The sequence below is a fragment of the Aeromonas sp. 19NY04SH05-1 genome (assembly GCF_040581895.1).
GTDB lineage: Bacteria > Pseudomonadota > Gammaproteobacteria > Enterobacterales > Aeromonadaceae > Aeromonas > Aeromonas enteropelogenes.
The window spans coordinates 3,877,532-3,990,474 of sequence record NZ_CP095328.1; the positions used below are offsets into that span (position 1 = coordinate 3,877,532).

Below are 112,943 nucleotides of genomic sequence, written 5' to 3' on the forward strand. Positions count from 1 at the left end.
ATCACAAAACGAAACATCCTCAAACCGCCGCCGGCTCACCTAGTTGTTAATTATCGTTCCCGGCAGGAAGCATCACCATGAAGCCGCTACCCGGTCTGCTGTTAAGCCTGTGCACCTGCGCCATCGAGGCCAGCGAGATCAACCTGAGCTGGCAGTGGCAATCGAGCGATGGCCAGTTCAAACACTTCCAGCTGACCACCGACGATCGGGTGATGGCCGCCAGTCGCCACGATATGAACCTGCTCGACGCCTCCCTCACCAACCCGCTGGAGACCCTCTACGCCTACATAAGCCCGCGCCTCTACAACAGCATCAACCTGATCAACCAGAACAGTCCGGAGACCGCCACCAAGTTTCGCAATCTGGAACAGGCCTTCACGGTCCACGACGACAGCGTGGAGTCGCTGCTGTTCTGGCAAGCCTACCAGCAGTATCAGGACGATGCGTTCTACCAGATGCGGGTGATCCCTTGCGTACATCCGGCCAACCGCAAGCTCCCTTGCGTGCGCCCCGATTACTCCCAGCTCTTTTATCACTTCAAGAGCGATCTCAAGCCGCTGGCACGGCAGTTCGCCGCCAAGGATCTGGCCACCAGCATCGGCCTGCTGCAGGAGTGGCTTAACGCCATCCCGACCCGCCCGGAACAGATGGATCACTTCGCACCGCCGTTGCAGGCCCTCCAGGAGAACAAGGCGGACAGCGACGAGAAAGCGCTGCTGATGGCAAGCCTCTTGGCCGAACTGGCGCCGCAATACGTGCTCAGCATCATCTACCCGAATATCAGCATCGGCAGTGTCTCTCCCGCCTGGCTGGCCATCACGGCGGACAGCGGCGTACCTGGCGATATTGTGGTGATCAACAACCAACGCCACGTCTTGCTGACCGGCTCCCCCCTGCTGGCTCAGCAGATGACCATGGCCAGGATCCCCCTCGTCAGCGAGTCCCTCTACTGACCCTGACACCTCAGACCAGCCGCCAATTCATTGATTTTTATTGCTGCCATGCCATTCTTGCCGCCCTTGCCAGCCAGTCTCCTGACTGGCGGGGCGTCTGGCTATCCATGTCATGATCTGATTTAACACTTTTTAAACAGATCCGATCAGTTTAGGATGAAACTCGCCCATTCCCTCAACCAGCAACTCGTTATAACATAACAAATGGAGTGTCATCCGGATGAAACATCTCGTACTTACTCTGGCGCTGCTGCCCTGCCTGGCCTTTGCCCACAACATCAAGGAAGCGAGCCAGGTGCCGCTGGTCAATATCAGTGACAAGGGCGAGCTGGTGCTCAATGGCAAGGAGATTGGCTATCAGCCGTGGCAGAGCAAGGCGCTCAGCGGCAAAGTATTCATGATCCAGCACATCGCTGGCCGCTCCAGCGCCAAGGAGCTCAACGCCCCCATGATAGAGGCGATCAAGGCCGCCAAGCTGCCCCATGACAAGTACCAGACCGTCACCATCATCAACAGCAATGACGCCATCTGGGGCACTTCGGGCTTTGTGAAGAGCAGTGCCGAAGACAGCAAGAAAGAGTTCCCCTGGTCCGCCATCGTGCTGGATGCCAAGGGCATGGCACGCAATGCCTGGGATCTGGCGCCGGAAAGTTCGGCCATCATCCTGGTAAATAAAGATGGCAAGGTGCTGTTTGCCAAAGATGGCCAGCTCGATGCCAACAACATCGCAACCGTGATGGGGCTCATCCAGTCCCATCTGTGATATCAGAGAGAAGGGCGCTGATGGCGCCCTTCCCATAAGGGTCTATGGGTCGTTTCAAGCGAATAATCTGGGTCTTGCTGCTGGGCTGGTTGTGGTTGCAACCCGCCCTCGCCCAGCACCCCCTTGACGCCTCCCTGCCCGGACACGATCACCACTGCCTGATCTGCGCCCTCCATCTGGATGGCAATCAGGCTATCCCTCCTTCGATTCAACTCCTCCCCCCCACCGCCACCTGGTGGCAGCCCGTCGGCATCATACCGGCGGTGCCTCCTCGCCAGGTCGCTCACGCCTATGCCATCCGTGCCCCGCCCCGCACTGCTTTCCTGTTCCCATCCATCTGAATTATTTGTTTTTTAAAAGGATTCACAATGAAAGCAGTTACCCTGTTGCTGGCCGCGGCGGCCTTTGGTGCACACGCACATCATGACGAACACGACGGTAATGGCCACGGTGCCCACGAGCACGGTCACGGCCACCTCAATCTGGTGCTTGATGGCAACCAGCTGATGCTGGAATTTCAGGCCCCGGCCGCCGATCTGGTGGGCTTCGAGCACGCGGCAAAGAACGATGAAGAGAAGGCACAATACGCCAGGGCGGTGGATCGCCTCAAACAACCGGACACCCTGTTTCGCTTCGCACCGGCTGCGGGCTGCAAGCTGACCCAGCAGGAAATCAACGCGGCCAATAAAGAGCACGACCATGACCATGACCATGACCATGACCATGACCATGACCATGACCATGACCATGACCATGACCATGACCATCAAAAGTCTGACGACGGCCACGATGATCACCAGCACGATGAGGCTAGCCACGCCGATATAGGCGCCATGTATACCTATACCTGCGCGCTGCCGGACAAGCTCGCCGGGCTGGATGCCACCCTGTTCAGCGTCTATCCAAGCCTGGAGAAGCTGAGCGTGCAGGGCATTTTGCCCACTGGCCAGACCGCAGCCGAGCTGACCCCCTCCGCCAACCAACTGAGCTGGTAACGCCATGAAAAACGCCGTGGTTGAGATCCGCGATCTGGCCTTTGCCTGGCCGGGTCATGAGGCTGTACTCGATCTGCCCGCCCTCACCATCACAGAAGGCGAGCGAGTGTTTATCAAGGGCCCCTCGGGCTCCGGCAAATCGACCCTGCTCGGGTTGCTCGCCGGGATCCAGACCGCCAACCACGGCACCCTGGAGGTGCTGGGCCAACCGCTGGCCCGGCTCTCCGGCCGTGCCCGTGACCGGTTCCGGGCGGCCAATCTGGGTTACATCTTCCAGCAGTTCAACCTGCTGCCGTTTTTATCCGTTCTCGACAACGTCACCGCCGCTCTCACCTTCTCCCCCGAGAAGCGGGCGCGCCTGCGTGGCAGTGCCGACGCTGAGGCCCGGCGCCTGTTGACGGAACTGCAGCTACCCGAGGAGGCGTTGCACAGGCCCGTCCATGCCCTCAGCATCGGCCAGCAGCAGCGGGTGGCCGCCGCCCGTGCGCTGATCGGCTCACCACCGCTGGTGATCGCCGATGAGCCCACCTCGGCCCTCGACACCGACAACCGGGCCGCCTTTATCAAGCTCCTGTTCGAGGAGTGCGACAAACAGGGCTCGACCCTCATCTTCGTCAGTCATGACCCCTATCTGGAGCCCCTCTTCCCCCGGGTGGAAAACCTGCAACAGCTCAACAGGAGGGCCACATGCTGAAACTCGCCCTGCAAAGTCTCTGGGCCCGTCGCCTCACTGCCGGCCTCACCCTGCTGGCGGTGGCCATCAGCGTCACCCTGCTGCTCGGGGTGGAGCGGGTACGCGACCAGGCGCGCGAGAGCTTCGCCAACACGGTATCGGGGACCGATCTCATCGTCGGTGCCCGCTCCGGCCAGGTGAATCTGCTGCTCTATTCTGTGTTTCGCATCGGCAATCCCACCAACAACGTGGGTTGGGATGCCTATCAGGCCATCAAGACCAGACCCGGCATTGCCTGGACCATCCCCCTCTCCCTCGGGGACTCCCACAAGGGCTTTCGGGTGCTCGGCACCAATGGCGACTACTTCACCCACCTCAAATACGGCCAACAACAGTCGCTGCAGATGAAGAAAGGGCGCCCGTTCGATACGCCGTTCGAAGCGGTGCTCGGCGCCCAGGTCGCCGAGAAGCTCGGTTATCACCTGGGGCAGTCCATCGTCATCGCCCACGGCGCCGGCAACACCTCTTTCAGCCAGCACGACAATCTGCCGTTCAAGGTGGTGGGCATTCTGGCACCGACCGGCACGCCCATCGATCGCACCATCCACGTGCCGCTGGCCGGCATCGAGGCGATCCATCTGGGCTGGGATACCGGCCGCCACAGCAAGAACGTGACGCCGGAGCAGGCGCTGGCGCAGGACCTCACCCCGAAAACCATCACCGCCTTTATGGTGGGACTGAGCAACCGGATCCTGGCGTTCCAGCTGCAGCGCAGCGTCAACACCTATCCCAAAGAGCCGCTGATGGCGATCCTGCCGGGGGCTGCCCTGCAGGAGCTGTGGAGCCTGATGAGCGTGGCGGAAACCGCGCTGTCGGTGATCGCCGGTTTTGTGGTGGTGGCGGGCCTGATCGGCATGCTGACCACCTTGCTCGCCGGGCTTAACGAACGGCGCCGCGAGCTCGCCATCTTGCGATCCCTCGGCGCGGGCCCTGCCCACCTGTTCCTGCTGCTGGCGCTGGAGGCGATGGCGCTGACCACGGTCGGCATCGCCCTCGGTGTCGCCGTGCTCTATCTGGGGCAGGGGCTTGCCTCGCCCTGGCTGCTCAGCCACTATGGCCTGCAACTGAGTCTGGGGCTGCCGAGCACCTACGAGTGGCAGTTGCTGGGGGTAGTGTGGCTGGCAGGCATGGTGATCGGCCTGCTCCCTGCCGCCCGCGCTTACCGCTACAGCCTGAGCGATGGTATGAGCATTCGCGTCTAGCGAGACGCCCAAAATAGAAACAGAAGGACAGATGATGAAGTGGAAAATTGTGGCGCTGCTCGCCAGCCTGCTGGTGCTGCCCGCCCTGGCCGCCGATTACAAGACCATCGACTGGGATGTGCTCATCCCGGAAGGGGAAAAACTGCTGCCACCGCCCCAGGTCAATCACGAAGATCCCATGTCGGTGCCGCAACCGGTGGGCGGAGTGAACAAGAAGCTGGACAACCAGGATGTGCGCATTCCGGGCTTCGTGGTGCCGCTGGAAGGGGATGCCAAGAAGATCACCGCCTTCCTGCTGGTGCCCTACTTCGGCGCCTGCATCCATGTGCCGCCCCCCCCCACCAATCAGGTGATCTATGTGAGCTACCCCAAGGGTGCGCCGGTGGATGACCTGTGGGATGCCATCTGGGTGAAAGGCAAGATGCGCACTGTCAGCTCCAGCCACGAGATGGCCACCGCCTCCTACTCGATGGAAGCGGTCGAGGTGAGCGTCTACGAGGAGTAATCCTCCCGTTGCAAAAAAAGCGGCCTCCACGGAGGCCGCTTTGTTATCTTGGCATCCCGGTTGGAGTAACATTCAGCTCCAGAACCTGTGCGAATGGAGTCAGCATGGCAGACCTCCCCCCCCCGAAAAAAGAGAGTTCGATCCTGAGCAGCCAGGAGCAGACCCTGCGTCTGGCCCGCAGTCGCGGTATCGACGGCATGCTCACCCGCAACACCGACAGCACCTTCGAACAGCGCGCCACCTTTCGTCATCTGGCGGATCAGGCCGCCCGCCAGCGCAATCTGGAAGCCATCATGGTGATGGCCTCCCGCCACTGCGAAGAGACCGCGGCCGGCGGCGAGATGGACAGTGACTGGCTGACCCGCTTCCTGCAACTGGCGGAAGATATCAGCATGGTGCCGATGCAGCAGCTGTGGGGGCGGATCTTCGCGCTGGAAGTCGCCACGCCGGGCCGCTTCTCCATTCGGGCGCTCGCCACCCTCAAAGAGATGACCCAGCGCGAGGCCCAGCTGTTCCAACGTATCTGCTCACTGACTTGCCACTACACCGGCAGCGACGAGCAGCGGCTGCTGCTGGGGCTGCACAAGGGGGCCAGTTTGCTGAGCCGCGCCAAGGCAACGCGCCTTGGCCTTGGCAAATACCGGCTGCCCTACAACGCCCTGCTGCAACTGTTTGAGCTGGGGCTGCTGCATCGCGCGGAGCTGGAGTCCGGCCCGCTGCCCGCCGATGGGGTCGAGCTGGAGTTCGGCAACCAGCGCTGGCGGCTGCAGTGCAAGCAGAACAACATCACCCTGCTCTACTACCGGCTCACCCCGGTGGGCAACGAGCTCGCCCAGCTGCTGCAAGAGTCGCCGCTGGAGGAGTACCTGCAGGATCTGAAAACCGTGCTGGTGCAGGGTATCCAGATTGAAGTGATGCAGCTCGTCAGCGCCCCCTCCTCACCCGCTCCCGACCCTCTCCCCTGATCTCTGGCGGGGCAGCGGATGCCCCGTCGGTTCGTGGCTCCTTCGCATCAAGCTTCTGGCTCACAGCTCATGGGCTTGACCAGAATAGGTTGCAAATTGCAGATGCCGCAAAGGCACACCCCGTCTGCTCCATTGCATATTGCAAACAGCAACGTTCTTTTCCTGCCAAAACGGCACTAATAACACATCAGTCATTAGCTTTTGCCAGCTGGCCCACCCCTTGCAGATGTCTTGATGTAGATCAAAATCTAACCATCACAGCTCGGGAGTAAGGCCATGAGAATCAATCAACCGGTTACCCAAAGAGAACGTCTCTATCCAGACCACCAGAGCCTGATCTCCACCACGGATCTGGAGAGCCGCATCACCTACGCCAACGATGAGTTCTGCGAGATAGCAGGCTTCCAGCTCGACGAGCTGGTGGGGGAACACCACAATCTGGTACGTCATCCTGACATGCCGAAACAGGCCTTTGCCGATCTGTGGAACCATATCCGCGAAGGCAAGTGCTGGATGGGACCGGTGAAGAACCGCTGCAAGAGTGGCGATCACTACTGGGTCAGCGCCTTTGTCACCCCCATCAAGGATGCCAGCGGCCGGGTGGTGGAGTATCAGTCGGTGCGCACCGCCCCGAGCGAGGAGATCAAACAGCGAGCCGAGAAGGTCTATGCCGACCTTCGCAACAACAAGCTGCCGCTGGCGCTCAAGTTGCCCACCTTCTCCCATACCCTGACCATCAACCTCTGCCTGCTGCTGAGCCTGCTCGCCATGTTTGCGCTGGGCTACAACCACGACATGAACTGGCAACTGGCGCTGGTCGCCCTGCCGCTAGCGATAGCGGCCATCACCCTGAATGCCCTCTCCCGCCGCCTCGGCAAGCTCAACAAGATGGCCCGCAGCCGCTTTGACAACCCGCTGATGCAGCTGCTCTACACCAACAAGGTGGACAACATCGCCGCCATCGAACTCTCGATGGTGATGAATCAGGCCGAGTTCAACGCCGTGCTGGCCCGCACCCAGCAGACCTGCAGCAAGATCCTGCAGGCCGCCGAGGGGGATCTGCGCAACGCCGAATCCATCACCGACAACCTGCAACAGCAGCAGGCCGAAACCAATCAGGTAGCGACCGCCGTGACCGAGATGTCGGAATCCATTCGCGAGGTGTCGCAAAGCTCGACTGACTCCTCCAGCCTGCTTGATGAAACGGCCGTGCTGTTCAAGAGCGGCAACAGTAGCGTGGCCGAAACCGTAGCTGCCGTGGCAGGCATGAACAGCGAGCTGACCACCTCCAAGAGCGTGATCAGTGCGCTGGTCGGCCACTGCCGCGATATCGACGGCATCCTCGATGTGATCAACAACATCGCCAACCAGACCAACCTGCTTGCCCTCAATGCCGCCATCGAAGCGGCCCGGGCTGGCGAAGCGGGCCGCGGCTTTTCGGTGGTGGCCGACGAGATCCGCTCGCTCGCCATCAAGACCCAATCCTCGACCAGCGAAATCCAGAAGATGATCACCGAGCTGCAAACCAGCGCCGGGGATGCAGAACAGGCGATGGAGAAGGGCTGCCAACTCTCCGAAAGCTGCCAGCAGAAAGCCTCGGCGACCGGCACCATTCTCCAGCAGATCAACAATATGCTGCAGCAGGTGGCCTCCGGCAGCGGCCAGATAGCCCAGGCGGTGCAGGAGCAGTTCCACGTCACCGCCGAGATCAACCGCAACGTGCTCAGCATCAAGACCCTGGCCGATGACTCCAGCGTTGGCAGCCAACACGCCGTGCACGGCATCACCCAGCTGGTCAACCAGTTGAGCGATCTCGACCGGCTGGTGCGCCAGTTCCAGAAGGGGGCTCCGGCAAGCCAAAGCCGCTACGAAGTGGCCACCACCCGCGCCGTGCCGGTTCGCCAAGCCAGATAACCACTACCCAAACAATCACCGCAGCAAAACCCTATGGGCCTTTGGGTCCATAGGGTTTTTTTAATGCCCGCTAACAAGAGGACGACATCCTCGCTTCACTGTCCGATTTGCCCTCTGCGCTGATGGGCCCAAGCGGTTGAGCGACCACATTTAAACCCATTACTGATTAATTTATTGATCTTGCTCAGAAAACGGCCCGCTTGTGCTTTTCACCCCAGCCCCGTTCGGTAACATAGCCGCTTGGCAACCCCTCGTCGGAGTCAGCCATGAGCCAAACCAGTGCCAAAACGTAGGTAACAAGCAGCAGACTGGAGGCTGAAATTCAGGGGCGGTAGCGTGGTTTTTGTCGGTTGGCACAGCGCGTAGCCAAGCCCAACAAACGAGCATTATTACGCCAACCTGAGGGCGATATACATGGATTGGGTCGTTCGGTAAAACAAATTTGCATATATGTTTCGCGGTAAACGTTGGGCTTCACTTCGTTTAGCACCAACCTACGATTTTTAGCCCAACATATGAGATGACTGGTAATACATTGATTTAATATTTATTTTTTATGGCGGTTATCTTGATGAAGATAAGTTATGCGGGAGGCGGCACTAACGTGTTAGCACCACCTTCTATCTAATCACTGCAATGAGTAGTTAAGGAGGATATATCTCGGTCGTAAAAGAAGTTGCATATGATTATGCAAAATCTAGTTTAGATCACGAACTCAATCGTTTTGATGCACTAGATTCAAAGGCAAATAAATTTCTTGGCTTGGTTTCTGCGATACTAGGTATTTTTGCAAGCTTAATTGGATGGGGTTTTGATAAATTCTTCCCACCCGTTTCATCTATGCAATGCTGGGTAGTTTTTCTATTGTTTTTAATTGCGTTTGGTTTAGTAGGCGCTTGGTTTAAATTATTTGGTTCTATCCGAATCACCAACATGCCAACACTTAAATTAGAAGAAAGAGCCTGTGACTATCTTTGCCAAGATAATGAACAGGTATTCAAAGATATACTAAAGGTGTTTGCCAACCTAATCGAAGTCCATAGAACTGTAATGACCCGAAAAATTGAACTGGTTGACTCTGCTTACGGATACATTCAGTTCAGTGCCGTTGTAACTATTGTTACTGCATTTTTCATATTAATCTCTCAATTGTAAGGAAAGCCAATGACATCCGAAAACAAGCATCCAAATGATCAAACACCGCTTACACCACCTTCTAAGCAGGGAAATAATGATAGTGGCGGTATAGGTATCGACTGGGTTAAAAAGAGCCAAGACGATCAACCAAAAGAGCGTCGATAGTATATCTCATAACAAAGCATTTAGGAGTAATCCCCAACGCTTGGCCTTTTCAGCTTCGCGTTGGGATTTGTGTTTGCGGCACAACTTTAATTTAAGTTTCAGCCCGTAGGTTCGAATAGCACAGCGTATTCGGACCATCGCGAATAACCCCGCGCGATATAAGCAAGGATCGGAAGATCCCCTTGCGGGGTTGCTATCGACCACTTTGGAGTGGCTCAAGGCTCGTCGGTACCACTATAAGCTGGATTTATGGGTTTTCCGCTGATGACTCAATTTTTGCTTATAGTGGTGACCACCTACCTATAAGCGCCTGTGGTGGTCAACTGGCCGGCTGCCGGGCGCTTGTTTTAGGTTCTTCCGATCCAATTACAGATAGTTCCCCTGCCGCAGGGCGGTCAGCAGCTCTTCCACCAGAGCGGCGACCGGCTTGCCGGCGTTAAGCAGATGAATTTCCGGCTGCTCCGGCGCCTCGTAGGCGGAGTCGATACCGGTAAAATTCGTAATTTCCCCTGCCCGCGCCTTCTTGTAGAGTCCTTTGGGATCGCGCTCTTCGCAGATGGCGAGCGGCGCATCGACAAAGACCTCGACAAACTCCCCTTCCCCCAAGAGGCTGCGCACCAACGCCCGCTCGGCACGGAACGGCGAGATAAAGGCGGTGAGCACGATAAGGCCCGCATCCACCATCAGTTTTGCCACCTCGCCTACCCGGCGGATATTCTCCTGCCGCGCGGCATCATCGAACCCGAGATCGCCGCAGAGGCCGTGGCGCACATTGTCCCCATCCAGCAGATAGGTGTGCTTGCCTTGTGCCGCCAGCGCCTGCTCCAACGCCCCCGCCAGGGTCGATTTGCCCGCCCCCGACAGCCCGGTAAACCAGATCACCAGCGGTTTTTGCCCTTTAAGCTCGGCCCGGCTCTGTTTGTCGACGGCATGCTTGTGCCACACGATATTGCTCATCCCACACTCCTTGCTTGGCGCTCACGCCTCAAAACTTAAACGGTCCGGCACTACGGGGAGCCGCCTCAGACTATCAGCCGACAACGTGCTGGTGCCATGGCATTGCTCATCCAACACTCCTTGCTTGGCACTTACGCCTCAAAACTTAAACTGTCCGGCACCACGGGGAGCCGCCTCAAACTATCAGCCGACAACGTGCTGATGCCATGGTATTGCTCACCCAACACTCCCTGATTGGCACTTACGCCTTAAAACGGAAACAGCAGGGGCACCATCACAATCACCCCGAGGCTATAGGCCAGCGAGACCGGCAGCGCCAGCTTGAGGTAGTCCGGCATCTTGTAGTTGCCCGCGGCATAGACCATCAGGTTGGTCTGGTAGCCGTAGGGCAGGATAAAGCTGGAGCTCGCCCCGAACAGCACCGCCAGAATAAACGGCATGGTCGAGACATCCATGCTGAGCGCCAGCTGGTAACCCATGGGGAAGGCCAGCGCGGCCGCCGCGTTGTTGCTCATCAGCTCGGTTAGCACCAGCGTAAACACATAAATACCGATAAAGGCGATGATGGGGCTGGCACCGTTAAACTCCCCCATCAGCCAGTCGGCGATAAGCTTGGCCAGTCCGCTCTTTTCCAGCTGATCGGCGATGGCGAGCGCCCCGCCCACCACCAGCCAGATATCCAGCGGGAAGCGGCGGCGGATCTCGTCCAGGGTCAGAATGCGGGTGAGCAGCAGCGCCACCAGCATCAGCAGCAAGCCCTTGAACAGCGGCACCAGATCAAACACCGAGAGCGCCAGCACCCCGAGAAACCCCAGCACCACGGCGGCGCTGCGCTTGCCATCGAGGCGGGTGGAGGCTTCCAGCCCGCTCACCACCACAAACTCGCGCCCCAGCGATTTGTTGCGGGAAAACTGGGGGCCGGGGGCCAGCAGCAGGGTATCACCGGCGTGCAGCTCAATCTGGCCGAGGCCACCGGTAAGCTGGGTTTCGCCGCGGCGCACCGCCAGTACCACCGCATCGAAGTGGGTGCGAAACTCGGCATCCTTGATGGTCTGCCCCACCAGCCGCGAGCTGTGGCTGACGATCACCTCCACCAGATGCTGGCCGTTGAGGCGGTGCTGGCCGTAGAGATCCAGCCCCTTCATCTCCTGCAATACGCCGACACTCTCCACATCGCCACAAAACAGCAGCACGTCCCCTTCGTGCAGCTCGTGTTCCGGCTGCACCGGGCAGATCACCTGCTCGCCGCGAATGATTTCCGCCAGATAGAGGCTTTTCAGGCTGCGCAGGCCGTTCTCCTTGACGCTGCGCCCCGCCAGCGGTGAACCGGCGCCCACCTTGGCTTCGAGAAAGTAGCCGGATTCGCGGCTCATCTCGGTATCCTGCACCGGCAGGTGGCGGGCAAACAGCAGCACAGCCACCAGACCGGTCAGCAGGGTGCCCGCCCCCACCATAAAGAAGTCGAACATGCCGAGCGGCGGCGCCCCCATCTTGATGAGAAAGCTGTTGACGATGAGGTTGGTGGAGGTACCTATCAGGGTCAGCACCCCGCCAAAGGTGGCCGCGAAGCACATGGGCAGCAGCAGCCGCGACGGCGCATGGTTGGGGTTGCGTTTGACCGCTCCCAGCATGGAGGCCACCACGGCGGTGTTGTTGACGAAGGCCGACAGGAAGGCGGTGGAGAACCACACCTTCACCAGCACCTTGTTGAATGACCCCGTGCCCACCAGATTGGCGAACCAGCTCATGATGCGGGTCTTCTCCACCGCCAGCGACACCAGCAGCAACAGCACCAGCGTCAGCAGGGCACTGTTGGTGTAGCCCGCCACCACGGCGTTGATGTCCGCCAGTCCGCTCAGGTAGGTGATGAGCACGGCGCCCGAGAAGAGCAGCGCCGGGCGGAGTTTGCCCTGGATCAGCAGGGCCACGAGAGCAGCCAGCAGACCCAGCACCAGGAATTGTTGCCAGGTCATGGGCTTACTCCTTGCTTGTGTCGTTACCGATGGCAAGGGCTTGCCAGTGCGGGAAGTGCTTGCGCACCAGGGCGTTTAGCTCGATTTCAAACTCGCTGTAGTGCCCTGCTCTACCCGCAAGATTTACCGCTTTGGCGGCCAAGCCTTCCACTATCATGCCGGCGCCGACGGTGACGTTGGTCAGCCGGTCGATCAGGATAAAGCTGCCGGTATCGCGGATCTCCTGATACGGGTCGAACGCCACCGGGTCGGTGAGGCTCAGCTCGCACAGGCCGATCTCGTTGAGCTTGAGTTCGCTCGCATCCAGCTCATCGAGCTTGTTGATCTCGATGCGGTGGCGGATCGCCTCCACCTGGCCGCGACTCTTCTTGGTGGCCAGCTTGACGTCGTAGACCCGGCCCGGTTGCAGGGACTCCTCCCCCATCCAGACGATATGGGCCAGCAGGTTCTGGGTTACCAGCGGCTTTCTGGCGGCATCCACCAGCAAGTCGCCCCGGCTGATGTCGATCTCATCGGCGAAGGTGACGGTAATGGCCTGACCCGGCAGGGCGTACTCCAGATCGCCGTCGAAGGTGACGATGCGGGTGACTGTGCTCTCCTTGCCGGACGGCAGCACCGCCAGCTTGTCGCCCACCCGCAGGATACCGGAGGCGAGCGTGCCCGCGAAGCCGCGAAAATCGAGGTTGGGGCGGTTCACATACTGCACCGGCAGGCGCACCGGGTGGCGCTCCAGCTCGCGCTCAACCTCGGCAGACTCCAGCAAAGCCAGCAGGGTTTCGCCTTCGTACCAGGCCAGCTTGTCGCTCTGGTTGACCACGTTGTCACCGTCCAGCGCCGAGACCGGCACGATATGGATGGTGTCGACGCTGAGCTTCTTGGCGAACTCGCGGTAATCGGCGCTGATGCGCTCGAACACCTCCCGACTGAACTCCACCAGATCCATCTTGTTCACCGCCACCACGAACTGCTTGATGCCGAGCAGGCTCGCAATAAAGCTGTGGCGGCGGGTCTGATCCAGCACGCCTTTGCGGGCGTCGATCAGGATGATGGCCAGATCGCAGGTGGAAGCGCCGGTCGCCATGTTGCGGGTGTACTGCTCGTGGCCCGGGGTATCCGAGATGATAAATTTGCGCTTGGCGGTGGAGAAATAGCGGTAGGCCACGTCGATGGTGATGCCCTGCTCGCGCTCTGCTTGCAGGCCGTCTACCAGCAGTGCCAGGTCCAGCTTCTCGCCGGTGGTGCCGAGCTTCTGGCTGTCGGACTCCAGTGCTTTGAGCTGATCTTCATAAATCTGCTGGGAGTCGTGCAGCAGGCGACCGATAAGGGTGCTCTTGCCGTCATCCACGCTGCCGCAGGTGAGAAAACGCAGCAGACTCTTGTGCTGCTGGGCGTGCAGATAGGCTTCAATGCCCTGTTCGGTGATGGCGGTCTGAATATGGCTGTTCATGCTGACGACTCCTTAGAAATATCCCTGACGCTTCTTCTGCTCCATGGAGCCGGCCTGATCGTGGTCAATCAGCCGCCCTTGCCGCTCGCTCGAGGTGGTGAGCAGCATCTCTTCAATAATTTCCGGCAAGGTGGTGGCATCGGATTCGATGGCCCCGGTCAGCGGGTAGCAGCCGAGGGTGCGGAAACGCACCAGCTCCTGCTTCACCTCATCCTCGGCGGTCAGCGGCATGCGCTCGTCATCCACCATGATCTTGATGCCGTTGCGCTCCACCACCGGACGGTAAGCGGCGAAGTAGAGCGGCACTATGTCGATCTTTTCCAGATAGATGTATTGCCAGATATCCAGCTCAGTCCAGTTGGAGAGCGGGAACACCCGGATGCTCTCCCCCTTGTTGACCTGGCTGTTGTAGACCCGCCACAGCTCCGGACGCTGGTTCTTCGGATCCCAGCGGTGAGACTTGTCACGGAAGGAGTAGACCCGCTCCTTGGCGCGGGACTTCTCCTCGTCGCGACGGGCACCACCGAAGGCGGCATCGAAGCCGTATTTGTTCAGCGCCTGCTTGAGCCCCTCGGTCTTCATGATGTCGGTATGCTTGCCACTACCGTGCACGAAGGGGTTGATGCCCATGGCGAGCCCTTCCGGGTTCTTGTGGACGATGAGATCCAGCCCGTATTTTTTGGCGGTCTCGTCGCGGAAGGTGATCATCTCCTTGAACTTCCAGTCGGTGTCGACATGGAGCAAGGGGAACGGGATCTTGCCCGGATAGAAGGCCTTGCGGGCCAGATGCAGCATGACGGAGGAGTCCTTGCCGATGGAGTACATCATCACCGGGTTTTCAAATTCGGCAGCCACCTCGCGGATGATATGGATGCTCTCGGCTTCCAGCTGCTGCAAGTGGGTCAATCTTTCACGGTCCATGTTGGTCCTCGGGTCATTGCTTATGCGCCTGCTCGGGGCGCTGGGTGGTTCAGTGCGCGGCCGCACCGGCAGCCGCATCAAATATCTCTTTCTCGGTCAGGCCAGCTGCACCAGCTTGAGGTCGCAGCCATCGAGATCCGGGTTAGCGCGCAGCTGCTCGCCGCCCAGCTCTCCGCTCTTTTCCCCAAACCAGGCGAGCCGCTCGCGCAGTGCCACTACTTCACCGATGACGATAAGCGACGGGCTCACCGCCTGTTTGGCCAGCTCGGCCAAATCGGCCAAAGTGCCGGTCAGCACCCGCTGGCGGGCTGTGGTGCCGCGCTCGATGATGGCGATGGGGGTGGCTTGGCTTCGGCCGTGATCCACCAACTGCTGCTGGATATGCTCGGAGCGCATCAGCCCCATGTAGATGACCAGGGTCTGACTGGTAGCGGCGAGCTGCTGCCAGTCGGGCTCCTTGCCCTCCTTCTGGCAGTGGCCGGTAATAAAGACGGCGCTCTGGGCGTAATCACGGTGAGTCAGCGGAATGCCGGCATAGGCGGTAGCACCGGCGGCGGCCGTGATGCCGGGCACCACCGAGAAGGGGATGCCTTCATCGGCCAGCACTTCCAGCTCCTCGCCACCCCGGCCAAACATAAAGGGATCGCCCCCTTTCAGCCGCACCACCCGGTTGCCTGCCTTGGCGTACTCAACAAGCAGGCGATTGGTCTCCTCCTGCGGCACGCTGTGGGCACCCGCCTTCTTGCCGACCGACACCAGGGTGGCATCACGGCGCACCAGATCGAGGATCTCAGGCGAGACCAGCTGGTCGTAGAGCACCACTTCAGCCTGTTGAATCTGTTGCAACGCCTTGAGGGTCAAGAGGCCCGGATCGCCGGGGCCTGCGCCGACCAGCACTACTTCTCCTACTTCGCTTTTTGCCTGGTCGAGGCCATCGCTCAGCCACTGCTCGGCACCTTGCCAATCCTCTTTCTCAATCAGGCTGGCGAGGGTGTTGGAGGCAAAGGCGCGCTCCCAGAAGCGGCGACGATCGGAAATCGAGGAGAGCACCCGCTTGGCCTTGTCACGCACCCGGCCGGAGAGCTCGGTCAGCCCGCCGAGATGGCGCGGCAGCAGGCTCTCGAGCCGCTCGCGCAACAGGCGCACCAGCACGGGGGCCTTGCCACCGCTGGAGACGGCCACCACGATGGGGCTGCGATCGATGATGGAGGGGAAGATAAAGCTGGAGCGATCGGGGTCATCCACCAGGTTCACGAACAGACCGCGCTCGGTGGCGCTCTGATAGACCTGGGCGTTCACCTCAAGGTCATCGGTAGCGGCCACCACCAGGATCTGCCCTACCAGATGGGCAGGCGCGAAGCGCTCGGCCAGATGGGTGAAGCGGCCGGCAAATTCGTGGAAGCCGGGGTCGAGCTCGGGAGAGACCAGAGTCAGGCGGGCACCGGCCGCCAGCAGCAGGCGCGCCTTGCGCAGGGCAACCTCGCCCCCGCCCACCAGCAACACCGGGCGGCCTTCCAACCTGGCAAACATCGGCAAATAATCCATTTTGCATCTCTCCATACCTGATGAGCGCACTCTATCGGGATGGCTAAGCGCGATAAAATAATAAAGAACGTTCATTTATATCTTTTGGGAATATGCTTTGCCGCAGGATGGCAAATCAGGGGGAGCGCGATGCCCTTGAATAGAGGGTGCAGAAAAGAAGATTGCGGGTAGCGAAATACCCGGCATGCAGCGGGTGACTGGTGCTTTCACCGTGCGGGGTATAGTCTATCGAGACACATTGAAACGGAGTCAAATGATGAATGAATCATTGATTGTACTGGGAATTTTCATATTCCTGGTGATCGCCACCCTGAGCGCCGGGATCAAGATAGTGCCGCAGGGTTACAACTGGACCGTGGAGCGCTTCGGCCGCTATACCCGTACCCTCACCCCCGGTCTCAACCTGCTGATCCCCTACATAGATCGCATCGGCCACAAGATCATCATGATGGAGCAGGTACTGGACATCCCGGCACAGGAGGTGATCTCCCGCGACAACGCCAACGTCACCATAGACGCTATCAGCTTCGTGCAGGTGGTGGATGCCCGCAAGGCAGGCTATGAAGTGAACGATCTGACCAGCGCCATCCGCAACCTCACCATGACCAATATGCGTACCGTGCTGGGCGCCATGGAGCTGGACGAGATGCTCTCCCAGCGCGACACCATCAACGAGAAGTTGCTGCGCACCATGGATGCCGCCACCGCCCCCTGGGGGATCAAGGTGACCCGCATCGAGATCAAGGATGTGCGTCCGCCGCTGGCGCTGGTAGAAGCGATGAACGCCCAGATGAAGGCCGAGCGCCAGAAACGGGCCGAAGTACTGGAAGCCGAAGGGGTTCGTCAGTCCAAAATTCTGAAAGCCGAAGGGGAGAAGCAATCCCAGATCCTCAAGGCCGAGGGTGAACGCCAGGCCGCCTTCCTCGCCGCCGAGGCACGGGAGCGGGCAGCTGAGGCAGAGGCCAAGGCGACTCACATGGTGTCAAAAGCCATCGCCGAAGGGGATCTGCAAGCCATCAACTACTTCGTGGCCCAGAAGTACACAGAGGCGCTGGCCCGCATCGGTGAAGGCCCCAACAGCAAGGTGGTAATGATGCCGCTGGAGGCGGGCAGCCTGATAGGCGCCGTGGCCGGCATGGCCGAGCTGTTCAACAAGGATGGCAAGGGCGGCAAACCATGACAGCCCTGTTCGAGGGGCTGACCCACTGGCACTGGCTGGGGCTCGGTTTCGTGCTGCTGGCCATCGAGGTGCTGGGCTCGGTGGGCTTTCTGCTCTGGACCGGTATCGCCGCGCTGGAGGTGGGCCTGTTGCTGCTGGTGTGGCCCTTCGGCTGGCAGGCTCAGCTGCTGCTGTTTGCGGTGCAATCCCTGCTCACCACCTGGGCCTGGTGGCGCTGGCAGCACCAGCGGGATCGCTCGGGCCAGGATGCCGCCGCCCCCATCAACGAGCGGATGCAGAGCTATCTGGGACGCGAGCTGACCCTGCTGGATGATGTCAATCAGGGCACGAGCCGGGTCCATCTGGACGACACCGTCTGGACGGTGCGCTGCAACCAGCCACTCCCGGCAGGCAGCAGGGTCAGAGTGACGGGGCATGACTCCCATATCCTGCTGGTCGAGCCCCTCCCCTGATGGCTTTCGACGACTGACACCAAGCCCGCCATCGCGCGGGCTTTTTGTTGGTCAATATCCATGGAGGCCCTTCATCAGTAACGGACGACTCCCCCGCCCGATGAAATAACAGAGGGATATGTCGAACGCCGCACAAGGACCGATTTGTTGATGGGTTTGTGCCCAGCTTCTGGTTATAATTTTTGCCTTTCCAAGCGTTGATGGAACAGTCGCAATGAGCAATGCACTGAGCAGTATCCCGCCGGTAGTCGAGATGGACTACCCGTTTCCGGCCAAACCGGTTCCCCTGAGCGCCGAGCAGAAGACGACCCTGATCGCAGACATCAAGGCACTGCTCAAGGAGCGTCAGGCCGTGCTGGTCGCCCACTACTACACGGATCCCGAGATTCAGGCGCTGGCCGAAGCCACCGGTGGTTTCGTCGGGGATTCCCTCGAAATGGCCCGTTTTGGCCGGGATCACGCCGCCCAGACCCTGATCGTCGCAGGCGTGCGCTTCATGGGGGAGACCTCCAAGATCCTGAGCCCCCACAAGCGAGTGCTGATGCCGACTCTGGAGGCCGAGTGCTCCCTCGATCTGGGCTGCCCCATCGAGCAATTCTCCGCCTTCTGCGATGCCCATCCCGACCATACCGTGGTGGTCTACGCCAACACCTCGGCGGCGGTCAAGGCGCGGGCTGACTGGGTGGTGACCTCCAGCATTGCGCTGGAGATCGTCGAACACCTCGACAGCCAGGGCAAGAAAATAATCTGGGGCCCGGATCGCCACCTGGGCGCCTACATCGAGAAGAAGACCGGCGCCGAGATGCTGCGCTGGCAGGGGCACTGCATCGTCCACGACGAGTTCAAGGCCCGCGCTCTGCGCGATCTGAAAGCGCAGAATCCGGATGCCGCCGTGCTGGTGCACCCCGAATCCCCCGCCTCTGTCATCGAATTGGCCGATGCGGTGGGCTCCACCAGCCAGCTGATCAAGGCAGCCAGGGAGCAGCCCCAGCAGAAGCTCATCGTGGCGACCGATCGGGGCATCTTCTACAAGATGCAGCAGGCCTGTCCGGAGAAAGAGATGGTGGAAGCACCGACCGGTGGTGATGGCGCCACCTGCCGCAGCTGCGCCCACTGCCCCTGGATGGCGATGAACGGCCTGGTGGCCATCAAGTCCGCTCTCACCGACGGTGCCGAGCGCCACGAAATCCATGTGGACGAAGCCCTGCGGATCAAGGCCCTGGTCCCCCTCGACCGCATGCTGGACTTTGCCGCTGAACTCAAGCTCAAGACGCAGGGCAATGCCTGATTGCTCCTGATGACGAAATACAAAGAGGGCTCCTGCGGGAGCCCTCTTCATTTATCTGTCACACCCTCAGATGATCACGGTGGAGAGGCTGTGCTCCTCGTCGGGGGCAACGGTGACGCCCGCCTCGCCGGCGATGGCCGCTTCGACGCACAGCATGGTGCGATAGCCGTCGTCGCTCATGTCGGCCATGGCGGTGGCCCCTTCCAGCCAGGGAGTCCAGACCACCACGCTGTCATGGTTGCCACTCACCACCCGGATCTCGCGCTCACCATCCTTGACGCTGACCAGCGCCTCGGGCTGCCAATAAACGCGATCCAGCGGGCCGCTCAGGGTCAAGGCCCCCTGCTGCTTGCCATCCTGACCGGTCAACTTGTCGGCATAGGGTTCACCCAGCCCGTTGACGCTGACGGCTTCCGGCTGGCTGATGGCCAGATAGGTGTGTAAGGCGCCACTGTAGACGAGAGGCTCACTGCCGGTGTTGCGGGTGGTCAGTACCAGGGAGAGCTCCTTGCCTACCAGCACGTCCAGCTCCAGCTCGAAGGCGTGATCCCACTGGGTGCGGGTCGCCTCGCTGTCGCGCAGGGAGAGATGCACCAGGGTACCGTCGGCGTGATCGGAGACGCCGTCCAGGGTCCAGAGGATGGTGCGGGCAAAGCCGTGGGAGGGTTTGCCGCTACCGACGCGAGCCGGCGCCGGGCCGAACCAGGGCCAGCAGAGGGGAATGCCGCCACGGATCGGCTTGCTGCCATCCAGCACGGCCTTGTCACTCAACCAGATGGAGGCGGGTTCGCCATGGCGCTGATAACTCAGCACATGGGCGCCGAACAGGCTGATCTCGGCCCTGGCGCAGTCATTGCTGATGGTGAGAACGGGCAGACCGGCCGCATTGTTGGCGAGCTGGCAGTTGGCGGTCAGGGGACGAATGGATTGCATGTGGACTCCTGTCATCATGGGAACCGAAAAACAAAAAGGCGGCCAGTGGCCGCCTTTTTCAAGCTACGCGATTGCGCATCCCAAATTACTTGGAGATGTGAGCGATCAGGTCCAGAACCTTGCTGGAGTAGCCCATTTCGTTGTCGTACCAGGATACAACTTTAACGAATTTGTCGGTCAGCTGGATACCAGCCTTGGCGTCGAATACGGAGGTCTGACGCTCACCCAGGAAGTCGGTAGAAACCACTTCGTCTTCGGTGTAGCCCAGAACGCCCTTCATGGCGCCTTCGGAAGCAGCTTTCATCGCTTCGCAGATTTCTGCGTAGGTGGCAGCTTTCTTCAGGTTAACGGTCAGGTCAACAACGGATACGTCCGGAGTCGGAACACGGAAAGCCATACCGGTCAGCAGGCCTTTCAGTTCCGGGATAACTACGCCAACAGCCTTGGCAGCACCGGTAGAGGACGGGATGATGTTCTGAGCCGCGCCGCGGCCACCGCGCCAGTCTTTGGCAGACGGACCATCAACGGTCTTCTGGGTAGCAGTGGTAGCGTGAACAGTGGTCATCAGGCCAGACTCGATACCGAAGGTGTCGTTCAGTACTTTGGCGATCGGAGCCAGGCAGTTGGTGGTGCAGGAAGCGTTGGAAACGATGTCCTGGCCAGCGTAGGTAGCATGGTTAACGCCCATAACGAACATCGGGGTAGCGTCTTTGGACGGACCAGTCAGAACAACTTTCTTGGCACCGGCAGCGATGTGCTTGCGAGCGGTCTCGTCGGTCAGGAACAGACCGGTAGCTTCGGCAACAACGTCAACACCGATTTCGTTCCAACGCAGGTTGGCCGGGTCACGCTCAGCGGTAACACGTACGGTTTTGCCGTTAACAACCAGGTTGCCGTCTTTAACTTCAACGGTACCGTTGAAACGACCGTGGGTGGAGTCGTACTTCAGCATGTAAGCCATGTAGTCAACGTCGATCAGGTCGTTGATACCAACAACTTCGATGTCGTTGCGCTCGCAAGCCAGACGGAATACGAAACGACCGATACGGCCAAAACCGTTAATACCTACTTTGATAGTCATATTTAGTTACCTAACTGTTCAGTAGTCAAAGAAAATTCCGCTTGTAAATTTACTAGAACTCTACGGTGAGTCAACCAACATTCGGTCCGAAATTGCGCTATATCATGAAAAACTGTGAAATTTATTTTCTGTTTATGTAACTGATTACCGTACTTTGACAAAAAAACATCCTGTTTGCCCCCTTCGCAATTATCAACAATAGTGCCTACTCGGTCACACAACCATAACGACAGATATGTAAAAATGAACGCGGTTTAGCATGGCCAAAGAGCCACTGTTCAAGTACCACTCATAAAAATTAATCAAAATAGTATAGATAGAATCCACAGCGGGAATTCTCAAACTATGACCACCCTGATCGAACAGCTGGCTGCCGCAAAAGGCATCGCCAGCGAGTATGTCGATGCCTGGGGCCAACCGGCCCTGGTGTCTGAAGAGAGCAAGGCCGCCATGCTGGGCGCCATGGGCTATCGCGTCGATGACGAAGCAGCCCTGACCGAGCAGCTGGAACAGGAGCACCGCCAGCACTGGCTGCGCGCGCTGGATCCCGTGATGGTGGTACGCACCGGCGAGCCGGTGACGCTCGAAGTCCGCCTCCCCATCGAATTCGTCAATGACGCCCTCACCTGGCAGCTCCAGCAGGAGCAGGGTGCCGTGCTGTCCGGTCAGTTCAGCCCCATCGAGGGCGAGCTGGTCGGCGTCGCCGAATTCGAGGAGATGGAGTGCCAGGCCTATCGCGTCCCCCTGGCGATGACCCCGGAGCTGGGTTACCACCAGCTGGTGCTGCTGGAAGAGGGCAATGACGAACCGCTCGCCACCATGCGTCTCATCGTCGCGCCCAAGGCTTGCTACAAGCAGCCCCCCATTGCCAATGGCCGCAAGGTATGGGGCCCGAGCGTTCAGCTTTACTGCCTGCGCAGCCGCCATAACTGGGGTATCGGTGATTTCAGCGATCTGGGCCAGCTGGTCGAGAAAGCGGCCGCCTGGGGGGCCCACTTCGTCGGCCTCAACCCCATCCATGCCCTCTATCCGGCCAATCCGGAGAGCGCCAGCCCCTATAGCCCTTCATCCCGTCGCTGGCTCAACGTCGCCTATATCGACGTGGCAGCCGTCCCCGAATTTCAGGGGAACACAGGCCTCAAAGCGGAAGTGGCAAGCCCCGCCTTCCAGCAGCGCCTGACCGAGCTGCGCGCCAAAGAGAACGTCGACTACACAGGCGTCATCGAAACCAAGATCGCCATGCTGCGCCAGGTGTTTGACCAGGCCAAACTCAGCGCCGAACGTCAGGCTGCATTCGACAGCTTTGTCGCCGCCGGTGGCGACAGTCTGCAACAACAGGCCACCTTCGATGCCCTGCAGGCTCACTTCTACGCCAAGGGCGAAAACGCCTGGGGCTGGCCGGTGTGGCCCGAGGCCTTCCGTGACTACCACAACCCTGCGGTCGCAGCCTGGGCCTCGGAACACCAGCAGGATGTGGCCTTCTACCTGTATCTGCAATTCCTCGCCGACGAGCAACTGGCCCAGGCCGATGCCCGCGCCAAGGCCGCCGGCATGGTGATGGGGATCTACCGGGATCTGGCGGTGGGTGTCTCCGAAGGCTCTACCGAGATCTGGGCCAACCAGGATCTCTACTGCCCGAAAGCTTCGGTCGGTGCGCCGCCCGATATTCTGGGCCCCCTCGGTCAAAACTGGGGCTTGCCCCCCATGAATCCGAACCAGCTGTTCGAGGCCGCCTATCAGCCGATGGTAGATCTGTTTCGCGCCAACATGCGCTCCTGCGGCGCCCTGCGCATCGACCATGTGATGGCACTGCTGCGCCTGTGGTGGGTACCGCCCGGAGAGTCCGCCGCCAAGGGCGCCTACATCTACTACCCGGTCAACGACCTGCTCGGCATCCTGGCCCTCGAATCCCACCGCAATCAGTGCCTGCTGATCGGCGAGGATCTCGGCACTGTGCCGGAGGGGATCGACGTGACCCTGAAGGAGAACGGCGTCCACTCCTACAAGGTGTTCTTCTTCGAGCGCTCCAAGGAGGACGGTGGCTTCATCTCCCCGGCCCACTACGCCGAGCAGGCGATGTCGGCCCTGACCACCCATGACATGCCGACCCTCAAGGGCTTCTGGCATTGCGACGATCTGGCGCTGGGACGCGAGCTCGGATTGTATCCGGATGAAGACGTACTCAAGACCCTGTATGCTGATCGCCACCAGGCCAAACAGCGGATCCTCGACAGCCTGCACGCCCACAATGTCATCTCTGACAACATCAGCCGTGACGTCAACTGGGTTGGCATGAATACCGAGCTCAACCATGGCCTGCAGATCCACATGTCCCGTGGCAGCTGCGCCCTGTTCAGCACCCAGCTGGAAGACTGGCTGGAGATGGACAAGCCGGTCAACGTGCCGGGCACCAGTTACGAATACCCCAACTGGCGCCGCAAGCTCTCCGCCGACCTGGAGGATATTTTTGCCAATGAGGCGCTCAAGGCGCTGGCCGGCCAGATGAGCCGTGCCCGTGATGAGGCCAGTCGTTGAGCCGCTGTCGCGCACAGCTGACTCACCTCAATCCGCTCCGGCGCTGGCCGGAGCGGATGATCTGTCATGAAAGGAAATCTCGATGCTCGTTGAACGTTTGGTTGCTGCCCGCTGTTCCGATCCCTTCTCTCATTTAGGCCTGCAGGCCAATCCGGATGGGCCCGGCCTCAAACTGACCGCCTGGTTGCCTGATGCCACCGAAGTTCGCGTCAGGGACCTCAAATCGGGCAAAGTTGTTGCCACCCTGGCGTCCTCCGATGACACAGGTCTTTTTGAAACTGTTTTCACCCGCCGCAAGAACCCCTTCCCCTACCAGCTGATCGTCAGCTACCCGAATGCCACCACCGACGTCATAGACCCCTACCAATTACAGGACGCCGCCTGGGAAGGGCTCGCCGAACTGACCTATCAGCCGGAAAACCTCTACCACACCCTGGGCGCCCAGTTGCGCACCGTGGAACATCTCGGCCAACGAGTGGAAGGGGTACGTTTTGCGGTCTATGCGCCGAGCGCCACCTCGGTGAGCCTCATCGGCGACTTCAACTTCTGGGATGGCCGCCGCCATCCGATGCAGCGCAGTCTGTGCGGCCACTGGGTGCTGTTCGTGCCAGGTCTCAAGGCCGGGGAGCGCTACAAGTTCGAACTCAAAGACCCCATGGGCAACCGCCTGCCCCACAAGAGCGATCCGGTGGGCTTCTATTGCGAGCAGTACCCGTCGTTCGCCTCCGTGGTCTATGACCACGATCAGTACCAGTGGCAGGATGCGGACTGGGTGGCGAGCCAGCGCAACGACAAGCGCGAGCAGCCCATCTCCATCTACGAACTGCACATCGGCTCCTGGAAGCGCCACTCCAACGGCGACAGCCTGAGCTGGCGCGAACTGGCGGTGGAGCTGGTCGACTATGTGCGGGAGATGGAGTACACCCACATCGAGTTGCTGCCGGTCTCCGAACACCCGTTCAGTGGCTCCTGGGGCTATCAGCCGGTGGGTATGTTCTCCCCCACCAGCCGCTACGGCACGGCTGATGATTTCAAATACTTCGTGGATCAGTGCCACCAGGCCGGGATCGGCGTCATCCTCGACTGGGTGCCGGCCCACTTCCCCTCCGATGCCCATGGCCTGGCCCGCTTCGACGGCACGCCGCTGTACGAGTACGAGGACCCGCGCCGTGGCTGGCATCCGGACTGGAACTCCTACATCTACGATTTCGGCCGCGATACAGTGCGCCAGTTCCTGGTGGCGAGCGCTCTTTACTGGCTCGACAAGTTCCACGTCGACGGCCTGCGGGTGGACGCGGTCGCCTCCATGCTCTATCTGGACTACTCCCGCAACGCCGGCGAGTGGGTGCCGAACGTCGATGGCGGCAACCACAACTACGAGGCGATCAGCCTCTTGAAGTGGACCAACGAGGAGGTGTACGGCAAGTACCCTCACGCCATGACCATCGCCGAGGAGTCCACCGCCTTTGCCGGGGTTTCGCGCCCCACCTTCCTGGGTGGCCTGGGCTTTGGCTTCAAGTGGAATATGGGCTGGATGCACGACACCCTCACCTACATGCAAAAAGAGCCTATTCACCGCCGTTATCACCACAACGACATGACTTTCTCCATGGTGTACCACTATGACGAGAACTTCATTCTGTCGCTCTCTCACGACGAGGTGGTGCACGGCAAGCACTCATTGCTCTACAAGATGCCGGGGGATGAGTGGCAGCAGGCGGCAAACCTGCGCGCCTACATGGGCTTCATGTATGCCCACCCGGGCAAGAAGCTCAACTTCATGGGCACCGAGATCGCCCAGAGCAACGAGTGGAACCACGATGCCCAGTTGCCCTGGCACCTGCTGCAATACCCCAAGCATGCCGGCCAGCAGCGGCTGATCCACGACCTCAACCACCTTTATCGCCACGAACCGGCCCTCTATCAGGCCGATTACGAGCAGACCGGCTTTCGCTGGCTCGATCACAACGATGCCGACAACAGCATCTTTGCCTGGCTGCGAGCAGACAAGGAGGGCGAGCAGGCCATCATGGTCGCGGCCAACTTCACCCCGGTTCCCCGCACCGACTATCGCCTCGGCGTACCGGCGGCGGGCCACTACCGGGTGGTGCTCAACACCGACAGCGAGTATTACTGGGGCAGCAACTATGATGTGGGTCTGGTGTTCGCCGCCGAGCCAACCCCCTGGCAGGGAATGGCGCACAGCATAGTGCTGGATCTGCCGCCTTTGGCGACCTTGTTTATCAAACAGGAGTCCTGATGCTTGTGATGGAAAAAGGGTCGGGCCACCCCCTGGGGGCCCGTCTTGATGAAGCAGGTTGCCACTTCTGCGTCTGGGCCCCCCAGTCGGACAGGGTGGAACTCTGCCTGTTTGACGACAACGAGCAGGAACAGGCACGGCTCGAACTGCCTGGCCGACGCGGCCAGTACCGGTTCGGCTATGTGCGCGGTGTAAAAGCCGGCCAGCGTTATGGTTATCGGGTGCATGGCACGCCCCAGGAGGGGATGCTGTTCGATCCGGACAAGCTGCTGATCGACCCCTATGCCCGGGCACTCAGCCGTCCCCTCTACTGGGACGACGCCCTCTATCAGGGAGACAGTGCGGCCATGATGGCCAAGTCGGTGGTGGTGGATGACGCTTTCGACTGGCAGGGGATCGGCAAGCCTGCCATCGAACCGGCCCGTACCATCCTCTACGAGGCCCACGTCAAGGGCTTTACCCGCCAGCATCCGGGGATCCCCAAAGCACTGCAGGGTACCTATCTTGGCATCAGCCATCCGCTGATGATCGAACACATGAAGTCCCTCGGCATCACCTCGGTGCAGCTGATGCCGGTGGCGGCCTTCATGTCCGAACCCAGGCTCGAGCAACTGGGGCTCAGCAACTACTGGGGTTACAACCCCGTCGCCTTCTTCGCCCCCGAACCGCGCTACAGCGCGCATACCGGCGAGGCGGTGACCGAGTTCAAGACCATGGTGCGCGAGCTGCACAAGGCCGGGCTCGAGGTGATCCTGGACGTGGTCTACAACCACACCGCCGAATCGGGCTTCGACGGTCCCATGTTGTCGCTCAAGGGATTCGACAATGCGGGCTACTACGCCTTCGAGGCGGGCCCGCACGGCCCCGACTACAGCCGTCACGCCAACGTGACCGGCTGTGGCAACAGCGTCAATCTGGATCATCCCAACACCCTGAGGCTGGTGCTCGACGCCCTGCGCTACTGGGTCACCGAGATGCAGGTAGATGGCTTTCGTTTCGATCTGGCGGTGACACTGGCGCGAGAGGCGGGCGAGTTCGATCCCATGGGGGCCTTCTTCAAGGCATTGATGGCAGACCCTGTGCTGTCACAAGTGAAGCTTATCGCCGAGCCCTGGGACATAGGCCCGTTCGGTTATCGCCTCGGCCAATTCCCGAGCCAGTGGCTGGAGATCAACGATCGCTATCGCGACACGGTGCGCGCCTTCTGGCGTGGCGATGCAGGCAAGATGGGGGACTTTGCCACCCGGCTGGTGGGCTCGCGGGATCTCTTCCCGAAGAACTGGCGCGCGCCCCACTCCAGCGTCAACTACCTATGCTATCACGACGGCTTCACACTGGAGGATCTGGTCTCCTACAACCAGCGCCACAATCAGGCCAACGGCGAGGACAACCGGGACGGCCACGGCAACAACCTCTCCAACAACTACGGCGTGGAGGGGCCGACCCTGGATCCACGAGTCAACAACCTGCGCCAGCAGCAGAAGCGCAACATGATCGCCACCCTGCTGCTCTCCCAGGGCACGCCGCACTTCCTGGCAGGTGACGAGATGGGGCGCAGCCAGCTTGGCAACAACAACGCCTATTGCCAGGACAACCAGATAAGCTGGGTCAACTGGCAGTGGCGACCGGAGGACGAACGGCTGTTTGCCTTCACTCAGCAGATGATGGCATTGCGGGCGGAGTCAGAGGTCTTCTCCAATCTGCAGTTGAGCGACGACAGCTGGAACGGTGCCCCCGCCAGCTGCCATCAGGTCAACTGGTATCACCCGGATGGTCATCAGCTCACCGATCAGGACTGGCACGCCCCCATGGGTCAGGCCTTTGCCATGGACATCGGCATGATCACCTGCCCCGGGGAACGCTGGTACGTGCTGTTCAACGCCAGCGACTACGATATCCAGTTCCGCCTGCCCCCGCCCGGCGAGGGGATGGAGTGGATCCAGACCATAGACACGGCCACCAACGACGGCCTGCCGTTCCTGCCTGACGACATCAAGCGCCAAGTGGCGGTCAGCCGGGCCCACTCCCTCAAGCTGCTGGAACGGATCGTGCGGGATGAGCAGGCAGAAGAAGCCTTGCCTCATGAGGAGGCGCATCTTCCCGCCACCGTGGTGGAGCCGCCTGCCAACCCGATCACAGATGCGGGCAAACCATAACAAGCATGCTGGAGTCAGCTTTACGGAGCCGCTATGCTGGGCACCGTTATCAGTGGCGAGGAGTCGGAATGAGCAGTAACAACCCCGAACAGTGGCGCGACAAGCTGAGCGCCGAGCAGTTTCACGTCTGCTGGGAGAAAGGCACTGAGCGCCCCTACAGCGGCCCCCTGCTGCACAACCGTAAGAGTGGTGACTACCTGTGCGTCTGCTGCAAGAGCGTGCTGTTTCACTCGGATGCCAAGTTCGACTCCGGCTGCGGCTGGCCTTCGTTCGACCGGGCCATCGAGGGGACTGTGACCTACACCGAAGACAACAGCCACGGCATGAAACGGGTGGAGATCACCTGCAGCCAGTGCGGCTCCCATCTGGGCCACGTCTTCCCGGACGGCCCGACCGAGACCGGCCAGCGTTACTGCGTCAACAGCCTGAGCCTGGACTTCGATCCCGAAGGCTGAGCAAGCCATTCCGAGCAATAAAAAACGGCGCCCCTGACATCAGGGGCGCCGTTTTTACTGGGCTCCAGTCATGTCCACCATCAGGCCAGCAGCAGGGCGGCCCCCACCAGCAAGCCGGCAATGGCCAGAATGGGCAGCTTCACGACCCTCAACAGATAGAAAGCGATGGCGGCCAGCGCCAGATCCGTTGGCGCCAAGACGGCACTCTGCCACACCGGCTGATAGAGGGCGGCCAGCAGCAACCCCACCACGGCGGCATTGATCCCCGTTACCGCCCCCGCCAACCTGGGGTTGGCCAGCCAACTCTGCCAGCAGGGCCCCATGGCCCACAGCAGCAGAAATCCCGGCAGAAAGATGGCCAGCGTCGCCAGCAGGGCCCCCGGAAACGGCGCTGCAGGCAACAGCTGGGCCCCCAGGTAGGTGGCCAGGGTAAACATGGGGCCCGGCACCAGCTGGGCCAGGCTGTAGCCGGTCAGAAACTGCTGTTGGTCGAGGGTATGCCCCACGCTCTCCTGCAGCAGGGGTAACACCACGTGACCGCCACCAAACACCAGGCTGCCAGCCTGATAGAAATCGGCGGCCAGACGGCTGGCGGGATCCGTTGCCAGCAGTGGCAGACCGAGGAACAGCAGGGCAAACAGCAACAGGGTCGGCCAGTGCGGCTGGCGCCGCTCGCCAGCCTGCGGTGCCGCCGCCATTGCGCCCTCCCCCTGACGTGCGCAGATCAAGGCCGCGCCCGTCAGCATGACCAGCTGGGTCAAGAGGCCGGGTTGCCACCAGAGGGCGGCGGCGGTCACCACCATGATCCCCTGTTGCAGTACCGTCTTGCAAAACTGGCGACTCATGGTGAGCACGGCATCAGCCACCACCACCAACGCCAACAGCTTGAGGCCGTGCAGGGCGGCCTCCAGCCAGAGGTTGTCAGTGAGCAGGCCCACGCCGATGGCGGCGGCCAGCAGCAACACAAAGGAGGGGAGCGTAAAGCCGATGAAGGCGGCCAGGGCGCCCGCAAGACCCGCACGGTGGCGGCCGATGGCAAAGCCAAGCTGGCTGGAGGCGGGTCCCGGCAGCAGCTGGCACAGGGCCAGTAACTGGGCGAACTCGGCCTGGGTCAGCCAGCGCAGCCGTTCGACGAAGGTGCGCTGAAAATAGCCGATATGGGCGGCCGGCCCACCGAAACTGACGCAACCAAGCCACAGAAACTGAATAAACACCTGCCCCACGCCACCACTCCTGTCTTGTTATAAAAGGCACTGGCGGGATGATATGACAAAGGGATGAATGTTTTATGACTATTCGGGTGATCCCGCTGGCAAATCGCAGTGAACGGTCAGCCGGCAGGCGATGGTTATGATGCCTCCTGGCCTGGCTGTGGCAGATAGCAGCGCCCCGCCAGCCAGCAAGCGATAGATTGGCGACTGGCATCGAAATGAGGCTCGGGCAGCGCGCGGGGATCGCACCAGACCCAGCCTTCGCACTTTTCCGGCTCCAGCAACTGCGGCTCGCCTGCCACCTCGGCCAGCAGGGTGACCGAGATGTAGTGCAGCCCGCTCTCGCGCCAGGTCTCCAGATTGTTGGTGACAGCGATGACCCTGGGGTCGCTGATGACAAACCCCGTCTCTTCGGCCACCTCGCGAATGGCTGCCGACTCGAAGCTCTCTCCCAACTCCAGATGGCCGCCCGCAATGGACCAGTAAGGGGCGTGGCTCCCCTTGCGTTTGCCGAGCAGCACCTGGCCCTGGCTGTTGGTCAGGATGACGCCGACACCGACGCGGGGATAGGGAGTGGCCATACGAGAAGCTCCTTGCGATACGACAACATGAACGGGGGCCCACCTTAGGCCCTATGACACCGGGGTGCAAGTGCCAAGCGGCCCTGTCGATGCGGCCTGGCGCGCCATTGCCACGGGGTTGAATAACCCGGCAATGGCGCGAATGGTAGCTAAAGCCGCCAGCGAGTGTGATCCATTCATCATAAAATGACAAAATCTGCCCACAGAATGGTTTTTTTCGCGATCTCGCCTGCACTTTGCCAACCTGTTCATGGTGCGCTCAGTTTTCTCTTCCCATACTGGCCCTGCAGTTCCAAAAGAGGAGAGACAAGATGCAGTCATCATTGGTCGGGCTCTCCATTCTGTGGGGGCTAGCCAGCTTTGGTGTTCAGGGGGATTTCATCGAGAGCCGTGATTCCGTTGCGCCATCCTGGCAAGCCGAGTCCAGAGTGGAGATGGAAGGTTATCTGATCGAATCGCTGGGGGATGATCGCTGGCTGTTCGACAACGGCAGCGAGAGCCTGCTGGTCTCCCTGCCCGAGGGGCAGTGGGTGCAAAGTGGTGAGCGGCTGCGCCTGAGTGGCGAACCGCAACAGGAGCCGTCAGGCTGGCTGCTGCAGGTAGAGGACATCAGCCAGGTCAGCGTCTGACCGCCGGCGAGCGCAACCGCTATTGCTTGCTCGTACTCACCATCACCAGAGTCTCAATAAAATCAAGGCGCCAATGGCGCCTTGATCTCTTTATGCCGTGACTCTGGCCACGGGCGGGATTACTCATCCTGCTCCCGTGCTATGGCACGCCAGCCGATATCCTTGCGGTAGAAAACCCCATCCCACTTGATGCGGGCCGCCAGCTGGTAGGCACGTTTCTGCGCCTCGGCGACCGTGTAGCCGAGGGCGGTTGCACACAACACGCGGCCACCCTGGGTCAGGCTGGTATCCCCTTCCAGCCGAGTACCGGCGTGGAACACCTTCTCGCCCGCGACCTCATCCACCGGCAAACCGCTGATGGGGTGGTTGCTGCTGTAGTTGCCGGGATAACCGCCCGCCGCCAGTACCACACCGATGGCGGCGCGGGGATCGTAGAGCGCCTCTTTCTGATCCAGCTTGCCCTCGCAGGCCGCCAGGCAAAGCTCCACCAGGTCGGACTGCATCCGCAGCATGATGGGCTGGGTCTCGGGATCGCCGAAGCGGCAGTTGAACTCGATCACCTTGGGATTGCCCTGGCCGTCGATCATCAGGCCGGCGTAGAGGAAACCTGTGTAGACGTTGCCTTCGGCCGCCATGCCGCGTACGGTCGGCATGATCACCTGTTCCATCACACGCCGGTGCACCTCGGGGGTGACCACGGGGGCCGGGGAGTAAGCCCCCATGCCGCCAGTGTTGGGGCCGGTATCGCCATCACCGACCCGCTTGTGATCCTGGCTGGTGGCCATGGGCAGCACGTGCTCACCATCGACCATGACGATGAAACTCGCCTCCTCCCCGTCCAGGAACTCCTCGATCACCACCCGGGCACCGGCATCGCCAAACGCGTTGCCGGAGAGCATGTCCCGCACCGCCTCTTCGGCTTCGCTCAGTGTCATGGCGACGATCACCCCCTTGCCGGCTGCCAGGCCGTCGGCCTTGATGACGATAGGTGCGCCCTTCTCGCGCAGGTAGGCCAGCGCCGGCTCCACCTCGGTGAAGTTCTGGTAATCGGCGGTAGGAATGGCGTGACGGGCCAGGAAATCCTTGGTGAAGGCCTTGGAGCCTTCCAGCTGCGCGGCGGCGGCAGTCGGGCCGAAGATGGGCTGACCGGCGGCGCGGAAGGCATCGACCACCCCTTTCACCAGCGGAGCCTCGGGGCCGACTATGGTCAGGCCGATCTGCTTCGCCTTGGCAAACGCCAGCAGTCCTTCGATGTCGGTCGCCTCAATGGCCACGTTCTCTATCCCCGGCTCCAGCTGGGTGCCCGCATTGCCCGGGGCCACGAAGACGTGGCTCACCAGGGGAGAGTGTTTTGCCTTCCAGGCCAACGCATGTTCACGGCCACCGTTACCAATGATCAGTACTTTCATCGTTTCGCTCGCTTCTATTTGTGGTCACCGCCCCGGCTTGCGCCGCGACCGGTGAAAATAGTCAGTTGAAAAGAGACAACAAAAGGGCCGCCTGAGGCGGCCCTGACCCATCAATGACGGAAATGACGCATGTTGGTGAACACCATGCACATGCCGTGTTCATCGGCGGCGTCGATCACCTCCTGGTCACGCATCGAGCCACCCGGCTGGATGACGCAGGAGATACCGGCCTGGGCCGCCGCATCGATACCGTCGCGGAACGGGAAGAAGGCATCGGAGGCCATGACGGAGCCCGCCACGGTCAGCCCTTCATCCGCCGCCTTGATGCCGGCGATCTTGGCAGAGTAGACGCGGCTCATCTGGCCGGCGCCGACGCCGATAGTCTGGCCATCTTTGGCGTAGACGATGGCGTTGGATTTGACGAACTTGGCCACCTTCCAGCAGAACAGCAGATCCTTGAGTTCCGCCTCGGTCGGCTGGCGCTTGCTGACCACGGTCAGATCACCCAGGGTCACCATGCCGAGATCGCGCTCCTGCACCAGCAGACCGCCGTTGACCCGCTTCATGTCGAAACCGGCCGCCGGTGCGGTCCACTGACCACACTCGAGCAGACGCACGTTCTGCTTGGCGGCGACGGCATCGCGCGCCTCCTGGCTCACGGTCGGGGCGATGATCACCTCGACAAACTGGCGATCGACGATGGCTTTGGCGGTGGCGCCGTCAAGTGGTCGGTTGAAGGCAATGATGCCGCCAAACGCCGAAGTGGGATCGGTCTGCCAGGCGCGCTCATAGGCAGCCAGCAGATCGTCGCCGATGGCCACGCCGCACGGGTTGGCGTGCTTGACGATGACGCAGGCCGGCTCGCTGAACTCTTTCACGCACTCGAGCGCTGCGTCGGTGTCGGCGATGTTGTTGTAGGAGAGGGCCTTGCCCTGCAGCTGGACTGCGCTGGAGACAGAGCCCGGCGCCGCGTGCACTTCGGCATAGAAGGCGGCGGCCTGGTGGCCGTTCTCGCCGTAGCGCATGTCCTGCTTCTTGATGAACTGGCTGTTGAAGGTGCGTGGGAAGCGGGACTCCTCGTCACCCTCCTTGTTATCGCCGTAAGAGGGCACCATGCTGCCGAAGTAGTTGGCGATCATGCCGTCGTAGGCGGCGGTGTGCTCGAAGGCGGCAATGGCCAGATCAAAGCGGGTGGCAAGGGTCAGGCTGTTGCCGTTGCCATCCATCTCGCGGATGACGCGGTCGTAGTCGGCAGCCTTGACCACGATGGCGACATCCTTGTGGTTCTTGGCGGCGGAGCGGACCATGGTCGGACCGCCGATGTCGATGTTCTCGACGGCATCTTCCAAGGTACAGCCAGGCTTGGCGACGGTCGCCGCGAAGGGGTAGAGGTTGACGACAACCATGTCGATGGGGGAGATAGCATGCTGGGCCATGATGGCATCATCCTGATCCCGACGGCCGAGAATGCCGCCATGAACCTTGGGATGCAGGGTCTTGACCCGGCCATCCATCATCTCGGGGAAACCCGTATAGTCAGAGACCTCGGTCACCGGCAGACCCGCGTCGCTCAGCAGTTTGGCGGTACCGCCAGTGGAGAGCAGGGCAACACCACGCTCGTTGAGTGCCTTGGCAAATTCCACGATGCCAGTCTTGTCAGACACACTCAGCAATGCACGGCGAATGGGTCGAGCTTGTTCCATCACACTATCGTCCTCAACATAACGGGGACCGTTCCATGGGAGGCGAGGCTCAACACAGAGAGTCCCCTAATAAATGGAAGTGGGGGATTTCGCAAACCACTCTTATCCAGAGACCCGTCCCTGGCCAAAGTGTTTTAAGAAATGCCCGCTTGGCGCGACGCTCTCTTATGGGCGCGTATTCTACACAAAAAATGTGACGCGTGGGGGATTTTTTAAAACAACAAAGCCTTGTGTGGCGCGGCATTAAACGTTTTCCCGTTGATTTTTGCAAAACGTTTTCACTTTCAGGGTTTTACCGGAAAAATGCCCTTCATCTGACTTTTATCTGTCCCTTTCACGCCCTTGGCTGGCAATCGACGGGCAAAGGGGCGATAGTGGAGGCGATTTTTTACTGAGCGGCATATCCAACGGGGAACAAGCCATGTATCGGATTGGGGAACTGGCCAAGGCGTGCGGGGTAAAGGCAGATACTCTGCGCTTTTACGAGAAAAACGGACTCATCTCGCCGGGCATTCGCAACGAGTCCGGCTATCGCCTCTACGGCGAGCAGGACAAACGGCGACTGGAGTTCATCATCCGCGCCAAGTCGGTGGGCTTCTCCCTGGCCGACATCGGCGAGCTGCTCGCCCTCGACACCAACAAGGCCAAGGTCACCTGCCAGGAGGTGAAGGCGGTGGCCGACACCAAGCTCGAACAGGTGGAGCAGAAGATCGTCGAGCTGACCCGTTTTCGCGACAACCTGCGGGAGCTCTCCAACATCTGCTGCGGTGGCCCGCGCTCGGCGGAGCACTGCGCCATCCTGGAGACCCTGGAGTCCGGCGCTCCCTCCCGCCACGAGCACCACGATCATGAGCACTGAGCTGCGCCGGCCCCGGGTATCCGCCTTTCTCGCCCTCTCCCTCGACGGCTTCATTGCCGGGGAGGGGGACGATCTGACCTGGCTTGAACCCTACTACGGCGACTCCCAGGAAGAGACCGGCTACAGCGCGCTGATGGCCAGTGCAGACACCCTGCTGATGGGGCGCAACAGCTACGACACCGTGAGCGCCTTTCCCGAGTGACCCTACGGGAACAAGCCCGTGGTGGTGCTGACCCATCGCCCGGCCGCTTCTCGTGACCGAGTCTCCTTCCGGCAGGGGGCGCTGCCACAGGTGCTGGATACGCTCTGGCAGGAGGGGAGCCGCCACCTCTATCTGGATGGCGGCGAGGTGGTCAGGCAGGGGCTGCAGGCCGCGCTGGTGGACGAGCTGATCCTGTTCTGGGTGCCGGTCACCCTGGGGGGCGGGGTGCCGCTCTTTGCTGGATCCCTGCCCAGCGCACTGAGGCCGGTGTCCAGTACCGTGCTGCCAAGCGGGCTGGTGCGGGTTGTCTATCAACCGGCCTGAGGAGCCCGCCGGCACCCTTGCAGGTGGGCCGAGAGAGGTGCACAATCGGCACGTTTTTTCGCCGCCTGCCCCGGTTCTGTGGTGGCAGGGGCGATGGGCAAACACGACAATCCCATCAAGGAGCCGATATGGCCAAGAAGAAGGTGACCCGGGTCACCACCGAGCCCGCCTGCGAACATCTGCGCGGCATCATTCAGGACAACCACCTCAAGGCACTGGTGACCTCTCCCCTGTTCCAGGCCCGGGTCGAACCGAGCAAGAAGGGCAAGGGCAGCTATCAGCGCAAGGCCAAGCACGGCAAGCGGTGGGAGCCCGGCCAACAGCAGATGGTAGGCGTCTGCTGCTGAGCGGGTTTCTGCTTTGGAACCTGTCCACGATCTTGCTGCGAGGCCGTGATCAAGGCTCATGTGCTGCTCGGAATCCTCATGTGTACTTCTCCGGTTCCTGCGCTGCTCTTCACCTTGCTGACAGCCTCTCGCGACAGACAGTGAACAGGTTCTTAGAACCAAAACAAGCGGGGCGCTCATGGCGCCCCGCTTGTGTTCCATCTGGTTAAAGGCGGTTACCTCATTCGTCCATAAAGAGTTCCAGCAGCACGTTCAGATAGCGATGGCCGAGGGCGGTGAGCTGCCAGCTCTCCCCCAGATCCTCGATAAGCTCCTTGCTCCGGGCGATGTCCAGTACCGTCTCCACCCGCTCCAGCGCCAGACCGGTATAGGCTTCGAACTCCGCCTTGGGAGCCGGTTCAAACAAACGGAACCGGTTCATGAAGTACTCGAGCGGCAGATCGTCCTCGGTGACCTGCCACTGCTCGTCCAGATAGGGACGGGCGAGATCCAGGTAGCCTTTCGGGTGCTTCACCTTGGCGGTGCGCAGGATCTGGCCACTGGCGAGATCCGTCACCTTGCCATGGGCACCGCAGCCAATCCCCAGATAGTCACCAAAGCGCCAGTAGTTGAGGTTGTGGCGACACTGATAACCCTCTTTGGCGTAGGCCGAGATCTCGTACTGGCGATAACCCCTGGCGGTGAGTATGGCGTGGCCCTGCTCGTAGATGTCCCACAAGATGTCATCTTCCGGCAGCCGGGGCGGCTTGGAGGCGAATGCCGTGTTCGGCTCTATGGTGAGCTGGTACCAGGAGAGGTGCGGCGGCGCACAGTCGATGGCCTGCTGCAGATCGTAGAGAGCATCGTCCAGGCTCTGATCCGGCAGGCCGTGCATCAGATCCAGATTGAAAGTGGGGAGCTTGATGGCGTGGGCCAATGCGGCAGCCTTGCGCGCCTCCTCGGGGCCGTGAATGCGCCCGAGCCGGGTCAGCTTCTCCTGCTGGAAGCTCTGCACCCCGATGGAGATACGGTTGATGCCCGCCTGCTGGAAGCCAGCGAACTTGTCCGCCTCCACCGTGCCCGGGTTGGCCTCCATGGTGATCTCGCAATCCGCCGTCAACGGGATGCGGGCCCGCACCCCGTCCAGCAGCGCCTGCATCGCCGCCACCGTCAGCAGGCTGGGAGTCCCGCCGCCGATAAAGATGGAGGAGAGGGGGCGCCCCTGGGCCCACTTCAGATCCTGCTCCAGATCCTCCAGCAGGGCGGCCACGTACTCGAGGTGAGGCAGCTCTCCCTTCTGGGCGTGGGAGTTGAAGTCGCAATAGGGGCACTTCTGGACGCACCAGGGCACATGGATATAGAGGGAGAGAGGCGGCAGTTGCAGCATGGGGATTCCACTAATCAAAAATAAAAACGGGGGCTGACGGCCCCCATTGTAGATGAAATGCTTGCCGGAGTATCCCGGCGCCGTGCCCGGGCTCAGTGTGCCGCTGCCAGGGCCTCTTTCAGCTTGGCCAGCGCCTGGCCACGATGGCTGAGCTGGTTCTTCAGATCGCCTGGCATCTGGGCGGCGGTGCAGTCGTGATCCGGTACGAAGAAGACGGGGTCGTAACCAAAGCCGTGCTGACCGCGCGGCTCGTCGATGATCATCCCTTCCCAGCTCGCCTGGCAGATGATGGGGGTGGGATCGTCGGCGTGGCGCATATAGACCAGCACACACCAGAAGCGGGCGCTCTTGAGGTAGTCAGGCGCCCCCTTGAGCTCCTCCAGCAGCTTGTCGATGTTCTCCTTGTCGCTGGCGTTGTCGCCGGCGAAACGGGCGGAGTAGACACCGGGGCGGCCGTGCAGCAGATCCACTTCGAGGCCGGAGTCATCGGCCACGGCGGGCAGTCCGGTGATGCGGGCGGCGTGGCGGGCCTTGATGATGGCGTTTTCGACGAAGGTGGTGCCGGTCTCATCGGCATCGGACACTGCAAACTCGCTCTGCGGGATCACCTGGATCTTCATATCGGCCAGCATGGCGGCCAATTCCTTCACCTTTTTCTGATTCCCTGTTGCCAGGACAAGCTTGTTCATCGCACACCTCCGCAAAAATAATCTGCGCATTCTATGCGTCGCAGCCGTTTAGTAAAAGCGCCAATTGTCACTAATCCCGCCCCATCCAAGGTCCATCACAAGGCCCTGTTTGCTACCGGAAAAATACATGTTTCCGTACAGGAATAACCGAAGTGATTAAATACCATTTCTATTCATTACTGTGACTCAGTAGACTCGCGCACCAACCGATTTCTCCTGTCTTCATGAGGTGGCTGATGCCCTTGATCCTTCTGCTCGTACTTCTGGTACTGTTCGGCCCGCTGGCCATCGACATCTACCTGCCTGCCATTCCGCAGATGGCGGAAAAGCTGGGCGCAGAAGTGACCCTGATGCAGGGCACCATCACCTGGTTCCTGTTCAGCATGGGTCTGGGCCAGCTGCTGGTGGGACCGCTGGCCGACCGTTACGGCCGCAAGCCCATCGCCCTGGGCGGGGTACTGCTCTACGGCCTGAGCGCACTGGGCGCAGGCTTCGCCGCCAGCCTCGGGGAGCTGATGCTGGCTCGGGTGCTGCAAGGCTTTGGCGCCTGTGCCACCTCGGTCGCGGCCTTCTCAGTAGTGCGTGACAGCTATGGCCCGAAAAAGAGTGGCCAGATGATCTCCTACCTCAATGGCGCCATCTGCTTCATTCCGGCGCTGGCCCCCCTGTTTGGTGGCTGGCTCACCGCCAAGGCGGGCTGGTCTGCCAACTTCTGGTTCATGGCCGGATATGCATTGATGGTCGGCGGCTGGTTGCTGTGGCGCATGCCGGAGACCCGCCCGGAGGATACCCGCAGCGAGGGAGCTCTCATCAGCTGGGATCGCTACAGCCCTGTGCTGCGATCCCCTACCTTCCTGTTCAACGCGGCGCAATGCATGCTGGCGATGGCGGTGATCCTCGCCTATGTCACCGCCGCACCGGTGCAGCTGATGGTGAAGCTGGGGCTGGACATGAACGGCTTCAGCTACTGGTTTACCGCCAACGCGGCGGTGAACATCCTGGCCTGTTTCCTGGCCCCCCGCTGCGTTGCCAAAATGGGACCGAGACGCACCCTGCGCATCGGCCTGCTAGCCCTGCTGGTGGCGGCCATCACCCTGACCCTGACCATGCATCTTGACCATCCGCTGGGCATGATGGGCCCCGTGTTCCTCTCCAGCATCGCCTTTGCCATGATCCTGGGCTCGGCCGCCGGCATGGCGCTGGCCCCCTTCGGTCAGTGCGCCGGTACCGCCGCCGCCCTGCTCGGCCTGTTCCAGATGAGCGGGGCTGGCGCCCTGGTCGGCCTCACCGGCGCCCTGATGCAGGATCCTCTGGATCAGCTGGCCCTGCACATGTGGCTGCTGTTGCCACCACTGGTGGTCTTGATGACCCGCCAGGGGCGGCGCTTGTGTTTGCAATAAATCCTGTGCTCTGATGAGCACATCCGGGGGCCGCTGGCCCCCTCCTCTTTTTGTGACCCGTCGCCCGCCGGCACAGGCGCCCGACCCCGACTCATGTCAGCGGAGAAACACCCATGAGCCAGACTCTCAACGCCGCCCTGGTGGGCTATGGCTTTGCAGGCAAGACCTTTCACGCCCCCTTCCTCGGTGCCACTCCGGGCCTTCGCCTCAGTTGTGTGGTAAGCCGCGATGCCGCCAAGGTACAGGCCGATCTGCCCGATTGCCGGGTCGGTTCGCTGGAGGAGGTGCTGAGCGACAACACGGTTGATCTGGTGGTGATCGCCACCCCCAACGATACCCATGCTCCCCTCGCCCGCCAGGCACTGCTGGCCGGCAAGCACGTGGTGATCGACAAGCCGTTCGCCCTGGATCTGGCCGAGGCGAAGGCGCTGGTCGAGCTGGCGGAAAAACAGCAGCGGCTGCTCAGCATCTTCCACAACCGGCGCTGGGATGGGGATTTCCTCACGGTGCGCCGCCTGCTGACAGAGGGAACCCTGGGGCAGATCGCCCTGTTTGAATCGCACTTCGATCGCTATCGCCCCGAGGTGCGCCAGCGCTGGCGCGAGGCGGGCGGTCCGGGTTCCGGGCTCTGGTGCGATCTCGGCCCCCATGTGTTGGATCAGGCGCTGCAGCTGTTCGGTCTGCCCGACTGGCTGCAGGCCGATCTGGCCGGGCAACGCCCGGGGTCCCTGAGCGATGACTACTTCCACGTGGTGCTGGGTTACGGCGAGATGCGGGTGGTGCTGCACGGCAGCTGCCTGGTGTCGGCCACCATGCCCCGCTTCGTCATTCACGGCAGTGCGGGCTCGTTTCTCAAGTTCGGCATGGATGTGCAGGAAGAGCAACTCAAGCTCGGCAAGCGCCCTCCGGCGGCCGACTGGGGCGTGGACAGCGAGCCAGGCCAGCTCAGCCGGATCCGGGATGGCCAACTGCAACAGGAGCTGGTCGCAGGGGAGGCCGGCGACTACGGTGCCTACTACCGCGGAGTCTGCGCCGCCATCCTGGGCGAAGGGGCCAATCCGGTGCCCGCCGGAGAGGCCCTGACGGTCATGGCGCTGCTGGATCTGGCACGCGAGAGCCATAGCTCGGGAAAACGGCTTGCTTGTCAGAAGCTGTCTGACTGACCACGCCGACAACAAAGATTCAAGCGAAACCTCAAAATCGTTTAGATACCAAGCAGGCAAGATAAAATGGTGATTAGTTGTGCTACATCACCATTTTTTGGACATTTTTAGTTGAATTTAGCTAAATGAGCAGTTCTTTTTATCTATGGTACGAAAAAATGTCATTGTGATATCCGTTTTCATCTGCAACCGTTGGGGCTATATTGCGTCCGCCTCTTGGCTCCCGGCCAATGATTGGAAAACCGGGTGAAAGGACGCACTTTGATGGTTGTCACAACCATCTCTCCATCTTTTGTTGAGGGTATACACATGAATAAAGTACTGGTAGCCGGTATCCTGGGTCTGATGTTGACCGCTTGCGGTCAGAAAGAAGAGAAGGCTGCCGCACCTGCTGCCACTCCGGCCGCCGAAGTCGCTGCAACCGTAGAACAAGCGGCCAGCGAAGCCACTTCTACCGTCGAAAAAGCCGCTTCCGAAGCGACTGCAACCGTAGAGAAAGCTGCTGACGACGTAGCCACCAAGGTTGAAGCTGCCGTGAGCGATGCCAAGGCCAACTAAGCCAGCACCTCATTCGAAGACGGGCCCGAAGGAAACTTCGGGCCCGTTTTTTTATGGGCCGTTTACGGCGCCGGATTGATCAATGAGGTGAGGATATGATCCTCCCAGCGGCCATTGATCATCAGATACTCCCTGGCATACCCCTCCCGCTCGAAGCCGAGCCGCTCCAGCAGGGCGCCGCTGCGATGATTGGCCGGCATGTAGCAGGCCATGATGCGGTGCAGGCCATGTTCGCGAAACAGGTAATCGATGGCGACGGGCAGCACCTCCTGCATCAGCCCCTGCCCCTGGTGCTGCTGATCGACGGCATAACCCAGGTGGCACGCCTTGAATATCCCCATCAATATGTTGCTGAAGTTGCAGGTGGCGATCACCCGCTCCCCCGCCGGATCCAGGGCCGCCAGATTGACTCCGGTGCCATGGAAGAACTGGCCATAACTCTCCTGCAACCTGGCGTGCCAGTAAGGGAGGGTATAAAAGCGCTCATCCCGCAGTGGCTCCCAGGGGGTTAGGTGGGCGCGATTGCGCCGGTAGAAGTCGAGCATCATGGGGGCCTGATCCGGCGACAGCACCGTCAGGTGGGCTCGGGCCGTCTTGAGATGTGGCAGCACCATCAGGATTCCCTCAACCTCAACCACTCATCACGTAGCAAACTGTAGTGGACGTGATCCACCACCCGGCCGGCCAGCCGTTCGGCGCGCCGGGTGATCCCCTCCTGCTGCATCCCTAGCCGCTCGCAGACGGCCCGGCTTGGCTCGTTGTCAGTAGCGGCGCTGATCTCCACCTTCTCCATGCCCATCTCCTCGAAGGCGTGATGGATAAGGGCCTGACAGGCCCGAGTGATGATGCCGTTGCCCTGCCAGCGCTCCGCCAGCCAGTAGCCGATGGCCACCTTGCCAAGATCCGCGTCTATTTGGTTGTAGCCGATCACCCCGACCACCTCCCCCTGATACTCGATGGCAGTAGTCAGCCCCTCGCCGCGGGCAAACTTCTCGATGGCGTGGCGAATGAAGGTGGCACTGTCGGCGGGGCGCAGGATCAGGGGCGGCCAGGGCAACCACTGGGAGAGGTATTCCCGGTTGTCACGGCAGAGGGCAAACAGCTCGCTCACCATGTCGGGCTGCAAAAAGAGCAGCGCAAGCTCATCATCCAACTGCCATGAGAACATGGGATTCTCCTTTGAAATCAGTCATCAAATGACAAAACAGCACCAATGTAGCCAATTGCTTCCAGAGGTGCCAACCCTTTTGCAGGGGGTCGCTTACCTTTCACCGCGCCACCGTTTGGCAAGGGCACGGGCTGTCGCCAGCACCGCCTCCTTGGCCGGATTGGGCCGTTTGCCGCCGCGCCAGGCCATCATCACATCCCAGTGCTCCTGGGGCAGATTGCAGACATCCAGTTTGACCAGTCGCCCGACCTCCAGATCCCGCGCGATGGCCAGTTCCGGCATCAGGGTGATAAAGCCGTGTTCCAGCGCAAGATCCCGGGCTGCACTCGCGGGCTGTACCCCGTGCAAGGGGCTGGCGGCACGGCGCAGCCGCCGCAATTGCTGAATAAAGATGTCACAACCTGGCCCCCACACCTGGGGGGCAAGCCGCTGATCGGCGATGTCCTGCAAAGTCAAACCGTGGCACCCTGCCAGCGGGTGCATGGGCGAGGCGATGGCGATGATGGGGGAACAGCAGAGCAGCTCCATCTGTAGTCCGGCCACCGGCGGGCACTTGAGCACGAAGCCGATGTCGGTCACCCCGGTCAGCAGCTCCTGCATGATGACGCCGGAATGATCCGTGGTGCAGCGGATCTCGAACGCCTCGTCCACCAGCTCCATCAGGAGCGAGCCAAACACCACCGAGGTCAGGGAAGGCAAGCTGGAGAGACGGATGCAGGGCAGCGCCGGTGCCCCCTGCAGCGCCAGCCGCCCTTCGCTCAGGGTTGTCAGGGCCGAACGGGCCGCTGGCAGGAACTCCTCGCAGGCGCGAGTCGGGGTCACGCCGCGGCGATGACGCTGGAACAGCGGTGCCCCCAGGGTCAGTTCCAGATGGGCAATTCGCTGGCTCACCAGAGGTTGCGACCAACCGCGGATCGCTGCCGCCTGACTGAAACTGCCGAGCTCCGCCACATCCAGCAGCAGCTGCAAATCGTCCAGATCCATAGACATAAAAAATCCTGATATGAAATATAGGTAGTTGTCGTCTACCACTATATCTGATGCCCCTCCAGAATGGAGTCATCAATCAATAGAGAGGGCATTATGGTCGAGCGGGCAAGGCATTGGGGGCGCTGGTTTCTGGCGCTGGATACGACGCTGGTTATCCTGGGTTTCTTTGTGGTGATGCCGATGATCAGCCTGCGCTTCGTGGATCAGCTCGGCTGGGCGGCGGGGTTGGTGGGGCTGGCCTTGGGGCTGCGTCAGCTGACCCAGCAGGGACTGGGCATCTTCGGCGGCTCCCTGGCCGATCGCTTCGGGGCTCGTCCGCTCATCGTCACCGGCATGCTGCTGCGCGCCGTCGGCTTCGCCACCCTGGCCTGGGCCGAGAGCGGCGCCATGCTGATCTTCTCCTGCTTCCTCTCCGGCCTCGGTGGCTGCCTGTTCGATCCACCGCGGGCCGCCCTGGTGATCAAGTTCACCCGCCCGGGCGAGCGGGGCCGCTTCATCTCCCTGTTGATGATGCTGGAGAGCGCCGGCGCCGTGACCGGGGCCCTGCTCGGCAGCTGGTTGCTGCGCTTTGATTTCACCTATGTCTGCCTGCTGGGCGCAGGCCTGTTCACCCTGGCGGCCCTGTGCAACTGGCTGCTGTTGCCCCCTTACCGCCTCTCCCTCAAGCCGACCCCGATGCGGCAAGGACTGGGGCAGGTACTGGCGGATCGCGCCTTCTGCCGGCTGGTGCTGATCCTGAGCGGCTACTACATGCTGTGGGTACAAGTGATGCTGATCTTCCCCATCCTGGTCAAGCAGCTCTCCGGCAGCACCACGGCGGTTGGCTGGATGTACAGCCTGGAGACCGCCCTGTCGCTGGCGCTGCTCTACCCCATCGCCCGTTTTAGCGAGCGGCGCTACAAGCTGGAAAACCGCCTGATGGCCGGCATCCTGCTGATGACAATAGGGATAGGGCTGGTCGCCTTCGTCAACACCCTGTCGGGGCTCTTCGTGCTGCTGGCCTGCTTCTATCTGGGGATCATCATCTGCGAGCCGGCGCGGGAGACCCTGATGACCCGACTGGCCAACCCCAACGCCCGCGGTAGCTACATGGGTTTCAGCAGACTCGGACTCGCCCTGGGGGGTATGACAGGCTACGTGGGGGGAGGCTCCCTCTATGACTATGCCCTGCAGCAGGGGCAACCCGCCCTCCCTTGGCTGGTACTGGGCACGATCGGCGTGGTCACCATGCTGCTGCTGGCTCACTGCTTCGCCCGCCGCCCGGAGCTGAGAAGCCGGGCGGCAGCCTGAACCATTTTCAGGGAAATGAAAAATAAAGTTGCGCACAACAACCAAGTCACTAAATTGGTTGTTGTACACAACAAAAAGGAAACCCTGATATGGATCCCCGCCCCCTGCGCGCCCTCTCTCGCGAGCTGGTCCGCGAACTCGGCATGCTCTCCCAGCAATGCGGCGAGCTGGCCCTCACCCCCATTGAAGCCCACCTGCTGATCGAACTGGAGAGCGGCCCTGCCACCAACCAGCAGTTGGCAGAGAAACTGCGCATCGACAAGTCCAACGCCAGCCGTCCGCTGGCGCGCCTCGCCGAACGGGAGCTCATCAGCTGGCATCCCCATCCCTCCGATGGCCGCAGCAAGGAGGCTCGCCTCACCATCGCCGGTCAAAGCCAGCTACTGGCGCTGCATAGGGAGATGGACTGCGCCATGGAAGAGACCCTGGCCCAGTTGACTCAGGAAGAACGCGAGCGGCTGTGGGAAGGCCTGCGCCTCTATCGCAGCGCCCTCTCCCGTGCCCGCCGCCAGCAGGGCTATCGCATTCGTTCCATCACCCCGGCCGATAACCCTGCCATCGCTGCCGTGGTGCGCGCCGTCTCCGCCGAATACGGCCTCACCGCCGACAAGGGCTATGGAGTCGCCGACCCGAACCTGGATCAGCTCCATGAGACTTATCAGGACAGGGGTAGCCGCTACTGGGTGATTGAAGGGCCTGATGGCACCATTCTGGGTGGCGGCGGCATAGCCAGGCTGACGGGAGAAGAGGAGACCTGCGAGCTGCAGAAGATGTACTTCATGCCCGCCCTGCGCGGGCTGGGACTGGGGCGACGGCTGGTGCTGCAGGCGCTGGAGGAGGCACGAACCCTCGGCTACCGGCGCTGTTACCTTGAGACCACAGAGATACTGCGGGAAGCCACCAGCCTCTACGAGTCACTGGGTTTTGAACACCTGCCCGGCCCGCTCGGTTGCACCGGCCACGATGCCTGCGAGATCTGCATGGTGCTCACCCTGTAACCACGCCGGAAAGCCGGCAGGACCCCGCGAGCAGGGTCCTGCCATCGAAAACCTGTTTTGATTAACCCTCTCTTGCCGCCTCTCCCGTTATCGTGCTGGTCTGGTTCAGTGGCCGTCTGGCCCAGAAACCGGCGAGCAGAGAACCGGAGAGGTTGTGCCAAACCGAAAACAGGGTTCCCGCCATGGCTGAAGCCGGCGTGAAGAACTTCATGGCGAGCGCAGTGGCCAGCCCCGAGTTCTGCAGCCCCACCTCGAAGGCGACGGTACGGCAGATACGCTCATCAAAGCCGAGCAGCCGGCTGACCCAGTAGCCCGCCGTGATGCCGATACCGTTATGCAGGATCACCGCCAGCGCCACTATGGGGCCTATGCTGGCGAACTGACCCGCATTGAGCGCCACGACGGTGGCGATGATCAACACGATGGCCGCCATGGAGACCAGGGGGAGTACTGGCTCGATGCGCGCGGTCAGGGAGTGCAGGAAGACATTGACGACCACCCCGAGCACCACGGGGATCAGCACTATCTTGACCAGGCTCAGCAGCATGTCCAGCACCGGCACGTCGACGCTCTTCCCAGCCAGCAACTGCACCAGCAGAGGCGTGATGATGACGCCCAGCAGCGTGGAGAGCGCCGTCATGGTGATCGAGAGTGCCACATCGCCCTTGGCGAGATAACACATCACATTGGAAGAGGTGCCGCCGGCCACGCTGCCCACCAGCACCATGCCCACCGTCAGCTCGGCATCGAAACCCAGCAGCAGACTGATCAGCAGGGCAGCCAGTGGCATTACGCTGAATTGCAGCACCAGTCCCAGTCCGATGGCCTTCTTGTTGCGCACCACGTCGAGGAAGTTCCGGGGTTTGAGGGTCAACCCCATGGCCAGCATGATGATGGTCAGCAGCGGCACTATCTGCACCTTGAGATCGGTGAACAGACCCGGCTGCCAGTAGGCCAGCAAGGAGAAGAGCAAGGCCCAAAGCGGGAAGAGGTTGGTGATGCGTCCAAGCATGATGTACTCCTTGTTGTTGTCCTTGTTGTCGTCCAGACGCGGGCAGGCACAGGCGCCCGCGGGGAACTTTCTCTTATACCAGCTTTGTCGCCGGCAGGCCCGTGCGGCAGCGTAGGACGGGTGTGTCAGGAGGGGAAGAAGAACCAGGCAGTCTGGATGAGGCCATTTTCCACCTCGAACACCGCCACGCTCTCGATGGGATCCGGAGAAAGACCGTGGATCCGCTCATGATCGAACACCTTGTTGCCGAGCACCGTCCTCGATAGCAGTTCGGCCTTCAGCAGCGGGTTGTTGAAGCGGTGCTCCATATAGAAGGTTCTGAGCGCCTCCTTGCCAACGGTGGAGGGCGATTCTGCCGGCATACGATAGGCTTTGAACTACTCGGAAAAGCAAGCCAGGAAGGCCTCGATATCATGGGCATTGTAGGCTTCCAGCTGTGCCTGGACGGACAAAACGACGGACATGGCACTCTCCAATAAATTTAATTTATTCATTTATATTGGTTTTTTACTCAATCGTCGATAGCAGATGAATTCCCTTCCCCTCGCGGCTCCCCCGTAAAAGCCGATAAAAAAAGACCCCGCCGAAGCGAGGTCTCTTGTCTCGTCAGCCATGCAGGCTTGAGAAGCGTTATCAGTGTTCGCGAGTCTGGCGGAACTGGACGTCCGGATGACGCTCCTGAGCCAGGCGCAGGTTGACCATGGTCGGCGCGATATAAGTGAGGTTGTCACCGCCATCGAGGGCCAGGTTGATCTCGTTTTTGCGCTTGAACTCCTCGAACTTCTTGGCATCTGTCCCTTCCACCCAGCGGGCGGTGGAGACGTTGACCGCCTCGTACAGGGCCTCGACGTTGTACTCGCTCTTGAGGCGCGAGACCACCACGTCGAACTGCAGCACACCGACCGCACCGACGATGAGATCGTTGCTCTGTAGCGGACGGAACACCTGCACCGCACCCTCCTCGGAGAGCTGTACCAGCCCCTTGAGCAGCTGCTTCTGCTTGAGGGGGTCGCGCAGGCGGATGCGGCGGAACAGTTCCGGCGCGAAGTTCGGGATGCCGGTGAACTTGAGATCCTCACCCTGGGTGAAGGTGTCGCCGATCTGGATGGTGCCGTGGTTGTGCAGGCCGATGATGTCACCCGCGAAGGCGTCTTCCGCCTGCTCGCGATCGCCGGCCATGAAGGTCACGGCGTCGGAGATGTTCACATCCTTGCCCAGACGCACGTGGCGCATCTTCATGCCCTTGGAGTAGGTGCCGGAGACGATGCGCATAAAGGCGATACGGTCACGGTGTTTCGGGTCCATGTTCGCCTGGATCTTGAACACGAAGCCGGAGAACTTCTCCTCGGTGGCAGCCACTTCGCGGCTCTCGGCCTTGCGCGGCATGGGAGCCGGCGCCCAGTCGGTCAGGCCGTCCAGCATATGGTCAACACCAAAGTTGCCGAGCGCGGTACCGAAGAAGACCGGGGTCATCTCGCCGGCGATGAAGGCGTCGTGATCGAACTCGGGAGAGGCACCCTGCACCAGCTCCAGCTCATCACGCAGCTGCTGAGCCAGATCTTCACCGATGGCGGCGTCCAGATCCGGGTTGTTCAGCCCCTTGATCACCCGCTTCTCCTGGATGGTGTGGCCCTGACCGCTTTGATAGAGGTAGGTCTCATCCTTGTAGAGGTGATAGACACCCTTGAAGGATTTGCCGCAGCTAATGGGCCAGGTGATGGGGGCGCACATGATGTTGAGCTCGCGCTCCACCTCGTCCATCACTTCCATGGGATCGCGCACTTCGCGGTCCAGCTTGTTCATGAAGGTGAGGATGGGGGTATCGCGCAGTCGGGTCACTTCCATCAACTTGCGGGTCCGGTCTTCAACACCCTTGGCGGCATCGATGACCATCAGGCAGCAGTCGACCGCCGTCAGGGTACGGTAGGTATCTTCGGAGAAGTCCTCGTGACCCGGGGTATCGAGCAGGTTGACCAGGCAGTCGGCATAGGGGAACTGCATCACCGAGGTGGTGATGGAGATACCACGCTGCTTCTCCATCTCCATCCAGTCGGATTTGGCGTGCTGGCCCGAGCCACGGCCCTTGACGGTACCGGCGCGCTGAATGGCCTGTCCGAACAGCAGGACTTTTTCGGTGATGGTGGTTTTACCCGCATCCGGGTGCGAGATGATCGCAAAAGTGCGTCTCTTGGAGACTTCACTCAGAAATTCAGCTGACATAATTCAACGTTCTTCTATTGGGCGGCGGCCTTGGCCACCGTGGGAATAAATCCGGGATGCCGCATTCGACTCACGGCACATCTGTATGCAGCGCATGCCACGCCGGCAGGCATCAGGCCAACCGGGTGGAAAAAGGGGGAAAGCGTTGCATTACATGGGTCGTCTCGCCTGAGTCAAAGCAAAATTGCGCGGCATTATACCCGCGCGAGCGAAAAATACCCAGCCTGGCATGGTGGAGAAATCCGCAAGGTACACGTCAAGCCTATTGAGCCAGCACCACCCGGTTGCGCCCGGTCTGCTTGGCTTGGTACATGGCCTCGTCGGCCCGCCGGATCAGGGCACTCAGGGTGTCATCGAAGGGGCCATACTGGGCGCAACCTATGCTGACATGGACAAAACGCCCCTCCGGCATCCCGTCTATACACAGCCGGGAGACCCGCTGGCGGATCCGCTCCGCCACCTCGGCTGCCTCCTCAAGTCTGGTGTCGGGCAGCAGCACCAGAAACTCCTCGCCGCCGTTGCGTCCCACCTCGTCCTGCGCCCGCAGCTGCTCACCGAGGCAACGAGCCACCGCCTTGAGTACCATGTCCCCCATGTGGTGGCCCAGCTGATCATTGACCTGCTTGAAGTGATCGATATCCAGCAACAAGACGCTCAGGGAAGGACCACCACTTTTTGCCTGATCGAAACAGGCCTGACCCCGCGCCATGATCTGGCGACGATTGTGGAGACCGGTCAGTTCGTCCGTCATGGCCAGCCGCCTCATCTTGCGGCTGCGGTTGAAGAGGTAGAGCACCAGCATGCCCATCACCACCAGCAGCAGAGCCACCACGGCGAATTGCCACTGGCGGCGCTCCTGCAGTTGCTTGAGCTTGGCTTCCTGCAACAGCTGTTTGGTCTTGAGGGTCTGGTTTTCCAGCTCCTTGCGGGCCAGATCGAACTCGAAGCGCATCTGCAAGGAGCGCTGCTCCCTGAGCACCAGCTCGGTGGCATGCCGGGTCTGCACATACTGCTTGAGGCTGGCCAGCGCATCGCCGACCCGGCCCTGGCGCTCGAAGATGCGCGAGCGCAGACCATAGACACGGATCAGAAAACGCTGGTTATGCTCCCTGGCGAAAACGGTCTCCGCCCGCGCCAGATAGTCGAGGGCTCTGGTTTGCTCTCCCGAGGCATCCAGCACCATGGCCATCACCAGTTGCCAGTGCGCCAGGGTCACGCTGTCGCTCCCCTCGCGATCGTGCAGCAGCACTTCGGCCTGTTTCAGCTTGGCTTTGGCCTCGCTCACCTTGTTCTGGTTGAGCAGCATGGTGGCCACCTCGATCTGGCTCCAGGCCAGCAGTCCCTCCTGACGCTGGAACTGATAGTAGCGCTCGGCCTCCTGCATCAGCGGCAGGGCCCGGTCGAACTCGTCCATTTCGGCGTAGAGCAGCGCCTGCTGGGCATGGATATCCACCAGCTGTTCCCGGGCCCCCAGCTGGCGATAGTCCTGCTCCAGTTCCTTGAAATAGTCGTCGGCTCGCTCATAGAGCCCCATGCGCCGATAGGAGTTGGCAATCAGGGTCAATACTTCCCGCCCCTTGTCCTCCATGCCCAGATCTTCATAGCGCTGGTACGCTTCGATAAGCTCCTTCAGCCCCTCGGCCAGCTTGCCCTGATAGGAGTAGAGTTCGCCACGATAGCTGAGGACATCGGCCTCTTGCATCCGATCCCCAAGCTCCCGCGCCAACCCCTGTGCCTGCCCAAAATCGGCCAGCGCCAGCTTCATGTTGCCCAGCATCTGCTGGTGAAAGCCGCGACAGACAAGCAGTCCGGTTTCGGTGAGCCGATCCTTGCGCGCCCTAGCGATGGCCAGCTCCTTGTCGGCAAAAGCCACCACGGCGCGATACTCGCTGTCCCGCTCGGCCGGCATGGCCCGACACTGCAGCCGGGCAATCCGGCCCTGCACGTCGGGGGAATAGGCATCGCGATTGGCCGCCAGGGCGGCGACTCGCAATCGGTAGATGCGATCGGGCAGGCCCCCCTCTTCCAGCGCTTGCAACTCTTTGGATAATTGCGGCTCGCCAAGGGGGCCTCGTGCCGCCCATGCAGGAGAGCAAGCCAGACACGCCCACAGGATCAAGGTCATGCAACGCTTCATGCCGGATCAGGTTCCCCATTCGATAGCACTGATACTCTGATAACTCATCATATCGTTCCTTGTCCGACCTGGCAGCAAACCTTATGCCAAATCCGGTTTTTAGCCCTCCTCACAATGACGAAATCCGGCGCTTTACAGGAGCAGACCCAGCATCGACTATATGTTCTTTTTGCAGGGATGTGGCGGGATGACATACGAGGAGTTGCAGGCTGCCTATGCCAGGCTGCAGCTGGAAAACGAGCGGCTAAAGCGCATCGCCGACGATGCCCGCGAAAAACTGGACGCCGCCATGGATGGTACCGGCCTGTGCATCTGGCAAAACCACATCCCCACCGGCAAGCTCATCATCTTCAACCGCCGCTGGGGCGCCATGCTGGGATTTCAGCCCAAGGAGCTGTCTGCCCATTTCGACGTCTGGCGCGAGCACCTGCACCCGGAAGACAGGGAGCGGGTGCTGCAGGCCTTCTTCGACCATCTGAGCGGCAAGAGCCCGTTTTATCAGGTGATGCACCGGATGATCGCCAAGGATGGCAAGACCACCTGGGTGCTGGATCGGGGCCGCGTGGTGGAACGGGATGAACAGGGCAACCCCATCCGGGTGATGGGCACCCACATCGACATCACCCACGAGAAAGAGTACGAGCAGCAGCTGGCCCGGCTCGCCCATCGGGATCCCCTCACCGGCCTGGCCAACCGCACCGCCTTGCAGCGCAAGTTCAACCAGGGTTTCAAATCCATCTGCTTCATCGATCTCGATGACTTCAAACAGGTCAATGACAACCTGGGCCACCGGGCCGGAGACGAGCTGCTGGTCGCCCTGACTCAGCGTCTCAGGCAGTGCTGTCCGGAAGAGAGCGAACTGGGACGCCTTGGCGGCGACGAGTTTGTGCTGCTGCTCCCCTGGGAGAGCGAGGATCCCCGTACCCACGAGCTGGCCCAACTCTGCATCGAGCTCATCTCGACCCCCTTCCCCCTCGCCAACGGCGACGGGAATGTGGGTCTGAGCATGGGAATTGCGGCCATCCGGCCCCAGGATGACTTCGGCGCCGCCCTGGCCCGGGCCGATCAGGCCATGTACCAGGTCAAGCGCAGCGGCAAACGGGGCTTTCACATCTCCCGTCCGAGCGGTCAGCCACTGCTGGATCAGGAACAGGTCAACGAACGTGCCTTGAGCCACACTCCGGCTCACTGACAGCGGGATCCCTCAGTGCTGCTGCCAGCGGCGCAGCAGGCGGCCACGCAGGCCGCAATCCAGCAACCAGCTGTTGTCGAATACCCGCAGCAGCGCCTGCTTGGCGTGGCGGGACATGGCGACGGCGTGAAAGCGGGTCTCGCGATGGCGATAGCGATTCATCTGATCGAGCAGGGGATGGGGCAGACTCTGGGCGATGAAGTCGGAGATCACCAGCACATCCGCCTTGGCAAAGGCGGGCTCGTCGAGTTTGAGCAACGCCTTCTCGAGACAGGGCACCAGATCGGTACCGCCGTGAAAACTCATGGAGAGGAAGCGCTCCGCCTTGTCCAGCCCAGTGTCAGCGGTGATCTCCAGGGTCGCCACCTCGGTAGAGAAGAGCATCAGATAGCAGCCGCGCTTCTCATCCATCGCCACCTTGAGCAGCGCCAGAAACAGCGCCTTGGCACACTCCTCCGGATAACCGCCCATGGAGCCCGACGTATCGACGCAGACGATGAAGGGCCCCCGCTGCTGCAACTGGTGTCCACCCTGTTCCGAGGTGCGCAGCATGATGCGCTGGCGTGGCAGGGTACCCCGTGACTGGTAGCTGAGCAGGCGCCGCTCCAGATAGCGGCGATAGAACTCCAGCTCCAGCTCCGGCAGCCCCAGCATCACCGCCTCGCTCGGCAGCAGTCGCATCAGGTCGCTGGCCTGATGGATCCCCACCAAATCGTCGGGCACATCGTCGCTAGGGGCAGGTTCGAGCTCCAGCATCTGCACCGGCGGCACCGGCTGCTCCTGCGCCTGCCGATCCCGTTCGCTGCGGCCAAGCTGCGCGGCTATCTCAGCCAGCAGGGGTTCCCGCTGCAACATACGGGCATACTGCTTGACCAGCACCAGGCTGCGCTTGTGCCAGCTGCCTTGGGCCAGATCCCACAGACCACCGGCCGAGATCTGGTGGGGATCGAGGGCATCGGCCAGGGTGCGGCTCGCCAGCAGCTGATCCTCGATCTCCTGGCGCTGCTTCTCCCGCTCCGCCTCGGCGATCTGCTGCTGCAGTTGCAGCAAACTGCCCACCAGGCTGGCACGCCACTTCTCGACAAACAGCTGGCGCAGGCTCTCGGTCGGATGAGCCACCAGCTGGCGCACCAGGCTGCGGGCTTCGCCGGCGAACGGGCTGTACTGCTCGAGCGCCTCCAGCAGCGTCGGCAAGCGGCCGATAAGCTCAGTCATCGGTAGCTGGCGATGCGCCTGATAGAGCAGGTACTCCTGCTCCAGCGCCACCGGCACCGGCTTGTGGCGGATCTCCTCGCCAAGCTGTTCGCCCCAGCTCTGCAGGCGCTTTTTCAACAGCTTGCCCTGTAGCGGCGAGCGCTTGATGAACTCGGAGATCTTGGGTGAGGCCGCCAGCAGCAGCGCCACCTCCCCCGCCAGCTCCCCTTCCCCCATCAGGAGCCCCAGATCCAGCATGCCAATTTCCAGCATGGGAACTCCTTAGTCGTCCAGCCTGGGCAACCGCTCGCGCCAGTGCGCCAGCTCGCCGGAGAGTTGCTCGAGATCCCGGTTCAGCACGAAGAAGCTGTCCTCCACCTGCTGCAGCCAGCGCTGGCCGATGAAGAGGTGCTGCTGATGGCGCTCAAACAGGCTGCGCTGCTGCTTGAGCGACTGCACCACCTTGGCCACCTCGGCCTGCAACTCGTCCAGCTCCTGCAACCAGGGTTCCAGCACCACCTCGGGGATGGCATTGCGCTCCATCAGTACCAGCGGGATCTGCTGACGCTGGATATCCAGCACGTGAAGCCGCAGCTCGTCATCCAGCACCAGCTCAAAATGGCCCTCTTTCGGGTTGCCATACTGATAGCCCGCCAGAGCTTCACCGGTCGGGTGCCAGTGGGAAAGCAGGGTGCGATCGAACACCAGAGTCTCGGTCAGACGCTCGGGATCGCCACCATCCAGCGGCGCCGGGGTGAGTAGGTGGAAGTGCACCGCCTTGCCGAAGGGTCTGGCGTTGGCCAGGGGGATCTCGATCCCCCGCGCGCGGCGGCCAAACCACTGCTTGCGTTGGCGCGCCTTGCAGCAGAGACGCTGGGCGACCCGCTGCTTCAGCTGCTTGAACCTGTCCCGCAGGGTCAGCAGCTGACGAGTCATGGCCAGCTGCTGATAGCCGTAGAGGCGGGAAAACTCGGTCATCATCTCCAGCAGGGCGGTGCGGGACTCCTCGTCGTGCCACAGGCAATCCTTGAACAGCAGCAGATCGAGGGGGGCCACCTCGTCGCGGCCGTTGAAGAAGGCGCTCGCCTTGATGAGCCTGACGGCCTTCTTCCAGCGCCGATCCGACACGTAGCAGCGATGGGCCAACTGGCTGTCGAGCTGCTGGCGCAGCTGATAGATGAGCTCGAAACAGGCTTCCGGCAGGCGCACCTGCTCAATCTGGCTCTGCCACTGCAGGTACTCCTCCCCTTGGATCTGCAAGGCGGCCGGCAAGTTTTGATGGGCGTGACCGTCGCTGGCCAGCATCGCCTGAAAGTTGGCCTTCTCCTGCACCCTGTCCATCCAGATCCGCACCAGCATGCGGTCGTAGAGGGCCTCCAGCCCGCTGTCGGGGGCCGGCAGCTCGTTGGAGGCAGTCACCAGCAACCGCATCGGGATGGGGTACTGACCATCGCCGTTGCGAAACTGCCGCTCGTTGATGGCGGTGAGCAGGGTGTTGAGGATGGCGGGGCCCGCCTTCCAGATCTCGTCGAGGAACACCACCTCGGCCTCCGGCAGGTAGCCATTGGTCAGGCGCAGGTACTTGCCATCCTCCTTCAGGGCCTGGATGGAGAGAGGACCGAACACCTCTTCCGGCGTGCTGAAGCGGGTCATCAGGTATTCAAAGTGGCGGGCCTCGTGAAAGGCCAGCTTGAGCCGGCGGGCGATCAGGCTCTTGGCGATGCCGGGGGGCCCCAGCAGAAACACGCTCTCGCCGCTGAGAGCAGCCAGCAGACCGAGCCGCAGGGCATCCTGGCGTTCATAGAGCCCCTCGCCGAGGGCTGTCAGCAGACGGGGCAGGCGTTCATGGATGGGCATGGACCGCACGGCGGCGTGGGCTTGAGCTGAAAGCGACATAGAGACAATTCCGAAGCTGAGATAATGATGGCGCCAAGGGGTGATATCCGTTTGTTCGCCCTTGGATTTTGTCTTGTTATGATGTTTATTCTGGCCCTGGTTGCTGCAAAATACCCCGTTCTGGCAGGAAAAAACCGCGCGGGCCAAGGCTGGACGCTGCAAAGGGTGCAGCAAAACCCGTTCGAGTGTACCCTGCCCGGCACGATTTTCCCCAACGCAGATCAAGAGTGAGTCGCCCCATGCAAGATCCCGTACGTCAGAGCATGTTGGCCCGCATGGGCATTCAAGGCTGGCAGTTGCGCCGCCCGGCCTTGCTGGGTGGCGCCCCTGAACCAACCGAGCCGCAGCCCGCCAGCGGCGAACAGACCCAAGAGGCTGTCATGCCAGACGGCAAGCTCTGGCTGCTGGCCCCGCAGCTGCCCGCTCAGCCTCTGCTGGCCGATATCTGCCAGCTGCTCGGCATTACGCCGGAGGAGGTGTCACTGCTTGGGGAGATGCCCGCCGGCGAGCCGCCCCTGCTCTGGTTGACCGAGGGCGATCCCCGCTGGCCCGACGCCCTGATCTGCCCGCTCGCGCCCAACGGGACGCAGAAGCGGGCGCTGTGGCAACAGCTGCGTCAACGACTGGCCGCGACGGCGGCATAAGAGGGCATCTTGTCGCAAGCCAGCCCGGTGATACCGCTCTTTTTACCTGATTTTACAAAGGCGGCACGCTACCTGGTTCGGCAGATACCAGTACGGCTTGTCGCCATTTTTCCCTAGTTTCGGAGTTTCCATGGCTGAGTTTCGTCCCCTGCTCGAGAGCGATTTCGAGCTTGTCTATCCCATTGAGCAGGCCGCCCACAAGGAGCCCTGGAGTCAGGCCAACCTGCTCTCCTGCTTCGGCCCCCGTTATCTCAACGGCCTGATGCTGGTGGATGGCCGCCCGGCCGGTTTCTACATCTCTGATCTGGTGGCCGGCGACAGCTCGCTGATGAACATCTGCGTGCACCCTGATTTTCAGGGCAAGGGGCTGGGCCGGGCGCTGCTGAAGGAGTATCTGGCTCGCAGCAAGGCGAAGGGGGCCGAGGCCTGGTTTCTTGAGGTGCGCGCCAGCAATCTGGCCGCCATCGGCCTCTACGAGAGCGCCGGCTTTGCGGAATATTGCCGCCGGGCCGACTACTACGGTACCGGCAGCGAGCGGGAAGATGCGATCCTGATGTCGCGCCTGTTCGACTTCGGCTGACATCAGGGCTTTGGTGACCTGCCCCGGCATCACTCCAGCGGGGCATTGTCCAGGGCGGGATCCTGCAGCGCCAGGGTGGTCTCGAGCACGGCCTCGAAGGCCGCCGCCGAGAGCGGCATATAGAAGCCCCGCTGCCAGGTCTTGCCCGGCATCCAGATCTGGTTGATATCCACCACCAGCTTGATGGGCTTCAAGGGTTCACCCGGTCGCTGTACGTAGATGCCGGGCGGCGTCGCCACCTTGGGGAAGCGGCGCAGGATCTGCTCGCTGCCATCCCTGCTCCCCGGATTGAGCCTCACCTTCACCAGTCGCGAGAGGGGGCCCACCATCTCGTCGCTCTGCCAGAAGCGCTGATCCAGCGCCTTGCAGCGGCGACACTTCGGAGTTTCCAGTACATAGAGCAGCGGCTGGCCGGATGACAGCGCCTGACGCTGCGCGCTCTGATACCCCTCATCCCCCTGATACCAGGCGCTGGCAGCCTTGTCCGCCTCACTGCCCGAGAAGAACCAGGCGACGCCCCCCGCCACCATGAGCACCCCGGCGGCCAATCCCCCTTTAAGCCATAAATTCATATCGTTACCTCCCCTGTACACACTTTTTTTATATCGGCTGCCCTGTGCAGAGATAGAGCTATTTGCACTCTTTGTGATCCAGAACAAACAGCGAACACTTGTAAGCCGTAATAGTCGAGTTTAAACTCTAGCCCGATTTTTAGTGCCCTCGCGGGCGTACAACTGTAATTAAAGGATGTTTGATTGATGCCGAAGCTTCATCTGGTTCGACTGATGCGTGAGCGCATTGCCCAGCTTGGCAACAAGGCCGCCCTGCGGGTTCAGCAGGATGGTCAATGGCGTGCCATCGGCTGGCGCACCCTCGGCCAGGCCATGGACTACTGCGCCCAGGCGCTGATCCGCGCCGGCCACCAGCCCACCGAAATGGTCGGCATCTATGCCCGCAACATGCCGGAGTGGACCCAGGCCGATCTCGGCATCCTCGCCGCCCGCGGCGTCAGCGTTCCCATCTATCCCACCAGTACGCTCGATCAGCTGCGCTACATAGTACGCGATGCCAACATCGGCCTGCTGTTCGTCGGTGAGCAGCCCCAGTTTGATCAGGCGCTGACCCTGCTGCAGGCCGGCGAGATCCGCCAGATCGTCGCCCTCGATGGCACAGTCGATCTGCGTGGCTGCCCGCAGGCCAGCCACTTCCAGACCTTCCTGGTTTCCGGCAACCATCAGGCCAGCGAACAGGCGCTGCGGGAGCGCGAAAGCCAGTACCGGATGGACGACCTGCTGACCCTGATCTACACCTCCGGCACCACGGGCGAGCCCAAGGGGGTCATGCTCGATTTTGCCAACATCGCCGCCTGTTTCGAGATGCACAACAGCCGCCTCGATCTGAACGAGCAGGATGTGTCGCTCTGCATGCTGCCGCTCAGCCACGTGTTCGAGCGAGCCTGGACCTATTACGTGCTCTATTGCGGTGCCGAAAACGTCTACATCCGCGACCCGCAGAAGGTGATGGATGTCATCGGCGAGGTGAAGCCGACCGTGATGTGCGCCGTGCCGCGCCTCTACGAGAAGGCCTACGCCATGATCCAGGCCAAAGTCGCCCAGGCGCCGCGCCTGCGCCGCGCCCTGTTTGGCTGGGCTACCCGGGTCGGCAAGCAGATGGTTGCCACCCGTCAGCAGGGCAAGTCCGCTTCCCCCTGGCTCTACGCCCAGCTGGCCCTGGCCGAACGCCTGGTATTTCGCAAGCTGCGCGCCCGCTTCGGCGGTCGTACCCGCTTCCTGCCGGTAGCCGGCGCCCGCCTGGCCGATGACGTGAACCTCTTCTTCCAGGCTATGGGGCTCAACCTCAAGTACGGCTACGGCATGACCGAAACCACCGCCACTGTCTGCTGCTACGAGGATAGCCAATTCAAGTTGGGGTCCATCGGCACAGCCCTGAACGGCATCGAAGTGAAGCTCGGCGAGAGCAACGAGCTGCTGGTGCGCTCCCCGACCGTGATGCGCGGCTACTACAACAAACCCGAGGCCACTGCCGAGGTGATGACCGAGGATGGCTTCCTGCGCACCGGCGATGCCGGCGAGCTCGACGGCGAGGGCAACATCTACTTCACCGAACGGCTGAAGGAGCTGATGAAGACCTCCAACGGCAAGTACGTGGCCCCCCAGCTGGTAGAAGGGACCCTCGGCAAGGATCGCTTCATCGAGCAGATCGCCATCGTCGCCGATGCCCGCCACTTCGTCTCGGCGCTGATCGTGCCCTGCTTCGAGTCGCTGGAGGAGTACGCCCGCTCCATCAACCTGCAGTACCAGTGCAAGACCGAGCTGCTGCGCCACTCCAAGGTGGTGACCTTCTTCGAGGAGCGGATCCACGAGCTGCAAAAAGAGCTGGCCAAGTTCGAGCAGGTGAAGAAGTTCACCCTGCTGCCGAGCGCCTTCTCCATGGAGCTGGGGGAGCTGACCCCCACCATGAAACTGCGGCGCAAGATCATCGAGGCCAAGTATCAGGACGAGATCGAGGCGATGTACAACCACGTCTGATCCCGCAGCTTCGCACCAACAAAGAGCCGCCCCTCCCCGGGGCGGCTTTTTTGTTGTTCATTCAGCTCCGGTCAGCAACAGGGTCGCACACTGGTACAGATAATCATCATCCTCTCGGGGATGGTACCTATCGTCCCGATCAACGCCCAATCCCATGACGCTGACCACACTCGACTTGCACGGCAAGAAACACTATTACCTGCTGCTCCATGACCAGCTCGAACTGGATCACTGGTCACTGCTGCAGACCGAGCAGACCCGCCGTCTGGAGCGCATCGCCAGCAGCCAGTTCTGGCTCCATCCCGCCAGTAACAGCCTGTGCAAGATAGTGCCAGACAAGTACCCGCGCTGGACCCTCGGCTGGTGGTGCCGGGATCAGCTCAGCAAGCGATTGATCGGTCATATCGACGCCCTGCGCGAGTGGCAGAGCAATCGCCGCCTGCGCAAGGCCGGACTCCAAGTTGTCCCCTGCAAGGCCGCCGGTATCGCCCTCAACCCGCTCAACCCCCACGCCTCTTTCCTGGCCGTGCACTACCTGGCGGAGCACAGCTCCGGCGAGCACTACTTCAAACAGGCAGACGAGAGCGATCGCCTGGCCCTGCTGCACCGGCTCGCCAAGGATATCTATCACCTGGCAAAGCACGGCTACTATCACCGGGATCTTCATCTGGGCAACCTGATGCTCTCCCCTTCCGGCAACATCGTCTGGATCGATACCCATGTGCGCCGCCTGCCCAGCAATCTGGAGCGGCTGCGCCAGACGGTGATCGCCTCCCTCGAGCCCGGCAAGCTGTTCGGGCAGTTCTACCGGGATTATCTGCTGACCCAGCTGCGCCGTCTGGCTGGCCTGTCTCAACCAGAATCCATAAAGCCTTAACCCATAAAAAAGCCGCTCATCGAGCGGCTTCTGGTGTACCTGATATCAGGCGGCAGTCGTGCTGGCTCCGAAGTAGTCGGCCAGAAAGTCATCAAACGACTGGCTGTCGCTGCGCTCCCGTTCCCGCTGCTTGATCAGGGAGTCCTTCGCCTCGCCGGCGAAATAGGCCTCATCCCAATATTGCAGCTCGGCCGCCAGCAGCTGCTCCCGGTAACGGGTCGCCAGCTTGTCGCCAAAGCAGCCGTTGTCCTCGCCGCTTGCCAGCAGATCTTTGAGGATGCGGGCCGAGTAGGTCAGCTCGGGGTCGAGCAGCTTTTCGCGGTGCTCGGCCAGCGTCTTGCGGTAATGGTGACGGCCGCAGCAGCGATCCAGCAGCTCGGCCACCTGGGCCAGCTCGTCAAACAGCTTGAGACCGAACTCCTTGAGACCGATGGGGTTGCCCTGCTCGTCCTCCAGCATCAAGCCGGGGCGACGCCCCTCCAGCACCACCTTGTTCTGGTTGCGGCGATTGCGGGCGATCTCCTCCTCGCCGAGCACGGGAGACGGGCGCAGCAGGCACCAGACCAGGAACAGATCGAAGAAGCGGATCTGATCGGCCTCGATCCCCAGCGGGGTGAAGGGGTTGACGTCCACGGTGCGCAGCTCGATGTACTCGATGCCGCGTTGCTCCAGCGCGTCGGACGGCTTCTCGCCGCTGCGCGGGGTGCGCTTGGGACGGATCGGGGCATACAGCTCGTTCTCCAGCTGCAGCACGTTGTCGTTGAGTTGGCGGTACTCGCCGTCCACCTTGACCCCGATCTTGGCAAAGTCAGGATCATGGGTGTTGATGGCACGGCGCAGGCTGCTCACATAGGCGGGCAGGCTGTCGTGGCTGATCTTGAGCCCGGCCTGGGCGCTGTTGGTATAGCCGAGATCGGAGAGGCGCAGTGCGGTGGCGTAGGGCAGGTAGAGGGTGCCCTTGCCGGTCTTCTGGAACGGCAGCGCGCTCTTGCGCCCCTTGAGGAAGGATTCGCAGATGGCCGGGGATGCCCCAAACAGATAGGGCACCAGCCAACCGAAACGGTAGACGTTGCGAATAAGCCCCATGTACTTGTCGGAGATGAAGCGCTGGCTGCAACAACCGGCGCACTCCAGCTCCTGCCACTCGCACCAGAAGCTGTCCGGCATCGAGAAGTTGAAGTGGACTCCGGCGATCACCTGCATCAGGCTGCCGTAACGGTTCTTGAGCCCCTGACGGTAGAGGGTCTTCATCCGCCCGATATTGGAGCTGCCATACTGGGCCAGCCGGATGCTCTCCTCGCCACCCACGAAGCAGGGCATGGAGAGAGGCCAGATCCGCTCGTCACCCAGGTGCTGCATCACATGGTGATGAATATCGCCGAGCTGCTCCATCAGGCTGTCGATGGAGTCGGTGGCCGGGGTGATGAACTCCAGCAGGCTCTCGGAGTAGTCGGTGGTGATATTGGGGTGGGTCAGGGCCGACCCCAGCGCCCGCGGATGATCACTCTGGGCGAGCCGGCCTTCCGGCGTGATGCGCAAACATTCACGCTCGAGCCCGCGCCGGATCCCCTTGAGGGCAGTCAGGCGTTCCGGCGCTCCCAGCGCCCCCAGCAACTCGGTGAGCGACAAGCTTGTTGTAGTCATATTCTCGGCTCATGTGAGGCCGCCCCGTCCGGGGCGGCTCTATTGATATGAAATGCCAGTTACGGCAACTGCAGCGGATAGATGGGAAGATGAAGCTCCTTCAGGGGTTTTTCAAGCTTTTGCTTGTCTCCCACCACCACGATCACCATGTCGGCCGGGTCGAGCCAGCGGGCCGCACTGGCCTTGAGCGTCTCGGGCGACACCGTCTTGATCAGCTTGCTCTGGGCCTGCACATAGTCCGGCTTCAGGTCATACATGATCATCTGCAACAGGAAACCCGCCTTCTGGCCGAGGGTCTCGTAGGAGAGGGCATCCTGCTGGGAGACGGCGCTGCGCATGTAGGCGAGTTCGATCGGTGTCGGCCCGCTCGCCCGGTAGTTGTCCATCTCCTTGAGGAACTGACGGATGGCATCCACGGTCGCATCGCTGCGCACATTGGCGCCGGTGGCGAAGGTACCCACCTCGCGGTTGGCGGAGAAGCCGGAGCTGGCACCATAGGTGTAACCCTTGTCTTCCCGCAGGTTGAGGTTGATGCGACTGTTGAAGTTGCCACCCAAGTTGAAGTTCATCAGGTTGGCGGTGAAGTAATCACCCGTGGTGTCGAACGGCAAGGCACGACGGCCGATGCGGATCACCGACTGGGGCGCACCCGGCTTGTCCACCAGATAGATGCCGGGCTTGACCTGCTCGCCCTTGAGCTTGAGACTGCCCAGAGTCGGGGCTGTCCCCTTCCATTCGGTCAGGAAGCCGAGTTGCTCCTCGATCTGCTGGCGACCCACATCACCGGCCACCACCACCTTGGCATTGGTCGGGTTGTAGTAGGTCTGGTAGAAGCGCTTCACGTCCGCCAGGGTCAGCTTGGCCACGTCGCCGATCACCCCGTCGGTGGGTTGGCCGAGGCGGTTCTCCTTGCCGTAGACCAGTTCGCGGAACGCCTGGCCCGCCAGCCATTCCGGCTGCTGCTCGCTCTGCTGCATCCCCTGCAGCAGTTGCGCCTTGACCCGCTCGAAGTCAGCCTCGCGCATGCCGGGGCGCTCGTACACCTCGCGTACCAGCGCCATGGTCTGGGGCAACTTGTCCGCCAGCGAACTGATGGTGATCAGGGTGTTGTACTGGGCACTGGAGACATCGATGCTGGAGCCAAGCTTTTGCAACTCGTCGCTGAGCTGGGCTTCGGTCAGGCGTACCGACCCCTGCCCCATCATGGCGGCGGTCAGATTGGCCAGCCCGAGCTGCCCCTGCTCTTCGGCGCGAATGCCGCCCGGCAGGGCAATCATGATGGAGGCGGCGGGGATCTCGTCGCTCTCGGTGCCGATGATCTCGATGTTCTTGTCCAGCTTGCCGCGCCAGATGGCCGGCACCTTGACGCTCACCGCATCCGCCGCCTTGGGCTGGACGCTACGATCGAAGCTGTCTTTCACCGGCCGCTCGGCCAGCGCCTTGTCATGCTTGCTGTAATCCGGCAACTCGCGCTTGGCGGGGGTGAAGTTGGGGACGGCCGCCTGCCAATCCGTCTTGCCCTTGGGCACCACGCTCAGCACTACCGCCGGTTTGTTCGCGATGAACTTGTCGTAGACCGCCTTGACTTGCTCGGGCGTCACCTTGCCGATGGCATCCAGGGTCTTGAAGACATAGTTGGGATCCTGGGCGAAGACCTGGCCCATGGCGAGCTGGCTCACCTTGCCGGAGACGCTGTCCAGCCCCCAGATGGCGGAGGCGCGGTACTTGTTGATCGCCTTCTCCAGATCGTCGGACTTGAGGCCGCGCTCGGCAAACTCGCCGATCACCTTGTCCACCTCCCCCTTGAGGGTCTTGAGGCTGCCATCCACCGCCGGGTTGGGATAGGCGTAGACGGTCAGGGTACAGGCCAGCTCTTCGCAGTAGTGGGAGGCCCCCGCATCGACTGCCTTGCCGGTTTTCACCAATGACTGGTAGAGCATGGAGCTGGCAGAGCCTCCGAGCACGTCGGCGAACATGTCGAGCGCCGGCTCCTGGGGATCGCCAAGGGCAATCGTCGGGTAGCTGATGTAGAGCAGCGGCAAGTGAACCTTGTCCTCGAGCGTCACATAGCGGGTCTTGGGCAGGGTCACCGGCTTGGGGGTTGGCTCCGCCACCTCGGGGCCGCGCGGGATGGGGCCGAAGTACTTCTCAATCCAGGCGAGCGCCTGCTTGGTATCAAAGTCGCCGCCCAGGGTCAGGGTGGCGTTGTTCGGACCATACCAGCGCAGGAAGAACTGCTTGAGGTCGTTCACGTCGACCCGGTCGAGATCCTCCACATAGCCTATGGGCTGCCAGGAGTAGGGATGGGTGCGCGGATAAAGTGCCTCACCTACCTTCTCCCCCACCAGACCATAGGGCTGGTTGTCGACGCGCTGGGCACGCTCGTTCTTGACGGTGGCGCGCTGGATCTCGAACTTCTTCTGGCTCACCGCATCGAGCAGGAAGCCCATGCGATCCGCCTCCAGCCAGAGCACCTTCTCCAACTGGTTGGCCGGCACTGTCTCGTAGTAGTTGGTGCGATCCCGGTTGGTGGTGCCGTTCATGTCGCCACCAGCCTCGTTGATGATCCGCATGTGCTCCTGATCACCGACGTTTTTCGAGCCCTGGAACATCATGTGTTCGAAGAAGTGGGCGAAGCCGGACTTGCCGACCGTCTCTCGCGACGAGCCCACGTGGTAGGTGACGTCGAGGTGCACCAGGGGATCGGATTTGTCGGGAGCCAGGATCACGGTCAGGCCGTTGTCGAGCTTGTACATCTGGTAGGGGATGGCGAGCTTGCCCTCCTCCTTGACCTGTTCCGACACCAGGATGGGCGCTGCCAGCACCGGCAGGGTGAAGCCCAGCAGCATGCTTAATGGAATGAGTTTGTTCACGGTTACCTCGTGAGTGACAAAAGGGCTAGAAGATCTGCCTGGCCAGCAGAAAAATCAGGGTATAACGCAGCAACTTGCCGAGCCCGATGAGAACGAGAGAGCGCCAGAAAGAGAGACGCAGCCAGCCAGCCAACAGACAGAGTCCATCACCGACCACAGGCGTCCAGGCCAGCAGCAGGCACCAGTGGCCATGTTGTTTGAGCCAACACAGGGCTTTTTGTTCCCCACGGCCTTGAAAATCTTCCGGTTTTTTCTTGAAGGTGGCGAGCCAGCCGAGCCACCAGGTGGTCATGGAGCCCAGGGTATTGCCGAGCGTCGCCCACCCGAGCAGGCTGGCCATGCTCCACTGCCCCTTGGCGGCCATGGCCCCCAGCAGCACTTCCGAGCCACCTGGCAGCAGAGTGGCCGAGGTGAAGGCGCTCAAAAAGAGCCACCCCAGCCCCATCTCCATCAGATCGTTCATGCAGGGTAGTCGTCGGCGGCGGGCATGCGCAATACCAGCTTGCCGCGCACATGGCCATCCTCGATGGCATGGTGGGCCTGCGCCCCTTCGGCCAGGGGGAACTCACCGGCAACAGTGATCTTCACCTCGCCCTGGCGCAGCAACAGCAGCATCTGGGCCAGCTGTTTCTGGTCGGGATGGACCAGCATGCCGAGTACCTCGACTCCGGCCTCGGCCCCCGCATCCTTGAGCAGCTGAGCCGTGATGGTCGGCACCGTCACCAGACGCCCGCCCGGCTTGACGCAGGCCAGGGCCGCCTTGCCGCTCTCGCCCCCCACCAGATCCAGCACCAGATCGACCTGGCCGCCCGCGGCTACTATTTGTTCGGCCCAGTCGGCATCGTGATAATCCACCAGAGTATTGGCACCCAAACCGTGCAGGAAGCTGTGGTTGTCGCCGCTGGCCGTGGCGACCACCTCGGCGCCATAAGCGGCGGCAAACTGCACCGCCAGATGGCCCACACCGCCTGCACCGGCCAGGATCAGCACTCGCTGCCCCGCCTTGAGGGCGCCGTGCTCGAACAGTCCCTGCCAGGCGGTGAGCCCTGCCAGCGGTAGTGCCGCCCCCTGTTTGAGGCTGACGCCATCGAGCCTGACCAGCTCCCCTTCACCAGCCACCACGGATTCTGCATAGCCCCCCGCTTGCAGCGGAAAGCCCACCATGCCGCACACCCAATCCCCCTCGACCAGCGAGCTGACACCAGGGCCGACCTTCTCGACCACGCCGGCAACGTCATAGCCCGGCGTCCAGGGCAGCTTGTCCTTGTTCTGGGCCGCCGCCCAGCCAAGTCCGGCGCGGGTCTTGGCATCGATGGGGTTGACCCCCGCAAAGCAGATGCGCACCCGCACTTCCCCTTCTGCCGGCACCTTGTCGAGAGAAGGGTTGAGCCTGAGTACCGAGGGGTCACCGAATGCGGTAATCTGTAGTTGCGTCATTGCACAATCCATCCTGTTGATTGATCAAGGGTCAACAGAATAACAGCGAGGACACCATGGCTCGAATGTTTCTTATTCCCCTGTTGCTGGCGCTGGGCTGGTGGGCGTTTCTGCTCTACTTTCGCATCCCGCTCAAGCAGGGGGCCAAGGGGTTTTACTGGATCATCGGTCTGGGTGGCGGGCTGGCGGCATTTCTTGCCCTGATGATGGTGCTGACGCACTAGGGGCAAGAACGAACAAGGGAGCTGGAGGAATAATGCTGACTGGTCTGAACCATCTGACCCTGACAACAGGGGATCTCGACAAGAGCCTTGCCTTCTATGTCGAAATCCTGGGTTTCAAACCGCGTGTCCGCTGGACAAGGGGAGCCTATTTAACATTGGGCGAACTGTGGCTCTGCCTTTCCTGCGACCACCCGCACCCGGCAAGGGACTACACCCATGTTGCCTTCAGCATCGCCTCTGAACACTTTTCGGCGTTTTGTACCCGCCTGCGCCAGGCGGGCATAGATGAATGGAAAACCAATCGCAGCGAAGGTGAATCCTTCTACTTGAAAGACCCTGACGGCCATCAACTTGAAATCCACGTTGGCAACCTTGAGAGCCGACTTTCCTCTCTCAGGGAGAGCCCCTATGAGGGATTGGTCTGGTACGACTGAACAGGATTCAGCTGTTTTCAGTACGCAGATGGTAATGGCGATTGCTGCCCTGCCCCAGCACCCCTTGTGACAAGAGGTGATGGAATACCCTATCCACCTCCTCCAGCGACAATGACAGCGCCTGGGCCACCGAGCGCTTGCTGCACTTGAGCTCACCGCTTTCCAGGGCACCACGTACCCGCTCCACCACGGCCGGAGCCGGCTCGGGCTGAACCACCACCTCGGGCTGAACAGGCGCCGGCACTTGCACAGCCTGCTGGGCCTCCCGGCGCTCCTGAGCCTGCTGGCGCAGCCACTGGCGGCGGAAGCGGTTTTCCTCGCCAATCAGGCTGACAAAGAAAGCACCGAATACATCCAGCAGGATGGAGAGGAAGCAGACCAGCAGAAACTGCACCTGGCTGATGCTCATCCCCATGCCATCTGCCAGGCTGCTCATCAGGCCCAGCATGGAGGACTGCTCATTGACTGGCTTGGCATCGCGCTGCTGGCGCAATTCGTCCTGTTGCAGACGCAGGCGAGTGTTGTCACGCTGCAGGGCGGTCACGCCGCTGGAGATGCGTGCCAGCTCGATGTATTTGCGGGCCGCCTCCTCGTTGAGCTTGATCTGCCGCTCTATGCTGGCGATCTGCTCGTCAAAACGGGCAATAACCCGTTCATGGTGAGCCTGCTGGTTGAGGATGGTGTTGGTGGCGCTGTTGATGCCGCCGATACTGCCACCGATGGAGATGGCAGCCAGTACGCTGTAAAACAACAGTGACCAGAGGGCGCCGCCGAGATCCCGGCGCGCCTTGCGCTCACCATACTCATACCAGACATAGAACTTGCCCAGTTCGAAGATGATCGCCAGGCCGCCAAACAGCCACTTCATCAGCGGGTTGTCATCAATGGAGAGAAACAGCAGCAAGGAGAAGACGATGGAAGCCAGAATGGCCAGCCCGGTAAAACTGTATACCGTGGTCAGTGCGAACCATCCCTTGGGGTAGCGTTGGGCAGAAGAAAGCTGTGTTGTCATGATGAAGAGGTGGTGCTGTGGAGAAAAGGTGGCTGCCGATTATAGTCAGCGGACTCGCCGAGAGAAGGGCAATCATGCGAATTGCACGAGATCAGTGATCAGCTGCCCAGAGTGCGACCAAAACGGACAAATCGACAGCAAAAAGTCGGTACACTTTCTTGCCACACTGAATAGTATGATGAGATTGGGTGCGGTTCCGCCCGGGTTCAGCCCGGCTGGAATAGACTGACCCGCAATGACAATTAACCGAGGCCATCATGAACAGAACGACTACCTTGTTACTGTCCCTTTTTCTCGTTACCGGTGCAGCACAGGCCGTATCACAGTACGAGGACGGGGGTGGTTCAGCGTTCTCCGTCGATGAGCTAACCTTCAATCTGGACTGGGATGACCAGCAGTTTGGCTGGTCACAAGCCGATTGCCTCGATCTGGGAGTGGGCGATACAGCCCCTTCCGAATGCCGGAGAGTCAGAATCGATCTCGATGATGAAGAGCACCGCAATCATCCACCCAGCACCAACCAGATGCCAACCACCTCGGGCAACGGCCAGTAACAACGGAGAATTCTCGTTATGACTCATAAAACCATGTTCAACAAAGGTGCCCTGCTGCTCTCCCTGCTGCTGGCTAATGGGGTCGCCTTTGCCGCCCCTCCCCACTCCAAGGACGGCGATGGCATCCGGATTTCCACCGACAATGTGAAGCTGAACGTCGACTGGGATGACAAGGAGTACGACTGGTGGCAGAACAACTGCCTGGATCTCGGCATCGGCGACAGCCGCATCAAGCTCAACTGCGACAAGATGGATGGCAAGTACCGGGATCACTACAACCGCAGCATTCACAGCGGCAACAACCCGGGTCAGGGGCACGACAAGTTCAAAGACAAAGGCAACAAGAAGCACTGACCTGTGTATCGCATCTATGAAACAGGGGCCCAAGGCCCCTGTCTTCATGTTGCCTACCAGTAGTTTTCCGCACTGATGTTGCCTGGCGTGCGCCGCAGGTTCTTGGCAAGCCCCAATCCCAGTAGGGTCTGTTGGGTCTCCTTCACCATCGCGGGATTCCCGCAGATCAGCACCTGACTGAACTCGGGTGAAAAATCGAGGCCAACCCGCGCCTGCAACTGGCCATTGGCAATGGCGGTAGGGATCCGCCCGGCCATCGCCCCCGGCCACACCTCACGGCTGACGAAAGGCACATAACGAAAACGCGCCCCGTAATGCTTGCCAAAACTGGCGATAAGCGGCTGATAGCTCAGCTCTTCCCCTTTCCTCACCCCGTGCACCAACACCAGACTCTCGAAACGGGAGAATGCTTCCCCATCCGCCAGCATGGAGAGAAAGGGTCCGATGGCGGTCCCGGTGGAGAGCAACCAGAGATCGCGACCAGCAGGCACTTCATCCAGAGTCAGGAAACCGGTGGCCTGAGACTGCACCAGCAAATTGTCGCCAACCTGCAAGGAGCCCAGAGAGGGGGTCAACTCTCCGCTCGGGATCTCGACAAAATAGAATTCATGATAAGGCGAGGAAGGGGGATTGACGAAGGAGTAGGCTCGCTGGATGCGCCTCTCGCCCTGCTCGAGGGCCAGCTTGGTGAATTGCCCTGCCTTGTAGGAGGCAAGCTCTGCCGCCACGCGCAGGGAAAACAGGGTGGGTGTCCATTCGATGCGTTCAATGACGCGGCCTTCAACCCAGGCTGCCATAAGGATCTCCTCCAGAGGAACAGATCTTCACTCTACCCCCGGGCCCCAAAATAAAAAACCCGCGCATTTGCGCGGGTTTTTCTGCAACAGCAAATCGCTATTACAGGGCAACAACCTGAAGCTGTACGGTTGCTTTAACGTCAGCGTGCAGCTGAACGGCAACTTCGTACTCGCCAGTGTTGCGCAGAACGTTGCCCATGCGGACTTCGCTCTTGGCAACGGCTACGCCGGCAGCAGTGATGGCTTCAGCCACGTCACGGGTACCGATGGAACCGAACAGTTTACCTTCGTCACCAGCTTTGGAAGCGATAACAACGGCAGCCAGTTCACCCAGCTTGGCAGCGCGCTCTTCGGCAGCAGCTTTGTTGGCAGCCAGTTTGGCTTCCAGCTCAGCGCGACGAGCACCGAAGGCTTCGATGTTGGCCTTGGTGGCCATAACAGCTTTGCCTTGCGGGATCAGATAGTTACGGGCATAACCAGCTTTAACGGAAACTTGGTCACCCAGACCGCCCAGTTTGGCGATTTTGTCGAGCAGGATAACTTGCATTACCTTTCCTCTATAAATTTCGTTGAGTTAGGCTTAAGCGCCGGACCGATTCTTACTTGTTGTGCAGATCGGTGTACGGCAGCAGAGCCAGGTAACGAGCACGCTTGATGGCGCGTGCCAGCTGACGCTGATACTTGGCGCGGGTACCGGTGATACGGCTCGGTACGATCTTGCCAGATTCAGTGATGTAGTTTTTCAGAGTAACGATATCTTTGTAGTCGATCTCGGTAACGTTCTCGGCGGTGAAGCGGCAGAACTTACGACGACGGAAATAACGTGCCATGGCCTTTATCCTCTAGTCAGTGATCCAGAATTACTCTTCGGAAGCAGCTTCAGTAGCTTCTTCGCGGCGCTCGTCGTCACGACGGGAGAAGCGCTCTTCTTTGGCCTTGGCCATCGGAGAAACTTCGGTCACGGCGTGCTTGGTGCGCATGATCATGTTGCGGATAACGGCATCGTTGAAGCGGAAGCTGGTTTCCAGCTCATCGATAACGGCTTGCTCTGCTTCTACGTTCATCAGAACGTAGTGGGCTTTGTGCAGTTTGTCGATCGGGTAAGCCAGCTGACGACGGCCCCAATCTTCCAGGCGATGAATGGTACCACCGGAGGTGGTGATGGCGCCGGTGTAACGCTCGATCATGCCGGGTACTTGCTCGCTCTGGTCCGGATGAACCATGAAGACGATTTCGTAATGACGCATTTTAGCTCCTTACGGATTAATTCAGCCTCCGCCCAGGTGCAGCCAGACCTCGGAGGCAAGGAACATAAAGGTGTTTAGTCGCTGCTTTTCTAGGGCGGCGTATTGTACGAAATCGCGCCCGTCACTGCAACTCACCGCCTCAAATGTTTTTCCCTATTGGTATGATACAAAACATCAATTGATAATGGTTATCATTTAGATTTATTCTTTCTCCATATCCTTATGGAGGGTGATGCCATGCAACCCGCACTGACCACGGCCATTCCGGCCCGCAAATTCAAGCTGACCCTGCTCGGGCCGGCCTTTATCGCCGCCATTGGCTACATAGATCCCGGCAACTTCGCCACCAATATCCAGGCGGGATCCACCTTCGGCTATCAACTGCTGTGGGTGGTAGTGTGGGCCAACCTGATGGCCATGCTGGTGCAGACCCTGTCGGCCAAGCTCGGCATCGTCACCGGCAAGAATCTGGCGGAACACATTCGTGACAAGCTGCCCAAGCCGGCAGTCTGGGCTTACTGGGTGCAGGCTGAGATTATCGCCATGGCCACCGATCTGGCCGAATTCATCGGGGCCGCAGTCGGCTTCAAGCTGCTGCTCGGGGTCACCCTGCTGGAAGGCGCCTGCATCACAGCCGTGCTCACCTGGGGGATCCTGATGCTGCAATCCCGCGGCCAGAAGCCGCTGGAATTCGTGGTCGGCGGTCTGCTGCTGTTCGTGGCGGCCGCTTACATTGTCGAGCTGGTGTTCTCCCGTCCCCATCTGCCGAGCCTGCTGGAAGGTGCGCTCTTCCCTGGGCTGCCCAACGGTGACGCCGTCTATCTGGCAGCCGGCGTACTGGGGGCGACCGTGATGCCCCACGTCATCTATCTGCACTCGGCGTTGACCCAGCACACCCAGGATCGGGGTTCGGTCACCCAGCGGCTGCACACCACCCGGGTCGATGTGGCCATTGCCATGACCATCGCCGGCTTCGTCAACCTGGCCATGATGGCCATGGCCGCGGCCGCCTTCCACAGCTCCGGCAACCAGCAGGTGGCCGAGCTGGAGTCCGCCTACCAGACCCTGACGCCACTATTGGGACAAGCTGCGGCGACCCTGTTTGGTCTGTCACTGGTGGCGTCCGGCATCTCCTCCACCGTGGTCGGTACCCTGGCAGGCCAGGTGGTGATGCAGGGCTTCGTGCGCTTTACCATCCCGCTCTGGCTGCGACGCGCCATCACCATGACCCCCGCCTTCGTGGTAATCGCCATGGGGCTCAACACCACCGAGATCCTGGTACTGAGCCAGGTGATCCTGAGCTTCGGTATCGCGCTGGCCCTGATCCCCCTGTTGATGCTGACCGGCGATCGGGCACTGATGGGCGAGCATCGCAACCACCCCGTCACCCAGGCGCTCGGGCGCCTCATTGTGGCTCTGGTGATAGGGCTCAATACCTATCTGCTGGTCGCCATGATCTAGCGTTCACTATGGAAAAACGCAGGGGATCATTAACTGCGGTTAATGAGCCCCTGCTCGCTTTGGCGTATGCTGCCACCTCCCCCCTTATTCATTTCGCAACGGGAGCCTTTCCATGGAACATACCCGAACCAGCTTCATGCTGGACCATCTCTGTGAGCAGGCCAAAGTACTCTATTGCCAGAATGGCGAGACCAGCCTGCTGGTCACCGATCTCACTCCATTTCACCCCCAGAGCCATCTCTGGCCCGATCAACCGGGTGATGTGGGTACAGCCCATTGGGAGGGTGGCGAAGCGGCTGTGGGCCCATGCCGCATGGGCGCCATCAGCCCGGAGGGTAAGTTGTTCGTGGATCAGGACATCCCGGTCAAACGGGGCACCGAGGGGTGGGCCTTCGTGGTGGTGCATCCGCTGGCGGGTTGTCACACCCTGGCTGCTGGTACCCTGGTCGAACTGCGGGTGGATGGCGATGCCCGCTATGCCCTGAGCCTGGGCCACAGCGGCTGTCATCTGGCGGCACTGGCCCTCAACCGGGCACTTATCCCGTACTGGCGAAAAGAGGTGAGTGAGCGGGACGCACTGGCTCAGCCCGATTTCGACCGCCTCGCCATGCAGGCGTCACGGGTCGAGCCCATGGGCTGCCACGATCAATATCGCATCGGCAAGAGCCTGCGCAAGAAGGGAGTCAACGGTGAGGCTCTGCTGACCGACCTCGCCCATATTGAAGCCAGTATCAACCAGCAGCTGGGCAAGTGGTTGGCCGTTGGTGGCAGAATCCGCCGCAGCCGGGCTGGCGAGGCGATCATCGATTCGCGCTACTGGCACTGCACACTGGATGGGCAAGAGGTCACTATCCCTTGCGGGGGAACCCATGTCGCCGATCTGGCCGAACTCGGGGAGGTTACTGTGCAGCTGGCACCTTCAGACGAGGGGTTCACCATGATCAGCCGGGTCTGTCCCCCATAAGGTGAGCCGATCCGGCTAGAAGGCGCTATTTCACGGGGGCTGATAAAAACAATGCCAGTCAGCAAGCTGACTGGCATTGGACAGAATTGGACTTTCGGACTTACTTGACAGCGTCTTTCAGAGCCTTGCCAGCCACAAATGAAGGCACGTTGGCAGCAGCAATCTGGATCTCTTTACCAGTTTGCGGGTTGCGACCGGTACGGCCAGCACGGTGGGTGACCTTGAAGGTGCCAAAACCAACCAGTTGCACAGCGTCACCTTCTTTCAGGCTCTGGGTAATACCATTGATGATCTCTTCCAGAGCCACTTTGGCCTGAGCTTTGCTCAGATCTGCTTTGGCGGCAATTGCATCGACAAGTTGAGCTTTGTTCATAACATTTCCTTTATGATCGGGCATTTAGCGCTGGGTCACTCTATGCAAAAAAAAACGCCCAGGCAAAGGCTTTATCGACCAGGAGACGTTAAACGCTGGGGTTTTCATCAAGATCTGCGGAAATAGTCACATTACACATGCCAAAAAGCGCGGACAGGCCCGAAACCTGCTAGCCCGGCCAACACGGGTCGTCTGATTCTTCACCAATGCACAATATCCGGGCAAGCCTATTGACGGTCGGACATATTTTCCATAGTTATAGGTGAGGTCACGGCTCAAACGGCTTGGGAGTCCCATCAATCGCCCGGCCTTGTCCCATGGAGGGATTATGTTGACGAAACTGGAACAGACCAAACAGGCGCTGGCAGGCAAACATAAGGCAATCGACGACTGGCTGGATGAAAGGCAAGCCTTGCTGGTCGAATACATGAGGCTGGCCGGTCTGACCCCGGCGCGCGCCAAGCAGCGCAGCCTGCCCAAACCAGAAGAACTGCAGCACTTCTGTGACAAGTTGGTCGATTACGTTAGTGCAGGTCATTTCGAGATTTACCACCACGTTGTCACCGCCTTCGAACAGGCCAGTGGAGAGACCCTGGAGCTGGCCAAGCGCATCTATCCCCACATCCGCACCAGCACCGAGTTCGCCCTCGAGTTCAACGACAAGTACAGTGAAGCCGACGAAGCGCAGTTGCTGCTGCTGGATGAAGACCTCAACCAGTTGGGTCCTGTGCTTGAGGAGCGATTCAAGCAAGAGGATCGCCTGGTCAAGGCGCTGCATATAGTGGAATCTTTGAGTGCCCAGCAGGCCTGAGCCCATTTTTGGAGCAAGTTCAAGATACTGGTGGTCAAGGTCGATTACACTCAGAACAGTGACCCAGTGTCTACAGCAATTGCATACAGGAGATGAGCATGTCTGAGCGCCGCCGTTTTGCACGGATCCTCTATTTGACCACGGCTGAACTAACTCAAGGGGAAGAAAAGTGGCAGACTCAGCTGGTCGACGTCTCCTTGCAGGGTGCTCTGCTGATAAGGCCCGATGACTGGGAAGAGCATGACAACAAGGAATACCAGATAAGTTTTGTCCTGAGTGGCAGCGACATCGAGATAAAGATGCAGGTCGAATTGACCCATACTGCCAGCAAGAAGCTGGGCTTCTATTGTCATCACATCGATATCGACAGCGCCACCCACCTCAAGCGGATGATTGAACTCAACGTGGGTGATGAAGAACTGCTCCACCGGGAACTGGAGCAACTGCTGAGCGAGCACCTTGAGCACAACCAGCCTTGATGGCAGAGCCGTTCCGACAATAAAAAAGAGCGCCAAAGCGCTCTTTTTTTATTGCGATTCAATATGGTTACAAGGCTTCCAGTGCATCGGCCAGCTTCTTCACCGGCACGACTTCCATCCCCTCGATGGGATGCTTGGGGGCATTGGCGTGGGGTACGATGGCGCGGCGAAAGCCATGTTTGGCTGCCTCCTGCAATCGCTCCTGGCCGGACGGTACCGGACGGATTTCACCGGATAGCCCCACCTCCCCGAAAACCACCAGATCCTTGGGCAGCGCCTGATCGCGGAAACTGGAAACCATGGCCAGTAGCAGGGCCAGATCCGCACTGGTCTCTTCGACCTTGACCCCCCCCACCACGTTGATGAATACATCCTGATCCGCCATCTGCAAGCCACCGTGGCGATGCAGCACCGCCAGCAGCAGAGCGAGACGGTTGTGATCCATCCCCACCGCCACCCGGCGCGGGTTGGAGAGCTGGGAATAATCCACCAGCGCCTGCAGTTCCACCAGCAGGGGACGGGTTCCCTCCCAGATCACCATGACGATGGAACCTGGGGCCTGCTCTTCACCACGGCTAAGGAAGATGGCGGAAGGGTTGCTGACCTCCCGCATCCCCTGCCCGGTCATGGCAAACACGCCGAGCTCGTTGACCGCCCCGAAGCGATTCTTGTGGGAGCGCAGGGTGCGAAAACGGGAGTCGTGCCCCCCGTCCAGCAGCACGGAACAATCGATACAATGCTCCAGCACCTTGGGGCCCGCTAGGGTGCCATCCTTGGTGACATGGCCCACCATGAAGATGGCCACGTGGTTCTGCTTGGCATAGCGGGTCAACAGGGCGGCTGCTTCCCGCACCTGGGAAACAGAACCCGGCGCCGACTGGACATCTGCCACATGCATCACCTGGATGGAGTCGATGACCATGATCTGGGGCTGTTCCTGCTGGGCGATCAGGCAGATTTGCTCGACGCTGGTTTCCGAGAGCATGCGCAGCTTGTCGGTGGGAAGCCCCAGGCGGTTGGCACGCATGGCCACTTGCTGCAGAGACTCCTCCCCGGTGACATACAGGGTCTTCATGCGCTCCGCCAGGCCGCACATGGTCTGCAGCAGCAGGGTGGACTTGCCCGCCCCCGGATTGCCGCCTATCAAAATGGCCGATCCCGGCACCACACCGCCACCGAGCACGCGGTCCAGCTCCTTGAAACCTGAGGTAAAACGGGGGATTTCAGTGGTGGCTATCTCTGCCAATGTCTGAACCTGGCTGCCGATGGCACCGGCATAACCGGTGTAACGGGCGCTCTTGCCAGTGGGAGTCATCGAGCCGAGGCGCACCTCGGTGATGGTATTCCACTCCTTGCACTCGCTGCATTGGCCTTGCCAGCGTGTGAAGTCGGCACCACATTCGGAACATACATAAGCAGTTTTATTTTTAGCCATTGATAACTCGGGGACAGGATGAATTCCTGCTTGATATACTTGTTTGCGACCCACAGATCAAACCCAGAATCGGAAAAATGGATTTCCGTGGCAGGAACACATGGATTCAGCGCATCAGCAACATCTGATTGAACAACTCATCCCCTTGCTGCGGGAGAAGGATTTCGAAGAGATCTTCAACCGCCTGACCCAGGAGGAAAACAGCAACAGCCGTTTTCTGATCAAAATGGAGCTCAAACGCAAATGCTCCCCCTGCCGCAGGGTCATCGACATGCGCGACGAGCTGGGGGAGGAGTGCCAGGTACACGAGTTTGAGGGGATCACCCACTTCATGCCCGCCGAGGCGGCAGGCTTGTTCCAGTCCCAGTGCTATCTCTATCGCGATATCTATACCCTGGGTGTCTATGAAGCCATGCAGCAGTGGCTGCGGCAGCACCATACCCGCTCAGACAGCCAGCTCACCCCCCCCGCGAGCCCTTTCCGGCAATATGATGTCAACACTATCTCCTTTGCCAGTTATTACGGCCGCCGTCAGGAGCGGATGCACTTCAGCTCCCCCCTGCTGATCAAGTTTCAGGATGGTGAAAAGCTGTTTGCCAAGAGTTCGGATCTGTCGCTGGGGGGAATGCGCGTCTCCGTCCCCTATCTGCCCAACTACCTGACCGGTGCCCAGGTGGAGGTCTTCTTCACCGGACTGGAACGGGACAACCCCAACCCCGTCCTGCACCAGCCCGTCAGCTACCAGATCCTCGGCGAGGAGAGCAAGGAGGGGAAGTACTGGCTGCGTCTGGTGCGCACCGGTGAACACTCCGCCTTCGATACCTTCCTTGAGGAATTCATCGAAGCCAACAAGGCCCGTTACCGGGTCAGTGTCGACTATCTGCTCTCCGCCGCCATCATCAAGGGGTATGAGCAGTTCTACCTGCCACGCATGACCGGCATGCCGCTGTTTTTTGGCAAGGGAGACAGCCCGTCTCTGGAAATCGCTCTGCGTACCGAGAACAACCAGCACCTGCTGGAGTACTGGCGAGACGAGAAAAACCGCGACACCCTGGCGAGTCTGTTCTACGCCGAACGGATGAAGCAGCTCTGTCCCCCGTCGGGCTCCACCAGCGAAACCCTGATCTACGCCTTCACCCATACGGTTCGCAGCCATATCTACTTCTTCTCGGCGAGCGCCGAGGAGCTGCAGCAAAGCGGCCTGAAATCCCTGTTCTTCCAGGTGGGCTCACGGCGGCCCAGCTGGCGGGTCTACAAGTTCACCCTGGAGGCATGCGATCTGGTTGAGGCGGATATCGGTCAACTGCAGGGGCAGGACAACCCGCAACTACAGGACATACTGCTGACCGAGCGGCTCAAACAGATTGGCTACGTCGGCCTGCTGCAGGACATTACCCAGGAGTCCCAGCGCGACGAGTTCCGCCCGCAGGAGGCACTCAACGAGAATGCCAACGAGCTGCACTGCTATGCTCACGACCAGAAAGCGGCCCCGTTCGAAATCGAAACCCTGCACTATGTCCAGCTTCGCAAAGAGCTGCGCTACATCCACAAGACGGCAGTTGCCATCCATCACAAGGGCAAATCCTGGCTGGGCTGGACCCGGGATATCTCGACTCACGGCCTGCAGATAGAGCTGGAAGAGGCCTTTGACGGCGAAAAGAATGATGTGGTGACCATAGCGCTACCCCGTCTGCAGGAGCTCTCCAAGAGCATGGATCTGCAGCGTCTCTCCTACCGTCTGGTCAGCCTCAACACGACCCGCACCGTGCTGCATCTGTGTATCGAAGGCGATTCAGATCGCCACACCGGCCGCCAGTTCTTCAGCCTGCTGATAGAGAGCAACCAGAACAAGCTCAAGGCAGCGCAGGAGCAGCGGCGTTACCGTGGGCTGGCACGGGCGCTTCGCAACATCTATACCCATCACCTGTTCAACTCACCGGTCTATATCAACAAGCTGAAAGGCGCCCCCAAACCGGCATCAATCGGCAAATCGCTGCAACCGCGTAGCCTTCACCAGCTGCTTGAGGCTTGTGCTGAATTGCCGGACCAGGACAACCTCTATCCTCTGTTTCAGGGGGGGCTGCTCAAGGAGTTGCTGATGAACCCGCTGCGGGCCATAGAGCGGGAAGACAAACCGAAGGAAGATGAGGTCTACATCGCCTGCGAGCAGACCAATACCGGCCTCCCGGTGTTTGACAGCCGGCTGGCCCGCAGTTTTACCAACGCGCAGGAGAAGCGCGCCTTCATCGATCTGGCGTTAAAGAGAGGGGAGTTCTATTCGGTACTGGTCGGTATCTCCCGTACCGGACGCCCCGATACCAACTTCATCGCCAACGAGCTCGACTACATCGCCAAGTTCGCCATCCACAAGGCGCGCAAGCTGGAAGAGGAGTTGTGGAGCGTGGTCGGCGTTGGCGAGCTGACCGATACCACCCGGGCCACGCTGTTCCGCCTTGGCATTGCGCCCCCCAGCCACTGAACGCTCATACAGGCGAGCCAGTTAACTCCGGACATCGCTCAGGCAAATCGGCAAGCAACCAATGGCGGGCACAGGCCCGCCATTGTTTCATTCCCGGCCTTCATCAAGCAGCCTGCGGGTCCTGCAACCACGCCAGGATCTGGGGGAAGTGATCCTCCTGAGCCTGTGGTGCCGTCAGCATGTTGATATGGTCATAGTCGAGGCGATTGCCATTGTCCCGCCCCAGCCGGGTGTGGCGCGCCGCCAACCCCATCTCGTCACTGAAGCGGCGCACATCGGTGGGATGTCCCAGCACCTTGTCGGCCTTGGCCGAAATCATCCAGAGCGGTGGCCAGTTCACCCGGGCCGCCGCCTCGTCATAGGCAAAGCCATCGTGGGGATCCAGCCAGGGGCCGCATTTGACCCAGGGAATGGTCTCCTGCAAGTAGCGCAGCGGCTCGTCATCGGCGCCTATTTTCAGATTACGCGCCGCCAGAAACCCACGACGCCGGGCCAACCAGGGGGCCAGCCGGTTCCAGATCAGATCCACTTTCAACCAGCGCTCCGGGTTTTGTACCGAGACACCCCGCTTGGTGCCGAAAAACAGCAGACTGGCCACCTGCCGGGCCAATTCGGGAAAACGGACCAAGGTCGAAGCCATGATGACGCCGCCCCAGGAGTGAGCGACCCAGTGCACCTTGAAGCCTGAATGGCGCTTGGCCACCCAGCGGTGCAACGCGGGCAGATCCTCGGTGATCAGTTCATGCTGGCCATGGCCGGCCTGCTCGGCGATGGTTGGCGTACTCAGGCCACGGCCCCGCAGATCGGCCACATAGACCTGATAACCGTGACGGGCCAGGAAACAGGCCAGTCCCTTGCCCGATTCGGTGTAGAAGATCCGGCCATTCTCGATGGCGCCGTGCACCATCAGGATCGGCTCGCCATGCACGGCAATGCCCGGTTGGATATGGCGAACATGCAGTTGATGTTCGCCACAGGGAATAAACAGAGATTGTTGCATCAGCTCCATGTGACTGTTACGTCCTCCATGACGTAGGGAGCGGTGTACCACCGCCCTGACATAAGGGATATCAGCGACTCCAGCGACGATCGCGACAGGCCAGCGCGCCCAGCAGACAGATCACCCCTTCCAAATCGTGATGGTTGAGGGTGGCGGCGGCCTCGGCCCGCACCAACGGCTTGGCGTGAATGGCAATGCCCAGCCCGGCAACCCCCATCATCTTGAGATCGTTGGCGCCATCGCCGATAGCCACGGTTTGGGATGCGGGCACACCAAACTCCTGCGCCAGCTGCTGCAACACCTCCGCCTTGACGCCGGCATCCACAATACGACCGCTGACCTGGCCGGTCAGCCGTTCCCCTTCCACCGCCAGCTCGTTGGCGAAGATGGCATCCAGCCCCAGCGCCCGTTGCAGCTCGCCGGCAAAACGGGTGAATCCGCCCGAGGCGATCGCCACCTTCCAGCCAGCCCTCTTCAGGGTATCCACCATCAGTTGCAGCCCCGGCATCCAGGGCATGTCGGCGGCTACCTCGTCTAGAATGGCGACGGGAGCACCTGCCAGCAGGGCGACCCGGTTGCGCAGGCTGTCGGCAAACTCCAGCTTGCCCTGCATGGCGGCGGCCGTCACGGCAGCTACCTGTTCCCCGACACCGACCAGCCGGGCGATCTCGTCAATGCATTCGATGCGAATGGCGGTAGAGTCCATGTCCATCACCAGCAAGCCGGGTTCGCTCAGGGTCGGCAATGCTGGCAGATGGCAGAGATCGATATCCCACTCTTCCTGTTTGAGCTGCATCACCAGTTCCTGGCTGAAACGTGCCGTGCCAAGCAGCATGAGCGGTACACCCGCCACTTCGGTCGGCGGATAGAGGCTGGCCTCCATCCCATTAGCCGCCAGCAAGGTTGCCACCCTGGCCAGATGAGCGGGGCCCAGTCCCTTACCAAACAGCACCAGCCAGGCGGCCGACAAGGGCGCGCTCGCAGGCTGCAAGGTCTCGCCTTCCAGCTGCCAGCAGGAAGAGTGAGACAACAGCGCAGGCCAATCGGACAACAATGGGGGGAGCTGGGACAACAACATAGAGGGACGCCTTCCTTGGTGATCTGGGGGTTAATAGTGCCGGCCCAGAGTAGCGTATTGCTTTTTGTACAGGCAAGCGCCAAGATCCCGCCACTCCTAGTCATCATGAGGCCTCGGCTTGCAGCGTCATCTTCCCATCAAACGTGTTCTCAGTCTGGGCGCCGGTATTTTGCTCGGATGCTGGGTGCTGGGCGTGCTCATCCATATGCAGGGCGAAAGCCAGGCTGCCCTGCACAGCGAAGCACGCAACCGTGCCCAGGCATTGGTGGCCTATGCGGCTCGCGACATGAAACGCTGGCTCAAGGAAGATAAAACCGGCGAGCTGGAGCGGCTGGCCCGGGATCTGGCCGCCGAACCCGAGATCCTCGATGTCACTCTGTACGATGCCCGCGGCATTCCCCTCGCCCAGTCGGAACAGGCCATGCCACTGGAGAGCCTGCTGCCCATCGGCAGTGACAACAAGTCGGTGCCGGAACAGGGCAAGGGACGCACCCAATACGTGCAGGAGATCCTGGATGGTGATCAAACCCTCGGCTACCTGCGCATCACCTTGGAAGAGCAGCAGTTACTGGCGGACAAGGACATCCGGCTCAAGGTAACGCAGGAGAAACAGCGGCTGATGCTGTTGGTGGCCCTGCTGGCAGGCCTGCTCCTCTCCTACGGGGTGCGTCGCAACTATATGCGGGTTCGCAAGCACAAGAAGAAGAGCAAACCGGTCGATCCACCGCAAGGTGAGTAGACCCTATTGGTAACCTTGTATATAACCATGGCAATACCAACAGCAGGAGCGCTGCATGATTGCCCCCCCTCTGCCACTGGATGAGAAGAGTCGACTGGAGCGACTGCGCATCCTTGGCCTGCTCGACCGGGAACCCATCGATCAACTGGATCGCTTGACCCGCCTCATCACTCGACACTTCTCGCTGCCGATTGCCATGGTCTCCCTGACCGATGTGGATCGGCAGTGGTTCCTCTCCAAAAGCGGAGTGGAGATGTGCGAGATCAGCCGGGAACACTCCTTCTGCGGCCACGCTATCCTGCGTCCCGACATCATGCAGGTGCCCGATGCCAGGCGTGACCCGCGCTTCGCCGACAATCCGCTGGTGACAGAAGCGCCCCATGTGGTCTTCTATGCCGGCCGTCCGCTGCGGGCCCTCGACGGCGTGGTGCTCGGCACCCTCTGCCTGGTCGATCAGCACCCCCGCCAACTCGACCAGGCCCAATGTCAGGATCTGGACGACTTCGGCCGCCTGGTGGAGAACACCCTGCACGATCTGGAGCGACGCCATCAGGTACGCAGCCTGAACCAGATACTGGAAGACAAGGAACACCTCTTCACCCTCACCTTCAACCAGTCATCGGTCGGCATGGCCCTCTCCTCCCTTGAGGGACAGTGGTTGCGGGCCAACCCGGGGCTGGAGAGACTACTTGGCTACAGCGAACAAGCGATGCTCGGGCTCACCTGGCATGACATGACTCATCCCGAGGATCTGGTCCGGGAGCTCCCCCTGTTTGAAGCGCTGCTCGCGGGGCAGCGGCAGGACTATCGGCTGGAGAAGCGGATGATCCGCGCCGATGGCTCCCTGTGCTGGGTGCAGCTCAGCGTCGCCCTGTGCGAGAGCCGTACCGTGTCCCCCCATATGATCGCCGTGTTCGCCGATCTCAGCGAACGCAAGCAGGCCGAAGCCGAACTGCTCACCCTGCAGCAAGGGCTGGAGCAGCAGGTACGCGAACGCACTCACGAACTGTCGGAAACAGTGGTGCAGTTGCATCGGGAAATGAACGAACGCAGTGCCGTACAGCAAAGCCTGTGGCGAGAGCAGCGGCGCCTGCAGCATATGCTGGAGCACACCAGCAATGCCTTTCTCGAACTCGACGAGACACTCACCATCACCGGCTGGAACCCTGCCTCCACCACCCTACTTGGCTGGCAAGCCGAAGAGATGCTGGGTCAGCCCCTGGCTCGCCTGCTTGAAGAGAATCATCCCCTGTTCACCCAGCTGCCGCTTTCCGGCGATCAGCCGCGGCGTCTGGAGTGCGACATCCATACCCGGGACGGGCGGCGTCTCCCGGTCGAGGTGATTGCCGAGCGTTACCGCTTCGATGACAAGGTTCGCCTGGCCCTTTTTCTGCACGACATCACGGCCCGTCGCCGGGTGCAGGCCGAAATCGAGCGTGGCCGGGCCCGGCTGCGCGCCATCACCGACGGCCTGCCTGTCACCATCAGCATGGTGGCACCGAACGGTCGCTATCTGTTCGCCAATCAGGCTTACTGTCGCTACTTCGGGCTGGCTTCCGATCTGCTGTTTGGCACGAGCCTGCGAGACAGCATGGGTGAAACCAGCTATCAGCGCGCCCAAGCCTATCTCGAGCGCGCACAGGCCGGCGAGCAACTCAGCTTCGAGTCCCGCTTTACACTACCCATCGGAGAGCGAGATCTGCGCATCACCATGATCCCGAGTCGCAGCGATGAACAGGGCGTCTATATCCTCGGCACCGACATCACCGAGTACAAGGCATTGCAGGCTCAGCTTGAGCACGAGGCGGCCCACGATCCCCTCACCGGGCTGCCGAACCGGCGTGCCTTCACCCTGCGCCTGGCCCGCGAACTGGAGCGAGTACATTACAGTGCGGAGTCGCTCGGTCTGCTGTTTCTCGACCTGGACGGTTTCAAGCAGATCAATGATCGGCTGGGCCATCACGTCGGCGACGCCCTGCTGCAACGCTTCGCCAGCGTGCTGACATCGGAAGTCCGCCCCGGCGACATGGTGGCTCGTCTTGCCGGCGACGAGTTCACCGTCGTACTGCCCGCCCTGCACCATCCCGAACAGGAGCTGCCCGCCCTGTGCGATCGCTTGCTGGCCGCCATGGCCGTGCCCGCCGATGTCGCGGGCCATCAGCTCTCCCTTGCCGGCAGCATAGGCGGGGCACTCTGCCGCTCGGGTCGGCACTCCCGGATCGATGATCTGCTGAATCGAGCCGATGCCGCCATGTACCGGGCCAAACAGGCCGGCAAGGGACGCTTCGTACTCGACCTCTAACCCCTGCTTCAGAAATGCAAAAAGGCGGCCCGAAGGCCGCCTTTTTCATACGCGAAGGGATTACTTGTCGCCCAGCAGGACGGAATCCAGCGCGATTTCGATCATGTCGTTGAAGGTCAGCTGACGCTCTTCGGAAGTGGTCTGCTCACCGGTACGGATATGGTCGGAGACGGTGCAGATGGTCAGTGCCTTGGCGCCATACTCGGCAGCCACGCCGTAGATACCGGCAGCTTCCATCTCGACACCCAGGATGCCGTATTTTTCCATGACGTCGAACATGGAGGGGTCCGGGGTGTAGAACAGGTCGGCGGAGAAGATGTTGCCTACGCGCACGGCCACGCCCTTGTTCTTGGCGGCCTGTACGGCATTGGCAACCAGATCGAAGTCGGCGATGGCGGCGAAGTCGTGATCCTTGAAGCGCAGACGGTTCACCTTGGAATCGGTGCAGGCACCCATACCGATCACCACGTCACGCAGTTTCACATCTTCACGTACGGCGCCGCAGGAGCCCACGCGGATCAGGGTTTTCACACCGTAGTCGGTGATCAGCTCTTTTGCATAGATGGAGCAGGACGGGATACCCATGCCGTGACCCATGACGGAGATACGACGGCCCTTGTAGGTACCGGTGAACCCGAACATGTTGCGCACGTCGCAGATCTGCTCGACGTTCTCCAGGAAAGTCTCGGCGATGTACTTGGCACGCAGGGGGTCGCCCGGCATCAGTACGGTATCTGCAAACGCACCATCTTTCGCATTGATATGAGGAGTTGCCATTCTCTTGATTCCTTCACACTGGGTTGAGTTTTATTGTCTTTATTGGTTTGCCCGCCGCCGAGGCGGCGGGCGGGTAACTTACAGGAAGCTGGTACCGTATGCCAGCTTGGGCAGACCGTGGTAGGCCGCGATGCTCTGGCCGATGTCGGCGAAAGTGTCGCGACGGCCGACGCTGCCAGCCTTTACCGGCTTGCCGTAGAACAGCACCGGAATGTATTCACGGGTGTGGTCGGTGCCGCTCCAGGTCGGGTCGCAACCGTGGTCGGCGGTCAGTACCACCACGTCACCATCCTGCATCAGCTCGAACAGCTCCGGCAGACGGGAGTCGAAATACTCCAGTGCATCGGCGTAGCCCTTCACGTCACGGCGGTGACCGTAGGAGGAGTCGAAGTCGACGAAGTTGGTGAAGACGATGGTGTTGTCACCGGCGGCCTTCACCTCTTCCAGGGTACGATCCCACAGCTCGGTCAGGCCGGTCCCCTTCACCTGCTTGGTGATGCCCTGCTGGGCATAGATGTCGGCGATCTTGCCGATGGAAACCACCTGGCCGCCCGCTTCTTTCATGTAATCCAGTACGGTCGGCGCCGGCGGCAGCACCGAGTAGTCGTGACGGTTGCCGGTGCGCTTGAAGTCACCCTTGCCACTGCCCACGAACGGACGGGCGATGACGCGACCGATGTTGTAGGGCTCCAGCAGCTCGCGCACGATGTGGCACAGCTCATAGAGCTTCTCGAGGCCGTAGGTCTCTTCGTGGCAGGCAATCTGGAACACGGAGTCGGCAGAGGTGTAGAGGATCGGCTTGCCGGTGCGCATGTGCTCTTCGCCCAAGTCGTCCAGCACCTGGGTGCCGGAGGCGTGGCAGTTGCCCAGATACCCGGGCAGACCGGCCTTCTCGACAATGGCGTCCAGCAGCTCCTGCGGGAAGCTGTTCTGGTGATCCTTGAAGTAGCCCCACTCGAACAGCACGGGCACACCGGCGATCTCCCAGTGACCGGACGGGGTGTCCTTGCCGGAGGAGAGCTCCTGGGCGAAACCGTAGGCACCGACCACCTCGATGTCCTTGTTCAGACCCGCCGGGAAGGTGCCGGAAGCGAGTTCACCCGCGTGGCCCAGACCCAGCTTGTTGAGGTTCGGCAGGTTGAGCGGGCCACGGCCCTCGATCTCGCCGGAGGCACAGGCTTTGGCGATATGGCCAAGGGTGTTGGCGCCCACATCTCCGAACTTGTCGGCATCGGCGGCAGCGCCAATACCGAAAGAGTCCATCATCAGAATAAAGGTACGTTTCATGGGACTTCCCCTTGTTACAAATCAGCCAGACCGATGCGACGGTAGACCTCGGGCAGCGCCTCTGGTCGGGTGTCACCGATCTTGACGGCTGCCTGCACCATGCCGGCAGCCTGAGCGAATTGCTCTTCAGTTTGAGCGTGGATCAGGGCGAGCGGCTTGTCTGCATCGACGCTCTGACCCAGGCGAATAAAGTCGGTCAGACCGACCGCGTAATCGAGTTTGTCACCGGCTGCGCGGCGACCGCCGCCCATGGCGACCACAGCCAGGCCCAGTTCACGGGTGTCCATGGCGGTAACGAAACCGGCGTTGGCCGCGTAAACCGGGCGCACGATGGCAGCCTTGGGCAGGTAAGCGTCATAACGTTCCATGAAGTCGGACGGGCCACCCAGACCGGTCACCATGCGGCCGAAGATCTCGGCCGCCTTGCCGTTGTCCAGCACTGCCTGCAGCTTGGCGCGGGCATCGACATCATTGCTGGCAAGCCCGGCAGAGATCAACATCTCGGTACACAGGGCCATGGTTACTTCGTGGATCCGCGGGTTGCGGTATTCACCGGTCAGGTAGCGCACCGCTTCGCGTACTTCCACCGCATTGCCGGCGCTGGAGGCCAGTACCTGGTTCATGTCGGTCAGGAGCGCAGAAGTGCGGCAACCGGCCCCATTGGCCACGGCGACGATGCTTTTCGCCAGCTCTTCGGATGCCTCAAAGGTCGGCATGAAGGCGCCGGAGCCTACCTTGACGTCCATCACCAGCGCTTCCAGCCCGGAGGCCAGCTTCTTGGAGAGGATGGAGCCGGTGATCATGGCGATGGATTCGACGGTGGCTGTGATGTCGCGTACCGCATAGATACGCTTGTCGGCAGGCGCCAGATCGCCGGTCTGGCCGATGATGGCCACACCCGCCTCTTTCACCACCTTCAGGAAACGGTCGTTGTCGACCGAGGTCTGGTAGCCCGGGATGGCATCCAGCTTGTCCAGGGTACCGCCGGTGTGGCCCAGACCACGGCCAGAGATCATCGGTACGAAACCGCCGCAGGCCGCGACCATGGGGCCAAGCATCAGGGAGACGACATCACCCACACCACCGGTGGAGTGCTTGTCGACGATGGGGCCGCCCAGGTTCAGATGATCCCAGGTCAGCACCATGCCAGAGTCGCGCATGGCGCAGGTCAGGGCAACCCGCTCATCCATGGTCATATCCTGGAAATAGACTGCCATCGCCAGTGCCGCGATCTGGCCCTCGCCGATGGTATTGTTGGTAATGCCCTGAACGAAGAATTGAATCTCTTGGGTACTGAGCGCTTCGCCGTTGCGCTTCTTGCGAATAATTTCTTGAGGCAAAAACATCTTTCATTCCCTCCGCCATGACTGGCGTTACAAAAGCCGGACGCCCTGCCACAGGCCATGTGGCCGGGCATAACAGGGCGAGCCGGGCTCGCCCTCTCGGGTCAACTTAGTAACCGCTGGTGTTGGCCGGCTTTTCGCCGTGACCCAGGGTCGCCAGCAGGCTGGCCAGCAGGCTGGAGGCACCGAAGCGGAAGGTACGGGCGGATACCCAGTCCTTGCCCAGGATCTCTTCGGCCATGGCGAGGTACTGACCCGCAACAGCCGCGTCTTTTACGCCACCGGCAGGCTTGAAGCCCACTTTCGGGTTCTTGGCCTTGATCACTTCCATCATGATGCGCGCCGCTTCCGGGGTCGCATTGACCGGCACCTTGCCGGTGGAGGTCTTGATGAAGTCGGCACCGGCATCGATACAGATCTCGGAAGCGCGACGGATCAACGCCTCTTCCTTCAACTCGCCGGTCTCGATGATCACTTTCAGCAGCACATCGGCGCCACAGGCTTCCTTACAGGCTTTGACCAGATCGAAACCAATCTGTTCATTGCCCGCCATGAAGGCGCGGTACGGGAACACCACGTCCACTTCGTCGGCACCGTAAGCGACGGCGGCGCGGGTTTCGGCCACGGCGATCTCGATATCGTCGTTGCCATGGGGGAAGTTGGTCACGGTCGCAATGCGCACGTCGGCAGCGCCGATGTCACGCAGGGTCTTGCGAGCGATGGGAATGAAACGGGGATAGATACAGACGGCGGCGGTCAGACCAGCCGGAGACTTGGCCTTGTGACACAGGTCGATCACTTTCTGATCGGTGTCATCGTCGTTCAGGGTAGTCAGGTCCATCAGGTTCAGGGCGCGCTGGGCGGCCAGTTTCAGATCAGTCATTCTGTTCTCCAAAGTCTCTAAGTAGTCCGGATCCCGGGGCAAAGGCCCGCTTGTTGCAACGCAACCGGCAAGACTCGACTCCCAAGGATACGGGAATGGAATTACAGCGCGTATGCAGAGGCATAGCTGGCTGCAAATAAGGCAAGAGCCCTGTCACTTTCTTACAAAAGTGCGGACTTGGTTCCATGAAGACTTGAGAAAGGCCGACAACATCTGACCCGACTTCCCAATCAATTCCATTTGACCGCCAACACCCGATTTCATCGGGCATTAGTCAATGCCAGCACCCTGCTGGCAATGCCTATTTCAGCCGAGATACCCCGTGTTTGCAAGCCGGATTTGCCATTTTCAGAGGTATCTCACATCTGGCAAACCCTGGTAGAAAAAGCCTTACGAGAAGAAACGGGTGAGGATCCAGGAGTAGGCCAAGCCACCCAGATAGACCCCCACGATCCCCATCACCCCGGACAAGACCGGCGGCGCAGGAATGGGCAATTTGAGGAAAGAAAACAACAAGCCAACGATAAAGCCGGCCACCATCGCCAGTAGCACTTCATTCATAAAACCTCCGATTTGACTCATTTTATTATTAGTTTAGATAGGAAAACGGTTGTCACCGTCCCATACACAAACGCCACGGCAGATGCCGTGGCGTTTGTGTTTATACCTGTCTGGTCAGGCGATATTACATGCCGGACAGCGCCAGGAAGAAGCCTGCAATAGTGGCAGACATCAGGTTGGACAGAGAGCCGGCCAGTACGGCTTTCAGACCAAATCGTGCAATGGTGCCACGGCGGTTCGGTGCCATGGACCCCAGACCACCCAGCAGGATGGCAACAGAGGAGAGGTTGGCGAAACCGCACAGAGCGAAGGAGATGATGGCCTTGGTGTGATCGGACATGACGGCGCCATTGATCAGCAGCTCATCTTTCAGGTACGGAGCAAAGTTCAGGTACGCCACGAATTCGTTCACCACCAGCTTCTGGCCGATGAAGGAACCGGCAACCACGGCTTCGTTCCAGGGCACACCGATCAGGAAGGCCAGCGGGGAGAAGATCCAGCCCAGAATAAGCTCCAGAGAGAGCTCAGGCATGCCAAACCAGCCACCCACACCAGAGAAGATACCGTTGATCATGGCGATCAAGCCGATAAACGCCAGCAGCATGGCACCTACGTTCAGGGCCAGTTGCATACCAGCAGAGGCACCGGCAGCGGCAGCGTCGATCACGTTGGCGGGCTTGTCATCCAGCTCGGCATCGGCGGCACTTTCATCGTAGTTCGGGGTCTCGGTCTCGGGCACCAGCAGTTTGGCGAACAGCAGACCACCCGGAGCAGCCATGAAGGATGCGGCAATCAGGTACTCCATCTTGACGCCCATGGAAGCGTAACCGGCCAGTACGGAGCCGGCTACGGAAGCCAGACCACCACACATGACGGCAAACAGCTCGGAGTCGGTCATCTTGGAGATGTAAGGACGAACTACCAGCGGGGCTTCAGTCTGGCCCACGAAGATGTTGGCAGTAGCAGAGAGGGATTCGGTGCGGGAGGTACCCAGCACTTTCTGCAGGCCACCGCCCAGCAGCTTGATCACCACCTGCATGATGCCCAGATAATAGAGCACTGCGATCAGGGAAGAGAAGAAGATGATGACCGGCAGAACACGGAAAGCAAACACGAAGCCACCGCCGCCGAATACTTCAAACATCTTGTTGCTGACCAGACCACCGAACAGGAAGTCGATGCCGTTCTGGCCATAGCTGATCACACTGGATACGGCGTCGGATACGCCCACCAGAATATCGCGACCTACCGGTACATAGAGCACGAAAGCGCCCAGACCGGCTTGAATTGCGAACGCACCCAGTACGGTACGTACGTTAATTGCCTTGCGATTGCTGGAGAACAGCACCGCGATAAGGACGAGCGTTGCCATCCCCACCAGACCCATGATTAAGCTCATTATTATCTTCCTCTAGTAGCACCTATCTTGTTAGCAACTTGTAACCTCAAGCCGCTAATCAAGGGGAGCGCATTATACTAATTAAAGGCCTTTAAAATAGAATGCTGGTCACATTTTATCAGTGTCAAAATGATCGATTGTCACAAAAGTAGACAGCAAACGATTTTTACGCTCATTTTTTTTTCTGCTGCCCAAAAGCCTTGTTGCATATATGTTTCAGCATTGACGCTCAAGATGGAAAAGTTCAAGGGTAGATTCATGCAACACCCTTGCAACATCCAACATGCCTTCCTCTCTTATTGAAGCCAGAGTAGTCACTATTTTTACTAATGACGCCGGGGTATTGCGCTGCCCCTGCTCCCCTTGCAACGGCATGTCGGGCGCATCGGTTTCCAGCAACAGAGATGAAAGCGGCATATCACGAAATGCCTCACGGGTCTTGTTGGCCCGCTCATAACTGATCACCCCACCGACCCCCAAGCGAAATCCCATCTGCCAGAAAGTGTCGGCTTGCTGCCGGGAGCCGCTGAACGCATGAATCACCCCCCCTCTGGCAGGTTTGAAACGACGCAATAGTTTGGCAACCGTGTCATTGGCCCGTACCGAGTGCACGATTAATGGCAGCTCATATTCACAAGCCAACCTGATTTGCGCCTCAAATAGATCTATCTGCCCTTCCTGGGGAACATGGGAACGCAGATCCAGCCCGCACTCGCCTATCGCCACCAACCCAGCCGGGCGGCGAGCCACCAGCATCCGCAGCCGTTCCATCACCCCTTCCTGCTGTGCACCGGCATACCAGGGGTGAATGCCCAAGCCATAGAAAATATCGGCATGCTGGCCTGCCAAAGCCATTACCCGCTCCCAGTTATCCTCAGCGATGGCAGGGATGATATACTCCCGGATCCCAAGCTGTCGGCAATGAGCCAGTAACACCTCCCTGTCCTTGTCGAAGACGGGAAAGTCGAGATGGCAATGACTGTCAATCAGCTGCATATCACTACACCTATTTGCGGTATTTAATGGGTCATTCAACACAATGAAACACAGACACCATGGTTTTACCCTGATTGAACTGGTACTGGTCATCATAGTGCTGGGTATTCTGGCAGTCATCGCTCTGCCCCGTTTTATCAATATCAAGGATGATGCGTTAAGAAGCAGTGTCGCGGCGACGGCGGGTAGTTTTGCCAGTGCAGTGCAGCTGGCCCATGCAGGATGGGCTGTTGCCACCAAGGGAGAGGCGGTCGCACTTTACAATTTGGGGAGCCATGGGGAGGGCAAGTCGGACATCAATCGCTACGGATGGCCGTCAGGCTCCGAAGAGGATTACAACCAACCCGCCAATACCCCCTATCAGCCCGGTTCAGGAAACCATATCTCAGTCAGCAATCAATCGGATTGCCGTTTGCTGTTTACCGACCTCCTTGATGGCGATCAGACAGTAGCTTCTACCAACCAACCTGATGAGATCAAAAAGCAGGCGGACTATCTTTCGGACATGGTTGGCCCGGGACATCCTGATGAGGAGGAGGGTGATGAGATGCATTACAACTGCCGCTATATCCTGCGCGACTCAATAGGCCGCTTCCAGACGGGTTCTGATTATGAAAATGGCCTCGGCTTTGAGTACAACAGCGTTACCGGTGCCGTGACCCGCAATTTTGACTAGAGGAAGAAGAGGCCTGTTCCGACTGATCTTTTGATGACGCCTCATCGTAACGCACCGGCGTGCAGCAACGCCGGTTTTGCGCTGTGAGCCCCCACTCTTCGCACCATGCGTCGTAACGGGCCAACCAACGCAGCAAGACTCCTTTCATGCTCATAGCATCCCTCTTTTCTTGTTCAGTCGAACACCATGCTACCAGAGAACACTCGCTGAACAAGCTGCCTGTCTGCCTGCATCAGTACCAATAAAAAAGCCGGGCAGCAGTGCTGACCGGCTTCTCTGGATTGATTTTACGAGGCATATGCCTGGCTTAGAGACTCTTGAGCTTCTCTTCGGGCAGGGCCAGCTCGTCGTTGTGGTTGACCCCGATCCCCCGTTCCAGCACGTGACGGGCAATGGCGTGCGCCTCTTCCAGAGAGTGCATGCTGAAGGTACCGCACTGGTATTCGTTAAGCTCGGGGATCTGCTTCTGATCCTGCACGGTCAGCACGTCGCTCATGGCCGCTTGCCAAGCCGCCCCCACCCGCGCCTCGTCCGGTGCACCAATCAGGCTCATGTAGAAACCGGTACGACAGCCCATGGGGGAGATGTCGATGATCTCGACCCCATTACCGTTCAGGTGATCCCGCATGAAACCGGCAAACAGGTGCTCGAGGGTATGGATGCCACGCTCGGAGAGGATCTCCTGGTTGGGCACACAGAAACGCAGGTCGAACACGGTAATGGTGTCCTTGTTCGGGGTTTGCATGGTCTTGGCCACGCGTACCGCAGGGGCTTCCATACGGGTGTGGTCAACGGTAAAACTGTCCAATAACGGCATTTCTGACTCCTGATTGGGTTACCAGAACCAGCCCCCGGTGGAGAGCTGATCCTTGCATTGTCGATACTGGGCGCCGTAGCGTTGGGCTCGGGCCTCTACCTTGCGGGAGGTTTTCATCAACCAGCCCTTGCTTCGGTAGCTGCCACGCCGGTAGCCACCCCACCCTTCGTGATAATTGAGATACTGGCCATACGCATCCCACTTGGAGGTGCCGTTCAGCCGCTGGGCCTTGTGAGTGTACCAGCCCATAAAATCGATGGCGTCGGCAAAATCGTCCCGATCACTCCAGCTGTTGCCGGTTTCCCGCTGGTAATCGGCCCAAGTTTCATCTTTCACCTGAGCGTAGCCATAGGCGGAACTGGCCCGCCCGGTCGGGATGAAGAGGAAATACTCCATGGGCGGCTGGGCGTCATGTACGAAGGAGGACTCCTGATACATCATGGCCATGACCACCTGGATCGGGGTACCCCACTTCTCGTTCATCTTGAGGGCCGCCTCATGCCAGTCAGGCTTCTCGCGAAAGATCTGGCACAGGTTTTCCGGCTGGGCCGGCGGCCGGCTACTACAGGCAGTCAGGCCAGCCAACAGGCCTGCCACCACAACGAGGCGCATCCACATCAGATGGCGTCTTCGTTCTCTTCGCCGGTACGGATACGAATGACCCGCTCCACGTCACAGACGAAGATCTTGCCGTCACCAATCTTGCCAGTGCGGGCGGTGTTCTGGATCGCTTCCAGGCAGGCATCGAGATCCTCATCCTGCACCACCAGTTCCAGCTTCACTTTCGGCAGAAAGTCCACCATGTATTCGGCACCGCGATAAAGCTCGGTGTGCCCCTTCTGGCGGCCAAAACCTTTGACTTCGGATACCGTCATGCCGTTGATGCCGATCTCGGCCAGAGCCTCGCGCACATCGTCCAGCTTGAACGGTTTGATGATGGCTTCAATCTTCTTCATGGTGACTCCTTACCAGTTCTGTTTGCCAAACCCGGATGTGATTGGGTAACGACGATCCTTACCAAAGTTGCGGGCCGTGATGCGGGGACCGACCGCAGCCTGACGGCGCTTGTATTCGTTGAGATCCACCAGACGGATCACCTTGCGCACCACCGCCTCTTCGAACCCTTCGGCCACCATGTCGGCGACCGAGGCATCCTCTTCGACGTAGCGCTTGAGGATGGCATCCAGGATGTCATAGGGAGGCAGGCTGTCCTGATCCACCTGATCCGGCGCCAATTCTGCCGAAGGGGGACGGTCGATAACCCGCTGCGGGATCACATAATCGACCGAATTGCGGTATTCGCACAGTTTGAAGACCAGGGTCTTGGGTACGTCTTTGAGCACGTCAAAACCGCCGGCCATGTCGCCATACAGGGTGGCATAACCCACCGCCATCTCGCTCTTGTTACCGGTGGTGAGCACAATGCGACGACGCTTGTTGGAGAGCGCCATCAAGAGCACGCCGCGGCAGCGAGCTTGCAGGTTCTCTTCGGTGGTATCGCGAGCCGTGCCTTCAAACAGGGGAGCCAGCTGATCCATAAACCCTTCGAACATGGGCTCGATGGAGATGATGTTGAACTCAACACCCATCCGCTCGGCCTGCTCCTTGGCATCTTCCACGCTCATCTGGGCGGTATAGCGAAATGGCATCATCACCGCCTGCACCTTATCGGCACCGATGGCATCGGCCGCAATCGCCAGAGTCAGGGCAGAGTCGATACCGCCGGAAAGCCCCAGCACTGCGCCCTGAAAGCCGTTTTTGGTGACGTAGTCCCGAACCGCCAGCACCAGCGCCTGATAGGTTTCGGCCAAGGGCTCCAGCGGCGCAGCCGGTTCCCGCTCTTTCACCGGCTCACCATCGGCAAAGCGCACCAGCGCCAGCTCTTCGGCAAACGGCGCCAGCCTGTGAGTCAGCTCGCCATGGCTATTGAAGACTTTTGAGCAGCCGTCGAAGATCAGCTCATCCTGGCCACACACCTGATTGAGGTAAATCAGCGGTACGCCGGTCTGATCGCAGCGCTCCGCCATCAACTCGCGGCGGATCCAGGGTTTCTCCTGATCGTAGGGTGAGGCATTGATGGTGAGCAGAAGCTCGGCTCCCGCCGCCCTGGCGGCCAGCGCCGGGCCTGCTTGCCAGAGGTCTTCGCAGATAAGCAGACCCAGTTGATGACCACGGAACGGCACGACACATGTCTCGGTGCCTGACGTGAAGTAACGCTTCTCGTCAAACACCCCGTAGTTGGGCAGATCCTGCTTGAAGTAGCGTGCCACCAGCTTGCCCTGCTCGTAGAGGGAGGTCGCGTTGTAAAGTGCCTCTCCTTCCCGCCAGGGGTGCCCCACCAGAATGGCGCAGTTGCCTGCCCAGGCTGCAATTCGAGCTAGCGCGGCATCAACCCGGAGCATGAGATCACTGCGCAGCAGCAGATCTTCCGGCGGATAGCCGGTCAGAGCCAGCTCGGAGCAGACCAGCAGATCGGCCTCTTGCCGATCTGCCTCAGAGGCCGCAGCCAGCACCTTGTCACAGTTTTCTTCGATGGCGCCTACCGTCAGATTCAACTGGGCAAGCATCAGAGAGAGGGCTTTTGCCATGGCGATGCATCTTAAAATCAAAAATGATGGGGAATGATAAAGAAAAGGCGCTGGCTGTGCCAGCGCCCGAGGTTCAGGGAGTACAAGTCAGGTTTGCAGCATTGGTCACACCATTGTCCACCAACAGGGCACAGGGGCCCGTGATCACCTGGCCACTGGCAGGCGGCGTCATGGCGATACTGAGGGAGGCCGGCTTCAACAAGTAGGTTTTATTGCCCTGAGCGCTATAGGATAAATTCACAACCAGATTACTGTTTTGTGCGGCAGAACAAACGTATGTAGCGGGCTGGTTGTTGGTTTTTGGCACATCGATACGACAGGTGGCTCCCGTGGTTGTCGTAGTGACTGTCAGCCCGCTGAACGTGTTGGCCTTACAGGACTCTGGAGCGGAATTTTGCCCATTGCCCTGTTCAAGACACTCGATTCGTCCCGATACGGTCAGGGTCGGCACCGTCTGGGAGCTGGTATCGATCGCCACCGGCATGGTGGCACTCTTGGCCTCGCTCTGATCCACCGGAGAGATGAGCGAAGCGGTGATCCCCGAGTTCCCCTGATAGGCGGTTACCTTGATCGAGGCGCTCTGTAACACGTTGGACGCATCCTTGGTGCTCTTCTTGGCCGACAAATAGCCACGGCTGTAACTGCCGAAGTAGTAGTTGCTGAGATCAACCACCGTCTTGACCGTCTCGTTGGTCACTCCCACGTAATCAGAGGTACTGCCGGTGAGCTGGCCATTCAGGGGCACCAGGCTCCACTCCGCCAGCATGGTCAGGTTGATGTCCTGAAACGGGATCCGGGCCAACAAATCCTGTGATGTCAGATCAAGCTTCGCGAGATTGTCTGGTGAGAGCACATCCACATAGATACCGCGGGCAATCAGCTGGGCCGTCCCCGTGTTCATGGTGATCTTGGTGCTGGTGTCTCCTCCCGCTGCCGCGTTGGTAGGCAGCCAGTCGGCAAATTCAATGATCGAGGGGGGCGTTGCCGTGGGATTCGAAGTCCAGTTGAGAGTGTTCTTCTGCCAAGTAACATAAGTGGTAACAACGTACTTGATGTAGTTCTGGTAGCTGGTCTGGTTCTCAGCCTTGGCGAGGAAGTCGGCGCTGGTCACTATGACTTTGATCAGATTCCAGTCCGGCAGGGGACGATAGTAGCCATCGAGCCGGACAAAGCGGCAGGCATCGACATAATTCCCGCTATTGACCGATGAAAGGGAGCTGCTGTAGCGCTGTCGGCTGGTGTGAAGCGGCGAGTAAAACTGGTCGAAACTGCTGCCACTGCCATCGAAGTGATCCTTGCAACAGCTGGTACAGAGGGCCGGTTGATCCTTGACGCTGCTGTTGAGTACCCCTGTCTGCTTGATCACCTGGGAACCCGCATTCCAATAAAGCAAATTGCTGCTGGTCAGGGTTGCCTGGCCGGGCAGGTAAGCATTTATGCTCGAGCCATAGCTACAGGAACAGGAGACCGAGGCCAGATCCTGCAGCACCTGCTGGGTGTTGCCGCCATTGTCGGGCTTGTAGGTGACCGTCTCGAACTGCACCAGCTTGCCAACCGCACCATCCTTGGAGGTCACGGTCGGCAGCGGCTTGCTAGTCTCCTGCTTGCGGCCTTCCTGATCGATCTGGATGGAGATGACATCAGGCGCAACTCCGGGGATATAGACCACGTGGGGCGGCTCGCGACTGGTATCCAGCCCGCCGTTGAACTGATTCTGAGTCAGCGATTCCGCCGGCGACACGGCCCCGGAGAGCAGCAAAGAATGAGCCTGCCCTACGCTGTCGCTCCAGCTGACGGTCACATTGACTACCTTTCGGCCAGGATAGGAGTACAAATAACCCACCGGGATCGTGGTCTGCCAGGCAGAGCCATTCCAGTACTGGTTGCTGACGGTCCAACTCAGGGCATAAGTCCCCCCGCCATCGGCGGGAGTGGCCGAACTGGTGCCCGCCGTTATGTTGTTGTAGGCCGTGAGCGGCGAAACCGCACTCACCACCCCGTTGAAGGTGCGAAACGCATCGAGTTGTGACTCGGCCAGCCGCATGGCCACCTCGTAGCGGCGACTATCCTGGGAGGTATTGAGCAATGAGCGAGACATAGCCACCAGACCTGCCACACCCACCCCAAGCAGAACCAGGGTGATCAAAATCTCCAACAGCCCAAATCCCTTGTGCGGTTTCATAGATGCTCCTACCAGTCCCGCCAGCTACCAGGCACCAGATTGATGCTCTGAAACGCCGCCCCATTTTCGATATTGCTCAACACCGCCTGATCATACTTGGCATCGAAGGTCCCATTGGCCGTCTTGCCCAGCTGATAGTTGGCTACTACCGCGCCGTTGACGATTGCTCCCCCCTTCAGGCTGACGTCGGTGGTGGCTGTGGCGGGCGTGGCTGAGTAGGCGAACACCAGCCCGTACAAGGTCGCATTCCCGTTCACCATCAGGTTGCCGTTGCGTATGATAAGCACGACCGGCGCTGCGATCGAACCGATCGACCCACCCGGTTTGCAATCACCATCGACGATGATGAGACCGCGCGAGGCGGTCGACAGTGAATCGCAATTGGTCAGCAGTTGCACCGCCCGAGACTCCAGATTGGCCCAGCCGGCAGCATCATCATTCTCGTTGAACAGATACCAGACCAGATCCGTGGGGAAGTCGGTATCGTTGTCCTTGATGTCCGATTGTTTGTCGCCCTTCTGGCTGATGTTGGCGCTGCAGCCTCCGCTGTAGTCCCCCTGATGGCAGGTCTGACCGGAGCCATTTGTCAGGTCCACATTACCGTTGGTCCAGATGGAGAGCGGCACTCCCGGCCCCCCTCCATTAGGATTGGCCACCACGGTAAAGTTGCCGGATACGGCCATGCCACCTGCTACCGTCAGGGGGGCGGCCGGGGTGCCGGCCAATACGCTTATCTTGATAGCCTTCACCTCAACCTCGGCATTGGCCGTCGCATCGACCAGGGTCGCCTGGGTGCGTATTTTCACCGGTGTTACACTCGCCCCCCCCACGATCACAGCCGGTTCATCCAGCGCAAAGAGGGTGTAATTGCCGGCCGATACGGTGACGGAAACACCGCTGCTAGGGGTGCGCCAGGTGGCATCCTGCGCAAGCCGCCCGACCCCGTCCGACAACCCCAGCTCGGCCAGCGCCAGCGCCTGGCGATACTGCACCTCGTTGAGGCTGACACGACGATCCGCCACCATCAGCTTGCCCACCAGCAACGAGATGCCAAGCAGGATCACGATAAGCAGCAGGGTGATGGTGAAGGTAGTAAAGCCGAGATGACGTTTCATGGCATCAATACCCGTCGTTGCGCAGCTTGATATCGCGCTGCAGGGTGAGTTTGAGTGCGGAGTTCGCCTTGTATTGACCCGAGATAGCCATGCGCACCGTCCTCGCGCCGGCCGAGGCGCTACTGCCAAACAGCGAGAAGGTCAGATCGGTTACCTCTATGGTGTTGTCGGTGCTGAGCAGGTTGCCAGTGCTGCAACTGGTGCCAAGTTGCACCCCTTTGTCAGCGCTGTCATAGCTGTAAATAAAGGTTTCATCAGAGCCAAGAGACCCGTTGTTATCATCATCGTATTTCAGTCTGATGCAGCGATAAATCTTGGAACCACTGACGGTCTCATTCATCAGATCGCTGCTCGTATCGAAATAAAACGGGGACCTGGCTCCCGATGCAGCCCCAAGAAATGCGGTCGCCCCCTGATCGTAACCGGTTCGCTGCACGTCACGGGCTATCATGTCAGTGATGCTCTGCAGCTCCTGATTGAGGCGACTCACCTGCATGGATGTTTGATTGGCCTTGAGGATGGTGGCGAACAAGGATGTTACGGCTGCAACCAGAAACAGACCTGCGACCATGGCCACCATCAGCTCCACCACGTTGAATCCCCTTGGTGCTTTCAACATGCAGGCACTCCACTGACATTGCTGACACCACAGGTGCGCACACGCCCGACATTATTGGTCTTGACCTGCATGGAGTAGGTACCGGACGAAATGGCAATATTCCCCGCCGCCAAGGTGGCCCTTCTGGGCGAAATACTTAGAGGCCTGACATTGGTCACCGATTCACTGTAACTGGCCACCAGACTGATACCGGGATATTCGCTGGCATCTGCCCCCTTGCGTCCCTCAATGCTTGAGCAGGAATCGCTGCAGCTGCTGCAGCTACCATCAATATGGATTCGATAACACCAGTTACTGGTGCCGCTGTTGAAGATAATAAACTGCAAGGTGCGATTACGTTTGATCGCCTCTGACTTGAGCAGCATCACATCCGTGTATACGGCCTGGGTGGCTGCTTTTACCATTTGTTCCTGGCGCAAAGACTGATAGCTGGGGATCGCCACGGTCAGGAGCAACGCGACCAGCGCCAGGGCAATCATCAATTCAATCATGGTAAAACCGGCGGAGCGGCACTCTGCGCATTCCATTGGCTAAAGACTCCTTTCTTTTCGCACATGCCAGTAGAGTGTGGTGTCAGTACTATCCTATAGTATCTATCTGTTTAACGAACCCTGCCGCCCCCATGAGAATCAAACAATCAGGTATTACCCTGCTGGAATTGATGGTGGTAGTCGCCATCGTCGCCATCATTGCCGCTGTCGCCTACCCCAGTTTTACAGATGGTCTGCGTAAATCCCGCCGGGCTGAAGCCGTCAAGGGATTGTTGACCATGCAGCTCAAACAGGAAGAGTTCCGCATCTCCAACTCCAGCTACAGCAGTGCCGTAGCCAATGTGGGCAACCCGACCAGCGATTACTATACCTTCACCATTTCAGGTGCCACTGCCACCGCCTACACCCTGGTTGCAACCAGCAAGGGTGCCCAGGTCGGCGACAAGTCCGGCAGCACCAGTTGCGACAGCCTGACCATCAACAAGGCCGATATCAAGACCCCGACCGAGTGCTGGAAATAAGTTTTACCAGCATTCGGCCGTTGTCATGGTGGCACGCGATACCCCCTGCTGTCCGCTCTGATCGAGAGTCAACAATCCACAGGGGTCGCCGTTCATCACACCGGTCGGAATAGCCGTCAGGGTATAACGGGCCCCGCTGGCATTGAGCGCCAGATTGTAATAAGCCGTACCACCGTCCCTGGGCAGGGTCGCCAAGCCGGCAGAGGCCAGGTTGCCAGTGTCGTAATTGCCATTGGCGGTAAACTCCCGCTCCAGATATTGCGCGGCTTCCAGCAAAGTCGCTTTGGCTTCGGCCCGCTTGGTGGACGCCATGTAGTTGTTGTAACTGGGATATGCGATCGCAGCCAGAATGGCGACCACGACCACCACTATCATCAACTCAATCAGGGTAAATCCACGTTCCATTCCAGCCTCTACTCCAGTTGCAACCAGGACTGACGACCACCCAGATCGCCCGCCCCCTCTTCCAGCGTGACCGAGATGTTGCCGCTGGAGCCGCTGATGTATTTACGCTCCATATCGGCATCCTCCACTACGCTCGGCGTCGTGGTGAGCTCGTCAAATTGCTTGCCGCTGACCGGCACCTTGATGTCATTGCCAGCCTCATCCTTGATCCCGACATAGTCATCATCATTGACGGCTCCGTCGCCATTGACGTCGAATACCGAGTAGGTGAGGCGGGCGCCCGAAACAGGATCCAGCTCCATCAGCCAGGAGCGGCCACCAAAATCGCAGGCATCCGCCGACGGTATCAAGGTGTTGAAGATGAGCCGCTTGTGCCGGTACAGCATCTCGGAAACTGCCCGCTCCCCGACCCCCTTGCTCAGCCCGGGTGATTTCAACACCAGATACCAGCCCTTCTGGCTGGTGTAATTGACATCCCTGCTGGAGACCACCCGCACATTGAACTTGATGGTGGTGCCATTGGCCACGAATTCATGGGTAATGCTCTGCTGCAACAACTGGCTGCGGCTCACCTCGCTCCCAGTGTCCCAAATGCCGTAGACGGCCTCCAATCTTGGATTGGTGGGCAATGACTTGTCATCATTGGTGAAATAGCTGCCCGTGCCCATCAGCACCATGATCCCTCCCCTGGGATGGCGGATCGCCAGCGGCCGCATGGTGATGGGCTGGCGCGTGCTGGCCGAGCAGGCGCCATCGCAAGCCTGGAACAGCGGCTTGGGTTTGTTGCCGGCCTTGAACGCGATTCCCCATTGGGCGCTGTTGTTGTCCCTCAGGTCGAATTTCCAGAGATTGCCCTGCAAATCGCCAGCATAGACATAGTCAACCACCCGATCGCCATCCTCATCCACAGGCAATGGCGAAGAGAGGCCATTGGGCTCGCTGGCCGATCCTACCTGGGTGTCGATCTCCTTGATGACGGCGCCGGTCGCCAAATCCAGCACAAACAGCCGCGCCGTCTGGCTGTTACTGTTGTACCCGTTGGCCACCAGGGCGACCCACTTGTTGTCGGCCTTGACCCGTACCAGCGTCGGGGCGGCCAACGCGATGCCCATCTCGGAATGGGTGAACTCCCACAGCATCTTGTCAGCGGTGAAGTTGTTCGGTGCGGTCACATCGATGGCGAACACCGCCTTGCCTCCCGCTCCGGTAGAGCCCAGCAAGAGAGTCTTCCAGCGACTCCCCAAATAGGCATCCCCGACCCTGGGCGTCCCGTCCACATAGTAGCGATGGTTGTAATCCGGCCTGGTCAGCTGGGGCAGCTCCCCCAGCAGGCTGGCCGGGATATAGGCCAGTTGCTCGACACCGTCGGCCACCCGAAAGCCGTGCAACATACCGTCATTCGCACCGACATAAAGCATGGGCGGGCGACGGGCGATTGCCGTCGAGCTGAGGAACGCCTGATAGCTCTCCCGCTCGGTCTGGGTCAGGCCAGTCGCGCTGCTGTAGCCGTAATCGCGCTTGCCCACATAGACGGGATCCGAGTTGATGATGTCACCGAGCAGATCGCTGCGATTGCGAAATACCCCGCCATTGCGCTGCTCGCCACCGCGCTCACCGCGCAGATAGGCGACCCGGCTTTCTCCCAGATTGTCACCGGCAATATTGAGCAGGGTGCGGTTGGTATTGTTAAGCACCTCCCAGGTGAAGGCGATGCCGGCCCCGCCTTGCCGGGTGAAGATGCTGCGTGCCGAAGGCTCCGGTATCTGGGTGGCGGCATCCCAGGCGATATTCCCCAGAGAGCCATCACTGTTAAGCGGGATCGAGACCAGTTGTCCCGACCAGTCACCGCTGTTGTAACGGGCCTGGTAGATATGGGTATTGCTGTCAAGACGGGTGGCGTTGGCCGTTACCGAACTGGCGGAGCTGTTGCGGGCGGCAATCTGTGCCAGCGTACTGCTCAGGGCCTCGGCGAAGGTATCCGGATCCGCCGCGCTGAAGAAACTCCCCTTGCTGTTGACGGCCGCATGCCACAAATCGTCGATCTTGAACTCATCGGAATCATAAGGATTCGGCCAGCTGCCCGGGATACCGTTGGCAGGATTGAGCGAACCGTTGACCCCAAGCCCTACGGTAAAGTTGACCAGATGCTGCCAGTTGGCAGGGTCTGCCGTGCTGGTCGGCACCTTGTTGGCCAGGTCGCGACGCAGATCCGTTTTCCAGTATTTGTAGGCCACGTCCGCCAGGGAATTCTTGATGCCATCCTGGTCCTGATCGCCGACCGAGGGCGAGTCACCGTTCCAGTAGCCATCCGTCATCAGAATGTTGTAGCTCTGGCGGCAGGTCAGATGAGGAAGTGTGCTGCCGGCACGAGCAGACCAGGGGCCGTTATTGTCACTGCGGGAAAAATACTCCCCTACCTCTTTCAGGCTGGTGCGCAGCGGTGTCCCCTTCGCCGGAATGTCGCGGCCATACAGCTCATCGAAAAAAGCGGTTCGATCAGTACCTGAAAAAGGGGTGACACCGCGGATCACGCTGCCGCTGGCATTGATGGTGGCAAAGCCGACCCGAATGGCCTCCCCCTGGCTGGCGAAGGCTCTTCCTACTCCGGCCCGGGCCGCCAGGATCCGCGAACGGTAATAGGTGTACCAGTTGGCAAAGTTCTGAATTTCCTCGTCAAAGGTACAAACGGGCGCATTTTTGCAGTCACTGCGATTGGGGCGACCGTCATAGATGGTGGCCACCGCCTTGTTTATCACCACCCGGGTATAGTTCTTGGCGTTGAATACATTGCCACTTCCCTTGTAGTCAAAATAGACAGCCGGCCAGAAACTCTCGTCTTGGTTGTAATAATAAGGAGAAAACTCAGTGTAATAGATGGCCCACCATGCTCGATTGGTTTGAGTCAGGTCGCGACAACCGGCCGCCATCTTCATAGGGTTGTGAGGGGCACAGGTCACTTTGGCATTGGCCATCAAGGAGCCATCCGCATTGGCCCAGGGGCGATAGGTCAGCTGCGGGTTGTAATAGAGCTTGTTGTTATGGCTGGAGCGCACGTAGGCATTGCGGGCATTGTCGCTGGCAAAGGTGATCGTATAGTTGGCGTAATCGTCATTCCCATAAACATTATTGGCTCGTGGGTAGACATAGCGTGCATCGTTCTCGATCAAGGACTCGGGCATGATCTCGAAATGCATGGAGCCCGAATCATCCAGAGTAAACATGATATTGGGATCGGCCCGGGTGCCGAGATAGAGGGGAACCTGGGCAATATCAAGCGCCGCCTGCGCCGAGGCGCAGCAGAGCATCAGCGAGAGTCCAAAACCGAGTTTGCCCATACCCCGCCTCCTAGCGACTATAGGTCGATTGCAACAGCACCCGGCTCTCGTCCGAGAGACCAAATCCCCTTGCCGTGATGCGATAGAGGCGACGCTCGCTGATGGGCTCATCGACCGCCAGATTCTCGCTGCCCCCCTGGGTATAGGGCAGCCGTTCGATAAAGTACTCAGGGGCTCGCCCCGCCAGACCGCTGTTGGCATAGGTGCGCCAGGATGTGGAGGGTGATGCGGGATCCACCGCAGTATCGACAAATTCATACAGGCCTGAGCTGTTGTCATAAGGACCCGAGTTGCCAGCCTCGATATAGCGTTCGGCGGCGCGCAGGCCCGCTTCTGCCGCCTGCAGCGCTTGCAGCGCCTCCTTCTGGTTGCCAGCCATCTTCTCCTGCAGCTGCGCGCCCCGCATGCCGGCCATGCCCAGCAGGCTCACCATGACCAGAAAAATCAGGCTGATCACCAGCGCCATCCCCTGTTGTCGATGCATCATGACTGGGCTCCTCATGGTAACCGGTTACGCAGCGCGACCGTGGTCTCGGCTACCCAGTACCAGTTGCGATCGGTCGCCTGGAAGGTGGCGCCGGCAAAGCTCAGGGCTTGCGGTGCCGACACCACATTGCCCTGATTGCTGCGCATCAGAAGCTGCACCCCAATCCCCAGGACGTTGTCCCAGTTTGGATTGCTGGCGGCGCTCACATAGCGATCCGTCGCCCGATCCCGGTTCTGATCCTCCCCGAACGTGAGCTGCATATTGGCAACCCCTTCAATGAGGGGCATGCCGGCGGCAACTCCGCTCTTGCGATAGAGGGCGTAGGGGCTGTTGGCCGAAGGGCGAGCAATATAGTAGAGGCGGGTTTCCACCCGGTTCAGTACCGATCCTAACCCGAAGCGCTCCTCGGCCGGACTGCTTGCCCCGCCCCAGGAACTGGTTGCATTACCAGGTACAAGATTGCCGTTATTGTTGTTCTCGGCATGAACAATGTTGACCTCACGCCCTCCACCGACTCCCTGCACACGTGTGATCTGGAATATTCTGGCCTTCTGGCAATCGGAGACCATGACGATGTCTCCCTCGCACAGATCGCTGTAACCCTGCTTGCCGGTGCCGCAATAATCCACCTTGCTGGAGAGGTGCTGGACAAACAGCTGGGCGGCGTTGTTATGGTTATCACGACTGAGCGGCACCCCAACCCCAGCCGGCCCTTGAACCAGCAGCACATCGCTACCCGGCATGGGCCTGGGTTCGGCTCCCGTGAACAGGGCAGAAAGAGGGGCTGGCAAGGTGGCCGTCACATTGTCATAGCCACGCAAAAAGGTAGTGAAGTTGTAGGGCAGTGCCGCGTTGTTGTTGAGGGTATTGGTGATATTGACCCCCTGTTTGCTGAGGCACCCCTGATAGCCCACCATCCGCAGCTCTTTTTGCAGCAGATTGGTGGCAAAGCCGCTGTCTTCCCGCACCCTGGCAATCGCCTCGCCCGTGAGATAGGTTTTGTGATTGCCAAGAAATACCTGAATGATGACCCCCACAGTCACCAGAGAGAGCACCAGGGCGATCATCACCTCGACCAGGCCGATCCCGCGCTGGCGTAGGGGCAAACCGGCCCTGCTCATAGATCCGTCCTAAGGGTCATGCTGCGCGACGCAGGATCGGTGGCCAGCCGGCTGCTATCCCACTGAATGGTGATGGTGGCCCTTCCGGCGCTGACCGCCACGGCACCATCGCCACCCGGCAGCTCGCTCAATACCCGCTTCCAGTGCAGCAAGTCCTGTACCGCCATGGAACTGCCCGAGACCGTCTCGCCCAGATCGATGTTGTATTGCCCTATCAGGGCCGCACTGCGATTGGCCCGCATCATGTCGTTGATCATGTAGGCGTACTGGGTCGCTTCGGTGCGCGTCAGGGCAGACTGATTGCTCTTGAGTGCCTGCAGCTGCAGGGTCGCCATGCCCAGAATGCCGATGGAGAGCACCAGTACCGAGATCATGATTTCAAGCAGTGACAAGCCCTGTTGTCGTGTCATGGGCAACGTACCTCGGCGATGGAAGGGCGACCTGCCGCAGTGATGGTGATATCGCGGGCCGCCTCGTTGCGGCACCCTTCCGGGCGCAGGGCAAACACCTGCGATGCCTGTGAGCGGCCATCGAGAAAACCGTCGCCACTGAAGCGCAACAGAGAGGTATTGCTGCTCAGGGTGCCTGTCTCCATATCGGGGAAACCCCGCAGCAACTCGCCGTTATCGAGCCTGCCGTTGCCATTGCCATCGACCCAGATCTGCCAACCGGCCTCCCAGTGATGCTGAGTCAGGTTCTCGGCCGAGGCGGACAGGGTCACCGCCGCATTGCGGCGAATGGCTTCGGAACGGGCAAGGTTGATAGCTGCCACAAAGTTGTTGGCCTGGGTATTGAGGGTCATGCTGCGCAACAGAGAGTTGAAGGAGGGCACTCCCAGCGTCAGCAAGAGAGAGACGAGCGCTATGGTAACCATCAGCTCGACAAGGCTAAAACCTGAACGCAAAAACATCCTGTTTCGCTCTGATTTGTTCTGGGGATGCAGACACAGCTCCATGTGTGTTCAGCCAGAGTAGGGGCTTGCAGGCAGTCTATGCCGGACACTTTGGGTTTCAATCCTGTCTATTCAAAATTTCGAGCTACATCATCAATTTTCGCTGCGATCTGGTCGTGAACGTGCATAAAGGACTCGTTGGAACCAAAAACAAAAAGCCACCTCGAAAAGGTGGCTTTGGCAATACATGGTCATCCGGCGAGGATGAGACGCGTCAGATGATGCGCAGCTCGGGCGGTACCTCGAACACCACATTCTCTTCGCGACCCGGGTGTTCAGCCACCATCTTGCCCCCCAGCTCGCGCAGGCGGGTGATGACGCTCTGCACCAGCACCTCGGGAGCTGAAGCTCCGGCAGTCACACCGATCGCCTTCACACCGTCCAGCCAGGCGGCATCGATCATGGAAGCATCATCGATGAGATAGGCCTTGGTGCCCACCTTTTCGGCCAGCTCGCGCAGCCGGTTGGAATTGGAGGAGTTGCGGGAACCCACCACCAGCATGGCATCTACCAGCTCCGCCATCTCCCGTACCGCGTCCTGACGGTTTTGGGTGGCATAGCAGATATCGTCCTTGCGCGGCCCCTGGATCTTGGGGAAGTGCTGGCGCAGGGCATCAATCACCTCGGCGGTCTCGTCCATGCTGAGGGTGGTCTGGGTGACGAAGCAGAGATCATCCGGGTTCTTCACCTGGAGTTTGGCTACGTCATCCGGCGTCTCCACCAGATACATGCCCCCCTCGCGGTTCTCGTACTGTCCCATGGTGCCGATCACCTCGGGGTGGCCGGCGTGACCGATGAGCACGGCTTCGGAGCCCTTGCGGCTGGCGCGATGGACTTCCATGTGTACCTTGGTCACCAGTGGGCAGGTGGCATCGAACACCTTGAGGGCGCGGGACTTGGCCATCTCGCGCACCGTCTTGGCGACGCCGTGGGCGGAGAAGATGACGATGCTGTCATCCGGTACCTCATTCAGCTCCTCGACGAACACGGCTCCGGCATCCTTGAGCTTGTTCACCACATAGCGGTTGTGCACCACCTCGTGGCGGACATAGATGGGGGCACCGAACTTCTCCAGTGCGCTCTCGACGATGCTGATGGCGCGGTCGACACCGGCGCAAAAGCCGCGGGGATTGGCCAGCAAGATATCCATCAGAGCACTTTCTCCTCGTCGTCAACGCCCAGGATCTCCACCTCGAAGGTGACCGTATGGCCGGCCAGCGGGTGGTTGAAATCAACCGTCACCGACATCCCTTCCACCGCCCGAATGATGCCGGGCAGCTCGCTACCGTTGGGCTGGTCGAACAGGATGATGGTGCCGACTTTCGGCTCCGCATCGGAACCAAACTTGGCTCTGTCCAGATGGTAGATGTTGTCAGGGTTGGAGAGACCAAAGGCCTGTTCAGGGGCCAGGGTAAAGCTCTTGCTCTCCCCTTCGCCCAGGCCGAGCAGACACTGCTCGAAGCTCGAAGTCAGGCTGCCATCCCCCATCCGCAGACGGGCCGGCTTGCCGTGCAGCGCCGTGCTGTCGGCAACCGAACCATCTTCCAGCTTGATGGCGAAATGAAACAGCACGCTGCTGTCAGCACCAATCTGTCGACTCATGCCGCCCCCTTTTTCTCGTCCTGCTCACCCTTGGATGAGCGAAAGCCGTCCAGCACTATCATGGCGGCGCCGATGAAGATGAAGGTATCGGCCAGATTGAAGGCCGGCCAGTGGGCCCGACCCCAGTAGAAATCGAGGAAATCGACCACATGACCCAGCACCAGCCGGTCGAACACATTGCCGAGCGCCCCGCCGATGATGAGGCTATAGGCGATACCGCTCCAGCGCTCGGTCACCGACTGCTTGCGCAGCCAGTGGATCAGCAGACCGCAGATGGCAAAGGCCAGCACGGCGAAGAACCAGCGCTGCCAGCCCCCCTGATCGGCCAGAAAGCTGAACGCTGCGCCCTTGTTGTAGACGTGGACCAGATTGAAGAAGGGGGTGATCTCCACCCCCGGGTAGCCAAATGGCAGCAACTTGACCACGGCGAGCTTGCTCGCCTGGTCCAGTATGAAGGCCAGCACCGCCAGCCACAGCCAACGCAGGCCGCTTTTATGGTGAGTCATGTTCATCAGGCAAATTGACGAGTTTCGCCGTCACCCTCGACGTTGGTGACACAGCGGCCACAGATCTCTTCGTGACCTTTGATCGTACCCACGTCTTCCACATGGTGCCAGCAGCGGTCGCACTTGGCGGCGGCAGACTGGGCCACGCTCAGCCACAGGTCATCACGCTCGGTCGCTACAGTCCCTTCCGGAGCCGCATCGGCCACGACCACCTTGGCCTTGGAGGTGAGCAGCACGAAGCGCAGCTCGTCGGCCAGGGTGTTGAGGCGGGCAGCCAGCTCCGGCTTGGCGAACAGGGTCATTTCGGCCTGCAGGGAGCCACCGATGCGCTTCTCGCCGCGGGCGGCTTCCAGCGCCTTGTTCACTTCACCACGTACGGTGAGGATCTCGGCCCAGAAGGCATCGTTGAGGGATTCGCCAGCTTCCAGTCCGAACAGGCCGTCGTACCACTCTTCGGTGAACACGAACTCGCCACGCTCGCCCGGCAGCAGTGCCCAGATCTCGTCGGCGGTGAAGCTCATGATGGGTGCCATCCAGCGCACCATGGCCTCGGCGATGTGATAGAGAGCAGTCTGGCAGGAGCGGCGGGCCAGGCTGTCTGCCTTGGCGGTGTACTGACGGTCCTTGATGACATCCAGATAGAAGGAGCCCATCTCGATGGAGCAGAACTGCATCAGCTTCTGGGTCACGCCATGGAAGTTGTACTCGTCGAAGGCCGCCACGATCTCGGCCTGTACCGCCTTGGCACGGCCCACGGCCCAGCGATCCACTACGACCATGTCGGCAGGCGCGACCATGTCGGTCGCCGGATTGAAGCCGTTCAGGTTGGCCAGCAGGAAGCGGGCAGTGTTGCGGATGCGACGATAGGCGTCGGCGGAACGCTTGAGGATCTCGTCGGAGACGGTCATCTCGCCGGTGTAGTCGGTGCTGGCAACCCACAGACGCAGGATGTCGGCACCCAGCTTGTTCATCACGTCCTGGGGGCTCACCACGTTGCCGATGGACTTGGACATCTTGCGGCCCTGACCGTCCACGGTGAAGCCGTGGGTCAGCACCTGGTTGTAGGGGGCCTTGTCCTTCATCGCCACGCCGATCATCAGGGAGGACATGAACCAGCCGCGGTGCTGGTCAGAGCCTTCCAGATACATGTCGGCCGGTTTGCCGTTGAACTCGGGACGAGCGTCGACCACGGAGGCGTGGGTAGAGCCGGAGTCGAACCAGACGTCCAGGGTGTCGGGCACCTTGTCGTACAGATCGGCATCGGCGCCGAGCAGCTCGGCCTTGTCCAGATCCCACCAGGCCTGAATGCCGGATTGCTCGACCCGCTTGGCCACTTCATGCATCAGGCGCACGGATTCCGGGTGCAGCTCCTGAGTCTCTTTATGGACGAACAGGGAGATGGGCACACCCCAGGTACGCTGACGGGAGATACACCAGTCCGGGCGACCTTCCACCATGGCCTGGATGCGGTTCTTGCCCCATGCCGGAACCCAGCCGCTCTGGCCGTGTTGTTTGATCCCATCCTTCTCGATGCGATCGATCTCTTCCAGGGCGCGCTTGCGCAGACCGTTCTGATCCATGCTAATGAACCACTGCGGGGTGGCGCGGAAGATGATCGGAGTTTTGTGGCGCCAGCAGTGGGGGTAGGAGTGGTTGAACACCTTGTGATGCAGCAGGGCGCCGCGTTCGGTCAGCACCTCGACCACGGCCGCATTGGCCTTGAATACGTGCTGGCCGGCAAACAGTTCGGTATCCGGCAGGTAGACGCCGTTGCTGCCAACCGGGTTGGCCACTTCCAGACCGTACTTCTGGCCGACCACGAAGTCTTCCTGACCATGGCCCGGTGCTGTGTGAACGGCGCCGGTACCGGCATCCAGGGTGACGTGATCACCCAGCACCACAGGCACGTCGAAACTGTAGAAGGGGTGGTTGAAGCGCAGCAGCTCGAGGGCAGCCCCCTTGGCGTACCCCAGGTTGTGGTAGTGCTCGATGCCGGCGCGGTCCATCACATCCTTGACCAGCTCGGCAGCCAGGATCAGGCGCTCGGGGTTGTCACCTTCGACCTGCACCAGGGCATAGTCGAGGTCGGCATGCATGGCGATGGCGCGGTTGGCGGGCAGGGTCCACGGGGTGGTGGTCCAGATCACCGCAGAGAGGGTGCCCTTGCCAGTGTGCCCTTCGGCGCAGTCAAACTTGGCGGCCACGGCAGCCTCGTCGACGGCCTTGAAGCGCACGTCGATAGAGGGGGAGTTCTTGTCGTAATATTCGACTTCGGCTTCAGCCAGGGCAGAGCCGCAATCGGTACACCAGTGCACCGGCTTGGAGCCCTTGTGCAGGTGGCCGTTCTCGACGATCTTGGCCATGGAGCGGATGATGTTGGCTTCAGTGCCAAAATCCATGGTCAGATAGGGGTGTTCCCAGTCACCCAGCACACCCAGGCGGATGAAGTCGGCCTTCTGGGCCTCGATCTGGGTCTTGGCATACTTGCGGCACTCGGCGCGGAACTCGGCGGCGGAAACCTTCTCGCCCGGCTTGCCGACCATGCCTTCCACTTTCAGTTCGATGGGCAGACCGTGGCAGTCCCAACCCGGGACATAGGGGGAGTCGAAGCCGGACAGGCCCTTGGACTTGATGATGATGTCTTTGAGGATCTTGTTGACCGAGTGACCGATGTGAATGTTGCCGTTCGCATAGGGGGGACCATCGTGCAGAATGAAAGAAGGCTTGCCCGCTTTGGCGCGGCGAATAGCGCCGTAGAGATCCTGATCGTACCAACGCTTGAGCATGTTGGGTTCGCGCTTGGCCAGATCGCCACGCATCGGAAACTCGGTTTCCGGAAGATTCAGGGTGTGTTTATAGTCGCTCATCAGTCCTGGGTTCCCTTCTTTTCTAAAAGAGTGCTGGGTAAATGAAATTGTGGCAGCCCGAACCAGGCTCGGGCCGCCAGGGCATCTCGTTCGATTTGCTCTTTCAAGGCAGAGAAAGAGGCAAACTTCTGCTCTTCGCGCAGCTTGTGGCGAAGCAGCACCTTGACCTGTTGACCATATAGATCACCAGAAAAATCAAATAGATGTACTTCCAATCTAGCTTGTGTACCGCTCAAGGTAGGCCGTACACCCACATTGGCGACACCGGGGAAGGTCTTGCCGGAACATAACACTTCCACCGCGAACACGCCACCGACCGGGATAACCTGGCGCTTGAGGGCCAGATTGGCGGTAGGAAAACCTATGGTGCGCCCCAGCTTGTCGCCGTGGGCCACCCTGCCGCTGATGGTATAGGGGCGGCCGAGCATCAGCTCCACCTCGGCCATCCGGCCAGCCTTGAGGGCTTCGCGCACCAGGGTGCTACTCACCCGCTGGCGGGACAGCTGGAAACTCTGGGTGCTGATCACCTCGAAACCGAAGCGGCGGCCCGCCTCTTCCAGCAGGTGAAAATCCCCTTCCCGCCCCTTGCCGAAGCGAAAATCATCGCCGACCACCAGGTAGCGCACGCCGAGTTTCTCGACCAGCAGTTGCTCGATGAAGGTGGACGCCGCCTGTCCGGCAAAACGGTGGCTGAAGCGCACGCAGAGCAGGCGATCGATCTGCAGCCCCTTGAGCGCTTCATACTTTTCCCGTAATCGGCTGAGCCGGGCCGGGGCCGCTGCGCCGGCAAACAGCTCCAGCGGCTGGGGCTCAAACAGCATGACGCAGGCGGGCAATCCCAGATGGGCCGCTTTCTCCTTGAGACGTGCCAGTACCGCATGGTGACCCTGATGAACCCCATCAAAGTTGCCAATGGTCAATACACATCCCCGGTGACGGGGCTTGAGATTATGAATGCCGCGAATAAGCTCCATCGGTGCCTTGTACGTTGCTGTTATGAAAATCGCCGGATTATATATCAGGCAGCAATCAGGATCAGCCCTCATGCCCCGATTTCAGGTGTCTTGGCCGAATTCCCAGCGCCAACAGCGCCACCGCATAGATGGCAGCCCCCAGGGAGAGCAACATGGCCAGTTCCAGGGTGGCCTTGCCCATGCCCCAGGCGCCCCACTGGGCCAGATCCGGCGACAGATAAGCCAGCACGCCCCCCATCAACAAGGTCGCCACCAGCAATTTGAGACAGAACACGCCGGTCTGGCGGGATGGACGGTAGACGCTCTGCTGATACAACCCCTTGAACAGCAAGGCCGCGTTCAGGGTGCCGGAGCAAGCGGTGGCCAGCGCCAACCCCACATAACCCAGGGGATAAATAAAGATGAGGTTGCACACCATGTTGGCCACCATGGCCATGATGCCGATGCGAACCGGGGTCTTGGTGTCCTGGCGGGCGTAGTAACCGGGCGCCAGCACCTTGATCAACATCAGCGACAGCAGGCCTGTGGTGGAAGCCAGCAGACTCGCGCTGGACATGCTCACCTCGTGCAGCCCGAATTCGCCGCGCATGAACAGTACCCGCAGTATGGGCTCACGCATCACCGCGATCCCCACCATGGCGGGCAAGCCGAGCAGTACCACCATCCGCACTCCCCAATCCATGGTGCGGGAGAAATCGGCCGGGTCGGCATCCACATGTTTCTTCGACAGAGCTGGCAGGATCACTGTGCTGATGGCCACTGCAAACAGGCCGAGAGGGAATTCCAGCAGGCGATCAGAATAGTAGAGGTAGCTGATGGCACCGGTAGCCAGGAAAGAAGCCAGCATGGTGTTGATCAGCAGGTTGATCTGGCTGACCGAGACGCCGAACAACGCCGGGATCATCAGGGTGCGGATTTTCACTACACCGGGGTGATGCCATCCCCACTTGGGCCAGACCAGCATGTTGATTTGCCGTAAAAATGGGAACTGGAATAAAAATTGAACCAAACCGCCCAAAAATACCCCTATCGCCAGCGA

General features: G+C 60.3%; 107 protein-coding genes and 2 pseudogenes (1 of these 109 cut by a window edge). 46 read left to right on the top strand and 63 right to left on the bottom strand.

The window, feature by feature from the left end; all coding sequences use genetic code 11:
- Window positions 1-77: 77 nt before the first annotated feature.
- The 11 genes from MRK42_RS17765 to MRK42_RS17815 all read left to right on the top strand — a co-directional run bounded on the left by MRK42_RS17765 (window position 78) and on the right by MRK42_RS17815 (window position 9,332).
- Window positions 78-953, top strand: a complete 876-nt coding sequence (locus MRK42_RS17765; RefSeq protein ID WP_354688411.1) for a hypothetical protein — start codon at window positions 78-80, stop codon at window positions 951-953.
- 220 nt (window positions 954-1,173) lie between these two features.
- On the top strand, window positions 1,174-1,716 hold the full coding sequence (locus MRK42_RS17770; RefSeq protein WP_026458078.1) for a YtfJ family protein: 543 nt from the start codon (window positions 1,174-1,176) through the stop codon (window positions 1,714-1,716).
- 44 nt (window positions 1,717-1,760) lie between these two features.
- Window positions 1,761-2,057 carry a hypothetical protein gene (locus MRK42_RS17775; RefSeq protein WP_224210356.1) on the top strand — a complete coding sequence of 99 codons (297 nt, stop codon included), beginning with the start codon at window positions 1,761-1,763 and terminating at the stop codon, window positions 2,055-2,057.
- Between the two features lie 27 nt (window positions 2,058-2,084).
- On the top strand, window positions 2,085-2,711 hold the full coding sequence (locus tag MRK42_RS17780; RefSeq protein ID WP_354688412.1) for a DUF2796 domain-containing protein: 627 nt from the start codon (window positions 2,085-2,087) through the stop codon (window positions 2,709-2,711).
- Window positions 2,712-2,715: 4 nt separating this feature from the next.
- Window positions 2,716-3,405 carry an ABC transporter ATP-binding protein gene (locus MRK42_RS17785; protein WP_201979401.1) on the top strand — a complete coding sequence of 230 codons (690 nt, stop codon included), beginning with the start codon at window positions 2,716-2,718 and terminating at the stop codon, window positions 3,403-3,405.
- Entirely contained in the window at window positions 3,399-4,646 is a 1,248-nt protein-coding gene (locus tag MRK42_RS17790) for an ABC transporter permease (RefSeq protein WP_354688413.1), read from the top strand. The genes MRK42_RS17785 and MRK42_RS17790 overlap by 7 nt, the downstream gene beginning before the upstream one ends.
- A gap of 31 nt (window positions 4,647-4,677) precedes the next feature.
- A complete protein-coding gene (locus MRK42_RS17795; protein WP_026034852.1) occupies window positions 4,678-5,151 on the top strand; it encodes a DUF3299 domain-containing protein in 474 nt (157 codons plus the stop codon).
- 104 nt (window positions 5,152-5,255) lie between these two features.
- The gene (locus MRK42_RS17800; RefSeq protein ID WP_005335692.1) at window positions 5,256-6,116 is read left to right on the top strand and encodes a TIGR03899 family protein; all 861 of its coding nucleotides are present in this window, start codon (window positions 5,256-5,258) and stop codon (window positions 6,114-6,116) included.
- A 276-nt stretch (window positions 6,117-6,392) separates the two neighbouring features.
- Window positions 6,393-8,030, top strand: coding sequence for a PAS domain-containing methyl-accepting chemotaxis protein (locus tag MRK42_RS17805; RefSeq protein ID WP_354688414.1), 1,638 nt, complete (start codon window positions 6,393-6,395; stop codon window positions 8,028-8,030).
- Between the two features lie 762 nt (window positions 8,031-8,792).
- On the top strand, window positions 8,793-9,185 hold the full coding sequence (locus tag MRK42_RS17810; protein WP_354688415.1) for a hypothetical protein: 393 nt from the start codon (window positions 8,793-8,795) through the stop codon (window positions 9,183-9,185).
- 9 nt (window positions 9,186-9,194) lie between these two features.
- Window positions 9,195-9,332 carry a hypothetical protein gene (locus MRK42_RS17815; RefSeq protein ID WP_354688416.1) on the top strand — a complete coding sequence of 46 codons (138 nt, stop codon included), beginning with the start codon at window positions 9,195-9,197 and terminating at the stop codon, window positions 9,330-9,332.
- Window positions 9,333-9,698: 366 nt separating this feature from the next.
- Here the strand turns inward: MRK42_RS17815 and cysC are convergent, their stop codons facing one another.
- From cysC to cysG, 5 genes are all read right to left on the bottom strand, one after another.
- Window positions 9,699-10,289, bottom strand: coding sequence for an adenylyl-sulfate kinase (gene cysC / locus MRK42_RS17820; protein ID WP_354688417.1), 591 nt, complete (start codon window positions 10,287-10,289; stop codon window positions 9,699-9,701).
- A gap of 248 nt (window positions 10,290-10,537) precedes the next feature.
- Window positions 10,538-12,262, bottom strand: a complete 1,725-nt coding sequence (locus MRK42_RS17825) for an SLC13 family permease (RefSeq protein WP_354688418.1) — start codon at window positions 12,260-12,262, stop codon at window positions 10,538-10,540.
- 4 nt (window positions 12,263-12,266) lie between these two features.
- Entirely contained in the window at window positions 12,267-13,709 is a 1,443-nt protein-coding gene (gene cysN / locus MRK42_RS17830; protein ID WP_354688419.1) for a sulfate adenylyltransferase subunit CysN, read from the bottom strand.
- 12 nt (window positions 13,710-13,721) lie between these two features.
- The gene (gene cysD / locus MRK42_RS17835; RefSeq protein ID WP_354688420.1) at window positions 13,722-14,630 is read right to left on the bottom strand and encodes a sulfate adenylyltransferase subunit CysD; all 909 of its coding nucleotides are present in this window, start codon (window positions 14,628-14,630) and stop codon (window positions 13,722-13,724) included.
- 96 nt (window positions 14,631-14,726) lie between these two features.
- Window positions 14,727-16,175 (bottom strand): siroheme synthase CysG, encoded by a 1,449-nt coding sequence (gene cysG, locus MRK42_RS17840; RefSeq protein ID WP_354688421.1) that lies wholly within the window; start codon window positions 16,173-16,175, stop codon window positions 14,727-14,729.
- A 256-nt stretch (window positions 16,176-16,431) separates the two neighbouring features.
- Here cysG and MRK42_RS17845 point away from each other — a divergent pair, with 256 nt between their 5' ends.
- From MRK42_RS17845 to nadA, 3 genes are all read left to right on the top strand, one after another.
- Window positions 16,432-17,355 carry an SPFH domain-containing protein gene (locus tag MRK42_RS17845; RefSeq protein WP_042026963.1) on the top strand — a complete coding sequence of 308 codons (924 nt, stop codon included), beginning with the start codon at window positions 16,432-16,434 and terminating at the stop codon, window positions 17,353-17,355.
- Window positions 17,352-17,807, top strand: coding sequence for an NfeD family protein (locus tag MRK42_RS17850; RefSeq protein WP_224210367.1), 456 nt, complete (start codon window positions 17,352-17,354; stop codon window positions 17,805-17,807). The genes MRK42_RS17845 and MRK42_RS17850 overlap by 4 nt, the downstream gene beginning before the upstream one ends.
- 214 nt (window positions 17,808-18,021) lie before the next feature.
- A complete protein-coding gene (nadA, locus tag MRK42_RS17855; protein ID WP_354688422.1) occupies window positions 18,022-19,095 on the top strand; it encodes a quinolinate synthase NadA in 1,074 nt (357 codons plus the stop codon).
- A 66-nt stretch (window positions 19,096-19,161) separates the two neighbouring features.
- Here nadA and MRK42_RS17860 read toward each other — a convergent pair whose 3' ends face one another.
- Both MRK42_RS17860 and gap read right to left on the bottom strand, forming a co-directional pair.
- Window positions 19,162-20,028, bottom strand: coding sequence for a D-hexose-6-phosphate mutarotase (locus tag MRK42_RS17860; RefSeq protein WP_354688423.1), 867 nt, complete (start codon window positions 20,026-20,028; stop codon window positions 19,162-19,164).
- An 85-nt stretch (window positions 20,029-20,113) separates the two neighbouring features.
- Window positions 20,114-21,109: a type I glyceraldehyde-3-phosphate dehydrogenase gene (gene gap, locus MRK42_RS17865; RefSeq protein WP_026457038.1), complete on the bottom strand. Its 996-nt coding sequence runs from the start codon at window positions 21,107-21,109 to the stop codon at window positions 20,114-20,116.
- Window positions 21,110-21,454: 345 nt separating this feature from the next.
- On the opposite strand from gap, the gene malQ reads away from it, so the two are divergent.
- The 4 genes from malQ (at window position 21,455) to msrB (ending at window position 28,515) form a co-directional block, all read left to right on the top strand.
- A complete protein-coding gene (gene malQ / locus MRK42_RS17870) occupies window positions 21,455-23,644 on the top strand; it encodes a 4-alpha-glucanotransferase (RefSeq protein WP_354688424.1) in 2,190 nt (729 codons plus the stop codon).
- Window positions 23,645-23,726: 82 nt separating this feature from the next.
- Entirely contained in the window at window positions 23,727-25,904 is a 2,178-nt protein-coding gene (glgB, locus tag MRK42_RS17875) for a 1,4-alpha-glucan branching protein GlgB (protein ID WP_354688425.1), read from the top strand.
- Window positions 25,904-28,060, top strand: coding sequence for a glycogen debranching protein GlgX (gene glgX / locus MRK42_RS17880; RefSeq protein WP_354688426.1), 2,157 nt, complete (start codon window positions 25,904-25,906; stop codon window positions 28,058-28,060). The genes glgB and glgX overlap by 1 nt, the downstream gene beginning before the upstream one ends.
- Window positions 28,061-28,128: 68 nt before the next feature.
- The gene (msrB, locus tag MRK42_RS17885) at window positions 28,129-28,515 is read left to right on the top strand and encodes a peptide-methionine (R)-S-oxide reductase MsrB (protein WP_354688427.1); all 387 of its coding nucleotides are present in this window, start codon (window positions 28,129-28,131) and stop codon (window positions 28,513-28,515) included.
- Between the two features lie 80 nt (window positions 28,516-28,595).
- Here the strand turns inward: msrB and chrA are convergent, their stop codons facing one another.
- Together chrA and MRK42_RS17895 are read right to left on the bottom strand one after the other, a co-directional pair.
- Window positions 28,596-29,738: a chromate efflux transporter gene (gene chrA, locus MRK42_RS17890; RefSeq protein WP_354688428.1), complete on the bottom strand. Its 1,143-nt coding sequence runs from the start codon at window positions 29,736-29,738 to the stop codon at window positions 28,596-28,598.
- Between the two features lie 125 nt (window positions 29,739-29,863).
- Entirely contained in the window at window positions 29,864-30,307 is a 444-nt protein-coding gene (locus MRK42_RS17895) for an NUDIX hydrolase (protein WP_201979451.1), read from the bottom strand.
- Between the two features lie 311 nt (window positions 30,308-30,618).
- On the opposite strand from MRK42_RS17895, the gene MRK42_RS17900 reads away from it, so the two are divergent.
- Complete coding sequence (locus MRK42_RS17900) at window positions 30,619-30,936, top strand: hypothetical protein (RefSeq protein WP_026456812.1); 318 nt, start codon at window positions 30,619-30,621, stop codon at window positions 30,934-30,936.
- Between the two features lie 119 nt (window positions 30,937-31,055).
- Here MRK42_RS17900 and purD read toward each other — a convergent pair whose 3' ends face one another.
- Window positions 31,056-32,345, bottom strand: coding sequence for a phosphoribosylamine--glycine ligase (gene purD / locus MRK42_RS17905; protein WP_042026979.1), 1,290 nt, complete (start codon window positions 32,343-32,345; stop codon window positions 31,056-31,058).
- Between the two features lie 110 nt (window positions 32,346-32,455).
- On the bottom strand, window positions 32,456-34,048 hold the full coding sequence (gene purH / locus MRK42_RS17910; RefSeq protein WP_354688429.1) for a bifunctional phosphoribosylaminoimidazolecarboxamide formyltransferase/IMP cyclohydrolase: 1,593 nt from the start codon (window positions 34,046-34,048) through the stop codon (window positions 32,456-32,458).
- 421 nt (window positions 34,049-34,469) lie between these two features.
- Here purH and zntR point away from each other — a divergent pair, with 421 nt between their 5' ends.
- From zntR to MRK42_RS17925, 3 genes and pseudogenes are all read left to right on the top strand, one after another.
- Window positions 34,470-34,907 (top strand): Zn(2+)-responsive transcriptional regulator, encoded by a 438-nt coding sequence (gene zntR, locus MRK42_RS17915; RefSeq protein ID WP_354688430.1) that lies wholly within the window; start codon window positions 34,470-34,472, stop codon window positions 34,905-34,907.
- A pseudogene (locus MRK42_RS17920) lies at window positions 34,897-35,433 on the top strand (dihydrofolate reductase family protein). Before zntR ends, MRK42_RS17920 begins: the two are co-directional and overlap by 11 nt.
- Before the next feature lie 128 nt (window positions 35,434-35,561).
- Window positions 35,562-35,780: a ribosome alternative rescue factor ArfA gene (locus tag MRK42_RS17925; RefSeq protein WP_354688431.1), complete on the top strand. Its 219-nt coding sequence runs from the start codon at window positions 35,562-35,564 to the stop codon at window positions 35,778-35,780.
- A 220-nt stretch (window positions 35,781-36,000) separates the two neighbouring features.
- Here the strand turns inward: MRK42_RS17925 and hemW are convergent, their stop codons facing one another.
- Window positions 36,001-37,146: a radical SAM family heme chaperone HemW gene (hemW, locus tag MRK42_RS17930; protein ID WP_354688432.1), complete on the bottom strand. Its 1,146-nt coding sequence runs from the start codon at window positions 37,144-37,146 to the stop codon at window positions 36,001-36,003.
- A 92-nt stretch (window positions 37,147-37,238) separates the two neighbouring features.
- Window positions 37,239-37,835, bottom strand: a complete 597-nt coding sequence (rdgB, locus tag MRK42_RS17935; RefSeq protein WP_342017727.1) for an RdgB/HAM1 family non-canonical purine NTP pyrophosphatase — start codon at window positions 37,833-37,835, stop codon at window positions 37,239-37,241.
- Window positions 37,836-38,071: 236 nt separating this feature from the next.
- Between rdgB and MRK42_RS17940 the strand changes: the two genes are divergently transcribed.
- The 3 genes from MRK42_RS17940 to MRK42_RS17950 all read left to right on the top strand — a co-directional run bounded on the left by MRK42_RS17940 (window position 38,072) and on the right by MRK42_RS17950 (window position 40,956).
- Window positions 38,072-39,235, top strand: a complete 1,164-nt coding sequence (locus MRK42_RS17940; protein WP_201941642.1) for a multidrug effflux MFS transporter — start codon at window positions 38,072-38,074, stop codon at window positions 39,233-39,235.
- Between the two features lie 113 nt (window positions 39,236-39,348).
- Window positions 39,349-40,398, top strand: coding sequence for an oxidoreductase (locus tag MRK42_RS17945; RefSeq protein ID WP_354688433.1), 1,050 nt, complete (start codon window positions 39,349-39,351; stop codon window positions 40,396-40,398).
- A gap of 309 nt (window positions 40,399-40,707) precedes the next feature.
- The gene (locus MRK42_RS17950; protein ID WP_026457957.1) at window positions 40,708-40,956 is read left to right on the top strand and encodes a hypothetical protein; all 249 of its coding nucleotides are present in this window, start codon (window positions 40,708-40,710) and stop codon (window positions 40,954-40,956) included.
- A gap of 62 nt (window positions 40,957-41,018) precedes the next feature.
- Here MRK42_RS17950 and rimJ read toward each other — a convergent pair whose 3' ends face one another.
- From rimJ to MRK42_RS17965, 3 genes are all read right to left on the bottom strand, one after another.
- Window positions 41,019-41,570, bottom strand: coding sequence for a ribosomal protein S5-alanine N-acetyltransferase (rimJ, locus tag MRK42_RS17955; RefSeq protein ID WP_216993700.1), 552 nt, complete (start codon window positions 41,568-41,570; stop codon window positions 41,019-41,021).
- Complete coding sequence (locus MRK42_RS17960; protein ID WP_354688434.1) at window positions 41,570-42,124, bottom strand: GNAT family protein; 555 nt, start codon at window positions 42,122-42,124, stop codon at window positions 41,570-41,572. The genes rimJ and MRK42_RS17960 overlap by 1 nt, the downstream gene beginning before the upstream one ends.
- Before the next feature lie 93 nt (window positions 42,125-42,217).
- On the bottom strand, window positions 42,218-43,114 hold the full coding sequence (locus MRK42_RS17965; RefSeq protein ID WP_354688435.1) for a LysR family transcriptional regulator: 897 nt from the start codon (window positions 43,112-43,114) through the stop codon (window positions 42,218-42,220).
- Between the two features lie 93 nt (window positions 43,115-43,207).
- On the opposite strand from MRK42_RS17965, the gene mdtH reads away from it, so the two are divergent.
- Window positions 43,208-44,404, top strand: a complete 1,197-nt coding sequence (gene mdtH / locus MRK42_RS17970; protein ID WP_042026994.1) for a multidrug efflux MFS transporter MdtH — start codon at window positions 43,208-43,210, stop codon at window positions 44,402-44,404.
- A gap of 89 nt (window positions 44,405-44,493) precedes the next feature.
- Window positions 44,494-45,402, top strand: a complete 909-nt coding sequence (locus MRK42_RS17975) for a bifunctional helix-turn-helix transcriptional regulator/GNAT family N-acetyltransferase (RefSeq protein ID WP_354688436.1) — start codon at window positions 44,494-44,496, stop codon at window positions 45,400-45,402.
- A 61-nt stretch (window positions 45,403-45,463) separates the two neighbouring features.
- Here MRK42_RS17975 and MRK42_RS17980 read toward each other — a convergent pair whose 3' ends face one another.
- The 4 genes and pseudogenes from MRK42_RS17980 to MRK42_RS17995 all read right to left on the bottom strand — a co-directional run bounded on the left by MRK42_RS17980 (window position 45,464) and on the right by MRK42_RS17995 (window position 50,759).
- The gene (locus MRK42_RS17980; protein ID WP_354688437.1) at window positions 45,464-46,414 is read right to left on the bottom strand and encodes a bile acid:sodium symporter family protein; all 951 of its coding nucleotides are present in this window, start codon (window positions 46,412-46,414) and stop codon (window positions 45,464-45,466) included.
- A 125-nt stretch (window positions 46,415-46,539) separates the two neighbouring features.
- A pseudogene (locus MRK42_RS17985) lies at window positions 46,540-46,878 on the bottom strand (nuclear transport factor 2 family protein).
- A gap of 169 nt (window positions 46,879-47,047) precedes the next feature.
- The gene (gene prfC, locus MRK42_RS17990) at window positions 47,048-48,637 is read right to left on the bottom strand and encodes a peptide chain release factor 3 (protein ID WP_124240017.1); all 1,590 of its coding nucleotides are present in this window, start codon (window positions 48,635-48,637) and stop codon (window positions 47,048-47,050) included.
- Window positions 48,638-48,896: 259 nt separating this feature from the next.
- The gene (locus MRK42_RS17995; protein ID WP_342013198.1) at window positions 48,897-50,759 is read right to left on the bottom strand and encodes a diguanylate cyclase; all 1,863 of its coding nucleotides are present in this window, start codon (window positions 50,757-50,759) and stop codon (window positions 48,897-48,899) included.
- A gap of 199 nt (window positions 50,760-50,958) precedes the next feature.
- On the opposite strand from MRK42_RS17995, the gene MRK42_RS18000 reads away from it, so the two are divergent.
- Window positions 50,959-51,963: a diguanylate cyclase gene (locus MRK42_RS18000; protein WP_342017720.1), complete on the top strand. Its 1,005-nt coding sequence runs from the start codon at window positions 50,959-50,961 to the stop codon at window positions 51,961-51,963.
- 12 nt (window positions 51,964-51,975) lie between these two features.
- Here MRK42_RS18000 and viaA read toward each other — a convergent pair whose 3' ends face one another.
- Together viaA and MRK42_RS18010 are read right to left on the bottom strand one after the other, a co-directional pair.
- Window positions 51,976-53,430, bottom strand: a complete 1,455-nt coding sequence (gene viaA / locus MRK42_RS18005; RefSeq protein WP_042071130.1) for an ATPase RavA stimulator ViaA — start codon at window positions 53,428-53,430, stop codon at window positions 51,976-51,978.
- Window positions 53,431-53,439: 9 nt separating this feature from the next.
- Window positions 53,440-55,053 carry an ATPase RavA domain-containing protein gene (locus MRK42_RS18010; protein ID WP_354688438.1) on the bottom strand — a complete coding sequence of 538 codons (1,614 nt, stop codon included), beginning with the start codon at window positions 55,051-55,053 and terminating at the stop codon, window positions 53,440-53,442.
- Window positions 55,054-55,131: 78 nt separating this feature from the next.
- On the opposite strand from MRK42_RS18010, the gene MRK42_RS18015 reads away from it, so the two are divergent.
- The 3 genes from MRK42_RS18015 (at window position 55,132) to rimI (ending at window position 56,277) form a co-directional block, all read left to right on the top strand.
- The gene (locus tag MRK42_RS18015) at window positions 55,132-55,284 is read left to right on the top strand and encodes a hypothetical protein (protein WP_156141013.1); all 153 of its coding nucleotides are present in this window, start codon (window positions 55,132-55,134) and stop codon (window positions 55,282-55,284) included.
- Window positions 55,285-55,292: 8 nt separating this feature from the next.
- Window positions 55,293-55,697 (top strand): DNA polymerase III subunit psi, encoded by a 405-nt coding sequence (locus MRK42_RS18020; protein WP_201979499.1) that lies wholly within the window; start codon window positions 55,293-55,295, stop codon window positions 55,695-55,697.
- A 130-nt stretch (window positions 55,698-55,827) separates the two neighbouring features.
- Entirely contained in the window at window positions 55,828-56,277 is a 450-nt protein-coding gene (rimI, locus tag MRK42_RS18025) for a ribosomal protein S18-alanine N-acetyltransferase (RefSeq protein ID WP_026456903.1), read from the top strand.
- A 29-nt stretch (window positions 56,278-56,306) separates the two neighbouring features.
- Here rimI and MRK42_RS18030 read toward each other — a convergent pair whose 3' ends face one another.
- Window positions 56,307-56,849 carry a thioredoxin family protein gene (locus MRK42_RS18030; RefSeq protein WP_342013193.1) on the bottom strand — a complete coding sequence of 181 codons (543 nt, stop codon included), beginning with the start codon at window positions 56,847-56,849 and terminating at the stop codon, window positions 56,307-56,309.
- Between the two features lie 186 nt (window positions 56,850-57,035).
- Between MRK42_RS18030 and MRK42_RS18035 the strand changes: the two genes are divergently transcribed.
- Together MRK42_RS18035 and MRK42_RS18040 are read left to right on the top strand one after the other, a co-directional pair.
- Window positions 57,036-58,826, top strand: a complete 1,791-nt coding sequence (locus tag MRK42_RS18035) for a long-chain fatty acid--CoA ligase (protein WP_224210394.1) — start codon at window positions 57,036-57,038, stop codon at window positions 58,824-58,826.
- A gap of 154 nt (window positions 58,827-58,980) precedes the next feature.
- The gene (locus MRK42_RS18040) at window positions 58,981-59,703 is read left to right on the top strand and encodes a lipopolysaccharide kinase InaA family protein (protein ID WP_354688439.1); all 723 of its coding nucleotides are present in this window, start codon (window positions 58,981-58,983) and stop codon (window positions 59,701-59,703) included.
- Between the two features lie 45 nt (window positions 59,704-59,748).
- On the opposite strand, the gene gshA is transcribed toward MRK42_RS18040, so the two are convergent.
- The 4 genes from gshA to MRK42_RS18060 are packed head-to-tail and all read right to left on the bottom strand — an operon-like array spanning window position 59,749 to window position 65,657.
- Complete coding sequence (gene gshA, locus MRK42_RS18045) at window positions 59,749-61,347, bottom strand: glutamate--cysteine ligase (protein ID WP_225634039.1); 1,599 nt, start codon at window positions 61,345-61,347, stop codon at window positions 59,749-59,751.
- A gap of 59 nt (window positions 61,348-61,406) precedes the next feature.
- Complete coding sequence (locus MRK42_RS18050) at window positions 61,407-64,220, bottom strand: pitrilysin family protein (RefSeq protein WP_354688440.1); 2,814 nt, start codon at window positions 64,218-64,220, stop codon at window positions 61,407-61,409.
- A gap of 25 nt (window positions 64,221-64,245) precedes the next feature.
- Window positions 64,246-64,683 carry a YqaA family protein gene (locus MRK42_RS18055; protein ID WP_354688441.1) on the bottom strand — a complete coding sequence of 146 codons (438 nt, stop codon included), beginning with the start codon at window positions 64,681-64,683 and terminating at the stop codon, window positions 64,246-64,248.
- Window positions 64,680-65,657, bottom strand: coding sequence for an NADP-dependent oxidoreductase (locus tag MRK42_RS18060; protein WP_354688442.1), 978 nt, complete (start codon window positions 65,655-65,657; stop codon window positions 64,680-64,682). Before MRK42_RS18060 ends, MRK42_RS18055 begins: the two co-directional genes overlap by 4 nt.
- Before the next feature lie 56 nt (window positions 65,658-65,713).
- Between MRK42_RS18060 and MRK42_RS18065 the strand changes: the two genes are divergently transcribed.
- Window positions 65,714-65,881 carry a hypothetical protein gene (locus MRK42_RS18065; RefSeq protein WP_167335326.1) on the top strand — a complete coding sequence of 56 codons (168 nt, stop codon included), beginning with the start codon at window positions 65,714-65,716 and terminating at the stop codon, window positions 65,879-65,881.
- Between the two features lie 32 nt (window positions 65,882-65,913).
- Entirely contained in the window at window positions 65,914-66,315 is a 402-nt protein-coding gene (fos, locus tag MRK42_RS18070; RefSeq protein ID WP_354688443.1) for a fosfomycin resistance glutathione transferase, read from the top strand.
- 7 nt (window positions 66,316-66,322) lie between these two features.
- Here fos and MRK42_RS18075 read toward each other — a convergent pair whose 3' ends face one another.
- Complete coding sequence (locus tag MRK42_RS18075) at window positions 66,323-67,327, bottom strand: Preprotein translocase subunit SecY (RefSeq protein ID WP_354688444.1); 1,005 nt, start codon at window positions 67,325-67,327, stop codon at window positions 66,323-66,325.
- A gap of 257 nt (window positions 67,328-67,584) precedes the next feature.
- Here MRK42_RS18075 and MRK42_RS18080 point away from each other — a divergent pair, with 257 nt between their 5' ends.
- Entirely contained in the window at window positions 67,585-67,881 is a 297-nt protein-coding gene (locus MRK42_RS18080; protein WP_082037476.1) for a hypothetical protein, read from the top strand.
- A gap of 33 nt (window positions 67,882-67,914) precedes the next feature.
- Window positions 67,915-68,235, top strand: a complete 321-nt coding sequence (locus MRK42_RS18085; RefSeq protein WP_082037480.1) for a hypothetical protein — start codon at window positions 67,915-67,917, stop codon at window positions 68,233-68,235.
- A gap of 53 nt (window positions 68,236-68,288) precedes the next feature.
- On the opposite strand, the gene MRK42_RS18090 is transcribed toward MRK42_RS18085, so the two are convergent.
- The 4 genes from MRK42_RS18090 to rpsF all read right to left on the bottom strand — a co-directional run bounded on the left by MRK42_RS18090 (window position 68,289) and on the right by rpsF (window position 70,279).
- The gene (locus MRK42_RS18090) at window positions 68,289-69,032 is read right to left on the bottom strand and encodes a ferredoxin--NADP reductase (RefSeq protein WP_354688445.1); all 744 of its coding nucleotides are present in this window, start codon (window positions 69,030-69,032) and stop codon (window positions 68,289-68,291) included.
- 100 nt (window positions 69,033-69,132) lie between these two features.
- Window positions 69,133-69,579: a 50S ribosomal protein L9 gene (gene rplI, locus MRK42_RS18095; protein ID WP_026456575.1), complete on the bottom strand. Its 447-nt coding sequence runs from the start codon at window positions 69,577-69,579 to the stop codon at window positions 69,133-69,135.
- Between the two features lie 52 nt (window positions 69,580-69,631).
- Window positions 69,632-69,862, bottom strand: a complete 231-nt coding sequence (gene rpsR, locus MRK42_RS18100) for a 30S ribosomal protein S18 (RefSeq protein WP_005308890.1) — start codon at window positions 69,860-69,862, stop codon at window positions 69,632-69,634.
- A 30-nt stretch (window positions 69,863-69,892) separates the two neighbouring features.
- Window positions 69,893-70,279, bottom strand: a complete 387-nt coding sequence (gene rpsF / locus MRK42_RS18105) for a 30S ribosomal protein S6 (protein ID WP_026456576.1) — start codon at window positions 70,277-70,279, stop codon at window positions 69,893-69,895.
- 237 nt (window positions 70,280-70,516) lie between these two features.
- Between rpsF and MRK42_RS18110 the strand changes: the two genes are divergently transcribed.
- Window positions 70,517-71,740, top strand: coding sequence for an Nramp family divalent metal transporter (locus MRK42_RS18110; RefSeq protein WP_354688446.1), 1,224 nt, complete (start codon window positions 70,517-70,519; stop codon window positions 71,738-71,740).
- Between the two features lie 112 nt (window positions 71,741-71,852).
- Window positions 71,853-72,704: a hypothetical protein gene (locus MRK42_RS18115; protein WP_354688447.1), complete on the top strand. Its 852-nt coding sequence runs from the start codon at window positions 71,853-71,855 to the stop codon at window positions 72,702-72,704.
- Window positions 72,705-72,804: 100 nt separating this feature from the next.
- On the opposite strand, the gene hupA is transcribed toward MRK42_RS18115, so the two are convergent.
- Entirely contained in the window at window positions 72,805-73,077 is a 273-nt protein-coding gene (hupA, locus tag MRK42_RS18120; RefSeq protein ID WP_005340484.1) for a nucleoid-associated protein HU-alpha, read from the bottom strand.
- Window positions 73,078-73,405: 328 nt separating this feature from the next.
- Between hupA and MRK42_RS18125 the strand changes: the two genes are divergently transcribed.
- Window positions 73,406-73,888, top strand: coding sequence for an Rsd/AlgQ family anti-sigma factor (locus MRK42_RS18125; protein WP_042071106.1), 483 nt, complete (start codon window positions 73,406-73,408; stop codon window positions 73,886-73,888).
- Between the two features lie 98 nt (window positions 73,889-73,986).
- On the top strand, window positions 73,987-74,367 hold the full coding sequence (locus MRK42_RS18130; protein WP_026458689.1) for a PilZ domain-containing protein: 381 nt from the start codon (window positions 73,987-73,989) through the stop codon (window positions 74,365-74,367).
- A gap of 67 nt (window positions 74,368-74,434) precedes the next feature.
- On the opposite strand, the gene radA is transcribed toward MRK42_RS18130, so the two are convergent.
- The gene (gene radA, locus MRK42_RS18135) at window positions 74,435-75,802 is read right to left on the bottom strand and encodes a DNA repair protein RadA (RefSeq protein WP_354688448.1); all 1,368 of its coding nucleotides are present in this window, start codon (window positions 75,800-75,802) and stop codon (window positions 74,435-74,437) included.
- 100 nt (window positions 75,803-75,902) lie between these two features.
- Between radA and MRK42_RS18140 the strand changes: the two genes are divergently transcribed.
- Window positions 75,903-78,281, top strand: a complete 2,379-nt coding sequence (locus MRK42_RS18140; protein WP_354688449.1) for a PilZ domain-containing protein — start codon at window positions 75,903-75,905, stop codon at window positions 78,279-78,281.
- A gap of 103 nt (window positions 78,282-78,384) precedes the next feature.
- Here MRK42_RS18140 and MRK42_RS18145 read toward each other — a convergent pair whose 3' ends face one another.
- Together MRK42_RS18145 and serB are read right to left on the bottom strand one after the other, a co-directional pair.
- Window positions 78,385-79,290: an alpha/beta fold hydrolase gene (locus tag MRK42_RS18145; protein WP_354688450.1), complete on the bottom strand. Its 906-nt coding sequence runs from the start codon at window positions 79,288-79,290 to the stop codon at window positions 78,385-78,387.
- Between the two features lie 61 nt (window positions 79,291-79,351).
- The gene (serB, locus tag MRK42_RS18150) at window positions 79,352-80,359 is read right to left on the bottom strand and encodes a phosphoserine phosphatase SerB (RefSeq protein ID WP_354688451.1); all 1,008 of its coding nucleotides are present in this window, start codon (window positions 80,357-80,359) and stop codon (window positions 79,352-79,354) included.
- Between the two features lie 118 nt (window positions 80,360-80,477).
- Here serB and MRK42_RS18155 point away from each other — a divergent pair, with 118 nt between their 5' ends.
- On the top strand, window positions 80,478-81,098 hold the full coding sequence (locus MRK42_RS18155) for an AhpA/YtjB family protein (protein ID WP_042071098.1): 621 nt from the start codon (window positions 80,478-80,480) through the stop codon (window positions 81,096-81,098).
- Window positions 81,099-81,153: 55 nt separating this feature from the next.
- Entirely contained in the window at window positions 81,154-83,400 is a 2,247-nt protein-coding gene (locus MRK42_RS18160; RefSeq protein ID WP_354688452.1) for a PAS domain S-box protein, read from the top strand.
- Between the two features lie 60 nt (window positions 83,401-83,460).
- Here the strand turns inward: MRK42_RS18160 and deoD are convergent, their stop codons facing one another.
- The 7 genes from deoD to MRK42_RS18195 form a co-directional block, all read right to left on the bottom strand.
- Window positions 83,461-84,177, bottom strand: a complete 717-nt coding sequence (deoD, locus tag MRK42_RS18165) for a purine-nucleoside phosphorylase (protein WP_005340471.1) — start codon at window positions 84,175-84,177, stop codon at window positions 83,461-83,463.
- A 78-nt stretch (window positions 84,178-84,255) separates the two neighbouring features.
- Window positions 84,256-85,464, bottom strand: coding sequence for a phosphopentomutase (locus tag MRK42_RS18170; protein ID WP_042071093.1), 1,209 nt, complete (start codon window positions 85,462-85,464; stop codon window positions 84,256-84,258).
- Between the two features lie 14 nt (window positions 85,465-85,478).
- On the bottom strand, window positions 85,479-86,810 hold the full coding sequence (gene deoA, locus MRK42_RS18175) for a thymidine phosphorylase (protein WP_026458151.1): 1,332 nt from the start codon (window positions 86,808-86,810) through the stop codon (window positions 85,479-85,481).
- Between the two features lie 106 nt (window positions 86,811-86,916).
- A complete protein-coding gene (gene deoC / locus MRK42_RS18180) occupies window positions 86,917-87,690 on the bottom strand; it encodes a deoxyribose-phosphate aldolase (protein WP_042025838.1) in 774 nt (257 codons plus the stop codon).
- Window positions 87,691-88,080: 390 nt separating this feature from the next.
- On the bottom strand, window positions 88,081-88,251 hold the full coding sequence (locus tag MRK42_RS18185) for a XapX domain-containing protein (RefSeq protein ID WP_005340467.1): 171 nt from the start codon (window positions 88,249-88,251) through the stop codon (window positions 88,081-88,083).
- Window positions 88,252-88,375: 124 nt separating this feature from the next.
- A complete protein-coding gene (locus MRK42_RS18190; RefSeq protein ID WP_061476227.1) occupies window positions 88,376-89,650 on the bottom strand; it encodes a NupC/NupG family nucleoside CNT transporter in 1,275 nt (424 codons plus the stop codon).
- A 216-nt stretch (window positions 89,651-89,866) separates the two neighbouring features.
- On the bottom strand, window positions 89,867-90,646 hold the full coding sequence (locus MRK42_RS18195) for a TatD family hydrolase (protein ID WP_354688453.1): 780 nt from the start codon (window positions 90,644-90,646) through the stop codon (window positions 89,867-89,869).
- Between the two features lie 43 nt (window positions 90,647-90,689).
- On the opposite strand from MRK42_RS18195, the gene MRK42_RS18200 reads away from it, so the two are divergent.
- Entirely contained in the window at window positions 90,690-91,322 is a 633-nt protein-coding gene (locus MRK42_RS18200; RefSeq protein WP_354688454.1) for a type II secretion system protein, read from the top strand.
- A gap of 307 nt (window positions 91,323-91,629) precedes the next feature.
- Here MRK42_RS18200 and luxS read toward each other — a convergent pair whose 3' ends face one another.
- From luxS to MRK42_RS18240, 8 genes are all read right to left on the bottom strand, one after another.
- Complete coding sequence (gene luxS / locus MRK42_RS18205; RefSeq protein WP_216993678.1) at window positions 91,630-92,139, bottom strand: S-ribosylhomocysteine lyase; 510 nt, start codon at window positions 92,137-92,139, stop codon at window positions 91,630-91,632.
- 18 nt (window positions 92,140-92,157) lie between these two features.
- The gene (locus MRK42_RS18210) at window positions 92,158-92,751 is read right to left on the bottom strand and encodes a transglycosylase SLT domain-containing protein (RefSeq protein ID WP_061476378.1); all 594 of its coding nucleotides are present in this window, start codon (window positions 92,749-92,751) and stop codon (window positions 92,158-92,160) included.
- 5 nt (window positions 92,752-92,756) lie between these two features.
- Window positions 92,757-93,095: a nitrogen regulatory protein P-II gene (gene glnB / locus MRK42_RS18215; RefSeq protein ID WP_026455772.1), complete on the bottom strand. Its 339-nt coding sequence runs from the start codon at window positions 93,093-93,095 to the stop codon at window positions 92,757-92,759.
- A gap of 9 nt (window positions 93,096-93,104) precedes the next feature.
- A complete protein-coding gene (locus MRK42_RS18220) occupies window positions 93,105-94,727 on the bottom strand; it encodes an NAD+ synthase (RefSeq protein WP_354688455.1) in 1,623 nt (540 codons plus the stop codon).
- A gap of 73 nt (window positions 94,728-94,800) precedes the next feature.
- Complete coding sequence (locus MRK42_RS18225) at window positions 94,801-96,909, bottom strand: prepilin-type N-terminal cleavage/methylation domain-containing protein (RefSeq protein ID WP_354688456.1); 2,109 nt, start codon at window positions 96,907-96,909, stop codon at window positions 94,801-94,803.
- 8 nt (window positions 96,910-96,917) lie between these two features.
- Entirely contained in the window at window positions 96,918-98,024 is a 1,107-nt protein-coding gene (locus MRK42_RS18230; protein WP_061476233.1) for a PilX N-terminal domain-containing pilus assembly protein, read from the bottom strand.
- Window positions 98,025-98,028: 4 nt separating this feature from the next.
- Entirely contained in the window at window positions 98,029-98,616 is a 588-nt protein-coding gene (locus tag MRK42_RS18235) for a type IV pilin (RefSeq protein WP_026455775.1), read from the bottom strand.
- A 20-nt stretch (window positions 98,617-98,636) separates the two neighbouring features.
- The gene (locus tag MRK42_RS18240) at window positions 98,637-99,170 is read right to left on the bottom strand and encodes a GspH/FimT family pseudopilin (RefSeq protein ID WP_026455776.1); all 534 of its coding nucleotides are present in this window, start codon (window positions 99,168-99,170) and stop codon (window positions 98,637-98,639) included.
- A 95-nt stretch (window positions 99,171-99,265) separates the two neighbouring features.
- Between MRK42_RS18240 and MRK42_RS18245 the strand changes: the two genes are divergently transcribed.
- The gene (locus MRK42_RS18245) at window positions 99,266-99,655 is read left to right on the top strand and encodes a type IV pilin protein (protein WP_354688457.1); all 390 of its coding nucleotides are present in this window, start codon (window positions 99,266-99,268) and stop codon (window positions 99,653-99,655) included.
- 3 nt (window positions 99,656-99,658) lie between these two features.
- Here the strand turns inward: MRK42_RS18245 and tppA are convergent, their stop codons facing one another.
- From tppA to murJ, 12 genes are all read right to left on the bottom strand, one after another.
- Window positions 99,659-100,060 carry a type IVa pilus pseudopilin TppA gene (tppA, locus tag MRK42_RS18250; protein ID WP_354688458.1) on the bottom strand — a complete coding sequence of 134 codons (402 nt, stop codon included), beginning with the start codon at window positions 100,058-100,060 and terminating at the stop codon, window positions 99,659-99,661.
- 8 nt (window positions 100,061-100,068) lie between these two features.
- Window positions 100,069-103,395 carry a PilC/PilY family type IV pilus protein gene (locus tag MRK42_RS18255; protein ID WP_354688459.1) on the bottom strand — a complete coding sequence of 1,109 codons (3,327 nt, stop codon included), beginning with the start codon at window positions 103,393-103,395 and terminating at the stop codon, window positions 100,069-100,071.
- A 10-nt stretch (window positions 103,396-103,405) separates the two neighbouring features.
- The gene (locus MRK42_RS18260; RefSeq protein WP_223379144.1) at window positions 103,406-103,882 is read right to left on the bottom strand and encodes a PilX N-terminal domain-containing pilus assembly protein; all 477 of its coding nucleotides are present in this window, start codon (window positions 103,880-103,882) and stop codon (window positions 103,406-103,408) included.
- Between the two features lie 11 nt (window positions 103,883-103,893).
- On the bottom strand, window positions 103,894-105,003 hold the full coding sequence (locus MRK42_RS18265) for a PilW family protein (protein ID WP_354688460.1): 1,110 nt from the start codon (window positions 105,001-105,003) through the stop codon (window positions 103,894-103,896).
- On the bottom strand, window positions 105,000-105,413 hold the full coding sequence (gene pilV, locus MRK42_RS18270) for a type IV pilus modification protein PilV (RefSeq protein ID WP_223379148.1): 414 nt from the start codon (window positions 105,411-105,413) through the stop codon (window positions 105,000-105,002). The genes MRK42_RS18265 and pilV overlap by 4 nt, the downstream gene beginning before the upstream one ends.
- The gene (gene tppE / locus MRK42_RS18275; RefSeq protein WP_042071071.1) at window positions 105,410-105,913 is read right to left on the bottom strand and encodes a type IVa pilus pseudopilin TppE; all 504 of its coding nucleotides are present in this window, start codon (window positions 105,911-105,913) and stop codon (window positions 105,410-105,412) included. Before tppE ends, pilV begins: the two co-directional genes overlap by 4 nt.
- Before the next feature lie 256 nt (window positions 105,914-106,169).
- Window positions 106,170-107,105: a 4-hydroxy-3-methylbut-2-enyl diphosphate reductase gene (gene ispH / locus MRK42_RS18280; protein ID WP_354688461.1), complete on the bottom strand. Its 936-nt coding sequence runs from the start codon at window positions 107,103-107,105 to the stop codon at window positions 106,170-106,172.
- On the bottom strand, window positions 107,105-107,557 hold the full coding sequence (fkpB, locus tag MRK42_RS18285; protein ID WP_354688462.1) for an FKBP-type peptidyl-prolyl cis-trans isomerase: 453 nt from the start codon (window positions 107,555-107,557) through the stop codon (window positions 107,105-107,107). Before fkpB ends, ispH begins: the two co-directional genes overlap by 1 nt.
- A complete protein-coding gene (gene lspA, locus MRK42_RS18290; protein ID WP_354688463.1) occupies window positions 107,554-108,069 on the bottom strand; it encodes a signal peptidase II in 516 nt (171 codons plus the stop codon). Before lspA ends, fkpB begins: the two co-directional genes overlap by 4 nt.
- Entirely contained in the window at window positions 108,069-110,930 is a 2,862-nt protein-coding gene (ileS, locus tag MRK42_RS18295) for an isoleucine--tRNA ligase (protein ID WP_354688464.1), read from the bottom strand. The genes lspA and ileS overlap by 1 nt, the downstream gene beginning before the upstream one ends.
- Window positions 110,930-111,904, bottom strand: a complete 975-nt coding sequence (gene ribF, locus MRK42_RS18300) for a bifunctional riboflavin kinase/FAD synthetase (protein ID WP_042025856.1) — start codon at window positions 111,902-111,904, stop codon at window positions 110,930-110,932. The genes ileS and ribF overlap by 1 nt, the downstream gene beginning before the upstream one ends.
- 61 nt (window positions 111,905-111,965) lie before the next feature.
- Window positions 111,966-112,943: the 3' portion of a murein biosynthesis integral membrane protein MurJ gene (gene murJ, locus MRK42_RS18305; RefSeq protein WP_042025857.1), read on the bottom strand. It continues 588 nt past the right edge of the window; only the last 978 of its 1,566 coding nucleotides appear in the window; its start codon lies off the right edge, out of view; its stop codon occupies window positions 111,966-111,968.

Bases quoted from the DNA above. Each gene is read 5' to 3' on its own strand.
- MRK42_RS17765 (WP_354688411.1), top strand. From the start codon at position 78: ATGAAGCCGCTACCCGGTCTGCTGTTAAGCCTGTGCACCTGCGCCATC.
- MRK42_RS17770 (WP_026458078.1), top strand. From the start codon at position 1,174: ATGAAACATCTCGTACTTACTCTGGCGCTGCTGCCCTGCCTGGCCTTT.
- MRK42_RS17775 (WP_224210356.1), top strand. From the start codon at position 1,761: ATGGGTCGTTTCAAGCGAATAATCTGGGTCTTGCTGCTGGGCTGGTTG.
- MRK42_RS17780 (WP_354688412.1), top strand. From the start codon at position 2,085: ATGAAAGCAGTTACCCTGTTGCTGGCCGCGGCGGCCTTTGGTGCACAC.
- MRK42_RS17785 (WP_201979401.1), top strand. From the start codon at position 2,716: ATGAAAAACGCCGTGGTTGAGATCCGCGATCTGGCCTTTGCCTGGCCG.
- MRK42_RS17790 (WP_354688413.1), top strand. From the start codon at position 3,399: ATGCTGAAACTCGCCCTGCAAAGTCTCTGGGCCCGTCGCCTCACTGCC.
- MRK42_RS17795 (WP_026034852.1), top strand. From the start codon at position 4,678: ATGATGAAGTGGAAAATTGTGGCGCTGCTCGCCAGCCTGCTGGTGCTG.
- MRK42_RS17800 (WP_005335692.1), top strand. From the start codon at position 5,256: ATGGCAGACCTCCCCCCCCCGAAAAAAGAGAGTTCGATCCTGAGCAGC.
- MRK42_RS17805 (WP_354688414.1), top strand. From the start codon at position 6,393: ATGAGAATCAATCAACCGGTTACCCAAAGAGAACGTCTCTATCCAGAC.
- MRK42_RS17815 (WP_354688416.1), top strand. From the start codon at position 9,195: ATGACATCCGAAAACAAGCATCCAAATGATCAAACACCGCTTACACCA.
- cysC (WP_354688417.1), bottom strand. From the start codon at position 10,289: ATGAGCAATATCGTGTGGCACAAGCATGCCGTCGACAAACAGAGCCGG.
- MRK42_RS17825 (WP_354688418.1), bottom strand. From the start codon at position 12,262: ATGACCTGGCAACAATTCCTGGTGCTGGGTCTGCTGGCTGCTCTCGTG.
- cysN (WP_354688419.1), bottom strand. From the start codon at position 13,709: ATGAACAGCCATATTCAGACCGCCATCACCGAACAGGGCATTGAAGCC.
- cysD (WP_354688420.1), bottom strand. From the start codon at position 14,630: ATGGACCGTGAAAGATTGACCCACTTGCAGCAGCTGGAAGCCGAGAGC.
- cysG (WP_354688421.1), bottom strand. From the start codon at position 16,175: ATGGATTATTTGCCGATGTTTGCCAGGTTGGAAGGCCGCCCGGTGTTG.
- MRK42_RS17845 (WP_042026963.1), top strand. From the start codon at position 16,432: ATGAATGAATCATTGATTGTACTGGGAATTTTCATATTCCTGGTGATC.
- MRK42_RS17850 (WP_224210367.1), top strand. From the start codon at position 17,352: ATGACAGCCCTGTTCGAGGGGCTGACCCACTGGCACTGGCTGGGGCTC.
- nadA (WP_354688422.1), top strand. From the start codon at position 18,022: ATGAGCAATGCACTGAGCAGTATCCCGCCGGTAGTCGAGATGGACTAC.
- MRK42_RS17860 (WP_354688423.1), bottom strand. From the start codon at position 20,028: ATGCAATCCATTCGTCCCCTGACCGCCAACTGCCAGCTCGCCAACAAT.
- gap (WP_026457038.1), bottom strand. From the start codon at position 21,109: ATGACTATCAAAGTAGGTATTAACGGTTTTGGCCGTATCGGTCGTTTC.
- malQ (WP_354688424.1), top strand. From the start codon at position 21,455: ATGACCACCCTGATCGAACAGCTGGCTGCCGCAAAAGGCATCGCCAGC.
- glgB (WP_354688425.1), top strand. From the start codon at position 23,727: ATGCTCGTTGAACGTTTGGTTGCTGCCCGCTGTTCCGATCCCTTCTCT.
- glgX (WP_354688426.1), top strand. From the start codon at position 25,904: ATGCTTGTGATGGAAAAAGGGTCGGGCCACCCCCTGGGGGCCCGTCTT.
- msrB (WP_354688427.1), top strand. From the start codon at position 28,129: ATGAGCAGTAACAACCCCGAACAGTGGCGCGACAAGCTGAGCGCCGAG.
- MRK42_RS17895 (WP_201979451.1), bottom strand. From the start codon at position 30,307: ATGGCCACTCCCTATCCCCGCGTCGGTGTCGGCGTCATCCTGACCAAC.
- MRK42_RS17900 (WP_026456812.1), top strand. From the start codon at position 30,619: ATGCAGTCATCATTGGTCGGGCTCTCCATTCTGTGGGGGCTAGCCAGC.
- purD (WP_042026979.1), bottom strand. From the start codon at position 32,345: ATGAAAGTACTGATCATTGGTAACGGTGGCCGTGAACATGCGTTGGCC.
- purH (WP_354688429.1), bottom strand. From the start codon at position 34,048: ATGGAACAAGCTCGACCCATTCGCCGTGCATTGCTGAGTGTGTCTGAC.
- zntR (WP_354688430.1), top strand. From the start codon at position 34,470: ATGTATCGGATTGGGGAACTGGCCAAGGCGTGCGGGGTAAAGGCAGAT.
- MRK42_RS17925 (WP_354688431.1), top strand. From the start codon at position 35,562: ATGGCCAAGAAGAAGGTGACCCGGGTCACCACCGAGCCCGCCTGCGAA.
- hemW (WP_354688432.1), bottom strand. From the start codon at position 37,146: ATGCTGCAACTGCCGCCTCTCTCCCTCTATATCCATGTGCCCTGGTGC.
- rdgB (WP_342017727.1), bottom strand. From the start codon at position 37,835: ATGAACAAGCTTGTCCTGGCAACAGGGAATCAGAAAAAGGTGAAGGAA.
- MRK42_RS17940 (WP_201941642.1), top strand. From the start codon at position 38,072: ATGCCCTTGATCCTTCTGCTCGTACTTCTGGTACTGTTCGGCCCGCTG.
- MRK42_RS17945 (WP_354688433.1), top strand. From the start codon at position 39,349: ATGAGCCAGACTCTCAACGCCGCCCTGGTGGGCTATGGCTTTGCAGGC.
- MRK42_RS17950 (WP_026457957.1), top strand. From the start codon at position 40,708: ATGAATAAAGTACTGGTAGCCGGTATCCTGGGTCTGATGTTGACCGCT.
- rimJ (WP_216993700.1), bottom strand. From the start codon at position 41,570: ATGGTGCTGCCACATCTCAAGACGGCCCGAGCCCACCTGACGGTGCTG.
- MRK42_RS17960 (WP_354688434.1), bottom strand. From the start codon at position 42,124: ATGTTCTCATGGCAGTTGGATGATGAGCTTGCGCTGCTCTTTTTGCAG.
- MRK42_RS17965 (WP_354688435.1), bottom strand. From the start codon at position 43,114: ATGTCTATGGATCTGGACGATTTGCAGCTGCTGCTGGATGTGGCGGAG.
- mdtH (WP_042026994.1), top strand. From the start codon at position 43,208: ATGGTCGAGCGGGCAAGGCATTGGGGGCGCTGGTTTCTGGCGCTGGAT.
- MRK42_RS17975 (WP_354688436.1), top strand. From the start codon at position 44,494: ATGGATCCCCGCCCCCTGCGCGCCCTCTCTCGCGAGCTGGTCCGCGAA.
- MRK42_RS17980 (WP_354688437.1), bottom strand. From the start codon at position 46,414: ATGCTTGGACGCATCACCAACCTCTTCCCGCTTTGGGCCTTGCTCTTC.
- MRK42_RS17995 (WP_342013198.1), bottom strand. From the start codon at position 50,759: ATGACCTTGATCCTGTGGGCGTGTCTGGCTTGCTCTCCTGCATGGGCG.
- MRK42_RS18000 (WP_342017720.1), top strand. From the start codon at position 50,959: ATGACATACGAGGAGTTGCAGGCTGCCTATGCCAGGCTGCAGCTGGAA.
- viaA (WP_042071130.1), bottom strand. From the start codon at position 53,430: ATGCTGGAAATTGGCATGCTGGATCTGGGGCTCCTGATGGGGGAAGGG.
- MRK42_RS18010 (WP_354688438.1), bottom strand. From the start codon at position 55,053: ATGTCGCTTTCAGCTCAAGCCCACGCCGCCGTGCGGTCCATGCCCATC.
- MRK42_RS18015 (WP_156141013.1), top strand. From the start codon at position 55,132: ATGATGTTTATTCTGGCCCTGGTTGCTGCAAAATACCCCGTTCTGGCA.
- MRK42_RS18020 (WP_201979499.1), top strand. From the start codon at position 55,293: ATGCAAGATCCCGTACGTCAGAGCATGTTGGCCCGCATGGGCATTCAA.
- rimI (WP_026456903.1), top strand. From the start codon at position 55,828: ATGGCTGAGTTTCGTCCCCTGCTCGAGAGCGATTTCGAGCTTGTCTAT.
- MRK42_RS18030 (WP_342013193.1), bottom strand. From the start codon at position 56,849: ATGAATTTATGGCTTAAAGGGGGATTGGCCGCCGGGGTGCTCATGGTG.
- MRK42_RS18035 (WP_224210394.1), top strand. From the start codon at position 57,036: ATGCCGAAGCTTCATCTGGTTCGACTGATGCGTGAGCGCATTGCCCAG.
- MRK42_RS18040 (WP_354688439.1), top strand. From the start codon at position 58,981: ATGACGCTGACCACACTCGACTTGCACGGCAAGAAACACTATTACCTG.
- gshA (WP_225634039.1), bottom strand. From the start codon at position 61,347: ATGACTACAACAAGCTTGTCGCTCACCGAGTTGCTGGGGGCGCTGGGA.
- MRK42_RS18055 (WP_354688441.1), bottom strand. From the start codon at position 64,683: ATGAACGATCTGATGGAGATGGGGCTGGGGTGGCTCTTTTTGAGCGCC.
- MRK42_RS18060 (WP_354688442.1), bottom strand. From the start codon at position 65,657: ATGACGCAACTACAGATTACCGCATTCGGTGACCCCTCGGTACTCAGG.
- MRK42_RS18065 (WP_167335326.1), top strand. From the start codon at position 65,714: ATGGCTCGAATGTTTCTTATTCCCCTGTTGCTGGCGCTGGGCTGGTGG.
- fos (WP_354688443.1), top strand. From the start codon at position 65,914: ATGCTGACTGGTCTGAACCATCTGACCCTGACAACAGGGGATCTCGAC.
- MRK42_RS18075 (WP_354688444.1), bottom strand. From the start codon at position 67,327: ATGACAACACAGCTTTCTTCTGCCCAACGCTACCCCAAGGGATGGTTC.
- MRK42_RS18080 (WP_082037476.1), top strand. From the start codon at position 67,585: ATGAACAGAACGACTACCTTGTTACTGTCCCTTTTTCTCGTTACCGGT.
- MRK42_RS18085 (WP_082037480.1), top strand. From the start codon at position 67,915: ATGTTCAACAAAGGTGCCCTGCTGCTCTCCCTGCTGCTGGCTAATGGG.
- MRK42_RS18090 (WP_354688445.1), bottom strand. From the start codon at position 69,032: ATGGCAGCCTGGGTTGAAGGCCGCGTCATTGAACGCATCGAATGGACA.
- rplI (WP_026456575.1), bottom strand. From the start codon at position 69,579: ATGCAAGTTATCCTGCTCGACAAAATCGCCAAACTGGGCGGTCTGGGT.
- rpsR (WP_005308890.1), bottom strand. From the start codon at position 69,862: ATGGCACGTTATTTCCGTCGTCGTAAGTTCTGCCGCTTCACCGCCGAG.
- rpsF (WP_026456576.1), bottom strand. From the start codon at position 70,279: ATGCGTCATTACGAAATCGTCTTCATGGTTCATCCGGACCAGAGCGAG.
- MRK42_RS18110 (WP_354688446.1), top strand. From the start codon at position 70,517: ATGCAACCCGCACTGACCACGGCCATTCCGGCCCGCAAATTCAAGCTG.
- MRK42_RS18115 (WP_354688447.1), top strand. From the start codon at position 71,853: ATGGAACATACCCGAACCAGCTTCATGCTGGACCATCTCTGTGAGCAG.
- hupA (WP_005340484.1), bottom strand. From the start codon at position 73,077: ATGAACAAAGCTCAACTTGTCGATGCAATTGCCGCCAAAGCAGATCTG.
- MRK42_RS18125 (WP_042071106.1), top strand. From the start codon at position 73,406: ATGTTGACGAAACTGGAACAGACCAAACAGGCGCTGGCAGGCAAACAT.
- MRK42_RS18130 (WP_026458689.1), top strand. From the start codon at position 73,987: ATGTCTGAGCGCCGCCGTTTTGCACGGATCCTCTATTTGACCACGGCT.
- radA (WP_354688448.1), bottom strand. From the start codon at position 75,802: ATGGCTAAAAATAAAACTGCTTATGTATGTTCCGAATGTGGTGCCGAC.
- MRK42_RS18140 (WP_354688449.1), top strand. From the start codon at position 75,903: ATGGATTCAGCGCATCAGCAACATCTGATTGAACAACTCATCCCCTTG.
- MRK42_RS18145 (WP_354688450.1), bottom strand. From the start codon at position 79,290: ATGGAGCTGATGCAACAATCTCTGTTTATTCCCTGTGGCGAACATCAA.
- serB (WP_354688451.1), bottom strand. From the start codon at position 80,359: ATGTTGTTGTCCCAGCTCCCCCCATTGTTGTCCGATTGGCCTGCGCTG.
- MRK42_RS18160 (WP_354688452.1), top strand. From the start codon at position 81,154: ATGATTGCCCCCCCTCTGCCACTGGATGAGAAGAGTCGACTGGAGCGA.
- deoD (WP_005340471.1), bottom strand. From the start codon at position 84,177: ATGGCAACTCCTCATATCAATGCGAAAGATGGTGCGTTTGCAGATACC.
- MRK42_RS18170 (WP_042071093.1), bottom strand. From the start codon at position 85,464: ATGAAACGTACCTTTATTCTGATGATGGACTCTTTCGGTATTGGCGCT.
- deoA (WP_026458151.1), bottom strand. From the start codon at position 86,810: ATGTTTTTGCCTCAAGAAATTATTCGCAAGAAGCGCAACGGCGAAGCG.
- deoC (WP_042025838.1), bottom strand. From the start codon at position 87,690: ATGACTGATCTGAAACTGGCCGCCCAGCGCGCCCTGAACCTGATGGAC.
- MRK42_RS18185 (WP_005340467.1), bottom strand. From the start codon at position 88,251: ATGAATGAAGTGCTACTGGCGATGGTGGCCGGCTTTATCGTTGGCTTG.
- MRK42_RS18190 (WP_061476227.1), bottom strand. From the start codon at position 89,650: ATGAGCTTAATCATGGGTCTGGTGGGGATGGCAACGCTCGTCCTTATC.
- MRK42_RS18195 (WP_354688453.1), bottom strand. From the start codon at position 90,646: ATGCAGCTGATTGACAGTCATTGCCATCTCGACTTTCCCGTCTTCGAC.
- MRK42_RS18200 (WP_354688454.1), top strand. From the start codon at position 90,690: ATGAAACACAGACACCATGGTTTTACCCTGATTGAACTGGTACTGGTC.
- luxS (WP_216993678.1), bottom strand. From the start codon at position 92,139: ATGCCGTTATTGGACAGTTTTACCGTTGACCACACCCGTATGGAAGCC.
- MRK42_RS18210 (WP_061476378.1), bottom strand. From the start codon at position 92,751: ATGCGCCTCGTTGTGGTGGCAGGCCTGTTGGCTGGCCTGACTGCCTGT.
- glnB (WP_026455772.1), bottom strand. From the start codon at position 93,095: ATGAAGAAGATTGAAGCCATCATCAAACCGTTCAAGCTGGACGATGTG.
- MRK42_RS18220 (WP_354688455.1), bottom strand. From the start codon at position 94,727: ATGGCAAAAGCCCTCTCTCTGATGCTTGCCCAGTTGAATCTGACGGTA.
- MRK42_RS18225 (WP_354688456.1), bottom strand. From the start codon at position 96,909: ATGAAACCGCACAAGGGATTTGGGCTGTTGGAGATTTTGATCACCCTG.
- MRK42_RS18230 (WP_061476233.1), bottom strand. From the start codon at position 98,024: ATGAAACGTCATCTCGGCTTTACTACCTTCACCATCACCCTGCTGCTT.
- MRK42_RS18240 (WP_026455776.1), bottom strand. From the start codon at position 99,170: ATGGAATGCGCAGAGTGCCGCTCCGCCGGTTTTACCATGATTGAATTG.
- MRK42_RS18245 (WP_354688457.1), top strand. From the start codon at position 99,266: ATGAGAATCAAACAATCAGGTATTACCCTGCTGGAATTGATGGTGGTA.
- tppA (WP_354688458.1), bottom strand. From the start codon at position 100,060: ATGGAACGTGGATTTACCCTGATTGAGTTGATGATAGTGGTGGTCGTG.
- MRK42_RS18255 (WP_354688459.1), bottom strand. From the start codon at position 103,395: ATGGGCAAACTCGGTTTTGGACTCTCGCTGATGCTCTGCTGCGCCTCG.
- MRK42_RS18260 (WP_223379144.1), bottom strand. From the start codon at position 103,882: ATGATGCATCGACAACAGGGGATGGCGCTGGTGATCAGCCTGATTTTT.
- MRK42_RS18265 (WP_354688460.1), bottom strand. From the start codon at position 105,003: ATGAGCAGGGCCGGTTTGCCCCTACGCCAGCGCGGGATCGGCCTGGTC.
- pilV (WP_223379148.1), bottom strand. From the start codon at position 105,413: ATGACACGACAACAGGGCTTGTCACTGCTTGAAATCATGATCTCGGTA.
- tppE (WP_042071071.1), bottom strand. From the start codon at position 105,913: ATGTTTTTGCGTTCAGGTTTTAGCCTTGTCGAGCTGATGGTTACCATA.
- ispH (WP_354688461.1), bottom strand. From the start codon at position 107,105: ATGGATATCTTGCTGGCCAATCCCCGCGGCTTTTGCGCCGGTGTCGAC.
- fkpB (WP_354688462.1), bottom strand. From the start codon at position 107,557: ATGAGTCGACAGATTGGTGCTGACAGCAGCGTGCTGTTTCATTTCGCC.
- lspA (WP_354688463.1), bottom strand. From the start codon at position 108,069: ATGAACATGACTCACCATAAAAGCGGCCTGCGTTGGCTGTGGCTGGCG.
- ileS (WP_354688464.1), bottom strand. From the start codon at position 110,930: ATGAGCGACTATAAACACACCCTGAATCTTCCGGAAACCGAGTTTCCG.
- ribF (WP_042025856.1), bottom strand. From the start codon at position 111,904: ATGGAGCTTATTCGCGGCATTCATAATCTCAAGCCCCGTCACCGGGGA.